This is a genomic window from Clostridium sp. OS1-26 (assembly GCF_030915445.1).
In the GTDB taxonomy this organism is placed as follows: Bacteria; Bacillota; Clostridia; order Clostridiales; family Clostridiaceae; genus Clostridium_AM.
The window spans coordinates 1,268,075-1,383,417 of sequence record NZ_CP133264.1; the positions used below are offsets into that span (position 1 = coordinate 1,268,075).

Annotated in this window: 97 protein-coding genes, 9 tRNA genes, 1 rRNA gene, 7 pseudogenes and 3 other annotated features (2 of these 117 running past the window's edge); of the genes and pseudogenes, 38 read left to right on the forward strand and 76 right to left on the reverse strand. The window is 32.0% G+C overall.

Annotated elements, in window-relative coordinates:
- From RCG18_RS06295 to glmU, 37 genes and pseudogenes are all read right to left on the reverse strand, one after another.
- Positions 1 to 1,153: ribosomal RNA gene (locus RCG18_RS06295) — 16S ribosomal RNA — on the reverse strand; it reaches 356 nt to the left of the window's first position.
- 536 nt (positions 1,154 to 1,689) lie between these two features.
- Entirely contained in the window at positions 1,690 to 3,069 is a 1,380-nt protein-coding gene (murD, locus tag RCG18_RS06300; protein ID WP_308040512.1) for a UDP-N-acetylmuramoyl-L-alanine--D-glutamate ligase, read from the reverse strand.
- Positions 3,070 to 3,609: 540 nt separating this feature from the next.
- On the reverse strand, positions 3,610 to 5,001 hold the full coding sequence (locus RCG18_RS06305; RefSeq protein WP_308040513.1) for a glycine--tRNA ligase: 1,392 nt from the start codon (positions 4,999 to 5,001) through the stop codon (positions 3,610 to 3,612).
- Between the two features lie 72 nt (positions 5,002 to 5,073).
- Positions 5,074 to 5,241: a binding site (T-box leader), on the reverse strand.
- A gap of 41 nt (positions 5,242 to 5,282) precedes the next feature.
- Positions 5,283 to 5,449: a binding site (T-box leader), on the reverse strand.
- A gap of 140 nt (positions 5,450 to 5,589) precedes the next feature.
- A tRNA-Asn gene (locus RCG18_RS06310) sits at positions 5,590 to 5,664 on the reverse strand.
- A 151-nt stretch (positions 5,665 to 5,815) separates the two neighbouring features.
- Positions 5,816 to 7,324, reverse strand: a complete 1,509-nt coding sequence (gene lysS, locus RCG18_RS06315) for a lysine--tRNA ligase (protein ID WP_308040514.1) — start codon at positions 7,322 to 7,324, stop codon at positions 5,816 to 5,818.
- Positions 7,325 to 7,355: 31 nt separating this feature from the next.
- Positions 7,356 to 7,833: pseudogene (gene greA, locus RCG18_RS06320) on the reverse strand (transcription elongation factor GreA).
- Between the two features lie 179 nt (positions 7,834 to 8,012).
- The gene (locus RCG18_RS06325; protein WP_308040515.1) at positions 8,013 to 8,834 is read right to left on the reverse strand and encodes a hypothetical protein; all 822 of its coding nucleotides are present in this window, start codon (positions 8,832 to 8,834) and stop codon (positions 8,013 to 8,015) included.
- A 78-nt stretch (positions 8,835 to 8,912) separates the two neighbouring features.
- Positions 8,913 to 9,886 (reverse strand): annotated as a pseudogene (gene dusB / locus RCG18_RS06330) (tRNA dihydrouridine synthase DusB).
- Positions 9,886 to 10,674, reverse strand: coding sequence for a type III pantothenate kinase (locus RCG18_RS06335; protein WP_308040516.1), 789 nt, complete (start codon positions 10,672 to 10,674; stop codon positions 9,886 to 9,888). The pseudogene dusB and the gene RCG18_RS06335 overlap by 1 nt, the downstream one beginning before the upstream one ends.
- 156 nt (positions 10,675 to 10,830) lie before the next feature.
- Positions 10,831 to 11,217, reverse strand: coding sequence for a thioesterase family protein (locus RCG18_RS06340; protein WP_308040517.1), 387 nt, complete (start codon positions 11,215 to 11,217; stop codon positions 10,831 to 10,833).
- A 126-nt stretch (positions 11,218 to 11,343) separates the two neighbouring features.
- Complete coding sequence (ftsH, locus tag RCG18_RS06345; protein ID WP_308040518.1) at positions 11,344 to 13,146, reverse strand: ATP-dependent zinc metalloprotease FtsH; 1,803 nt, start codon at positions 13,144 to 13,146, stop codon at positions 11,344 to 11,346.
- 82 nt (positions 13,147 to 13,228) lie between these two features.
- Complete coding sequence (hpt, locus tag RCG18_RS06350; protein ID WP_308040519.1) at positions 13,229 to 13,774, reverse strand: hypoxanthine phosphoribosyltransferase; 546 nt, start codon at positions 13,772 to 13,774, stop codon at positions 13,229 to 13,231.
- A complete protein-coding gene (gene tilS, locus RCG18_RS06355) occupies positions 13,775 to 15,163 on the reverse strand; it encodes a tRNA lysidine(34) synthetase TilS (protein WP_308040520.1) in 1,389 nt (462 codons plus the stop codon).
- A gap of 178 nt (positions 15,164 to 15,341) precedes the next feature.
- Complete coding sequence (spoIIE, locus tag RCG18_RS06360) at positions 15,342 to 17,729, reverse strand: stage II sporulation protein E (RefSeq protein WP_308041971.1); 2,388 nt, start codon at positions 17,727 to 17,729, stop codon at positions 15,342 to 15,344.
- 309 nt (positions 17,730 to 18,038) lie between these two features.
- Positions 18,039 to 18,115: transfer RNA gene (locus RCG18_RS06365), tRNA-Met, on the reverse strand.
- A gap of 12 nt (positions 18,116 to 18,127) precedes the next feature.
- Positions 18,128 to 18,203 (reverse strand) — tRNA-Met (locus RCG18_RS06370).
- 4 nt (positions 18,204 to 18,207) lie between these two features.
- Positions 18,208 to 18,296: transfer RNA gene (locus RCG18_RS06375), tRNA-Leu, on the reverse strand.
- A 9-nt stretch (positions 18,297 to 18,305) separates the two neighbouring features.
- Positions 18,306 to 18,382, reverse strand: a tRNA-Met gene (locus tag RCG18_RS06380).
- 11 nt (positions 18,383 to 18,393) lie between these two features.
- A tRNA-Met gene (locus RCG18_RS06385) sits at positions 18,394 to 18,469 on the reverse strand.
- Positions 18,470 to 18,473: 4 nt separating this feature from the next.
- Positions 18,474 to 18,562, reverse strand: a tRNA-Leu gene (locus RCG18_RS06390).
- Positions 18,563 to 18,700: 138 nt separating this feature from the next.
- Entirely contained in the window at positions 18,701 to 19,108 is a 408-nt protein-coding gene (locus RCG18_RS06395; protein WP_308040521.1) for a S1 domain-containing RNA-binding protein, read from the reverse strand.
- 61 nt (positions 19,109 to 19,169) lie between these two features.
- On the reverse strand, positions 19,170 to 19,442 hold the full coding sequence (locus RCG18_RS06400) for a septum formation initiator family protein (protein WP_308040522.1): 273 nt from the start codon (positions 19,440 to 19,442) through the stop codon (positions 19,170 to 19,172).
- A gap of 83 nt (positions 19,443 to 19,525) precedes the next feature.
- Positions 19,526 to 19,936, reverse strand: coding sequence for a spore cortex biosynthesis protein YabQ (gene yabQ / locus RCG18_RS06405; protein WP_308040524.1), 411 nt, complete (start codon positions 19,934 to 19,936; stop codon positions 19,526 to 19,528).
- A gap of 10 nt (positions 19,937 to 19,946) precedes the next feature.
- Positions 19,947 to 20,237 carry a sporulation protein YabP gene (gene yabP, locus RCG18_RS06410; RefSeq protein WP_308040525.1) on the reverse strand — a complete coding sequence of 97 codons (291 nt, stop codon included), beginning with the start codon at positions 20,235 to 20,237 and terminating at the stop codon, positions 19,947 to 19,949.
- Positions 20,238 to 20,384: 147 nt separating this feature from the next.
- Positions 20,385 to 20,645 carry an RNA-binding S4 domain-containing protein gene (locus RCG18_RS06415; protein WP_178907185.1) on the reverse strand — a complete coding sequence of 87 codons (261 nt, stop codon included), beginning with the start codon at positions 20,643 to 20,645 and terminating at the stop codon, positions 20,385 to 20,387.
- 59 nt (positions 20,646 to 20,704) lie between these two features.
- The gene (locus RCG18_RS06420) at positions 20,705 to 20,980 is read right to left on the reverse strand and encodes an HU family DNA-binding protein (RefSeq protein WP_178907186.1); all 276 of its coding nucleotides are present in this window, start codon (positions 20,978 to 20,980) and stop codon (positions 20,705 to 20,707) included.
- Between the two features lie 112 nt (positions 20,981 to 21,092).
- Positions 21,093 to 22,537 (reverse strand): annotated as a pseudogene (gene mazG, locus RCG18_RS06425) (nucleoside triphosphate pyrophosphohydrolase).
- Positions 22,534 to 24,087 (reverse strand): polysaccharide biosynthesis protein, encoded by a 1,554-nt coding sequence (locus RCG18_RS06430; RefSeq protein WP_308040526.1) that lies wholly within the window; start codon positions 24,085 to 24,087, stop codon positions 22,534 to 22,536. Before RCG18_RS06430 ends, mazG begins: the two are co-directional and overlap by 4 nt.
- Positions 24,088 to 24,291: 204 nt before the next feature.
- A pseudogene (gene spoVT / locus RCG18_RS06435) lies at positions 24,292 to 24,845 on the reverse strand (stage V sporulation protein T).
- Positions 24,846 to 25,023: 178 nt separating this feature from the next.
- Positions 25,024 to 26,043 (reverse strand): peptidylprolyl isomerase, encoded by a 1,020-nt coding sequence (locus RCG18_RS06440; RefSeq protein WP_308040527.1) that lies wholly within the window; start codon positions 26,041 to 26,043, stop codon positions 25,024 to 25,026.
- Positions 26,044 to 26,120: 77 nt separating this feature from the next.
- A complete protein-coding gene (gene mfd, locus RCG18_RS06445; protein WP_308040528.1) occupies positions 26,121 to 29,642 on the reverse strand; it encodes a transcription-repair coupling factor in 3,522 nt (1,173 codons plus the stop codon).
- A 116-nt stretch (positions 29,643 to 29,758) separates the two neighbouring features.
- A complete protein-coding gene (gene pth, locus RCG18_RS06450; RefSeq protein ID WP_308040530.1) occupies positions 29,759 to 30,322 on the reverse strand; it encodes an aminoacyl-tRNA hydrolase in 564 nt (187 codons plus the stop codon).
- A 96-nt stretch (positions 30,323 to 30,418) separates the two neighbouring features.
- Positions 30,419 to 31,600: a trypsin-like peptidase domain-containing protein gene (locus tag RCG18_RS06455; protein ID WP_308040531.1), complete on the reverse strand. Its 1,182-nt coding sequence runs from the start codon at positions 31,598 to 31,600 to the stop codon at positions 30,419 to 30,421.
- Between the two features lie 84 nt (positions 31,601 to 31,684).
- Positions 31,685 to 33,094, reverse strand: a complete 1,410-nt coding sequence (locus RCG18_RS06460) for a HAMP domain-containing sensor histidine kinase (protein ID WP_308040532.1) — start codon at positions 33,092 to 33,094, stop codon at positions 31,685 to 31,687.
- Positions 33,095 to 33,781 carry a response regulator transcription factor gene (locus tag RCG18_RS06465; RefSeq protein ID WP_308040533.1) on the reverse strand — a complete coding sequence of 229 codons (687 nt, stop codon included), beginning with the start codon at positions 33,779 to 33,781 and terminating at the stop codon, positions 33,095 to 33,097.
- Between the two features lie 201 nt (positions 33,782 to 33,982).
- Positions 33,983 to 34,942 carry a ribose-phosphate diphosphokinase gene (locus RCG18_RS06470; protein WP_211142427.1) on the reverse strand — a complete coding sequence of 320 codons (960 nt, stop codon included), beginning with the start codon at positions 34,940 to 34,942 and terminating at the stop codon, positions 33,983 to 33,985.
- A gap of 20 nt (positions 34,943 to 34,962) precedes the next feature.
- A complete protein-coding gene (gene glmU, locus RCG18_RS06475; protein WP_308040535.1) occupies positions 34,963 to 36,333 on the reverse strand; it encodes a bifunctional UDP-N-acetylglucosamine diphosphorylase/glucosamine-1-phosphate N-acetyltransferase GlmU in 1,371 nt (456 codons plus the stop codon).
- Between the two features lie 626 nt (positions 36,334 to 36,959).
- On the opposite strand from glmU, the gene RCG18_RS06480 reads away from it, so the two are divergent.
- The gene (locus tag RCG18_RS06480; RefSeq protein WP_308040537.1) at positions 36,960 to 37,322 is read left to right on the forward strand and encodes a hypothetical protein; all 363 of its coding nucleotides are present in this window, start codon (positions 36,960 to 36,962) and stop codon (positions 37,320 to 37,322) included.
- A gap of 648 nt (positions 37,323 to 37,970) precedes the next feature.
- On the opposite strand, the gene spoVG is transcribed toward RCG18_RS06480, so the two are convergent.
- The gene (gene spoVG / locus RCG18_RS06485) at positions 37,971 to 38,261 is read right to left on the reverse strand and encodes a septation regulator SpoVG (protein ID WP_178907198.1); all 291 of its coding nucleotides are present in this window, start codon (positions 38,259 to 38,261) and stop codon (positions 37,971 to 37,973) included.
- 102 nt (positions 38,262 to 38,363) lie between these two features.
- Positions 38,364 to 39,179 carry a pur operon repressor gene (gene purR, locus RCG18_RS06490; protein ID WP_308040538.1) on the reverse strand — a complete coding sequence of 272 codons (816 nt, stop codon included), beginning with the start codon at positions 39,177 to 39,179 and terminating at the stop codon, positions 38,364 to 38,366.
- A gap of 214 nt (positions 39,180 to 39,393) precedes the next feature.
- Between purR and murC the strand changes: the two genes are divergently transcribed.
- The 9 genes from murC to RCG18_RS06535 all read left to right on the forward strand — a co-directional run bounded on the left by murC (position 39,394) and on the right by RCG18_RS06535 (position 47,796).
- On the forward strand, positions 39,394 to 40,773 hold the full coding sequence (gene murC / locus RCG18_RS06495; protein ID WP_308040539.1) for a UDP-N-acetylmuramate--L-alanine ligase: 1,380 nt from the start codon (positions 39,394 to 39,396) through the stop codon (positions 40,771 to 40,773).
- Positions 40,774 to 40,844: 71 nt separating this feature from the next.
- Positions 40,845 to 41,159, forward strand: coding sequence for a hypothetical protein (locus tag RCG18_RS06500; protein ID WP_308040540.1), 315 nt, complete (start codon positions 40,845 to 40,847; stop codon positions 41,157 to 41,159).
- Positions 41,160 to 41,270: 111 nt separating this feature from the next.
- Positions 41,271 to 41,346 (forward strand) — tRNA-Pro (locus RCG18_RS06505).
- A 51-nt stretch (positions 41,347 to 41,397) separates the two neighbouring features.
- A tRNA-Ser gene (locus RCG18_RS06510) sits at positions 41,398 to 41,473 on the forward strand.
- Between the two features lie 278 nt (positions 41,474 to 41,751).
- Positions 41,752 to 43,098 carry a [Fe-Fe] hydrogenase large subunit C-terminal domain-containing protein gene (locus RCG18_RS06515; RefSeq protein WP_308040541.1) on the forward strand — a complete coding sequence of 449 codons (1,347 nt, stop codon included), beginning with the start codon at positions 41,752 to 41,754 and terminating at the stop codon, positions 43,096 to 43,098.
- A gap of 266 nt (positions 43,099 to 43,364) precedes the next feature.
- The gene (locus tag RCG18_RS06520) at positions 43,365 to 44,018 is read left to right on the forward strand and encodes an HAD family phosphatase (protein WP_308040542.1); all 654 of its coding nucleotides are present in this window, start codon (positions 43,365 to 43,367) and stop codon (positions 44,016 to 44,018) included.
- 105 nt (positions 44,019 to 44,123) lie between these two features.
- Positions 44,124 to 44,528, forward strand: coding sequence for an SH3 domain-containing protein (locus tag RCG18_RS06525; protein WP_308040543.1), 405 nt, complete (start codon positions 44,124 to 44,126; stop codon positions 44,526 to 44,528).
- A 495-nt stretch (positions 44,529 to 45,023) separates the two neighbouring features.
- Positions 45,024 to 46,298, forward strand: a complete 1,275-nt coding sequence (locus RCG18_RS06530; RefSeq protein ID WP_308040545.1) for an aminotransferase class I/II-fold pyridoxal phosphate-dependent enzyme — start codon at positions 45,024 to 45,026, stop codon at positions 46,296 to 46,298.
- 763 nt (positions 46,299 to 47,061) lie between these two features.
- Complete coding sequence (locus RCG18_RS06535; protein WP_308040547.1) at positions 47,062 to 47,796, forward strand: MBL fold metallo-hydrolase; 735 nt, start codon at positions 47,062 to 47,064, stop codon at positions 47,794 to 47,796.
- A 50-nt stretch (positions 47,797 to 47,846) separates the two neighbouring features.
- Here the strand turns inward: RCG18_RS06535 and RCG18_RS06540 are convergent, their stop codons facing one another.
- Positions 47,847 to 49,403 carry an ABC-F family ATP-binding cassette domain-containing protein gene (locus RCG18_RS06540; RefSeq protein WP_308040548.1) on the reverse strand — a complete coding sequence of 519 codons (1,557 nt, stop codon included), beginning with the start codon at positions 49,401 to 49,403 and terminating at the stop codon, positions 47,847 to 47,849.
- 209 nt (positions 49,404 to 49,612) lie between these two features.
- On the opposite strand from RCG18_RS06540, the gene RCG18_RS06545 reads away from it, so the two are divergent.
- Positions 49,613 to 50,788, forward strand: a complete 1,176-nt coding sequence (locus tag RCG18_RS06545; RefSeq protein ID WP_308040549.1) for a class I SAM-dependent rRNA methyltransferase — start codon at positions 49,613 to 49,615, stop codon at positions 50,786 to 50,788.
- A 348-nt stretch (positions 50,789 to 51,136) separates the two neighbouring features.
- Here RCG18_RS06545 and RCG18_RS06550 read toward each other — a convergent pair whose 3' ends face one another.
- The 3 genes from RCG18_RS06550 to RCG18_RS06560 form a co-directional block, all read right to left on the reverse strand.
- Entirely contained in the window at positions 51,137 to 51,877 is a 741-nt protein-coding gene (locus RCG18_RS06550; RefSeq protein ID WP_308040550.1) for a 2-phosphosulfolactate phosphatase family protein, read from the reverse strand.
- A gap of 116 nt (positions 51,878 to 51,993) precedes the next feature.
- On the reverse strand, positions 51,994 to 52,914 hold the full coding sequence (locus RCG18_RS06555; RefSeq protein ID WP_308040551.1) for a TIGR01212 family radical SAM protein: 921 nt from the start codon (positions 52,912 to 52,914) through the stop codon (positions 51,994 to 51,996).
- A gap of 37 nt (positions 52,915 to 52,951) precedes the next feature.
- Entirely contained in the window at positions 52,952 to 54,085 is a 1,134-nt protein-coding gene (locus tag RCG18_RS06560; RefSeq protein WP_308040552.1) for a hypothetical protein, read from the reverse strand.
- Between the two features lie 261 nt (positions 54,086 to 54,346).
- Here RCG18_RS06560 and RCG18_RS06565 point away from each other — a divergent pair, with 261 nt between their 5' ends.
- Positions 54,347 to 55,393 (forward strand): transporter, encoded by a 1,047-nt coding sequence (locus RCG18_RS06565; RefSeq protein ID WP_308040553.1) that lies wholly within the window; start codon positions 54,347 to 54,349, stop codon positions 55,391 to 55,393.
- A 73-nt stretch (positions 55,394 to 55,466) separates the two neighbouring features.
- A complete protein-coding gene (locus RCG18_RS06570; protein ID WP_308040554.1) occupies positions 55,467 to 56,366 on the forward strand; it encodes a radical SAM protein in 900 nt (299 codons plus the stop codon).
- Positions 56,367 to 56,478: 112 nt separating this feature from the next.
- Here RCG18_RS06570 and RCG18_RS06575 read toward each other — a convergent pair whose 3' ends face one another.
- From RCG18_RS06575 to murI, 5 genes are all read right to left on the reverse strand, one after another.
- Positions 56,479 to 58,278: a heme NO-binding domain-containing protein gene (locus tag RCG18_RS06575; RefSeq protein ID WP_308040555.1), complete on the reverse strand. Its 1,800-nt coding sequence runs from the start codon at positions 58,276 to 58,278 to the stop codon at positions 56,479 to 56,481.
- A gap of 169 nt (positions 58,279 to 58,447) precedes the next feature.
- On the reverse strand, positions 58,448 to 59,116 hold the full coding sequence (locus tag RCG18_RS06580) for a helix-turn-helix domain-containing protein (protein WP_308040556.1): 669 nt from the start codon (positions 59,114 to 59,116) through the stop codon (positions 58,448 to 58,450).
- Between the two features lie 14 nt (positions 59,117 to 59,130).
- Complete coding sequence (locus RCG18_RS06585; protein WP_308040557.1) at positions 59,131 to 59,511, reverse strand: DUF3783 domain-containing protein; 381 nt, start codon at positions 59,509 to 59,511, stop codon at positions 59,131 to 59,133.
- Positions 59,512 to 59,613: 102 nt separating this feature from the next.
- On the reverse strand, positions 59,614 to 60,129 hold the full coding sequence (locus tag RCG18_RS06590) for a peptidylprolyl isomerase (protein WP_308040558.1): 516 nt from the start codon (positions 60,127 to 60,129) through the stop codon (positions 59,614 to 59,616).
- 114 nt (positions 60,130 to 60,243) lie between these two features.
- Positions 60,244 to 61,026, reverse strand: coding sequence for a glutamate racemase (murI, locus tag RCG18_RS06595; RefSeq protein ID WP_308040559.1), 783 nt, complete (start codon positions 61,024 to 61,026; stop codon positions 60,244 to 60,246).
- A 435-nt stretch (positions 61,027 to 61,461) separates the two neighbouring features.
- Between murI and RCG18_RS06600 the strand changes: the two genes are divergently transcribed.
- Entirely contained in the window at positions 61,462 to 63,363 is a 1,902-nt protein-coding gene (locus RCG18_RS06600) for a glutamine synthetase (protein WP_308040560.1), read from the forward strand.
- 33 nt (positions 63,364 to 63,396) lie between these two features.
- On the opposite strand, the pseudogene RCG18_RS06605 reads toward RCG18_RS06600, so the two are convergent.
- From RCG18_RS06605 to RCG18_RS06635, 7 genes and pseudogenes are all read right to left on the reverse strand, one after another.
- Positions 63,397 to 64,391 (reverse strand): annotated as a pseudogene (locus RCG18_RS06605) (LacI family DNA-binding transcriptional regulator).
- Between the two features lie 100 nt (positions 64,392 to 64,491).
- On the reverse strand, positions 64,492 to 65,409 hold the full coding sequence (gene rbsB / locus RCG18_RS06610; protein WP_308040561.1) for a ribose ABC transporter substrate-binding protein RbsB: 918 nt from the start codon (positions 65,407 to 65,409) through the stop codon (positions 64,492 to 64,494).
- A gap of 44 nt (positions 65,410 to 65,453) precedes the next feature.
- On the reverse strand, positions 65,454 to 66,383 hold the full coding sequence (gene rbsC, locus RCG18_RS06615; protein WP_308040562.1) for a ribose ABC transporter permease: 930 nt from the start codon (positions 66,381 to 66,383) through the stop codon (positions 65,454 to 65,456).
- Between the two features lie 31 nt (positions 66,384 to 66,414).
- Positions 66,415 to 67,914: an ATP-binding cassette domain-containing protein gene (locus RCG18_RS06620; protein ID WP_308040563.1), complete on the reverse strand. Its 1,500-nt coding sequence runs from the start codon at positions 67,912 to 67,914 to the stop codon at positions 66,415 to 66,417.
- 21 nt (positions 67,915 to 67,935) lie between these two features.
- Positions 67,936 to 68,331 (reverse strand): D-ribose pyranase, encoded by a 396-nt coding sequence (gene rbsD, locus RCG18_RS06625; protein WP_308040564.1) that lies wholly within the window; start codon positions 68,329 to 68,331, stop codon positions 67,936 to 67,938.
- Between the two features lie 3 nt (positions 68,332 to 68,334).
- Complete coding sequence (gene rbsK / locus RCG18_RS06630; protein WP_308040565.1) at positions 68,335 to 69,267, reverse strand: ribokinase; 933 nt, start codon at positions 69,265 to 69,267, stop codon at positions 68,335 to 68,337.
- A 194-nt stretch (positions 69,268 to 69,461) separates the two neighbouring features.
- Complete coding sequence (locus tag RCG18_RS06635; RefSeq protein ID WP_308040566.1) at positions 69,462 to 70,010, reverse strand: 2'-5' RNA ligase family protein; 549 nt, start codon at positions 70,008 to 70,010, stop codon at positions 69,462 to 69,464.
- Positions 70,011 to 70,291: 281 nt separating this feature from the next.
- Between RCG18_RS06635 and RCG18_RS06640 the strand changes: the two genes are divergently transcribed.
- From RCG18_RS06640 to rlmH, 7 genes are all read left to right on the forward strand, one after another.
- Entirely contained in the window at positions 70,292 to 70,456 is a 165-nt protein-coding gene (locus RCG18_RS06640; RefSeq protein WP_308040567.1) for a DUF1540 domain-containing protein, read from the forward strand.
- A gap of 188 nt (positions 70,457 to 70,644) precedes the next feature.
- Entirely contained in the window at positions 70,645 to 71,907 is a 1,263-nt protein-coding gene (locus RCG18_RS06645; RefSeq protein WP_308040568.1) for a UDP-N-acetylglucosamine 1-carboxyvinyltransferase, read from the forward strand.
- Positions 71,908 to 71,934: 27 nt separating this feature from the next.
- Positions 71,935 to 72,720 carry an MBL fold metallo-hydrolase gene (locus RCG18_RS06650; protein WP_308040569.1) on the forward strand — a complete coding sequence of 262 codons (786 nt, stop codon included), beginning with the start codon at positions 71,935 to 71,937 and terminating at the stop codon, positions 72,718 to 72,720.
- 17 nt (positions 72,721 to 72,737) lie between these two features.
- The gene (locus RCG18_RS06655) at positions 72,738 to 73,304 is read left to right on the forward strand and encodes a GerMN domain-containing protein (RefSeq protein ID WP_308041972.1); all 567 of its coding nucleotides are present in this window, start codon (positions 72,738 to 72,740) and stop codon (positions 73,302 to 73,304) included.
- Positions 73,288 to 73,440, forward strand: coding sequence for a CxxH/CxxC protein (locus RCG18_RS06660; protein ID WP_308040570.1), 153 nt, complete (start codon positions 73,288 to 73,290; stop codon positions 73,438 to 73,440). Before RCG18_RS06655 ends, RCG18_RS06660 begins: the two co-directional genes overlap by 17 nt.
- A 120-nt stretch (positions 73,441 to 73,560) precedes the next feature.
- Positions 73,561 to 74,058 (forward strand): SEC-C metal-binding domain-containing protein, encoded by a 498-nt coding sequence (locus tag RCG18_RS06665; protein ID WP_308040571.1) that lies wholly within the window; start codon positions 73,561 to 73,563, stop codon positions 74,056 to 74,058.
- A gap of 93 nt (positions 74,059 to 74,151) precedes the next feature.
- Complete coding sequence (gene rlmH / locus RCG18_RS06670; protein ID WP_308040572.1) at positions 74,152 to 74,631, forward strand: 23S rRNA (pseudouridine(1915)-N(3))-methyltransferase RlmH; 480 nt, start codon at positions 74,152 to 74,154, stop codon at positions 74,629 to 74,631.
- A gap of 149 nt (positions 74,632 to 74,780) precedes the next feature.
- Here rlmH and RCG18_RS06675 read toward each other — a convergent pair whose 3' ends face one another.
- The 3 genes from RCG18_RS06675 to RCG18_RS06685 all read right to left on the reverse strand — a co-directional run bounded on the left by RCG18_RS06675 (position 74,781) and on the right by RCG18_RS06685 (position 76,869).
- Entirely contained in the window at positions 74,781 to 75,551 is a 771-nt protein-coding gene (locus RCG18_RS06675) for an epoxyqueuosine reductase (RefSeq protein WP_308040573.1), read from the reverse strand.
- Positions 75,552 to 75,692: 141 nt separating this feature from the next.
- Positions 75,693 to 76,727 (reverse strand): Xaa-Pro peptidase family protein, encoded by a 1,035-nt coding sequence (locus RCG18_RS06680; RefSeq protein WP_308040574.1) that lies wholly within the window; start codon positions 76,725 to 76,727, stop codon positions 75,693 to 75,695.
- On the reverse strand, positions 76,684 to 76,869 hold the full coding sequence (locus tag RCG18_RS06685) for an aminopeptidase P family N-terminal domain-containing protein (RefSeq protein ID WP_308040575.1): 186 nt from the start codon (positions 76,867 to 76,869) through the stop codon (positions 76,684 to 76,686). The genes RCG18_RS06680 and RCG18_RS06685 overlap by 44 nt, the downstream gene beginning before the upstream one ends.
- Before the next feature lie 139 nt (positions 76,870 to 77,008).
- On the opposite strand from RCG18_RS06685, the gene RCG18_RS06690 reads away from it, so the two are divergent.
- On the forward strand, positions 77,009 to 77,614 hold the full coding sequence (locus RCG18_RS06690; protein ID WP_308041973.1) for a TetR/AcrR family transcriptional regulator: 606 nt from the start codon (positions 77,009 to 77,011) through the stop codon (positions 77,612 to 77,614).
- Here RCG18_RS06690 and RCG18_RS06695 read toward each other — a convergent pair.
- The 9 genes and pseudogenes from RCG18_RS06695 to RCG18_RS06735 form a co-directional block, all read right to left on the reverse strand.
- Positions 77,594 to 77,968 (reverse strand): hypothetical protein, encoded by a 375-nt coding sequence (locus tag RCG18_RS06695; protein WP_308040576.1) that lies wholly within the window; start codon positions 77,966 to 77,968, stop codon positions 77,594 to 77,596. The two genes, RCG18_RS06690 and RCG18_RS06695, sit on opposite strands and share 21 nt — an antisense overlap.
- A 421-nt stretch (positions 77,969 to 78,389) precedes the next feature.
- Positions 78,390 to 81,002 carry a selenium-dependent xanthine dehydrogenase gene (xdh, locus tag RCG18_RS06700; protein WP_308040577.1) on the reverse strand — a complete coding sequence of 871 codons (2,613 nt, stop codon included), beginning with the start codon at positions 81,000 to 81,002 and terminating at the stop codon, positions 78,390 to 78,392.
- Positions 81,003 to 81,092: 90 nt separating this feature from the next.
- Positions 81,093 to 82,484, reverse strand: coding sequence for a dihydropyrimidinase (gene hydA / locus RCG18_RS06705; RefSeq protein ID WP_308040578.1), 1,392 nt, complete (start codon positions 82,482 to 82,484; stop codon positions 81,093 to 81,095).
- A gap of 39 nt (positions 82,485 to 82,523) precedes the next feature.
- Entirely contained in the window at positions 82,524 to 83,873 is a 1,350-nt protein-coding gene (locus tag RCG18_RS06710; RefSeq protein ID WP_308040579.1) for a nucleobase:cation symporter-2 family protein, read from the reverse strand.
- A gap of 20 nt (positions 83,874 to 83,893) precedes the next feature.
- Positions 83,894 to 85,216, reverse strand: a complete 1,323-nt coding sequence (ssnA, locus tag RCG18_RS06715; RefSeq protein ID WP_308040580.1) for a putative aminohydrolase SsnA — start codon at positions 85,214 to 85,216, stop codon at positions 83,894 to 83,896.
- A 37-nt stretch (positions 85,217 to 85,253) separates the two neighbouring features.
- Positions 85,254 to 86,845: pseudogene (locus tag RCG18_RS06720) on the reverse strand (amidohydrolase family protein).
- A gap of 15 nt (positions 86,846 to 86,860) precedes the next feature.
- A complete protein-coding gene (locus RCG18_RS06725) occupies positions 86,861 to 88,069 on the reverse strand; it encodes a YgeY family selenium metabolism-linked hydrolase (RefSeq protein WP_308040581.1) in 1,209 nt (402 codons plus the stop codon).
- Positions 88,070 to 88,096: 27 nt separating this feature from the next.
- Positions 88,097 to 89,311, reverse strand: coding sequence for a diaminopropionate ammonia-lyase (gene dpaL, locus RCG18_RS06730; protein WP_308040582.1), 1,215 nt, complete (start codon positions 89,309 to 89,311; stop codon positions 88,097 to 88,099).
- A gap of 318 nt (positions 89,312 to 89,629) precedes the next feature.
- Positions 89,630 to 91,384, reverse strand: coding sequence for a sigma 54-interacting transcriptional regulator (locus RCG18_RS06735; RefSeq protein ID WP_308040583.1), 1,755 nt, complete (start codon positions 91,382 to 91,384; stop codon positions 89,630 to 89,632).
- A gap of 389 nt (positions 91,385 to 91,773) precedes the next feature.
- Between RCG18_RS06735 and yqeC the strand changes: the two genes are divergently transcribed.
- The 7 genes and pseudogenes from yqeC (at position 91,774) to RCG18_RS06770 (ending at position 98,229) form a co-directional block, all read left to right on the forward strand.
- On the forward strand, positions 91,774 to 92,508 hold the full coding sequence (yqeC, locus tag RCG18_RS06740) for a selenium cofactor biosynthesis protein YqeC (protein WP_308040584.1): 735 nt from the start codon (positions 91,774 to 91,776) through the stop codon (positions 92,506 to 92,508).
- A 68-nt stretch (positions 92,509 to 92,576) separates the two neighbouring features.
- Positions 92,577 to 93,133: pseudogene (locus RCG18_RS06745) on the forward strand (NTP transferase domain-containing protein).
- Complete coding sequence (yqeB, locus tag RCG18_RS06750) at positions 93,126 to 93,974, forward strand: selenium-dependent molybdenum cofactor biosynthesis protein YqeB (protein WP_211142383.1); 849 nt, start codon at positions 93,126 to 93,128, stop codon at positions 93,972 to 93,974. Before RCG18_RS06745 ends, yqeB begins: the two are co-directional and overlap by 8 nt.
- On the forward strand, positions 93,943 to 94,752 hold the full coding sequence (locus RCG18_RS06755; protein WP_308040585.1) for an XdhC/CoxI family protein: 810 nt from the start codon (positions 93,943 to 93,945) through the stop codon (positions 94,750 to 94,752). The genes yqeB and RCG18_RS06755 overlap by 32 nt, the downstream gene beginning before the upstream one ends.
- Positions 94,753 to 94,818: 66 nt before the next feature.
- Complete coding sequence (gene moaA / locus RCG18_RS06760; protein ID WP_308040586.1) at positions 94,819 to 95,790, forward strand: GTP 3',8-cyclase MoaA; 972 nt, start codon at positions 94,819 to 94,821, stop codon at positions 95,788 to 95,790.
- A 71-nt stretch (positions 95,791 to 95,861) separates the two neighbouring features.
- Positions 95,862 to 96,239 (forward strand): RidA family protein, encoded by a 378-nt coding sequence (locus RCG18_RS06765; RefSeq protein WP_308040587.1) that lies wholly within the window; start codon positions 95,862 to 95,864, stop codon positions 96,237 to 96,239.
- Between the two features lie 166 nt (positions 96,240 to 96,405).
- Positions 96,406 to 98,229 (forward strand): DUF4434 domain-containing protein, encoded by a 1,824-nt coding sequence (locus RCG18_RS06770; RefSeq protein ID WP_308040588.1) that lies wholly within the window; start codon positions 96,406 to 96,408, stop codon positions 98,227 to 98,229.
- A 41-nt stretch (positions 98,230 to 98,270) separates the two neighbouring features.
- On the opposite strand, the gene RCG18_RS06775 is transcribed toward RCG18_RS06770, so the two are convergent.
- The gene (locus tag RCG18_RS06775; RefSeq protein ID WP_308040589.1) at positions 98,271 to 98,840 is read right to left on the reverse strand and encodes an indolepyruvate oxidoreductase subunit beta; all 570 of its coding nucleotides are present in this window, start codon (positions 98,838 to 98,840) and stop codon (positions 98,271 to 98,273) included.
- A gap of 12 nt (positions 98,841 to 98,852) precedes the next feature.
- Entirely contained in the window at positions 98,853 to 100,643 is a 1,791-nt protein-coding gene (locus RCG18_RS06780; protein ID WP_374119041.1) for a thiamine pyrophosphate-dependent enzyme, read from the reverse strand.
- Positions 100,644 to 100,851: 208 nt separating this feature from the next.
- Here RCG18_RS06780 and RCG18_RS06785 point away from each other — a divergent pair, with 208 nt between their 5' ends.
- The 9 genes from RCG18_RS06785 (at position 100,852) to RCG18_RS06825 (ending at position 109,145) form a co-directional block, all read left to right on the forward strand.
- Positions 100,852 to 101,325, forward strand: a complete 474-nt coding sequence (locus tag RCG18_RS06785; protein ID WP_308040591.1) for a methylated-DNA--[protein]-cysteine S-methyltransferase — start codon at positions 100,852 to 100,854, stop codon at positions 101,323 to 101,325.
- 76 nt (positions 101,326 to 101,401) lie between these two features.
- Positions 101,402 to 101,654: a binding site (T-box leader), on the forward strand.
- Positions 101,655 to 101,731: 77 nt separating this feature from the next.
- Entirely contained in the window at positions 101,732 to 103,123 is a 1,392-nt protein-coding gene (gene asnS / locus RCG18_RS06790; protein ID WP_308040592.1) for an asparagine--tRNA ligase, read from the forward strand.
- A gap of 247 nt (positions 103,124 to 103,370) precedes the next feature.
- Positions 103,371 to 103,616, forward strand: coding sequence for a TM1266 family iron-only hydrogenase system putative regulator (locus RCG18_RS06795; protein ID WP_308040593.1), 246 nt, complete (start codon positions 103,371 to 103,373; stop codon positions 103,614 to 103,616).
- An 18-nt stretch (positions 103,617 to 103,634) separates the two neighbouring features.
- Positions 103,635 to 104,828, forward strand: coding sequence for a [FeFe] hydrogenase H-cluster maturation GTPase HydF (gene hydF / locus RCG18_RS06800; protein ID WP_308040594.1), 1,194 nt, complete (start codon positions 103,635 to 103,637; stop codon positions 104,826 to 104,828).
- 268 nt (positions 104,829 to 105,096) lie between these two features.
- On the forward strand, positions 105,097 to 105,582 hold the full coding sequence (locus RCG18_RS06805) for a dUTP diphosphatase (RefSeq protein WP_308040595.1): 486 nt from the start codon (positions 105,097 to 105,099) through the stop codon (positions 105,580 to 105,582).
- 100 nt (positions 105,583 to 105,682) lie between these two features.
- Positions 105,683 to 106,114 (forward strand): DMT family transporter, encoded by a 432-nt coding sequence (locus tag RCG18_RS06810; RefSeq protein WP_308040596.1) that lies wholly within the window; start codon positions 105,683 to 105,685, stop codon positions 106,112 to 106,114.
- Positions 106,115 to 106,312: 198 nt separating this feature from the next.
- Positions 106,313 to 107,203, forward strand: coding sequence for a selenium metabolism-associated LysR family transcriptional regulator (locus RCG18_RS06815; protein ID WP_308040597.1), 891 nt, complete (start codon positions 106,313 to 106,315; stop codon positions 107,201 to 107,203).
- Positions 107,204 to 107,305: 102 nt separating this feature from the next.
- Positions 107,306 to 108,502, forward strand: a complete 1,197-nt coding sequence (locus RCG18_RS06820; RefSeq protein ID WP_308040599.1) for a S8 family serine peptidase — start codon at positions 107,306 to 107,308, stop codon at positions 108,500 to 108,502.
- A 133-nt stretch (positions 108,503 to 108,635) separates the two neighbouring features.
- Positions 108,636 to 109,145, forward strand: coding sequence for a ferritin (locus RCG18_RS06825; protein ID WP_308040601.1), 510 nt, complete (start codon positions 108,636 to 108,638; stop codon positions 109,143 to 109,145).
- A 55-nt stretch (positions 109,146 to 109,200) separates the two neighbouring features.
- Here RCG18_RS06825 and RCG18_RS06830 read toward each other — a convergent pair whose 3' ends face one another.
- The 7 genes from RCG18_RS06830 to fabF form a co-directional block, all read right to left on the reverse strand.
- Positions 109,201 to 110,148 carry a phosphoglycerate dehydrogenase gene (locus tag RCG18_RS06830; RefSeq protein ID WP_308040602.1) on the reverse strand — a complete coding sequence of 316 codons (948 nt, stop codon included), beginning with the start codon at positions 110,146 to 110,148 and terminating at the stop codon, positions 109,201 to 109,203.
- Positions 110,149 to 110,298: 150 nt separating this feature from the next.
- Positions 110,299 to 111,144, reverse strand: coding sequence for an acetyl-CoA carboxylase carboxyltransferase subunit alpha (locus RCG18_RS06835; protein ID WP_308040603.1), 846 nt, complete (start codon positions 111,142 to 111,144; stop codon positions 110,299 to 110,301).
- A gap of 44 nt (positions 111,145 to 111,188) precedes the next feature.
- Complete coding sequence (gene accD, locus RCG18_RS06840) at positions 111,189 to 112,064, reverse strand: acetyl-CoA carboxylase, carboxyltransferase subunit beta (RefSeq protein WP_308040604.1); 876 nt, start codon at positions 112,062 to 112,064, stop codon at positions 111,189 to 111,191.
- Between the two features lie 37 nt (positions 112,065 to 112,101).
- On the reverse strand, positions 112,102 to 113,448 hold the full coding sequence (locus RCG18_RS06845; protein WP_308040605.1) for an acetyl-CoA carboxylase biotin carboxylase subunit: 1,347 nt from the start codon (positions 113,446 to 113,448) through the stop codon (positions 112,102 to 112,104).
- 86 nt (positions 113,449 to 113,534) lie between these two features.
- A complete protein-coding gene (fabZ, locus tag RCG18_RS06850) occupies positions 113,535 to 113,981 on the reverse strand; it encodes a 3-hydroxyacyl-ACP dehydratase FabZ (RefSeq protein ID WP_178907270.1) in 447 nt (148 codons plus the stop codon).
- 27 nt (positions 113,982 to 114,008) lie between these two features.
- Positions 114,009 to 114,530: an acetyl-CoA carboxylase biotin carboxyl carrier protein gene (gene accB, locus RCG18_RS06855; RefSeq protein WP_308040606.1), complete on the reverse strand. Its 522-nt coding sequence runs from the start codon at positions 114,528 to 114,530 to the stop codon at positions 114,009 to 114,011.
- 1 nt (position 114,531) lies between these two features.
- Positions 114,532 to 115,343: the 3' portion of a beta-ketoacyl-ACP synthase II gene (fabF, locus tag RCG18_RS06860; RefSeq protein WP_308040607.1), read on the reverse strand. 427 nt of this gene lie beyond the right edge of the window; only the last 812 of its 1,239 coding nucleotides appear in the window; its start codon lies off the right edge, out of view — the gene reads right to left on this strand; its stop codon occupies positions 114,532 to 114,534.

The window sequence follows — 115,343 nt, forward strand, 5'->3', positions numbered from 1 at the left end:
CCACCTTCCTCCCGGTTAACCCGGGCAGTCTCACTAGAGTGCTCAACTTAATGGTAGCAACTAATGATAAGGGTTGCGCTCGTTGCAGGACTTAACCTAACATCTCACGACACGAGCTGACGACAACCATGCACCACCTGTCTTCCTGCCCCGAAGGGCTTCCTCCATTACGAGTAATTCAGGAGATGTCAAGTCTAGGTAAGGTTCTTCGCGTTGCTTCGAATTAAACCACATGCTCCGCTGCTTGTGCGGGCCCCCGTCAATTCCTTTGAGTTTTAATCTTGCGATCGTACTTCCCAGGCGGAGTACTTATTGTGTTAACTGCGGCACAGAAGGGGTCGATACCTCCTACACCTAGTACTCATCGTTTACGGCGTGGACTACCAGGGTATCTAATCCTGTTTGCTACCCACGCTTTCATGCCTCAGCGTCAGTTACGGTCCAGAGAGTCGCCTTCGCCACTGGTGTTCTTCCTAATCTCTACGCATTTCACCGCTACACTAGGAATTCCACTCTCCTCTCCCGCACTCTAGACTTCCAGTTTGAAATGCAGCACCCAAGTTAAGCCCGGGTATTTCACATCTCACTTAAAAATCCGCCTACGCATCCTTTACGCCCAGTAAATCCGGACAACGCTCGCCACCTACGTATTACCGCGGCTGCTGGCACGTAGTTAGCCGTGGCTTCCTCCTTTGGTACCGTCATTATCGTCCCAAAAGACAGAGCTTTACAACCCGAAGGCCTTCATCACTCACGCGGCGTTGCTGCATCAGGCTTTCGCCCATTGTGCAATATTCCCCACTGCTGCCTCCCGTAGGAGTCTGGACCGTGTCTCAGTTCCAATGTGGCCGATCACCCTCTCAGGTCGGCTACGCATCGTCGCCTTGGTGAGCCTTTACCTCACCAACTAGCTAATGCGCCGCGGGTCCATCTCAAAGCGGATTGCTCCTTTAATTAGTTCTCCATGCGAAAAACTAATGTTATGCGGTATTAATCTCCCTTTCGGGAGGCTATCCCCCTCTTTGAGGCAGGTTACCCACGTGTTACTCACCCGTCCGCCGCTAATCCACCCCGAAGGGTTTCATCGCTCGACTTGCATGTGTTAGGCACGCCGCCAGCGTTCGTCCTGAGCCAGGATCAAACTCTCAATTTAAAAGTTTGAATGCTCATTACTGTTGTTTTTGACTACTAACAAGTAGTTCAAAAGAATTGCTGGTTTAGTTTACTTAATAAAAGTTTAAATAACTTTTAACCTCTGTTTAATTTTCAAGGATCATCTGTCGTTCAAGACAGCTTATACAGTTTCTCATACTTACTCAACTTTGTCAAGAACTTTTTTAAAATTCTTTTTGTTAAGCTTAGCTGCTCTTGACAGCTTCATTATAGTATCATACAAGCTAATTTGTTGTCAACATATTTTTGACTAACTTTTTTTCACTTGTTTGCCGCCTCATCAAGCGACATGTGTTATCTTATCATAGTTTAAAAATTAAATATATAACTTATTTTTCATCACACTAATTTATCCCTTTATTTCTTACTCATTCTATGTTATTCTACATTATTTGCATGTAGATACACGTGGATAAGTTATTATGATATTATACTAATTTTATTAAATATTCTTTTTATAACAACATAACCTCCAGGCTATATATAGCTTGGAGGTTATGTTACATTACTTTATCATTATTCTAAATTATTTACTATTTCCTTAAATTTATTTCCTCTTGCTTCAAAATTAGGAAACATATCGAAGCTTGCACAAGCAGGAGATAAAGTTACTACATCCCCCTCCTCTGCTATTTCTTGCGCTTTACTAATAGCATCCTCAAGACTATTTTCAATTATAATAGGTAATTCTATATTCTTACTCTTTATAACTTTGTCAAAGGCATCTTTTATTTTATATCTTGTAGCGCCTACTAGTATCAATACTTTTATTTTTGAATATCCTTCCTCCGCTAGAGGCTCAAAAGGTATTTTTTTATCATATCCTCCAGCTATAAGAATTACCGGTTTTTCAAAAGCTCTAAGTCCCGCCACAGTTCTACTAGGGCTTGATGCAATAGAATCATTATAATATTTTATTCCTCTTATCTCTTGTACAAATTCACATCTATGTTCTACTCCTGAAAATGTTGTGGCTACTTTTCTCATGGTTTCTATATTAACATCCTCACTAATAGCACAAAAAGCAGCGAGTAGGTTTTCTACATTATGCATTCCCTTTAATTGAACTTCGCTTAATAGACATATTACTTTATCCTTCAAATAAAGCTTATTGTCTTTAAAAAATGCACCATCCTCAATGTAATTCTCTATACTAAATTGCATTAAACGGCCCTTAGCTTCTTTATTCATTGAATTCGTTAATTTATTATCTCTATTCAACACAAGTAGATCTGTATTGCTTTGATATTTAAAAATATTTTTTTTCGAATCAACATACTCATCCATTCCTTTATGCATATCTAAATGATTAGGACTAAGATTTGTTACAACTGCGACCTCTGGAGAAACATTCATTGTCATAAGCTGAAAACTAGATAGCTCTAGTACTACTCTATCTGTATAACTCATATCTTCTATTTTACTAAACAATGGAGTTCCTATGTTTCCACCTACCCATGTTTTATATCCATGTTCCTTTAAAATATTATATATCAATGTAGTAGTCGTAGTTTTGCCATCGCTTCCTGTTACCCCATAAACTTTAGCTGGACAGTATTTAACGAACTCCTCCATTTCAGAAGTTATATAAGCGCCTTCTTCTTTAGCATTAATTAAAGCTGGACTATCTATTCTCATAGATGGCGTCTTAAACACTACATCAAATCCCTTTAACTTATCTAAATATCCTTCTCCTAAGACAAGTTGTACGCCTTTTCCCTTCAATTCAGCAACAGTTTCACCTAGTTGTTCCTCATCTTTTTTATCAAAAGCACTTACTTTTGCTCCTAGCTTTAATAAAAAATCTATTAAAGGTCTATTACTTACTCCTATACCTACTACAGCAGTTTTTTTCCCTTTTATAAAGTCCTTAAAATCCTTAAAATCCTTTTTCATCAAAAACCCTCCACTTTAACCTGACTATTTAACAAAGTTTTAAAGCTAATTAAATCATTAAATCCTTTTAGATATCTTATATCTAATTATATCACTTTAATGTAATATATGACTTACTTTCTCAGTATCTTTTTATAATTGATATTGAAAAAATCTCTTATATTCTTAATTTAAATGTTTTATTTGTTTTATTTAAACTTCGCTATTATTTATAGTCGAAATTGCAAGAATATATTTAATTTAAAGACTTTGTTGTTGAGTATTGAAATTTATTGTCTTCATATGCTATACTAATTTCGTGCCGTAAGGAAACATTAATATAATTCCCCAAGTTTTAATTAAACATATAACATATCCCCATGATTAAACCCTATTTTGCCAGGTATAATACCTGGCTTTTTGTTTTTACTTAAAAAGCACTCTTAAGGATTATAACCATTTTAGGGCTATTTATAAAAATTATTTACTTATCCAAAAAGAATTAGAAGGTACGCACTACATATCCTTATAGAATAATGTAGCACGTACCTTTTGCTATTCTTAGAATTCCATTTTTCCTTTTATGAAATCTTTTATTTCATCTATTTTTATTCTAAACTGCTGCATAGTATCTCTGTCTCTTATTGTTACAGTATCATCTTCTAAAGTATCAAAATCTACTGTTATACAGTAAGGAGTTCCAGCCTCATCCTGCCTTCTATATCTTTTTCCTATGCTGCCTGCTTCGTCATAATCAACATTAAACTCTTTTTGTAATTTACTGTATAGTTCTGATGATTTTTCAGATAGTTTTTTAGTTAAAGGAAGTATAGCTGCTTTAAATGGTGCAATTGCTGGGTGTAAATGTAATACTGTTCTAACATCTCCATCCTCTAACTCTTCTTCATCATAGGCATCTACTAAAAATGCCAATACAACTCTATCTGCACCTACTGAAGGTTCGATACAATATGGTACATATCTTTCATTAGTAGTAGGATCAAGATATGACATATCTTTTCCTGAATGCTCTTGATGTTGTTTTAAATCATAGTCAGTTCTATCTGCTATGCCCCATAATTCTCCCCAGCCAAACGGGAATCTATATTCTATATCAGAAGTTGCATTACTATAATGTGATAATTCATCTTGTTCATGATCTCTAAATCTTATACTTTCTTCTTTTATTCCAAGATTTAAGAGGAACTTCCAACAATGCTCTTTCCAATAGCTATGCCATTCTAAATCAGTACCTGGCTTACAGAAAAATTCTAATTCCATTTGTTCAAACTCTCTGGTTCTAAAAGTAAAGTTACCTGGAGTTATTTCATTTCTAAAAGACTTACCTATTTGTCCTATACCAAATGGTACTTTTTTTCTTGAAGTTCTTTGTACATTTTTAAAGTTAACAAATATACCTTGCGCAGTTTCTGGTCTTAAATATATTTCTGCTTTAGAATCTTCTGTTACTCCCTGGAATGTTTTAAACATTAAATTAAACTTTCTTATGTCTGTAAAATTCTTTTTTCCGCAGCTAGGACACACTATATTGTTTTCATCTATATAACCCTTTAGCTTCTCATTACTCCATCCGTCAGCACTAGCCTTTTCTATACCTTGATTCGTCATATGCTCTTCTACTATTTTATCTGCTCTAAATCTAGCTTTACATTCTTTACAATCCATAAGAGGATCTGAGAAATTTCCAACGTGGCCTGATGCAACCCATACATCTTTGTTCATTAAAATAGCACAATCTATTCCAACATTGTATTCACTTTCATGGATAAACTTTTGCCACCAAGCTTTTTTAACATTATTTTTTAATTCTACTCCTAAAGGACCATAGTCCCAAGTATTTGCTAGTCCTCCATATATCTCTGATCCAGGGTAAACATAACCTCTGTTTTTAGCCAAAGCTACTACTTTCTCCATAGTTTTTTCAAATGCCATAGATATTACCTCCTAATTTTTATTTTATATTAATTAATAATTTTAAACTAAATTATAAAAAAAGGCCCACCATGAAGGGACGAAAATAATTTTCCGCGGTTCCACCCTTCTTGGCAAATGCCCTGCTTTCATCTCCTTGCTCTGAAGTTCCCTTCATAGATAAATCCTTAGTTGTTTACACCAACCACAACCTCTCTTTTAAGACAATTTATCATTACTCTTCTTCATCATAGCAAGATATTTATTTTATTATTTTATGGTAAAAAAATAAAGCTCCACCATAAAGGGACGAAAATAATCTTCCGCGGTTCCACCCTTTTTGGCAAATGCCCTGCTTTCATAAACCTCACTCAAAAGCTCCCTTCATAGCAAAACCTTAGTTGTTTACACCAGCCACAACCTCTCTTTTAAGATGATTACTATTACTTTTCTTTATCATTGTGAATTATAATATTGTTTATATTAATATATATAATATAGCAATAATTTAGCATTGTCAATGTTATCCATTAAGATTTTTCTACTTTAATATAATTTACTATATCCATTAAACCAACATTTATACATTTTTATTACAAAAAATAAAAATGGCTCCGCGAAAAGGATTCGAACCTTCAACCCTTCGGTTAACAGCCGAATGCTCCACCATTGAGCTATCGCGGAACAACTTACATTTATTATTATATCGGGTATTTTAAAAAAGTCAATAGTTATTTTCACTTTTTTATATTTTCCACCTGTTTTTATATAGTTTTATAATTACTAAATCAAAAATCGACAGCTTACTAGAAGCTGCCGACTTAATATAACTTAGTTATTGTTGTGTTGGTTTCATTGTTGGGAATAGTATAACGTCTCTTATAGAAGGTGAATCTGTAAGGAACATTATCATTCTATCTACTCCTATACCAAGTCCACCTGTTGGAGGCATACCTATTTCTAATGAATTTATAAAGTCATCATCCATCATATAAGCCTCATCATCTCCAAGTTCTCTTTCTCTAAGCTGTTGAATAAATCTGTCTTTCTGAACTATAGGATCGTTTAATTCTGAATAAGCATTACATACTTCTCTTCCGTATATGAACCCTTCAAATCTTTCAGTAAAATCTTGATTTCCTCTTTTCTTTTTAGTAAGAGGTGAATTTTCTACTGGATAATCACATACAAAAGTAGGTTGTATCAATTTATGTTCACAGAATTCTTCAAATAACGCAATTAAAATATCTCCCTTTGTACATTCCTTTAATTCTTTCTTAAATTCAAGATGTTTTTCCTTAGCTATTTCTCTAGCCTCTTCATCTGTTTTTATTTCATTAAAATCTATACCAGCATACTCTTTTACAGCATCTACCATAGTAACTCTTCTCCAAGGTGGAGTAAAGTCTATTTCAGTTCCTTCATAAGTGACTTTTGTAGTTCCTAAAACTTTTTCGCATACATATGCCATCATATTCTCAGTAATTTCCATCATATCATTATAATCTGCAAAAGCTTCATATAACTCTATCATTGTAAACTCTGGATTATGTCTTACACTTATTCCTTCATTTCTAAAGTTTTTACCTATTTCATATACCTTTTCAAATCCACCAACTATTAGTCTCTTTAAGTAAAGCTCTGTAGCTATTCTTAAATACATATCTATATCTAATGCATTATGATGAGTTACAAAAGGTCTAGCAGCAGCTCCTCCCGCTATAGGTGAAAGTACTGGAGTTTCAACTTCTAGATAATCTCTATTATCTAAAAACTCTCTTATAGCTCTTATTATAGCGGTTCTTTTCATAAACGTATCTCTTACATCTTGATTAATTATTAAATCAACATATCTTTGTCTATATCTTAGGTCTGGATCTTTTAATCCATGCCATTTTTCTGGAAGTGGTTTTAATGATTTTGAAATTAATTGGAAATCTCTAATATGCAGAGACACTTCTCCAGTTTTAGTTCTAAATACAGTTCCAGTTATTGATACAAAGTCACCTATGTCAAAAGTTTTATATTCTTTGAGTTTTACTTCACCAACATCGTCTATTTTTATGTATAGCTGAATTTTGCCATATCTATCATGAATATCTGAAAATCCAGCTTTTCCATGAACTCTTTTTGACATAAGTCTTCCAGCAACTGTAACATCTTTTCCTTCAAGTGAATCATAATTATCTTTAATCTCTTTTGTTGTGTGCGTTCTTTCTACCTTATAAACATCAAAAGGATCTCTTCCCTCACTTTGAAGATTTGATAATTTTTGTCTTCTTTCTCTAATGAGCTCATTAAAATCCTCTTCTAAATTGTTTAAATTTTTTTCATCATTTGCCATTAATAAACCCTCCAATATTTTCTTATATAGCTTATCGTCTTATTCCTAGTATTTCATATTTGCTTACTCCATCCGGTACCTGTATTTCTATCACATCTCCTACTTTTTTACCTACAAGCCCACTTCCGACTGGAGATTCATTAGATATTTTATTGTTTAACGGGTCGGCCTCAGCAGATCCAACAATTATATACTCTACTTCTTCATCAAATTCATAATCTTTAACTTTTACAATTGAGCCTATGCTCACTATATCCGTAGAAATTTCACTTTCATCTACTTATAGTAGCATTTTTAAGCATATTTTCAAGTTGAACTATTCTACCTTCTACAAATGCTTGTTCATTTTTAGCTTCATCATATTCTGCATTTTCACTCAAGTCTCCAAATGAAAGTGCTACCTTAATCTTTTCTGTTATCTCTTTTCTTTTAACTGTTTTTAAGTGTTCTAACTCATCTTCTAATTTCTTTACACCCTCATAAGTCATCACATATTTTTTTTCGTTCATTCTATTCTCCCCTTTTAATAGTTTACTAATAATTTTCTATATGACAATTCTACCCCTACCCATATGATAGTATAAGCTTAGTAATTATTTTAAGTAATTATTTTAAGTAATTATAAATCAGCACTATACTAATGTCAACATCTGCAGAACCACTGCAAAATATTCTGAAATTTCAATAATTATAAAATTAAAATCTTGTCATTGAATTTTATCTTATCTAAGAAAACACCATTATGCCTTAATGCCTCTTCTATATTTTCTTCTTCCATTTGACATAATATAGCACCTAAAAGCTCTGGCGACACGTCTTCGTCTAATTCCCAAGGCACTTTGTAAGTAATATCATTTATAATAATATTATCTTTTTTTAACGGAATATACATATTGTTTAAATACCATATGTTAGCTCCCGTTTCCAAATCGATATCTTTTGATGATATAATAAAATCAGCATTTTTAATTGCATACTTAAAATCCGACGTTACTATAGGCGTTATTCCAAAATTGGCTATAATATATTCTGCCATATGCATAAGCTCATTTACATGCCTAGATAATAATACTATATACTTAGCTTCTTTTGCCATAAAACAAATTATCTCAAAGTTTATTATATCCATAGCATCATATATTACTATACAGCTATCTCTTATGCTTTTGTGCATTTGCCTCAAGATAAGCTTTGAACTTGTCACTATTCCAAAAGCTATTAATTTTCTTTGGAAATAATTTAAAAAATTATAATCTAGCTCTCTATATATCTTAGGTGCTAAATATACATCCCTTCCTTTTGCCTTTTTCTTAGCAACTAACATGTTTTTATAGTATGCTTTGTTATTAATATTAGGTGGAAGATTTATATTGGATATTTTTAAATTCAACTCCTTTATAAATCTTTCTCCCAGATATGATATTTTAAACCTATCCACTATTCTACCAAAAAAGGTGTTATTGTCATAAGGAATCTTTCTATTGCAACTAATATACACTATCGGCTTCATAAAGCATTTCCTTAAAATTATTTACGCTACTATTCTATTCCATTATATAATTAAAAATTACAATACTTTTATTCATAGTTATTTATTATTATTTAATCTTTCTTTATAATTCAATAAAATCTCTATTACCTTTTCACTGCTTTTTTCATAATTAATTTTATCTTTTATTTCCTTATTGCATTCTAATCCTTTTATATACCAGCCTATATGTTTTCTCATTTCTCTTACAGCTTTATCTTCATTATGATAATAAAGAGATCTTTTATAATGCTCTATACACATATTTATTCTTTCTTCCATGCTAGGATAAGCTACCTTTTCTCCATTAATACCGCTTTGAACCTGGCTAAATATCCATGGATTTCCCATAGCACCTCTACCTATCATTATTCCATCACACTTAGTCATTTCAAAAGTGTCAGAGCGCCCTCACAAGAAACTACATCTCCATTCCCTATAACAGGAATGCTCACAGCCTCTTTAACTTTCCTTATTATATCCCAATCTGCTTTGCCCTCGTACATTTGCTCTTTTGTTCTACCATGAACAGTTATCGCATCTACTCCGGCTTGCTCTAACTCCTTTGCAAATTCTACTGCATTTATGTTATTAGAATCAAAACCCTTCCTAAATTTTACAGTTACAGGTTTTAATGAAGCTTTTTTCACTTCTTGTACTATCTTTGCGGCTAATTTAGGGTCCTTCATAAGTGCAGATCCTTCACCATTTTTAACTATCTTAGGTGCTGGACATCCCATATTAATGTCTACAATACAGATATCATTATTATCATTAAAAAAATCACAAGATTTTGCCATAACATAAGGATCATTACCGAATATCTGTACCGCCACTGGAGCTTCATCTCTTGAAATTTCTAACATACTTTCAGTATTTTCACTTCCATAAAACAGTGCTTTAGAACTTACCATCTCTGTATATACAAGATCACAGCCCAAATTTTTACATAACCCTCTAAATGCTATATCTGTGACTCCTGCCATAGGGGCTAAAAACACAGTGTTTTTAAACTCTAAATCTCTTATTTTCATTACAACACCTGTTCTCTATTTTTTTCATAGATAATTCTAAGCCCTTTTAATGTTAGAGTTGGATCTATTACATTTATAAATTTAGATTCTTCATTAATAAGCTTTGCCAATCCTCCAGTTGCAATAACATAAGGCTCTTCTTCTCCAAGCTGCATCATTTCTTTCTTCATTTTATCGACTATGTAATCTACTTGACCTATATAACCATACACTATCCCCGCTTGCATGCTTGATACTGTATTTTTGCATATAACCCCTGCAGGTTTTATAAGCTCTATTCTTGGAAGTTTAGCTGCCTTCTGAAATAAAGCTTCTGAAGATATATTAATTCCAGGACAGATAGTTCCACCTAAATAATCGCCTCTAGCTGTTATAGCACAAAATGTTGTAGCTGTTCCAAAGTCTATTATAATAACAGATTTTTTATAAATTTCATGAGCTGCAACTGCATTAACTATCCTATCTGCACCTACTTCTTTAGGATTATCATATCTTATATTTATTCCAGTCTTTACTCCTGGTCCTACTACTATAGGAGTTATTTCAAAGTACTTTATAATCATATGTTCCAATGAATACATAATATTGGGAACAACTGAAGATATTATAACTCCTTCTACATCTGAAGGATCAAGTTTGCTTTGCAAAAATAATTGTGTTACCTGAATACCATATTCATCTGCTGTTCTTATAGGATCTGTAGATAATCTCCAATTAGCAATTAGTTCTTTATTCTTATAAATCCCAAGAACAATATTAGTATTGCCAACGTCTAAAACTAAAATCACTAACTGCACCGCCTTTCTAGTAATATATATTGCTAAACATAATTAAAGAGCAGCTCTGAAGCTGCCCTATAGTATACCCATTTTATTGTCAGTTTAATAATTTAATTTTAACAATTAAATTCTATTTGTCAAGAAAAAGGTTGTGTCCTTTTGGCACTATGACTGCAACTTTTTCATAAAATTATCGCTATTTACTATGTATCTTGTATGTATTCCTTCTCCTATTTTCCCATGCTCATCCCATGCTTGAACACTAAAGAAAAGTCTTTTGCCCTCGACTCTTGTTAAAAGAGCTTCACATCTTACTTTCATTCCAACAGGTGATGCTTTTAAGTGCTTTATACTAACTTCTATTCCAACAGTTGTATATCCATATGGAAGATGTAAATCTACACAGCTTTTAGACGTGTTTTCCATAAGAGCTATCATAGCAGGTGTAGAAAAAACATCTAAATTTCCAGATCCTATTTTGCTAGCCGTATCATTTTCAGTTACACATGTTTCTATTGTAGATGTTATTCCTTCTTTAACATTAAACTCCATAACAATCATCCCATTTCATTAAAATTTATATTAAAAATTAGACATACATATGAATTATACCACTTTTATGTAGTTTTTAATATATATTTCACAAATAAAAAATAGAGGCTGATTAGCCTCTATCTTCTAAGCATTATTAAATATTTCTTCAAACTCATCTGCCTCAAGTTTTTCTCTTTCAAGCAATGCTTTAGCAACGGCATGAAGCTTTGATATATTTTCGTTTAAAAGTTTCTCTGCTTTGTTGTAACCTTCATCAATAAGCTTTCTAATTTCTTTATCTATTTCAAAAGCTACTTCTTCGCTGAAATTTCTTCCTTTTCCTAAATCTCTTCCTAAGAAAACTTCATCATGCCCAGAACCAAAAGCTATCGGTCCTAAGTCACTCATACCATAATCCATAACCATTTTTCTGGATATTGTTGTTGCTCTTTCAATATCATTTTTAGCTCCAGTACTTATATCTCCTATTACTAACTTCTCAGCAACTCTTCCACCTAAGAGGCCTACGATTTCATCTTGAAGCTTTGTTTTAGACATATAAGCAGTATCTTTTTCTGGAAGATGCATAGTATATCCTCCAGCCATACCTCTTGGTATTATACTTATTTGGTGGACTGGATCTGCAGTAGGTAACAACTTCATTACTACCGCATGGCCTGCTTCATGATAAGCGGTTAATCTTCTGTCTTCCTCCGCTATAACCCTGCTCCTCTTTTCAGGTCCTGCAATAACCCTAGTTACAGCTTCCTCAAGTTCATCCATATCTATTAGATTTTTATTTTTTCTTACTGCCAAAAGAGCAGACTCATTCATTAAGTTTTCTAAATCAGCACCTGTAAACCCTGGTGTTCTTTTTGCAAGAACATCTAGCTTAACTTCAGTAGCTAAAGGTTTATTTTTTGAATGGACTTTAAGGATTTCTTCTCTTCCTTTAACATCAGGAGCTCCAACTACTATTTGCCTATCAAATCTTCCAGGTCTTAAAAGCGCAGGATCTAATATATCTGGCCTATTAGTAGCCGCTATCATTATTATACCCTCATTTACTCCAAATCCATCCATCTCCACAAGTAATTGATTTAATGTTTGCTCTCTCTCATCGTGTCCACCACCAAGACCAGCACCTCTTTGTCTACCCACTGCGTCTATTTCATCAATAAAAATAATACATGGTGAGTTTTTCTTTGCTTGATCAAATAAGTCTCTAACTCTAGATGCTCCAACACCTACAAACATTTCAACAAAGTCTGAACCGGATATACTGAAAAATGGCACTCCAGCTTCCCCTGCTATAGCTTTTGCTAGAAGAGTTTTTCCTGTACCTGGAGGTCCCACAAGTAGTACCCCCTTAGGTATTCTTGCTCCCATCTCTATATACCTTTTAGGCTGTTTTAAGAAATCAACTATCTCTGCTAACTCAGCTTTTTCTTCGTCTGCTCCTGCAACATCATTAAAAGTGACCTTTTTCTTATCAGGCGTAGCCATTTTAGCTCGGCTCTTCCCAAAATTCATAACATTTCGGTTTCCTCCTCCACCCTGTGATTGCTGCATAAACATAAACCAAAATGCTACAAGCATCAATATCAAAAGTACCGTAGGTAAATATTGTACCCACATAGGTACTGCTGCTGGCTTAACATAGACTTCCTTAACACTTCCATCCTTTGGATGTTCTCCTATAAATTGAAACAGTCTTTCTGATGGAACTACAGTTTCATATTGCTGACCATCCTTTAGTGTTCCTACCACTGTCATTTTATCTTCTCTTACTTCAAAACTCGTTACTTTATTCTCTAACCAATTCTTCTGAAACTCATTAAAATTTATGGCTGTTGCACTTTCATTGGTTCTCGCAAGCATTAGTGCTGCAAGAATTACTAATACAAATACTATAACCCAGGCCGTTGCGCTTGAAAATTTTTTCATTATAGGCCCCCCTCTCTTTCTAGTTTTATATTGTAAAATTGTATCATAAGGCAAATTTCATTACAATAAATTCAGCATTAATTTATTGATAAACCTCCTCCTTTAATATACCGATATACGGTAAATTTCTATACTTTTCTGCATAATCAAGACCATAACCTACTAAAAAATAATCTGGAACAACAAACCCAATATACTGAGCATTAATTTCAACCATTCTTCTTTCAGGCTTGCTTAAAAGACATGCTATCTCAAGACTAGCAGGTTTTCTACCTTTTAAATATTCTATTAAGTATGCTAATGTTGTTCCTGAATCTATTATATCTTCTACTATTAAAACATGCTTACCTTCTATTTCAAAATCTAAATCCTTTAGAATTCTTACTATTCCTGAGGTTTTACTTGAATTGCCATAGCTTGATACTGCCATAAAATCCATAGTACATGGTATCGTTATTTCTTTTAATAAATCTGCCATAAACGGAACAGACCCTTTTAATATTCCAACTAACATTAAATCTTTTCCATCATAGTCTTTACTTACTTGTTGACCTATTTCTCTTATTTTTGTTCTTAGTTGTTCTTCTGTAAGCAATACTTCTCTTATGTCCTGTTGCATGCAATTCATTTAGGCTTCCCCACTTTCAATTATTATTTTTAAAATTTTTTTTGTATTTTTGTCAACTTTAAAAAGTTCACTAACTCTATATCCTGCTACCCACGCAATTTCACCACCAAAACATATAAGAGAGATTCTATCTCTTTCATCTTTCGGTACCTTTAGATCTATAAATAAATCTTTTAATTTTTTGCTTCCCTTCATTCCTAAAGGCGTGAAACGATCTCCATCTTTTCTACACCTAATTATAATGTCCCCTTTTATCTTATTATAGTCAAAATATCTAACAAAATCTTCCTGTTTTAAAAATAGATTATCTGTTTTATCAATTAATTCTAGAGTGACTCTTAAATTAAAATCCTTTATTTTATTTAACCCATTATGTAATGTATATTCAATGTCATCATTTTTTATATTTTGTTCTTTCTTCTTATAAACAGATATATCTCCATAATTATTTTGTATATGTATTTTGTTTGGAAGAGTCAGCATCTTACCTGTAGCATTTTTCTGAATATCAATTACATCATAAATATGAATTTTTTCAAAGTTATACAAATTACCTGCTACGTTATAGAGCGCTAATCGTATAATTCTTGTAATTATAGATTCATGCTCTAAAAACGCTTCCTTAGATATTATAACCTTTTCTTTATTATCATCACAATATTTTTTATATTTTTCTTTTACAATCATTTCTAAATAATCATTATCCACTCTTATAGTACTAGCCAATCTATTTAAAGTCGTCACAATATCTTCATTAAAATTTTCTTTTATGTACGGCATAAGCTTGAGTCGCACCTTATTCCTTGCATATATTGGCTCTAAATTTGTTTTATCTATTCTAGGATTAATATTATTATCTTCACAATATTTCTCAATGCTCTCTCTTGAACAGTTTATTAAAGGTCTTACAAAAATATTATCTCTTACTGGTCTTATTCCAATGAGACCTTCCATTCCTGTTCCTCTCATTATTCGCATCAAAACAGTTTCAGCCTGATCATTAGCGTTATGAGCTATGGCTATCTTTTGAGCTCCAAACTTACTTTTTAACTCATAAAAAAACGTATATCTTGCTTCTCTGCCCGCAGTTTCCGAGGAAATATTTCTCTTTCTTACTAGTTCATTTATGTCTACCCTCTTGCTTCTAAACTCTATATTTAGACTTTCACAAAATTTCTCAACATATTTTTCATCCTCATCAGACTCTTTTCCTCTTAAACAGTGATTGATATGTGCTGCATATAAAGTTATTTGCAGCTGCTCTTTTAAAACATTTAATATATGCAAAAGGCATATAGAGTCAGGGCCTCCTGATACTGCAACTATTACTTTATCTCCTTTTTCAAACATATTATTTTCTTTTATTGTTTTTAGAGTTGTTTCTATCAAAGTTAACACTTCCTAAAAATAGTTTGTTTAGAAATAATACATTAATTATATCATAAATAATTCTCAATGTAAGAGTTTCAACCATATATTCGTATAACTACCTGTATCTTCAGCAAAACAAAAAACTAAATACGCATTTTTTCATGCGTATTTAGTTTTTTCACTTTTAATTTTTGAATTAATATAAATTATATACCTTTTGTACAATCGCTGTCATATCATCCTTTACCTTTCCACCACTTAATTCTTTTGCCTTATTTATTATATTTTCGCACAAATCCCTTGGATCTGTGTTCTTTGAATTTTTTAAGAATTCTACAATCCAATCTACCTTTCCAGCAGCCTCACTCTCATAGTCCAGTACGCCATCACTTAGCATTATTATTATATCCCCATTTTTGAGCTTCTTTTTAGTTATATCCACATCCGGTTTATCTAAAACCCCAATAGGTAATGTTTTAGAACTTATAACCTCAACTTCATCTCCTCTTTTTATGAAACTAGCGACTGATCCTACTTTCATAAAGTCTATTTCTCCTTCATATAGGTCCATGCTACTTAAGTCAAGTGTAGAAAATTTCTCATTCTCTGAAAACTTAATGCTCATAATAGAGTTAATAGTATTTATAGCTGTAAGTTTATTAAAGCCTGCCTTTGCAAACTTTTCTATAAGCTCCACCGCAGCTCCACTTTCTTTCCCCGCTTGTGGTCCTGATCCCATGCCATCGCTTATTATAGTCATATATGTTCCATCTGAAAGCTTGCCAAAACTATAGGTGTCTCCATTATGCTTTTCTCCATTTTTGCATTCAGTGCTTACATATGATGCTACATGATATTTTGGAGTTTCTTCAAAAGTAACATTACAGCCATTCATTAGAGGGTTTAAATTACAGCCATCATCGCTTACGCACATGCATTTTCCGGTGACTTCATTAATTAATGGCAAAACCTTTTTTACACATAATTGCTCTCCTCCACAAGCCTCCATTGACAACTTTACAACTAATCTATCACTTTTGTTATTAAAGCAGAATATATCTCTATACTGTATATTATTTTTATTCAACACTCTTCTTATATTATTTTCGGCCTCAGTATTAAATTTTATATTATCATTAAATTCTTTCACGACCTCCGTTACAGAATTAGCCATATTCTCTATCTGATGTGCTAGAAGTTCTCTGCATTCACTTAACCTACTTCTCCACATTTCATTTATTATATAACCATTTACAATGTCTTCAGTGTTTTTAATAAGTGCAGATCGTTTAGTACATTTTCTTTCTAATTCATATGGCATGTCCTTTTTGTTCTCTTGATAATTTTCAATGAGCTCACTAAATGCATTATAGGTATAAAAGGTTTCTCTTTTCCAGCACATAGATTTCATATTGCATGTTGAGCAAACTCTATCAGCAAGATTTTCTATTAGTGCACTACTTTTAGTTTTCATTTCTAATTTATCGTTATCTGCTAATTTTTCTAAAACTTTTGACATATTAAGGAGCACATCTGAAAAGCTATTAAGCTTACCAATTAATATATCCTTAATTTTGTCAACATAGTTGTCCTTAAAATGCTCTTGCTTTTTTTGCCAGTCTAGCTCTAATTCTAATTTTCTATAAATCTTTTGCGGTATAGCAAGGAAAACTGCACAACTTATAATTGATTCTATAATTTTAAATTGTACACCTATATCTGAGTACATCTTTAGCACAGCAAATGCTACTATATATGCTAAACCACTCATCAATTTTCCAGTTTCTCTAAATATGCCAGATATGAGTCCACACAAACCATATACCCCTATAGAAGTTATCATATCATTAGATGTAACTCCTATTATAGTTCCCATTGCTACACCTGCTGCCGCACCTGCCGAACTTCCTTTTATATATCCTAGTATAAGTACAAAGGTCAATGCTATAACATTTCTTATTGATACTCCGTGAATACTTGTCCCCCACGTTCCTGCTATTATAAGAGAGGCAGTTACTGCCATGCTTATTATTTCCTCGTTAGTATATAAATGTCTTGTTTTTAATTCTTTAAAGCATATTATTGAATAATTAATAATAAAATATAATGGAAAGATACATGTAATTTCAAAAAACGAAGTCAAAAACCCTATTGCTAAACTTAACTTCACAATTAATAGTTTGTAAAGCAAAAATTCTAAGAAAATTGAAAAGAATATTAGTAATAATTTTTTCTTCTGTTCTATATTCTTTAATATATAGTTTAAAACTAAAAGTGTTGCGGTTACTACAAAATATACTGGTAAGTTTTTAACATTATTATATAAAGAAACATACCCTAACAATGTTCCAATTCCCGATGCTAAAGATATTTTGTTATTCTCAGAGACTATAATTGCTATTAAATAAGCTATCCCAAATGGAGCCATAAGATTTACCATAAGTACTCTGCCAACTAAAAATGCCGCTACAAAATAACTAATAATTTTAAAGACATCTGATAGTTCTTGAAATTTTTGCTTTTTTTCTTCGTTTTTCATTTTTTTGATTCTTTGATATGGAAAAAGCTCCACTCCGTATTGCATCACATAACACCCACCTTATTTAATTACTTTCTATATTATAACAAAGCCATTTGGAAATAAATGTCACAAGATAGTGTTGTGATGATTTTTTTTTAGGACATATACTCCTAAGTTTCTTTTTAATTATTTTATTTAGACAATTAATCTAAAAAAAAATATTTTCCATTATACTCCATGTCGTATATTAAAGATTTCTTTTATAATTCAACATTCTTATATATCTATAACTACATAGATATCAATTTTTAAATAATCTTGTATTATTAAGAATATAATAAAAAAACCTATGATTTACTCACAGGTTTCATTTGGTAGCGGAAATAGGACTTGAACCTACGACACTTCGGGTATGAACCGAATGCTCTAGCCAGCTGAGCTATTCCGCCATATTATTTTTTTGGTTGCGGAGGCAGGACTTGAACCTGCGACCTTCGGGTTATGAGCCCGACGAGCTACCAGCTGCTCCACCCCGCGATATTGGTGCTGAAGACCGGAATCGAACCGGTACGGGTTTTAAAGCCCGCAGGATTTTAAGTCCTGTGCGTCTGCCAGTTCCGCCACTCCAGCAATTAATTATGGTAGCGGAAATAGGACTTGAACCTACGACACTTCGGGTATGAACCGAATGCTCTAGCCAGCTGAGCTATTCCGCCATATTATTTTTTGGTTGCGGAGGCAGGACTTGAACCTGCGACCTTCGGGTTATGAGCCCGACGAGCTACCAGCTGCTCCACCCCGCGACATTGGTGCTGAAGACCGGAATCGAACCGGTACGGGTTTTAAAGCCCGCAGGATTTTAAGTCCTGTGCGTCTGCCAGTTCCGCCACTCCAGCACGTTGTATTGCTATCACCTAACAACATAGACTATTATATATTATATAAATATAGTTGTCAACTATATTTATTATATTTTTTTAATGTAAATACTAGGTAATATTAAAGAGGCTAAAATTAGCCTCCTCATATCATTACTAATTTGAAGTTCTTTTACAGCCTCTACCTCTTGAATCTTGATGTTTCTTTAAATCTTGAAACCTTTCTTCACTATCCTTTAAGAACTTTGTTAATCTGTCTTCAAAATTCCCTTGATTAGGTTTAGCTTTTTCTTTTTGCCAATCTATCTCTACAGGTCTATAACTTTTTGTCTCTGGAACAGCTTGTTTTATAGATAAACTTATCTTGCCATTATCGTCAACAGAAATTACTTTAACTTTTACTTTATCTTTTTCCTTCAAGTAATCTCTTATATTTTTCACATAAGTATCTGAAACCTCAGATATGTGAACCAAGCCTGTTTTTCCATCGATATCCACAAATGCTCCAAAATTAGTGATATTAACTACTGTACCTTCTAGTATGCTTCCTGCCTTTAAGGTCATATTAAAAAGATTCCTCCTTAATAAAAATAATGTTTATATAAATTAAAATTAGAAACAGATATTAGTTTTTTGTATCTATTACAGGAGTCTCGCCTTGTTTAATAAGACCTAGCCTTTCTCGTGCCAGCTTCTCTATATACATGTCTGATTTAGACATCTTAACTTCGTCCTGCAATTTTCGGTTCTTTTCCTTAGCTTTTTGTTCTTCTATTTTTTTATCAGCTATCTGGCTTTTTATATTACGCATAGTTATTTGCTGATTAATAAAAATATAACAAACGTAAGTCAATATCAAAACAAAAATTACATTTTTTCCTTTGATTTTATTTCTCATAATATAATCACCAAACTCCCAAATAGGGATTTATTTTTGAATGCTATAATTACATTTTAATTTGGTTTTCAATTTTCTTCAAGTTATTTTTTATAATTTCCTTTATTTTTTATTTTAATCAAATAAACTATAGACTGAAATGGATAAAGTATTGAGTTTCTAGCCACTCTGAAAACCCTTCCTAAAAACTTAAAAAGTTTATATTGAGAACTTATAAAGAATCTACTAATTAGTTTCATGTATAAGTATATTCCTATTCCGATCCAAAGATATACGTACATTCCTATATATGCATAGTTAGTATATAATAAAAACGTGAAAACTACTACTGAAGTAAATACCCAAAATAGTGTATCTTCTATAAAGGTTATAATTTTATTTGAATTGTTGAAACCTCTTATTAATCTATATAGATCAAACAGTACTCCTGTTATTACACCTGAGACAAGACTAAATATTATTAAACCAAATTGCTGATTTATTGAAATTACCATAATAGAGCTCCTATTTAAATAATCTTGATATTAGGCTTTCTTTTTCCTTCTTGATTTGATTGTTGATGTAGATACAAGAGTTTATAGTTCCTATAATTATTACATCTCCATTTTGCACGTCTAGTTTATTCATCTTTAAACCTTGTCCTTTTATATTAAGAGTACCGAGATTTGTATTTAGTACTATTTGTTCTTCATTAAAACTCACTACTTCAACAACGCCATTTAATATTAGCTTTTTTCTATTTTCAACACTTAATAAACTTTTCTTTTCTTCTATTTTTATTTCTTTTTTCTCCATATTATCCCCTCCACTTGTAACTAATATATGATTAACCACAAATGGATATTACTAACTAAGCAATATTGAATTAATTATATTTATATATAATTAGCTGTTTATACGCAAACTGCTGACAGATAAATCTGTCAGCAGTGATAAAATGGATTATTCCTCATCCTCTTCTCCTGATATAATTTCATACATACCTTGTGCATTTTCCTTTTTAACATGCTCTGTGATATTTATTATTTTAGCTTTTAAAGATTTGCTAGCATATTGAATTTCTATAATATCTCCCTCTTTAACCTCTGTACCAGGTTTAGCTACCTTCCCGTTTATGCTAACTCTTCCCCCTTCACATGCCTCCTTTGCTACAGTTCTTCTCTTTATTATTCTAGAAACCTTAAGATATTTGTCTAATCTCATAGTATATACTCCTTATTAAAACAAAAAACCTAGATTTACACCCAGGTTTTCTGAAATGATTATTTGTTTACTTTATCTTTAAATTCTTTACCAGCTTTAAATACTGGAACTGTTGATTCTGGTATAGTTATTTCTTCTTTAGTTCTTGGATTTCTGCCAACTCTTGCGGCTCTTTTTCTTGTTTCAAATGTTCCAAATCCAACTAATTGAACTTTATCTCCCTTTTCTAGTGTTTCTTCAACACTTTCTATAAAACCCTTTAACATTGCCTCTGCATCTTTTTTAGTTAATTTTGATTTTTCAGCTATGCTTGTAATTAATTCTGACTTATTCACCTTTTTTACCTCCTTAAATATCGAGTATGCTTATTCATAGCATACTAGCATATTCTTCACTAATTTTAAAAATCCTTCTTTTTTTACATCATTTTTACGTATAAAAGAGAAATTATTTATTTTTAGCCTCTTCCCAAAGCATATCCATTTGCTCTAATGTCATATTGGCCATATCAACACTTTTAGATTTAGCTATTTCTTCTATATACGCAAAACGTTTTATAAACTTCTCTATAGTATAATTTAATGCAAACTCGGGGTCAATGTCAAGGAATCTTGCAACATTTACGGAAGCAAATATCAAATCTCCTATTTCTTCTACTATTTTTGCCATTTCCTTGCTTTTATATACACCTTTTACTTCATAATATTCTTCTAAAACCTTATCTAATGCATCTTCAATTTTATTCCAATCAAAACCAACCTTCGCAGCCTTTTTTGAACTTTCTCAGCCCTCATGAGAGCAGGAAAATTCTTAGGCACATGTCTAAGTTCATCGGTATAACTTGTAAGCCCTTGTTCCTTTTTCTTTATTTTATCCCAATTTGTTAAAACTTCTTCAGATGTATCTGCATTTATGTTACTAAATACATGCGGATGTCTATTTACCATTTTTATACAAATTTTCTCAATCACGTCATTAATATTAAAAAACCCTTCTTCTTTACCTATCTGAGCATGAAAAACTATTTGAAGCAATACATCCCCTAACTCTTCGGCTAATTTGTCATCGTCTTTCTCATCTATAGCCTCTAGAACTTCATAGCTCTCTTCTACAAGGTATCTTTTTAAACTCTCATGTGTCTGTTCTTTATCCCAAGGGCATCCATCGTTGGATCTCAATTTTTCCATTATGTCTAATAAATCGTAGAAGTCCTTGGTACTATCTATATCTCTCGGAATATATATTGATGTTAGATAATCAATATCATCTTGTCTATCTAGCTCGTATAATGGTATTTTTCTTATGCTCTCCAAGTTTTTAACACCGGCTGCTCTTACAAAATATATTTCAAAATCATCTTTGTAATATTCCATTAGAGAAAGCTTTACTTCAGATGCAATAAATTTATCGTATACTTGAGTTATAATGGTGCCAACTCTCTTATCTAATACTTGATTATTTATATCAAAAGCATCTATTATTTTAATTCCTTCTACAGGATCTATCTTTAGACTCTCCATGAGAGCATCTACAAAACTGACTGCAGGAACAATCTCCGTTTCTATAGACTTTTTTTCACAAAGCTCAAGTAATATATTCACTGATTTTTCTGCAACTAAAGGGTGTCCTGGTACAGCATAAACTATATCATCAAACTTGTTTTGTTGCTCTATTAAATCCTCTGCTATAGAACTATATACTTGATCAAAACTTTCTCCTTCTTCGTACTTATTATCGTAAGTTTCGAATACTATATTATTATTTTTCAAATAATCTACAGTAGGGTGCTTTTCTGTTCTTAAATAGATTTTAGATGCACTTTTCAATACCTCCAGAGCCCCAATGGTAAGCGCTTCCTTCGAACCAGGCCCTAATCCAATTATTTTTATCATGCATGTTCTCTCCTTTGCTTTTTAAAAAGCTTTTTCTTCACATAGCTATATCTAAATACTCTGAGCAAAATTACTAATATTCCATATATAATCATACCAGAAGTTATAGATATGAAGCAGGATATTTTGCTACTTATGGTATAATTATAGACATTCATGTAGATAATTACAACCGCTATTATCATTAAAAGTGATGCAAATGCCGGCTTAATGAATATATCTGAAATATTCAATCTGATCTTTAGTCTTTTAGCTAAAAACAATATGTTTAGTAATGAGGCTACTATATAACCGCCTATACTGCCTACTACGGCTCCATATATATTTATATTAGGTATAGGCACCATTAATAAAGTAATAACAACCTTTACGATACATCCTAAACCCAAAATGAGTACAGGCATAATATAATATCCTACTCCTTGTAATATTGCAGTAGAAGTTTGTGCAATTATTATAAAAGGAATAGATATAGCTGAATACTGAAGTATTTCAAACCCAGCCGATTGTCCGGGAAATATTAAATCCAAAATAGGCCATGCAAGACAAAATAGCCCAGCACAAGAAGGAAGTGCAATTACCATAGAAAGCTTCATAGCTAGTTCTATTTTATTGTTGACTTCAAGCTTTCTCTTTAATATGTGTGCCTCTGCAATTATAGGAACTAAGGAAGCACATAGCGCTGCTGATAAAGTAAGCGGAACATTTATCATGATAAATGCTTTTCCAGTAAGTTGTCCATATAATATAGTTGACTGCTTATAAGTAAAACCTGCTTCTAAAAGCATCTGTGGAACCAGTGCTGAATCTATAAGGCTCATTATACTACTTACTGCTGCTCCTAGCGAAACAGGTATAGCAATATACAGCAATTTCCCCAATATATCAGTATTATCTCTAACTTTTTTTACCTTAAACTCTTTTCTTATCTTAAAGTATTTTGCTATAAGATATATACCACCAAATACTCCTCCTGCCGCTGCTCCTAATGCAGCACCACCAGCTGAGTACTCAATACCTCTAGGTAATAATATATAGGCAAGTCCAACACCTATAACTACCCTTCCTATTTGTTCTATAATTTGAGAGACTGCTGGATAGTTCATATTTTGTAGTCCTTGGAAAAATCCTCTAAATACACTCATTATTGATATAAAGATAGGTGCAAAAGCAATAGATATTAGTGAATAATAAGATTTGTTATCCCACTTTAAAAAGTGTATTATAGGCTTTGAAAAAATAAGTAATATAGCTGTGAACCCTGCTCCTAATATGATCATCAGAAGCATAGCTTTTCTTAATACTAAAATTACACCCTCCTCGTCGTGAATAGCATTACTCTCCGATACCATTTTAGAAATCGCTACTGGTATGCCTGATGCCGCTGCAATAAAAAACATATATAGAGGAAATGACATTTGGTAATATCCTACCCCTTCGTCACCAATAAGCATCTGCAATGGCCATCTAAAAAATAATCCTAAAAATTTTGCCAGTATTCCTGCAACTCCTAATATTAAAGTTCCTTTAATAAGTGATTGTTTTTTCATAAAAATACCCCCGAATCATCGTATGACAAAAGCCTTGTCTCAATGTTTTTCACTTTAAAACTTATATAACCAAAAATAATTTATTTCTATGTTTATAATTATTTTAAATTAGGGGGTATTATTACTTTATAGATGAATATTTTTTATGTTAGTGTCAATAATCATCTATAAAGCAGTAAATAAGATGGCAGCATAGCTGCCATTTTATTGTTCCATTTGCTTTCCTAAGAAGGACGATGCAGTTTCAGCTAATTTAACTTCAACCTCACTAAATTTTATTCCTTCTTCCTTAGCTACTATAATTACAGCTCCAATTGCATCTCCTTCTGCAATTATAGGTGAAATTACTTGTGCAGAATATTTTCCCTCTATCTCTTCATCATCATATAAAGCTATAGTTTTTTCTTTTCCTTCTCCAAAAGAAACAGATTTTCTTTCCTCTATCGTTCTTTCAAGATCATTGCTTACTTTCTTTTCTAAGTACTCTTTTTTGGCGATCCACTTATTGATATTATGCTATCCTTATCACATATCATAACTATATTTCCTATTGTTTGTTGCAAGGATTCTGCATAGCCTTTTGAAAAATCACTTAATTCACCTATTGGAGAATATTTTTTAAGTATAACGCCTCCTTCTCTGTCTGTAAAAATTTCCAAAGGGTCTCCTTCTCTTATTCTAAGAGTTCTTCGTATTTCCTTTGGTATAACCACTCTACCTAGATCGTCTATACGTCTAACAATACCTGTTGCCTTCATTATTTAGTACCTCCTATATAATATAAATATAAGTTGTATTAATATTATCTTTCTAAATATGAAATTTTATACACAATTGTTACTTAAATTGGTAAGCACTTATAAAATTATTTATATAAACAAAAATAAACCACAGCATGATAATAATATGCTGTGGTTTATTTTATATTTTATGCGCTTATTCAAGATTTTTTTCATTCTTAGTTATTTTAGCTGACTTTTTCCACTCATCAACTTTTTGTGAAAGTACTTTATTTTTTTCTTGATCTTCTAATTGTTGTTTTATTTGAGCTTTTACTGTTTCAAGTTTCTTAACAGGATATTCTTCCTTCTTTATAGTTTTTATTATATGGTATCCAAACTGAGTTTTTACAGGCGCTGATATAGCTCCTTCTTTTTGTCCTATGGCAGCAGCCATAAATGCAGGATCAAATCCTGAATCAACATAATTTACCTCGTATTCTCCACCCTTGTCTTTTGAACCAGGGTCTTGTGAAACTTCTTTTGCAATCTTTGCAAAGTCTTCACCTTTATCCAATCTTTCTTTTACCTTTTTAGCTTCATCTTCTGTTTTAACTAATATATGTGCTAACTTTATCTTATTTGGCTTTTCTGTAAATTGCGCTTGATTTGCATTATAGTAATCTTGAATCTTCTTATCGTCAATTTTTACATCTTTTGTTATGTTATCTGTAACGTTTTTCATAATTGCTTGACTTCTTAATTGTTTAAAGATTAAGTCTTTTAAGGAATCCTCAGTAAGGCCACTTTGCTTTAAAGCCTCTTGAAACTTACTATTATCATTTCCAAAAGACTTTTTAGTGTCATCAAATTGTTTACTGGCTTCAGTCTTTAATTTTGAGTCATCTGGAAGTAATTTTAACTCTTTTGCTTTTTGCTCAATAACTTTTTGAGTTATCATGTTGTCTAATATCTTTGCTCTTTGATCTTTAAGAAGCCCCTTAGCCTCTTCATTTTTTTCATAATTTTCACCGTATTGTTGCTTAGCCTGAGCTATAGTCTGGCGCATATTCATATCACTATCTAGGTCTGCTCTAGTAATTTTTTCACCGTTAACTACTGCTACAGGGCTTTTAGCTATCGCTTCTGGTGTTTTCGCTATCATATTACAACCAACAGCTGAAAATCCAAGCATTGTTATTAAAGCTGTACACATTAGTTTTTTTATATTTTTCACAGTTTATTCCTCCACTTCTCTTAATGTTTTAGCGCAATACAAACTAATTTTAACACAAAAGTATTTTTACTACAAAGTTATTTTTGTTCATATATTTTTATCATGTACTGTGCTAACTCTTTAATTTCCGAAATTAAATCTTCTCTTTTTACATCTGTAAGCCTATAGGCAAACCCTGGTTTGTCTCCCATCTTTAGCCCTATCTTTCTAGTGTAATCTCTTAACAGTCCCTTAATGACATTCTCGTTAATTCTAGATTGACTCTCAAATACAAAAAGAACTTCATTCTTTCTTTCCTTTATTTCTTCTATACCAAGTTTTTTACCAATACTTCTTATATATGAAATATTCATAAGATTACATACTGATGAAGGTATTGTAGAAAATCTATCTTCTAATTCATCCTGAATTTCCATCATATCCTCATAAGAGTCTATTGCTGCTATTTTCTTGTATACTTCAATTTTCTGTACCTCATCCTTTATATAAGAACCTGGTATATATGCATCTACCTTTAGCTCTACTGTTGTTTCCACTGGTTCGTTATCTATTTCTCCTTTTATAAGCTTTATCGTATCTTCTAACATTCTACAATATAAATCGTATCCAATAGAAGCCATGTGTCCATGTTGGGAAGCCCCCATCATATTTCCAGCTCCTCTTATCTCTAAATCCTTTAATGCTATTTTAAATCCTGATCCTAACTCAGTAAAATCCTTTATAGCCTTTAATCTTTTTTCTGCCACTTCTGTTAAAACCTTGTCTTTTCTGTAGGTTAAATAGCAATAAGCCATTCTGTTAGTTCTTCCAACTCGTCCTCTTAGCTGATATAACTGCGATAATCCCATCTTATCAGCATCATATATTATCATAGTGTTTACATTTTGAATATCCATACCAGTTTCTATTATAGTTGTGGCAACTAAAATATCATATTCATTCTTCATAAAATCTACAATAATTTTTTCTAATTCTCTTTCCTGCATTTGCCCATGAGCTAAAGCTACTCTTGCTTCAGGAATTAATTTTGATATATAGGACACCATTTCCTTGATATTTTCAACTCTATTATATACGAAGTATACCTGTCCTCCTCTATTTAATTCCCTTAATATAGCATCTCTCATCAACTGATCATTATATTCTACCACATAAGTTTGTACAGGGTATCTTTCTTCTGGAGGAGTCTCTATAACACTTATATCTCTAACCCCTACAAGGGACATATGTAGCGTTCTTGGTATAGGAGTTGCACTTAAAGTTAATACATCAACATTTTTCTTTAATTTCTTAATTTTCTCCTTATGGCTTACTCCAAATCTTTGCTCTTCATCAACTATTAATAATCCTAGATCTTTAAACTGTATATCCTTTTGAAGAATTCTATGGGTTCCTATTAGTATATCTACCTCTCCATCTTTTACAGCCTTTATAGTTCTCTTCTGTTGTGTTGGAGTCCTAAACCTGCTTATCATATCGATTCTCACAGGGAAGTCTGAAAACCTCTTTACAAAGTTATTATAGTGCTGTTGTGCAAGTATTGTAGTTGGTACTAAGAATGCTACTTGCTTTCCATCCATAACCGCTTTAAATGCAGCCCTAATAGCAACCTCTGTCTTGCCATAGCCTACATCGCCACATAGCAATCTATCCATAGGTTTATCAGACTCCATGTCTACTTTTATATCGCTTATAGCTGATACTTGATCTGGCGTTTCATCATAAGGAAACTCTTCTTCAAACTGTTTCTGCCACACAGTATCTTTTGAATATCTATATCCCTTAAGGGTAGTTCTTGCAGCATAAAGCTTAACCAAATCTTCTGCTATTTCTTCTATTGACTTTTTGACTTTTCTCTTAGCCTTTGCCCATTCCGAACTTCCTAACTTATTTATTTTTGGTGATTTTCCTTCCGTGCCTATATACTTTTGAACCATATCAAGCTGTTCTACAGGCACATATAATTTATCATCTGAATCATATATCAGCTCTAGATAGTCTTTTTTATGTCCCTCAAGTTCTAACTGCTTTATTCCTTTATACACACCTATACCATGATTTGCATGAACTACATAGTCTCCTGGTTTCAATTCTGTAAAACTCTTTATTTTACTTACACCTTTTTTAGATGCCCTATTTACTGTCTTTCTCTTAGCTTCTCCAAAAACTTCTTTATCTGATATTACACACACTCTAAGATCTGGATACTCAAAACCATTTAACTGACTTCCAAAGGTTATTACTACTTCTCCTGGCTGAATTTCATGTATTACATCTCTATAAGAGCTTTCTATTTCCCTGTCTCTTAATGTAGCTACCAGCCTCTCTCCTCTTGGTCTAGTACCAGAAAGAATAACTATTTTAAATCCTTTAGATTTTTTGTCCTTTATATCGTCAATAAGCAAATCTATTTGTCCATGATAGTTATGTGAAGTGATTTGAGAAAAATTCACTATAGACCTTGGCGAAAGCATCTTAACAGATTTAGCAATAGCATCTATAGTTAGTATTTGCTTTTCCTCCAGCATTTCAACTACATGTTCCTTATTAAATAAAAGATCAATTTGTTTAGGTAAGATATTACCTCTTTGAAGAAAACTTTTATAACTTTCTTCAAATTCAAAATATACGCTATCTAGCTTTCCTTTACATCTTTGAACGTCATCCATAATTATGAAATAACCTTCTGTGTAATCAAAAAATGTTGATAAGTTATCATAAAAGTAAGGAAGAAAACTGTCTATTGTCTCAAAACTCCAATTTTCTCTGAGCAGCTCAAGGTTTTTTCCAATAACCTCTTGTATTTTCTCCATAGTTTCCTTATTTTTTTGATCCTTCAATCTATTTAATACAATTTCTAAATCTTTTTCTATACCTTCATACCCTTTTTTTATGTTTTCTCTATTTAAGATCATCTCTTTAGCGGGAAATATTTCAATACTTTCTACTTTTTCTATGCTTCTTTGAGATTCTAAATTAAAATTTCTAATAGAGTCAACTTCATCGCCAAAGAGTTCAACTCTATATGCTTCCGCAGAAATAGGGGAATAAATATCCATTATTCCTCCTCTTATGGAAAACTGTCCTTTGTTATCTACAATTTCAATTCTTTCATATCCACATTGTATAAGCTTTTCACTTAAATCTTCTAAATTTAAAATATCGCCTATTGAAATTTTAAATGTATAATTTCTATATAAACTTACAGGAATATAACTGGAAGCTATTGCTTCAATACTAGTAACAACTACTTTCTTATCTTTATTTAGCATCTCCTTCATTACTTTTAGTCTTTCCCATCTTAGATCTCCAGAGATTGCATCTATATTGTAAAATACTACTTCTTTAGTTGGGAAATAATAAACATGAGGAATATAAAAAGATAAATCTTCATACAGTTTCCTTGCTTCAACATCACTATGTGTAAGCACAAGAAATGGCTTGTCTAATTCCTCATACAATCCATTTACTAAGTAACCTCTTGCAGACTCCGAAAGTCCAAATACTCCTATTGGGAATCTAGACTTATCTACACTGCTTTTTATTTCCTTAAATTCCTTGTTAAATTTAAGGGGATTCATAAGTCCTTCTAGTCTCATTTTATAACAACCACCCTACAAACTATAAAAATTTAGTTAGGCATCTAACGACGCAGTATCACGCAATATATACTAACATACTGACTAGTTATTTTTTTGAAGATGCCTTATAAGCCTTATATTTTAAAACCGTTAAATTTATTCATTGCTTCTGATATTCCTTCTTTTACTACACATTCAACAGCATCTACACTAATTTTAAATGTTTCTTCAATCGTTTTCCTATCTTCAGCACAAAATTTGCCTAAAACATGCGAAACCAATTGGTCCTTAGGCTGTCCCACTCCTACTTTAACTCTCGGAAATACGTCTGTTCCTAAATTAGCTATTATATTTTTTATTCCATTATGACCTCCAGCACTTCCCTGAGTTCTTATTCTAAGTCTTCCAATGTCAAGACTAACATCATCATAAATAACAATTATGTTTTCACTTGGTATTTTGTAGAAGTTAACTACTTCTCTTACACTTTCACCACTTAGATTCATATATGTGCTTGGTTTAAGCAAAATTACCTTTTCATATGCTATATTTCCTTCTCCATACATCCCCTTAAATTTTTCCCTGTTAACAGGTATATTATACCTATCACTTATTAAATCTATTATATCAAATCCAACATTATGTCTTGTATGCTCATACTGCCTTCCTATGTTCCCTAGTCCAACTATTAAAAACATTTCTTCACTCCTAATCATCTCATAATTGTTAATCACATAATTAATATATTATACTAAAAGGCATAAATAATAAAGAGACTATAAAAGTCTCCTTACCTACTTTTTTTCTTTCATATCCGAAAGAGTAATATTTACTTCTATAGTTTTTCCATTTCTCCAAATTTTACACTGGATAGTGTCTCCAACCTTATGTTTGTCTAAAACATCTGACAAATCCTCAACCTTAGTTATCTTTTTCTTATCTAGCTCAATAATAATATCTGTAGGTTTAATTCCAGCAGCTGCTGCACCGCTTCCTTGAACTACTTCTCTTATATAAACTCCTTGAATATTATTTTTCTCTGACACAACACCTTGGCCATAAATGCCTAGAGATGGCCTTGAAACTTTGCCATGATCCATTAAAGATTTTATTATATCCTTTGCTTCATTTATTCCTATCGCAAATCCCATTCCCTCTGCATTTGCCTCTGCTCCTATTTTCAAACTGTTTATTCCTATAACTTCACCTGCCTCATTACAAAGCGGGCCTCCACTATTGCCAGGATTTATAGCAGCATCTGTTTGCAAAACCTTATATATGGCTCCACCATATTGAATTTTTCTATTTAATGCACTGATTATTCCAGCTGTAACGGATCCTGAAAACTCTTCTCCCAAAGGATTTCCTATAGCAATAGCTATATCTCCTACTTTGACTTTAGATGAATCTCCAAACTTAGCAACTGGCAAATTTTGTGCATCTACCTTTATAACAGCTAAATCTGATCTTGGATCAGCTCCAACTAAAGTTGCATTTAAAACTTTTCCACTAGACAGCTTTATCGTTATCTTAGTTGCTCCTTCTATTACATGATTATTAGTAACTATATATCCGCTAGGGTCAAATATTATTCCCGATCCACTTCCAGCATCTTGCAAACCAAAAAAACCTTCTGCTTTATTACTTATACCTACTACCGCAGGACTTACTACTTCAGCAACCTTTGTTATAGCATTTTTAGGCATATCTGCAGTATTAATTTTACTACTATCCATTTTAGACTCAACTAAAGATTGATTAATCGGTGTATAAGCTTTATTAGAATATTTTTTATTGACTATATAGGCCCCAGATACCCCGCCTGAAACTGCCGCTATAAGTATAAAGGTTACGCCTTTAAATAAACTTTTTAATTTAGCTTTTGTTCTCCTATTTGTAAACTTTATCTCACCTTTTCCATCGCTTACATTTTTCCACTTAACATCTTTAACACTATCAAATCTGTTCTCATCCATCTAAGTACACCTCATAATCCATCAATATTAGGGACATTGTAATACAATATTTTTACACAAATGTGAACAAAGTGTAATTATTCTTTAAATCCTTTTCAAAGTAAAAGTGAACATTACTCCTTGTGATTCCTTATTTTCAATCCATATGTCTTCCCCTAGCTGAGTAAGTATACTTCTAACTATAGATAGTCCAAGTCCTGTACTAAGTTTAGATGTTCTTGACTTGTCTCCCTTATAAAACCTATTCCATATATATTTTAAATCATTCTCTGGTATAGTTGGACCATCATTAAATACTGATATCAAAGCCTTATCTCCTTTTGACTTTGTACAAATTTTTACGTTTCCGCCTTTTTTAACATACTTTATTGCATTATCCACAAGATTTGTAACTACTTGATTTATTCTATCTCTATCTGCTGCTACATAGAGATTATCATCCTGCATTAACACATCTACCTTTAAATTCTTTTCTTTTATCTTCTGTTCAAATTTTATTACACATAATCTTATAATTTCATTAATATCTATTTCTTCGATCCTTAGTTTAAATTGCCCTGCTTCAATAGCAGATAAGTCCAACAAATCATTTACAAGTCTTGTAAGTCTTTGAGTTTCTTCATAAGCAATTGACAAATAATAATTCTCTTTTTCCTTTGGAATTACTCCGTCTAAAATTCCACCAATAAATCCTTTTATAGAAGTTATTGGAGATCGTATTTCATGCGATACATTTGATATAAATTCTCTTCTATTCTTCTCTACTTCCTCTAAGGAATCTGCCATGGAATTAAAGGATTCTGCAAGCACACCTATCTCATCTTTTGATTTTATACTTACTCTTTTATCCACTTCCCCTTTAGAAATTTTATCTGCTACATAATTTATTTGAGCAAGAGGCTTAACTATTATCCTTTGTGAAAAATAATAAATAACTATACATGAAATTACAATAGCAAATAAAGCAGAAATCCATATAATCTCATATACTCTTATTAATGTACTTTTTAGTTGAGTTACAGAAGTATGCATCATTATAGCACCCATAAAAACACCTTTTGAAAAAATAGGTATGTCAAAAGTATGTACTGGAACTTTAAATATATTTCCATAGATACCTACTTTTTCAACAGGCAGGTTTTGCCTTAAAGTATCCAATTCTTCTGTAAGAACCTGAGTAGACAAAACTTCCTTATATTCACTATTTGAAATAGCATATGCATATCCATAGTTATCTACAAGCCATATATCTGTAGACAAATAGTTTCCTATAGTAGTAAGAATTTCATCAATACGCTCTATAGAAACATTTCCCTTCAAATGTTCTACTGCTGCAACAGAAATATAATCTGATTCTGCTGTAAGCTGTACTTTTCTTTGCTCGAAATAATAACTTTCAAACCAGTAAGATAGAAATGCAGCTGTCATAATAAAACTTACTGAAATTATAACTGCAAAAGTAGCCACCAGTTTGGAGAATAACCCTTTTTTCATCTACTTCACCTCGAACTTATATCCTACTCCCCATACTGTTTCAATTTGCCAATTTGGCCCTCCCTGAAGCTTTTCTCTAAGTCTTTTTACGTGGACATCAACAGTTCTTGAATCACCTGGGTAGTCATATCCCCACACTTCACATAATAGTTGTTCTCTAGTAAATACTCTATTTTTATTACTTGCTAAATAGTATAATAGCTCAAATTCTTTTGGAGGCATCTTTATTTCTTCATCTTTGTAAAGTACAGTGTATGAATTAATATCAACTGTCAATTGTTCAAATTTTAATATTTCTTTATTTTCGTTATCTACATTATATCTTCTTAAAACTGCTTTCACCCTTGCCAATAATTCCTTAGGTTCAAAGGGTTTAACTATATAATCATCAGCACCTAGCTCAAGTCCTAATACTTTATCAAAGGTTTCTCCTTTAGCAGTAAGCATAATTACAGGAGTCTCATGATCCTTTCTTATCCACTTAAGTACATCTATGCCATCGATATAAGGAAGCATTATATCCAGCAAAACTAAATCTGGTTTATATTCCTGAAAAACCTCCTCAGCCTCTTTTCCATTGTGGCAAACCTTAGTATCATATCCTGCATTCTCTACATACATTTTTATTACTTCACATATGTTTTGATCATCATCAACAATTAAAACTCTTCCTATTCTTCCTTCCATATTGTGTCTCCCTTCGTATATTATATTTTATAATAAATAATATAATTCAAACTATAATACATTTAATTCTATATATCTAATTTATCACATATTATATATCTTCTAATAGTATATCCTTAAAAAGTTACAAATAATTTACTATAATTTAATAGTATAAAAAGCATGCAGTAGTTTAATTCTGCATGCTTTTTAAATCAATTCCTAGTCCTCAAATAATTTACTTACTGAAATATCTTCATATATTCTTTTAATTGCTTCTGCAAATACAGGCGCTACGGATAGTATCTTAAACTTATCTAACATTTTTTCTTCTGTTAAATCTATAGTATTTAACATTACCAATTCCTTAATAGCTGATTCTTTTATTCTGTCTATTGCTGGACCTGATAACACGGCGTGAGTACAACAAGCATAAACTTCTTTTGCTCCCATTTGAACTAATGCATTAGCACCATTTGTTATAGTTCCTGCTGTATCTATCATATCATCTACTAGTATTACAGTTTTATCTTGTATATCGCCTATAACATTCATTATTTCTGATACATTCGCCTTTGGTCTTCTCTTATCAATAATAGCTATTGGCGCATGTAACTTATCTGCAAATTTTCTCGCTCTTGTTACACTTCCAAGGTCTGGTGAAACAACAACTATGTCTTCTCTTTCTGCAAATCCTTTTTGTATAAAGTATTTTGCTAAAATAGGCGCTCCCAATAAGTGATCTAGTGGTATATTAAAGTATCCTTGGATCTGAGATGCATGTAAGTCCATTGTTAAAACTCTATCTGCTCCTGCGGCAGTTAATATGTCCGCAACAAGCTTTGCAGTGATTGGATCTCTTGCTTTAGCTTTTCTGTCTTGTCTTGCATATCCATAATAAGGTATTACCGCTGTTATTCTTCCTGCTGAAGCTCTTTTAAATGCATCAATCATTATTAAAAGCTCCATTAGATTATCATTTACAGGATTATTTGTAGATTGAACTACAAACACATCTGTACCTCTCACAGTTTCGTTGATGTTTGCTGATATCTCACCATCACTGAACGTTGAAACTACAGCATCTCCAACAGATAATCCTAAAATACCTGCAATATCTTTTGCTAGTCCTGGATGAGAATTACCAGCAAAAATTTTAATATTTTTACCATGGGTTATCATTATGAAATCCTCCTAAAATTTTATTTCTTTATTCCTTTTTTCTTTAACCAACCTTCTTTATTAACCTGTTTGCATCTTGCGATAGCTAAAGCCCCTTCTGGAACTTCATCAGTTATAGTTGATCCTGCTGCTATATAAGTATCCTTGTTAATTTTAACTGGAGCAACTAGATTTGTGTTGCAACCAATAAATGCATTATCACCAATTACTGTTTTATACTTCTTTTGTCCATCGTAATTTACAACAACGGTTCCACAGCCGAAATTACACTTGCTTCCTATCTCAGCATCTCCTATATATGTTAAATGGGAAACCTTTGTTTCATCTCCTATAGTAGATTTTTTTATTTCAACAAAGTCTCCAATTCTAGCTGATTTACCTATAACACTTTCAGGCCTTACATATGCGAATGGTCCTACTGTAGTTCCTTCACCTATCTTACTTTCTAATATTGTAGAACATTGTATTGTAACATTTTTATCTATAATACTATCTTTTATCCTAGAATTAGAGTGAATAGTACAATTTTCTCCTATTACTGTTTTGCCTTGAATAACGTTACCTGGATATATTATAGTATCATTACCTATTTCAACATCTGTATCTATATATGTGCAATCTGGATCAATTAGAGTAACTCCGTTGTCCATATGCATTTGGTTTATTCTCTTTCTCATAACCTTCTCAGCTTCTGAGAGTTGTACTCTGGAGTTTATTCCCATAGTTTCTTCAAAAGGTATCGGTAATGCTCCTATTTTTTCTCCTTCGTTTTTCAAGATTCCTATAACGTCAGGCAAATAATATTCTCCTTGAGAATTATTATTATTTAATTTATCCAAACTATTAAGTAAGCTCTCTATGTCAAAACAATACATTCCTGCATTTATTTCATTAATTTTCATTTCTTCTTCAGTACAGTCTTTATGCTCTACTATTTTGCAAACTTCCTGATTGCTTTCTCTTAATACCCTGCCGTATCCATAAGGGTTATCTACTATTGAAGTTAATATAGTTGCTTTATAGTTTTTGTCACTATGAAAATCAAAAAGCTTTTCCACTGTGCTTTTCGTAATTAAAGGAGCATCCCCTGTAAATATTGCTACGGTACCTTTCTTTCCCTTTAAAAATTCCTTTGCACACATAACAGCATGACCAGTTCCAAGCTGCTTATCTTGCAATGAATAGTTTACAGTTCTATTGGTAGTAGCATCCTTTACTTTATCTGCTCCTCTGCCTATAATTACATTTATGTCATTTACTTTTGTTTCTTTTACTGTATCTATTACAACGTTTACCATTTCTTTTCCACATATTTTATGAAGTACCTTGGGCGTGGAAGATTTCATCCTTTTTCCTTCTCCAGCGGCTAATATTATAGCACAATTATACATTATAACACCTCTTTATGGTCATAAACCTACATTTTTCTACTCTATATTATACGAACATCCCTTAAATATTATATTTTATATAGATATTATTTTCAACCTTATCATGAATATATTTGCATTAAGTTCTAATATTGAATTTTATTTTTAGCTTTTATAATGTAAACTCGGTTAAAATTTTTTCTAAGTGTCTTACATACCTTTCTTCTTAGCATCTTTATATACCTGGATAAAACCTAAAATCTTTGTCTTGAATGTGATTGAGCTTCGTAATAAACATAAATTTCAAAAGTCAAGTGAATATCATAAAATAACCTTTTTTTATCGTGAAATAAAAAATTATAGTTTATACATCATTTACGACTTTAAAAAGGGTATTTTATGACAATCTGCTTTACATAGCTTTTATATTTACTTAAAATTACTTTATAAAGCTTTATATTGTTTTACTACTTTCACAAATGCTCGAGTATTATTCTATTTATTTATAAAATTTTTAAAACAAGAGTCATATTTTAAGAAGCCAAAGTTATCGTAGCTACCAAATTCGCTATAATGGGTGTAATTAAGCATATGAATTACCCTAAGACAAGCTATATAAACTATATTAGATATTTGGAGGTATAATTATGAAAAATAATATAAAGTTATTTACAACAAGTTTAGTGTTAGGTGGTTGCTTGTTAACTTCAATTACAGTAAGTGCATCACCTATAAATTCACCTAATGAAAGTGGAGTGTCTCAAAACAAAGATATAGTCTCTCAAACTTCCGCAAATTATGCTACAACTGAAAGAACTCCAGTGATTCTCCAACAAGATACTCCTTATAGAAGAGATCCTAGTAGTTTTGCCCCTACAGGCTATATCCCTAAAGGAACTCTTGTTTTTAGAACTTATGTATCCTATAATGGATATTATAATGTTACTTTTCCTAATAGCTCTGGTAATCTGGAAATGGGATATGTAGACCATACATTTTTAGGGCTTTAAAAATAACAACTCATCTTAAAATGAGCCATATTATTCATAAGAGGCTGTTGCGAAATTAAAATTTTGCAGCAGCCCTTTTTTATGTATAAAAAAGCTAAATCAAATAACATAGAGTTCTCAAAAGCATTCAACAAACTTCGCCAGGAGCCTGATACGAATATCAAAAACCTGAGCGGTATAAGGCTTAGAATGAATAGATCAATACAATCGGAAGGTGTATTTACCTTTTTGATAGGGGCTAATATGACTACAGTTGGTATGATAAATTAACAGATGACTGGTTTAATTTAAATGTTTAAACTAATTTATTATTGCTTTTGATGTGTATTGTGATGTTAAACAACGTGATTCTCTTTTTTTCTCAAACATTTTTCTCAATTCTTTTGATGTGGTAAAAAACATATATCTATGTTTTACATTTATTAATCTATCTGTAATTTCTTCTGACCAATAGCCGTATCTTATTTTTCACTTAGTGCTGTAAATAAGTTTTTCATAGCCCTCTCGGGCATTTTTTCAAGTCAAAAAAGAAAACTTCTATATAACAAAAACTCTATCAACCGGGTTAAAAATTTAACGTACCTCTGTAAAAATATACCTATTAATAGTCTGAAAAATAATAAAAAGGAGTAGCTATACTCCTTTTTATTATTCTTCCGTAATTTGCTCGGAAGCAACCTCTTCATTTTTTACTTTTTCAAACTCTTCTAGAATAGATTTTTGTATTTTTTCTCTTGTTTGAGTGTTAATTGGATGTGCAATGTCTTTAAATTCTCCATCAGGAGTCTTTCTGCTTGGCATTGCTATAAAAAGACCATTTTGGCCTTCTATAACCTTTATATCGTGAACTACAAATTCATTATCAAAGGTTACTGAAACTATAGCTTTCATCTTACCTTCAGCAGCAATTTTTCTTACTCTAACGTCTGTAATTTGCATATAAAATCCACCTCCAAGATGCTTATGTATATATTATTCTCTACATTTTATATTTTTCCTTCTTTATTTTGTTAAAAATTAATAAATTTTTTGAAAATTATATTATTTAAACATTTTAGAAGGAAATAACAATGCTTCTCCATTTTCATCAATACCTTTAAAATCTACTATTGATACATAATCTTGAATAAGTTTCTTAGGCGTTTCCACATTATCAATCAGTACACCTATCCCTAATAGTTCACTGTCAAATTCTTTCAATAAATCTATTATACCTGATGCTGTACCTCCAGCCTTCATAAAATCATCTATAAATATACACTTACTTCCCTTATTCATTGCCTTTTTAGATAGGGACATATTTTGAATTCTCCCGGTAGATCCTGAAACATAATTTATACTCAAAGTTGATCCTTCGGTAACCTTTGTTTCTCTTCTAACTACTACCAATTGAACTCCGAGCATTTTAGCCACTTCATAAGCTAGTGGAATTCCTTTAGTCTCCACTGTAACTACATAATCGACATTTTTATCAATAAATGATGCAGCAAGTATAACACCTGCTGTTTGTATAATCTGAGGGTTAAACATTAAATCAGTCATGTATAAAAAATTGCCTGGTATTATTCTTTCTCTATTTTTCAAAATAATACATAGTTTTTCAGCAAATTCCTTAATTTTTTCATTAGATAGTCCGCATACATACTTAACTCCTCCAGCAGCGCCAGATATAGTTTCAACTCTCCCCATACTAAGCTTCATTAAAATATCCTTGACTACAACTAAATCTTCACTTATTGTAGACTTAGCAGCGTTAAACATATCAGTAAAATTATTTAAGTTTATAATTTTATTTGGATTCTCTATTAATATTTTTGTTATGGCTGCAACCCTTTGATTTCTACTAAATTTATCCATAATCATCACCTATTCACTTTAAAATTTACGAATATTTTTTTAAAATTATATCCTATTATTCATATTTTATTCTAAAAAAACTATATAAGCAATAACTTTATTATCTTGCCTCATATATGCGAAAGTTCAAAATAAAATTTAACAATTGTGTTTTTTGGCTAATTTTTGTATATAATTATTAAATGAAGTTATTTAATTAAAGGAGCTGATTCTAATGTCATTTGATTTTATAAACGATAAAAATAAAAATATACACTTTATAGGTATAGGCGGTATAAGTATGAGCGGCCTAGCTGAAATTTTATTAAACAGAAACTTTAAAGTGTCAGGCTCTGATATGAAGGCTTCACCTATAACTGATGCTCTATCAGCCAGAGGTGCTGAGATTCATATAGGCCAAAAGAAAGATAACATAAATAAAGATATAGACTTAGTAGTATATACTGCTGCCATATCTGAAGACAATCCTGAACTAATACGAGCTAAAGAACTAAACATACTAACTATAACTAGAGCTGAATTTTTAGGCAGCATAATGAAAGGCCATAAATTTAATATAGCTATATCTGGAACACATGGAAAAACTACAACAACCTCAATGGTTTCTCATATATGTCTAGATGCTGATTTAGATCCTACTATACTTGTAGGTGGACAGCTTGATGCTATAAATGGAAACGTACGCCCAGGCAATAGTGACTATTTTATAACAGAAGCTTGCGAGTACAAAGGTTCCTTCCTTGAGTTTTTTCCTTATATAGGAGTAATACTAAATATAGATGCAGATCATCTAGACTATTATAAGGATATTGATGATATTGAAAATGCATTTATAAAATTCGCTAAGCTTATTCCTAATGATGGCTACTTAGTTTGCTATGCTGAAGATGAAAGAATGAAAAATGTGATTTCTCAATCAAACTGCAACGTAATTACTTATGGAGTTAATTCCGGTGATGTTGTGGCAAAAAATATTGTATTTAACGAAAAGGGATGTGCTTACTTCGATGTATATAGAGGTGAATCAAAACTTTTATCTATACAGCTAAATATCCCTGGTAAGCATAACGTTTTGAATGCCCTTGCAAGTATATGTTCTGCTTTAAGTCTTAATATACCTTATGAAAATATAGTAGATGGCTTACAAAGCTACAAAGGTACTCATAGAAGATTTGAACTAAAAGGAATAAAAAATGGAGTTACTGTTGTTGACGACTATGCTCACCATCCAACAGAAGTTAAAGCTACATTGAGTGCAGCTAAGAACTATCCTCATAAGAAAATGTTCTGCGTATTTCAACCACACACCTACTCAAGAACAATAAATCTTTTTAAGGAATTTAGTGAAGCTTTTGATGGTGTGGATGAACTTATATTAGCAGATATATATGCTGCAAGAGAGAAAGATACTGGTATTGTAAGCTCTTCTATGCTTGCAGACAAAGTGAAAGAAAGAGGCGTAAAATGCTCTAACATCCATAGCTTCGATGAAATAGTATCTTATCTAAATAAAAATTTAGATAATGGTGATATTCTTTTAACTGTTGGTGCAGGAGACGTCTTCAAAATAGGAGAAATGTATCTTAAAAATTAAAAAATATACCTATGCGTAAAATCCTCCAATATGGTAATAATATAACTTATAACCTGTTGGAGGTGTTTTCTATGAAAAACTTTTTGATATCTGCTGTAGTAGATATTATTTTAATTTTTATTTCCTATTTTTTGTTTAAAAACATAATTAGTGGTCCTACACGTCACAGACTTTATGAAAAGTTCTTTGGTTCCTTTGCTAAATTTGTAATTTATACATTTATAGCAACTATAATTATAACAGGCGTTACTGCCTTAATCCTTTATAGAACCTGGTACATAGCTTATATTAATATATTAGCACCAGCATTGGTTTCTATACTAGTAGGATTTCTTATGTCAACTGTTCCTACACGAGGTGCAGGAGATGAAAAGAGCAAACAATAATTTTTAAAATTTATAAATAACTGATAGCAGTTAAGTAACAAATCTATCAGTTATTTTATTTATACTCACTATTGCTTTTTTCCAAAATATAGTATATAATATTAAATATACCGGGGTGTGGCGCAGATGGGAGCGCGCGTGGTTTGGGACCATGAGGTCGCAGGTTCAATCCCTGTCACCCCGACCATTGAGTTACTAATATCTAGTAACTCTTTTTGCATTAAACACTAATATTTGTCAGGGTGTAGCGCAGTTGGTAGCTCGCTTGCTTCGAGAGCAAGAGGTCGCAAGTTCAAATCTTGTCACTCCGACCATAAATACGTGGTAGATAAAATTTATCACGTATTTTTTTATAAGATTGAACTTAGGCATCTTTTAAAAAATAACTAGTCTGTATACTAGCCTATTTTCTTTCAGATGCCTTATTTTACAAATTAATAGGTATTATCAGCATCTATAATAATACCTACCTTAAATTTTTCATTTTTGAGCAATTGAGCAATTATCAGAAATTGGGTTAATGTTTTAAATTTAGAGTAAATTATAAATAATATGGTATAATATAAATTATTACTTATAAGGAGTTGTTAGCATGAAAGCAAAATATAGTGATTTATTTAAGTCATTAATAAAAGCATATTATGAAGACAAGTTTGAGGATAAGGTAAATGAAATCTTAGCATCAAATGAACTTGATAAAGAAAATTTATGTAAAGTTATTTCCTCACTTTGTGGAACCGGTATAACTTATAGCCCAAACTTTATTTCAGACTTAAAAAAGGCTATATCCTCTTACGAAGCAGACCATAAAATAGTTAACAAAATCAAACATTGTTCAATGGATTGTACAGATGAAAATGGCGAAACTATGTGTCAAAAGTCATGTCCCTTTAACGCTATATTTATAGATAAGGAAAAACATACAAGTGTCATTGATTGTGAAAAATGTACTGATTGTGGTTTTTGTGTGGAAGCATGCCCTACCGGTGGAATTCTTGATAGAGTAGAATTTATTCCATTAGCGGAACTCCTTAAAAGTAAATCACCAGTTATAGCTGCAGTTGCTCCAGCAATTATTGGTCAATTTGGTGATACTGTAACTATAGATCAATTAAGAGCTGCTTTTAAAAGAATTGGTTTTACCGATATGGTAGAAGTGGCATTTTTTGCAGATATGCTTACCTTAAAAGAAACTGTTGAATTTGACCGTTTTGTGAAAAAACAGGATGATTTAATGATAACTTCATGCTGCTGTCCAATGTGGGTCGGTATGCTTAAAAGAGTTTATAATAATCTAGTAAAAAATGTTTCTCCTTCTGTATCTCCAATGATTGCTTCTGGCAGAGTACTAAAGAAGTTGAATCCTGACTGCAAGGTTGTATTTGTAGGACCTTGTATTGCTAAAAAAGCAGAAGCAAAAGAGAAAGATTTATTGGGGGATATAGATTTCGTGCTTACTTTTGCAGAAATGAAAGATATATTTGAAGCTTTAGATGTAAAACCTGTGGAAATGGAAGAGGATACTTCTACTGAATATGCATCAAGAGGTGGAAGACTTTACGGTCGTACTGGAGGAGTATCTACTGCTATAGGTGATGCAATAGAGAGAATATATCCTGAAAAACACAAGTTATTAAAGACAGCTCAAGCGAACGGAGTAAAAGATTGTAAAGAAATGCTTGAAAAAGCACAAAGAGGCGAGTTAGATGCTAACTTTATAGAAGGAATGGGCTGCATCGGCGGCTGTGTAGGTGGCCCAAAAGCTGTTATTCCAAGGGAAAAAGGAAGAGAACACCTTGATGAAATGGCTGAAAACTCATCTATAAAAGTAGCCGTTGATAGTACTTGCATGAATAAAATACTCGATAGCATGGGTATATTTTCCTTTGAGGATTTTAAAGATGAAGAAAAAGTACATATATTCGAGAGAAAATTTTAACAAAACTTAATAGCATACATACGTTTTTAAAAAGAGAACACCTCATAAATTGCTGAGGTATTCTCTTTTTCATTGTAGGATATTTTGTATCAGACAAAGAGAAAGGTTCCGCTGATAGCCGACCCTATCTAAGGGCCCTGCGGTTGCAGTATGACGCAAAATAAACTAGCAGATTGACTAGTTATTTTTTTGAAGATGCCTAAGGTCACTTTTTACAGTTTATATTGCTTATATTTGATGTTATACTATAAGTCGAGGTGATATTTATGCTTAAAAATATTAAAGGTGCAATATTTGATATGGATGGTACTCTTATAGACTCTATGTGGGTATGGAGTAAGATAGATGAAGAATATTTAAAAAAGAGAAACATTGTTTTACCTAGCAACTTGAAAGAAGATATAGAACATATGGGCTTTACAGAAGTCGCTCAATATTTTAAAGATAGATTTAATATTTCTGACACAATAGAAGAAATTCAGAGGGAATGGAATGCAATGGCCATAAATCAGTATACCCATCATGTTTCATTAAAGCCCGGTGCTAAAGAGTTTCTATATCTACTAAAAACAAAAGGAATAAAAATTGCTTTGGCAACAAGTAACTGTATACCATTGATAGAAATTGCTCTTAAAAGAAATAATATATATCACTATTTTGACTCAATAACGACTACCGACGAGGTTTCTAGAGGTAAAGATTTCCCAGACGTATATTTACTAGCATCAAAGAGACTAATGCTAAACCCTAAAGAATGCGTTGTTTTTGAGGATATACTACCTGCTGTCAAAGGGGCAAAGGCTGCTGGTATGACTGTAATAGGTGTACATGATTCCTATTCAGAATATCAAAAGGAAGACATAATGAATTCTGCTGATATGTATATTCTTCAATATAAGGAGCTTATAGAGGCTGTTTAATATTTAAAATCTTAGTTAAATTTAACTAGGATTTTTTTATTTTGTGACAGTTTTGGCTTATTAGTGAATATAATAATATTGTATATCTATAGGGAGGAAAGGTTAATGTTGGCGTTTTTATTTGTACTCCTCATTGGTTTCTCTTTATTTGTTTCTTACTATTTCACAAATAAGGTATCAAATCAAAGAAAGCAAATTTTACTTCTAAAATATCAAAATAATAATTTAAAGCACAAAACAAATTCAGATTCTAGTTTGCATACTACTATCAAATATCTAAACCCTAATTATAGTGAAGGGATCCTTAAGGAAGACTGTAATTTATATATAGCACCTTTAAGTAATTCTGCTATAATTAATTCTTTAAATCAATCTACTATAATACAAATATATGATAGTGCAGAAATCAATGATGAACTATGGTATGAGATTTCGGTTCTGTCAGAAGATAGAATTAACTCAAAGGGATGGATAAAAAGTGATTATATAAGTTTCAAAGATAGTATATAGTGTTTCTAACTAGAAAGTCAACTTATACAAAGAGGTATGTTTCCAAAGCTGAAGGTCGATTTAAAAACTTTGTGTCAGTCTTGGCAAAGAGTTTTAAGACAACTTTAGAATCTTGAAAACATAGCCTGGGACGTAAGTTGACTTTCGGCCTTTAAACCTTATATACTATCTTAGTTGCCCAAGTGAAGAAAAGCCTCCTTAAAAAATTTATCCAAATTTCCTATTAAAACTAAATAAATTATTTAATATTGGCTAAGTAATTAAAATTAAACAGTTTAATCGAAAAATTTTGAAAATTTATGATAACGTGGTATACTTATATACAGGTAAGAGCCTTCAGCAAATGAAAAATATGCAAAATCAGTACGAGAAACTGTATGTTTTGAAGGTTTCTGAGAAGAGCATTGAATGCTATGCATACATTATAAATTACATATTTTAAGGGGGTATTTTATTCATGAATAAACCAGTATTATCAGATCATTTCAAAAAAGAATGCCATCAGACGTAAGACTTGGTCAGATCAAATTTGAAGGACGTAAGGTTAAACCTGCATTAATCAATGTAGCGATTGGAAACGTTTCACTTCCAACAAATCCTGCTATGCAGAAAAGAATGTTTTCATTAAATGCACCTGAAAGTCCATTTGCAAAGGGTGTTATAAGATATTCAGGTACTGCTGGTGTTCCTGAAGCTCAAGAAGCTTTTAAAAACATTCTCAAATGCGAAGGGTTTAATACTGATAAATTACACGTTGCAGTAACTGATGGCGGATCCAGCGGTATGGAATTGTTATTACTTGGTGTTTGCGGAGATGCAGGCACAGATGAAAAACCATTTATGATGATTGATCCAGCCTATACAAATTATATTTCTTTTGCAGAAAGAATAGGACGTAAAACTGTTACAGTAAAACGTCATTTAAGCGAAGATGGAAAGTTCAGTCTTCCAGAATTAGATAAAATTGAAGAAACTATTAAAGAGCACAATCCTGGAGCACTTCTTGTAATACCTTACGACAATCCTACAGGCCAGCTCTATGATTATCCAGCTCTTAAAGAGCTTGCTAAACTATGCGTAAAATATAATATGTGGATGGTAAGCGACGAAGCTTATCGTGAGTTGTATTATGATGAAAACACTGATCTAGTAAGCATCTGGGGAGTAACTGATGCAGATGTACCTGGCATAGAAGGAAGAAGAATAAGCTTAGAAACAGCATCAAAGGTATGGAATGCCTGCGGTTTAAGAATCGGAGCTTTAATCACTGACAATGAAGAATTCTATACTCAAGCAGTAGCTGAATATACTGCTAACCTTTGCAGTAACGTTATAGGTCAGTATATATTCGGTGCACTAGCACATGAAACTAAGGAAGATATCGCTGGATGGTGCAAAGGACTTCGTGAGTACTACAAAGAGATAATGTTTAAATTCTATAATAATCTAAAGGAATTAGAACCTGGTCTAATCGTTTCTAGTCCTGATGCATCTATATACTCAGTAATTGATGTTAGAAATATTGTAAAACCAGGATTTGATTCAATCGACTTTGTTTTATACTGTGCACAAGAGGGCTCAGTAAACTTAAACGGAGTGGATACAACTCTTTTAGTAGCACCTTTAAAAGGTTTCTATGACATTAAACCAGGTGATGCTAATCCAGGAAGTACTCAATTCCGTGTAGCATTTATAGAAACTCCAGAAAACATGGAAAAAGTTCCTGAATTATTTGTTAAGCTTTTAAAACAGTATGAAGCTCAACGCTAAAATTTACAAAATAAGCGTGATAAAAGATTAAATACCACCTGCATAAAGTGTGGTTTACTATGGGATTACCTTTTGTTAGGTAACTCAACATAAATAAAAGGAGTGCGTTGCACTCCTTTTTATTTCTATTACACAATTTTTAGCTCACTATATTCTTCTTACGTCGCATTGCCTTACACGTATATGCAATATATTATATTTATATTAACTTCCAAATTTAATTTATTAAAATGAATAAAGTATAGACACTTAAAAAGCTTGATTTATAGAAATAAATATGATAAAATTTATAAAAATTAATGTTATGAGGTGAATATTCAAAATGATTTATTAATCTTATTTAAACTGGATTCATATAACTAAGCAAAGTTTAAGAGCATACTTTTAAGTATGTTTGTTCAAGTTGCTTTTTTATGTAATATAATTGAGTTTTGGATAAGATTATGTTTATAATAAATCATTGCCATATATACTTCATGGCAACCTTAAATAGATGTTAATATGTACTATAACAGTTTTTTTAACATTCACGTTTTAATTTTATGATTTTATATGAACACATTCGCTTTCCAAAACTACACAGTTTAGGAAGGTTTTTTTATGCTTAATTTAAAAAATTAATCTAAATAACTATAAATAATTTCAGCGACTTACTAAAACTCAAAATACAAAAGATAATTTATAGTACAAGATATCCTATCAAAGTATAAAAAAATCTAACCTAAATATATCATAGCTTAAATTAAGGAAAGGTGGATATTAAATGGCTTTATTAAAAGTTACTGAAAGAGTTTATTTTCTTGCCAATGAACAAGAAACCGATAGACCATTATTAGGTTACATCAAAGGAGATAAGTATTCACTTATGATTGACGGTGGAAACTCAAAAAATCATATAGAAAAATTTAATAAGTTATTAAAAGAATCTAATTTAAAAATTCCAGATTACGCAGCTATTACTCATTTTCATTGGGATCATACATATGGAATGCACGCAATCGAAGGGAAAACAATAGCATGTGAAAGAACCAATAAAAAGTTGAGAATCATGGCTAAGTGGGAATGGTCTGATGTTGCAATGAAAAACCGTCTATTAACTGGTGAGGATATCGAATTTGCAGATACAAATATCCGTAAAGAATATCAATCTTTACAAGATATAAAAGTTGTAACAGCAGATATAGTATTTGATGATGAATTAAAGCTTGATTTAGGTGGTATTAATATTATTTTAAAGAATGTTATTGCCCCTCATTCAGAAGATTCTGTTATAGTTTATGTCCCAGAAGAAAAAGTGATTTTTATTGGAGATGCTTATAGCAAAGATTATTATGATAATTGTAAGTATGATCCAATTAAAATAAAAAACTTTGTTACCACCTTAGAAAATCTAGAGTTTAATACTTGTTTTGTAGGACATTCTAATCCTTTGAAAAAGGAAGACATTGTTAAATTCTTAATCTCACAATATGAGCAAATTGTAAAAGAAAATCACTAAGTTCAAAAATATGAAAAAGAGCTAGTTTTCTAGCTCTTAATTAATAAATATTATACGATTTTAGTCGTCCAAGACTCACAATCCCATATATCTGTAACTACATCCCTATAAAACTCTGGTTCGTGGCATACAAGTAGTATAGTTCCTTTATATTCTTTTAACGCTCTCTTTAATTCTTCTTTTGCTTCTACATCCAAATGGTTTGTAGGCTCATCAAGAATAAGTATGTTTGTTTCCTTATTTAATATCTTACATAATCTAACCTTTGCTTGCTCACCACCGCTTAAAACTACAACTTTACTTTCAATATGTTTAGTTGTAAGACCACACTTTGCAAGAGCTGCTCTTACTTCATATTGAGTAAATGAAGGGAATTCCTCCCATATTTCTTCTATACAAGTGTTATAGTTTGCTTCCTTTATTTCTTGTTCAAAATAACCAATGTATTGATAATCACCAAGCTCCACTTCACCAGAAACTGGCTTTATTTGTCCAAGTAAGCTTTTTAAAAGTGTTGACTTACCAAGACCGTTTGCCCCTACTAAAGCAATCTTTTGTCCTCTTTCCATGTAAAGATTTAATGATTTTGTTAATGGCTCATCATATCCTATAACTAAATCCTTAGTTTCAAAAATCATCTTACCAGCAGCTCTAGCTTGTTTAAAGTTAAACTGTGGCTTTGGCTTCTCTGCTGTAAGTTCTATTCTATCAATCTTATCAAGCTTCTTTTGTCTAGATTTTGCCATATTAGCAGTAGCAACATTAGCTTTATTTCTAGCAACAAAGTCCTCTAGCTTCTCTATCTCTTTTTGTTGTCTATCATAAGCGGCTTCTAATTGAGCCTTTTTAAGCTCATACAATCTTTGGAATTCATTATAGTCTCCAACATATCTTGTTAGTCTTCTATTTTCAATATGATAAATCAAATTAATTACACTGTTTAAGAATGGAATATCATGAGATATTAATAAAAAGGCATTTTCATAATTTTGAAGATATCTCTTTAACCACTCAATATGTTCCTCATCCAAATAGTTTGTAGGCTCGTCTAGAAGTAATATATCTGGATTTTGAAGTAATAACTTACCTAAAAGAATTTTAGTTCTTTGTCCTCCAGATAAATCTGAAACATCTTTATCAAGTCCTAAATCTAAAAGTCCTAATCCTTTTGCCACTTCCTCAACCTTAGCATCTATAACATAAAAACCATTATGATCTAACATATCTTGAATTACAGCAGTTCTTTCAAGGGCTTTATTCATCTCGTCTTCATTCATTTCTCCCATACTGCCATAAAGTGTATTCATTTCTGTTTCAAGGTCAAAAAGGTATTGAAATGCACCTCTTAATGCTTCCCTAATTGTCATGCCTTTAATTAATGAACCATGCTGATCCATGTAACCTACCCTAACATTATTTGACCAAATAACTTGGCCTTCGTCTGGCATAAGATTGTCTGTTATTATGTTCATAAATGTTGATTTACCTTCACCATTAGCTCCAATAAGGCCAACATGCTCACCTTTTAGTAATCTAAATGAAACATCTTCTAATATAGCTCTATCACCAAATCCATGGCTAACATTTTTAACCGTTAGTATACTCATATTTTTTCTCCTCAAACCTTTCATATTAAACATAAATTATCTCAAAATACTACAAGAAATAGTTTAATTTATTCTTGAGCATTATGTCAAAGGAATTTTAATGTATAAATTATTATTTTAAATTACAGTATGATAAAAAATATTATATACTACAATTTTCAAATTGTGGTATACTACATAATGAACGAAAACAGGGAGGTAATGCACTAATGGCTTGTAAGTTTTACTTATATAAAGGCAAGGGAAGAAAAGCCGAAAATGGGCACCCTTGGATATATACTACAGAAATAGAAGGCTACGATGGTACATATGAAAATGGCGATATAGTTGAAGTTTATAATTTTAAAAGCGACTTCATAGGAAAAGGATATATAAACGATGCTTCAAAAATTGCTATAAGAATGATGACAAGAGACATAAATGAAGAAATAGACGAAGAATTTTTTAGAAAAAGACTTAATGCCGCTTGGGAATACAGGAAAAAGGTTATAGACACATCAAGTTGTAGATTTTTATTTGGAGAAGCGGATTTTGTTCCTGGACTTATAATAGATAAGTATGAAGATTACTATGTAATGCAATCTTTAGCACTTGGAATTGATAAGTATAAGGATATAGTAGTAAAATTGCTAAAAGATGAATTTGGTGCAAAAGGCGTGTATGAAAGAAGTGACGTAAGAGTACGTGAACTAGAAGGAATGGAGCAAACTAAAGGATTTTTAACAGAACCTTTTGATACTAATGTTCAGATTATAGAAAATGAAGTAAAATATCACGTAGACATAGAAAATGGACAAAAAACTGGATTTTTCCTTGATCAAAAAGAAAATAGACACGCTATACATAAAATTTGCAAAGATGCTGATGTATTAGATTGCTTTACCCATACAGGATCATTTGCATTAAATGCTGGAGTAGCTGGTGCAAAAAGTGTACTTGGTCTTGACATATCCGAATTAGCTATAGCTGAAGCAACAAGAAATGCTGAGTTAAATGGTATTTCTGATAGAGTTAAATTTGAATGTCATAATGCCTTTGATGTACTTCATCAGTGGGTTAAAGAAGGAAGAAAGTACGATGTTGTAATACTTGATCCTCCTGCTTTTACAAAATCTAGATCTACAATTGATGGTGCAGTAAGAGGATATAAAGAAATTAACCTTAGAGGAATAAAAATGGTTAAGCCTGGTGGTTTCTTGGTTACTTGTTCTTGCTCACACTTTATGAACCCTGAGCTATTTAAGGATACCATTGCTGACGCTGCTAAAGATGCTAGAAGAGTTTTGAGACAGGTAGAATTTAAGACTCAATCTCCAGACCATCCAATTCTATGGAACTCTGATGAGTCTTATTACCTAAAGTTCTATATATTCCAAGTAGTTTAGGCACATTATAAAAATTATGCGACATAAGTTCTCTTCGTAGGGTTAAAAGGCCGAAAATTGACTTACACCCCGGACTATGTTTCCAAGCTTCAGTTCGTTAAAAACTTTTAGTCAGTCTAAAGCTTGTGTTTTAGACGACCTAAGAACTTAGATAAACTCGCTACGCTCAAACAGTATCTAAGGTTCTAAGGTTGTCTTAAAACACTTCACTAAGACTGACACAAAATTTTTAAATCTACCCTCAGCTTTGGAAACATAGCCCTTTGTGTAAGTCAATTTTCTAGTTTGTAGCCCTATAAAAAGCTATGTCGCATAATTTTTATTTCACAAATCATATTACTACAGTTATTAAACAACGGCTCTCTTATCTTTGTTGTCACTTAAAGTAATTATTCCATCATTATACTCTGGAACTATATTGATTATATCTTTTTGACAGCAGTAGTCTAAATCTTCCTCTAGGTTTAGTTCTTTAATTCTTTTATAGTGACTGGCATATTTTATAAAACTTATTATGTTTTGATTTTCTTTATATATATAATAAGCAGTTTTAGATATATCAGTAAGTTCAATATCCGGCCTCACTCTTACCAAACAATCAATAATATATCCAGCACATATAAAATCATCCATGGAAAACTGACCTAAAGTACCTGCATTTACTATAACTACATCATTATCTAAGCTAATTAGCTTTTCTGCTACAGCCTTAGCATTTATTAGCGCACCTATTAATATATTCTTAGCTCCTAAGCTACCTTGTATAGCTCTTGTACCGTTGCTGGTAGTTATAACTAATGTTTTACCTTCTACAATGCTTTTTCTATATTCAAGAGGAGAGTTAGCACAATCAAAACCTTCTATTTTTAATGCTTTTCTTTCTCCACCAAGAATATATTTTTTTCTATCCTTATTTGCTATTTCCAATGCTTCTTCTATTGTTAATACTGGCACCACAGCCTTACAGCCATTATTCATTGCTGTAGTTATGACAGATGTAGCTCTAAGCATATCTATAACTACTATAGACTTTTTTAAAATTTTTTCTTGTTTTATATCATCTGCTGAAATTATTAAATCTACTTGCATAAAAATCTCCTTTCATTATTTTCTCTAAATAAAATCTCATAAACAGGATTCTTGGCTTTAGTCGGATAAAATACATTGCTTGTCCTTATTTTTTAATAAAAAATAAAAGGGGAATTTTATTTGTGATATATTCCCTGGTATATTCCCCTTTTTTCCAGTTCTGAATCTATAGCGTTCAATATCTCCCACTTTTTCAAGCTCCACTGTGGGCCTATAAGTAAACTTCTAGGAGCATCTCCTGTTAGTCTATGGATTACAATATTTTGCGGAATAATCGATATTGAAGAACATATTATATCAATATATTCTTCTTGGCTTAAAAATTTTAATTCTTCTCTATCATAAAATTCTACAAGAGGAGTATTTTTCATCAAATGCAGTAAGTGGAATTTAACTCCTTGCACATCTTGTTTTGCTACATAGTTTACTGTATTTAACATATCTGATTTTGTTTCTCCTGGTAATCCGAAGATAATATGGGTAACAACATCAATATTTCTCTTTCTAAGGTTTTCTATAGCCTTTTCAAAAGTACTTAAATTGTATCCTCTATTTATTTTTTTTGCTGTGTCTTCATTAGAGGTTTGTAATCCTAATTCAACCCACAGGTAAATTTTTTTACTAAACTCCTCTAAAAGGTTTAGTACATCTTCTCCTAGGCAGTCAGGTCTTGTAGCTATTGCTAAAGCTAAAACACCTTCCTCATTTATAGCCTCTTCATATTTTTTTCTAAGAACATCTACATGTGCATAAGTATTTGTATATGCTTGAAAATATGCTATATACTTTCCTTCCTTCCATTTTTTACTCATGACTTCCTTTATGGATTCAAACTGTTGTTTTATAGAAAATTGTCTATTACCTGCAAAATCTCCAGAACCTCTTTCACTGCAGAATACACATCCGCCTTTGCTTATAGTTCCATCTCTATTAGGGCAAGAAAAACCAGCATCTAGTGAAATTTTAAAAACTTTACATCCAAATTTTTGTCTTAAAAAATAATTTAAACTATAATATCTTTTGTCTCCCCACTTCATTGCTTCTCTCCATAAGTAATTTTTTATTTAAATTATATCACATTTTCTTTGGTTTAAAATCTCTAAGATTAATCTGCCATTTTCCTACAACATCCGAGGCAGATCTATCCCCCGATTTTTTAGGTACTACATCAAAGTTTAGAGTTTCTTTATCATAGGATGAAAATAAAACATCTACCTTATCCATTGGGAACTTTTCCTCAAATTTAAATGGTATTAAATCTCCTCCATCTGATTTATAAATGCGTATACAGCGTCCTATACCAGGCTTTGTATATTGTGCAGTAACAAATTTTTCTGTTGGTGAAAAAGTTAAGAACTCCACCTTTGAATTCTTTAATAAATCTAAACTGGCTATATCTTTTCCTATAGGTTTTTCTTGGGCCTTTCCACCGCCTCCTTCCTTCTGTTTACCTCCTCCAGTGTCTCCCGCTCCAGTATCCCCGCCTTCTCCTCCACCTTTATCTGAGGATTGTACTGCCATGGCTTCTTCTAATTTTATAACTGCAATATAAGCATCCTTGTCAAAGGTACTTAATGCTAAGATATCTCCACTATAAGAAAAAGTTATAATTCCATATTGGCTTTTAGGGACTGTAATTTTATCTATATTTGTTTTATCATCCTTTGGAAAAGCATAGTTTGGTATGCCACCAAAGTCTACTACAAGATTTGTATTTACATTATTCTTGTTTCTAAGCCTTATTTGATTATTCTGTATAAAAGCTTCCTTTTGTGTTATGTTATTCGTTTCAGTTATCTTATAATCTGAGTCTTCTTTTTTTATTTTCAAAGTATATTCATCTAAAGATGCAAAAGGTTTGGTCACATCTGATCTAGATACTCTCATTTTAAAAAGCCCAGATTTTCCTATTTCATTTGTTTCTGACAAATCATATCCCAATATTTTTAGGCTTCTATTTTCTTCACTAATTGAACTTTGTGAAAGCTCTTTCGAGTAAAATTTCTTACTGTTTTCGGCATCTTCTTTCATTAAATATTTCATATAAGTATCAGCTACATTTGTAGCTGCTTTCATATCAAAGCTTTCAGTAGTACTTTTACTTTCTTCTTTTTTCTTAGAAGCACAGCTTACTAATATACTTTGAACAAACAATAGTGAAATTGAAATTATTAAACCTAATACCCACCTTTTGTTCGCCTTCCTCATTTTACTCCCCTCCGTTTATGTAAAATTTCATGGAAACTCCTTTTCGATTCCTCAAAGGAGTGCTTGCTAAGTAAGCGACCATATCAAAATCAGAGATTTTGGTTCTCTACTTATGTTCTAGTTTTCCCTTAAAATAAAAATTTAATTTATAAATCATTATTTTAATGTTATTAATATATATTTATATAGATATGTACATTTAAAGATGCCATAAGTAATTGTCTTATGTATTTTTAGATTTAAATGTTAGGAGGGATTGAATTGAAAAAAAATCTATATTTAATTTTTCAAGTTGGTGCAGTTTTTATTGGAACCATAGTTGGAGCTGGACTTGCATCAGGCCAAGAAATAACTCAATTTTTTACAATATATGGATATAAAAGCTTTATAGGCATATTTATTTGCTTTTTTATTTATATATTGATGGGTTCAATAATTATTGATGTAAGTTTAAGGTACAAGCTCTCTTCCTATGATGGTCTTATTAAACTGGTAAGTCCCGGATTTTTAGGAAGAGCCACTAATTTTCTCACTACTATTTTTCTAATCAGTGGTGCTGCAATAATATTAGCTGGTAGCGGCTCACTAATCCACCAATACTTTGGTATATCTAAATGGTTTGGCATAATAATAATGTCTCTTACCGCAGCACTTGTGCTTTTTAGAGATACAAAAGGACTTATAGAAATAAACTCCTTTATCGTTCCTTCTCTTATTACTGTTATAGTAACTATATTCATATTATACCTAGCTTTCTATAAGAATATAAATGCAGTACATTTAAAAAATATTCCGCATTATAAATCTAATTGGCTTTTTTCATCACTTATTTATGGTGGTTTTAACATATTGTGCTGCAGCGGCGTTCTTGCACCTCTAAGCACAGAAATTAAGAATAGGAAAATTCTTATTGCAGGCATATTCTTAGGTTCCTTAGGTTTGACTATATTATCCTTTATTATAAATCTTTTACTTCTTTTAAATATACCTTATATATTTAAATATGAAATTCCTTTGCTATACATAGCTAATAGATTTGGTACTGCAATACAGATAATGCTATTAGTCATAATATGGCTTGAGATGTTTTCTACTGAGGTATCCAATATATATAGTGTAAGCAAAAACTTAGAAGAAGCTTTTGGTATTTCCTACAAAAAATTAGTTATATTAATTATTCTCATAGCAATTCCTATATCCCAAATAGGATTTGTAAATCTTATATCCGTTTTATACCCAGCTTTTGCTGTAGTAGGCTTTATTTTTATAATTCAGTGCCTAGTTTTTTATGTTAGGAAAAAAATATAATCTATACAGATATTTATATATAGCTGTATAATTATTTGAGTTAATATTTTTACTTTAGATAGAGGTGTTAATAATGTCTGACTTACTTAAAAGCTGTAGATTATGCCCAAGAAATTGTAATGTAAATAGATTAGATGGTAACCTAGGTTTTTGCAATTCAAATGCTACTGTTAAAGTTGCATTAGTATCCCTTCATTATTGGGAAGAACCCTGTATATCTGGCAAAAATGGTTCTGGCACTATATTTTTTTCAAATTGTAATTTAAAATGTGTATTCTGTCAAAATCACAGGATAAGTGCAGAGGGAATAGGAAAAAAAATCTCCGTTGAAAGATTAAGCGAAATCTTTTTAGAGCAGCAACAAAAAGGAGTTCATAATATAAACTTAGTTACTCCAACGCATTATGTTCCTCAGATTATAAAGGCACTGGACTTAGCAAAATCTAATGGGCTCAATATACCAATTTTATTTAATACCAATGGCTATGAAAATATTGAAACTATAAAAGCCTTAAATGGATATATAGACGTATATCTTCCTGATTTAAAATATTTTGATAACAAATATTCTACTAAATACTCTAATGCACCAGATTATTTTAAGAAAGCTTCAGAAGCTATAAAAGAAATGTTCCTTCAAGTTGGAGAACCAAAGTTTGATAACAATGGATTAATACAAAAAGGATTAATTATACGACATATGATGCTACCTGGGTTATTGTTCGATTCTAAAAAAATCATAGATTACATATATAAAACCTATGGCCACTCGGTTTATATAAGTATAATGAATCAGTATACTCCTATGCATGATGTTAAATTATTTCCTGAAATTAATAGGCCTCTTAATCCTAAACATTATGACAGCCTTATAGATTATTGCTTATATTTAGGAGTAAAAAATGCTTTTGTTCAAGATAATGGCACTTCATCAGAAAGCTTCGTACCAGAATTTGATTTAAGAGGAGTATAAAAACTAGCAGGAAGCTATTAGATAGCTTCCTGCTAGTTTTTATTTATTTCAAATTATTTGTATTTATTATTTTCAGCTTTATCCCTTAATCAAGCTAGCCTCTATATAAACATTATATTTTATACTTACCTAGCTCTGTTTTAAATGTTTCAGCTATATTTTTGAAATCATGAATATTTACTATGAGCTTTCTAATCTCGTTAGTGTAATTTGAAACACTTGCGCTTACTTCTTCAGAGGAAGCAGAATTTTCTTGGGCTATAGCAGCAAGAGATTCTATGTTATCATAAATACTTGCAATAGAATCAGCCTCTTTGCTCAATTCGTTTATTGTTTGTATCATAGATGATGCTACAATCTGTACTGAGGTTGTCGCTTCATAGCTTATATCTCTCACACTCTCTAAACTTTTAGTTTCCTCTTGAAGAACGTAATACTGAGAGTCTATTTTTTCTACTAGTCCTCGTATCTCTTCTGCAAATTGAACTAAATTAGTATTTATCTCTTCCACTGCATTCTTTGATTGTTCTGCTAATTTCCGTACCTCTTCTGCAACTACAGCAAAACCTCTTCCTTGCTCTCCTGCACGAGCAGCTTCAATAGATGCATTTAATGCTAGTAAGTTTGTCTGCTCAGAAATGCCAGACACTATGGAAACAATATGTGTAATATCCTTTGCTTTACCTTGGAGTTCAAGTCCCTTATCTTTAACCTGCTGAAACTTGTCCAAAGTATCAAGTATATTTTTGCTTGTGCTATTTACGTTCTCATAACTATTATTTATTTTTCCTAGAGCTTTTTCTAGTTCAGTTTTATTACTATTCTCACTTTCAACAATACTTTTAAGGTTTTGAATATTATCGTTAAGTACCGAAACTGCTCTTTCAGTATTTTGAGCCTGATCTACTGCACAATTGGCTACCTGCTCAACTACATCAGATATTTCTGCAGATGTATAGTTCATAGAATCGGATATTGTATTTATATTACTTACAAATGTATTCATCTCGTCTGTAACACCTTTGAATCCTACAAAATCTGATTTAATGCTTTTTTTGTGATTATTTAGTAGTTTATATATATCTTCAAAAAAATCTCCCGTTTCTATATCTCCATCTTCAATAAAGCTACTTTTAACAATTTTATTTAAATCATCTATTATTATGGATTTAGGCCTCATAAGAGCAGATGCAGCTATCCATGAAGCTATTGCTGATATAACTGAAACTATTATTGCTTTAACTATATTATTAATTCCAATAATAGGAATGGACGTAGCCAGGGAAAATATAAACGTAAATACTCCTACTTTTGCTCCTATATCCTTTAAAAATCCCAATGAAAGAAGCTTATTAAATCTATATATTTTTTTATAATATATATCTTTCTCAAAAGTAAACTTAAATTTTACTGATTCATTGGTTTTCTCTAGTTCCTCTATTTTAAGTTTCTCATTAAAAAATCTAGAAGCTCCTTCAATCATTCCTGCAAGATAGTCAAACATACCTCTTTGAGATCTGTATTCAAAAATAGCTACTCTATCTGATATAGGGTTTATTGTTACTAATGGTGGTTTAGCTCCTGGGAATTTTTTCGTCATAACAACATGTATATCAAACAGTGACTTTAGAAATGAATACAAATTTTCCTGTTCGAAAAATGCTGGAAAGTCATTATGAAATGCACTTATGTTATCTATTCCTATTTCTTTCCATAAACCTTTAGTGTCAACCTTATTATCTTTTGCTATTAAATCGATTGCTTCCTTAACTTTTGTATCTTCTATATTTTCTGCAGGTGAAAATATTTTACTTGCTCCCCAGCCTACAGATTCCATAGCCTTATCTACCGTGTCATTACCATATAATTTTCTACAGGTTCTCATCCATGTAGCAACTATAGTCCCTTTCATATGCTCCCTCCTAAATACTTACAAAATTTCACGAAAAACTACTACTTATACAAATAGTTTATATTAAAATAAATTATACAACATTAGTATTATTTTGACAAAGGTATTTATAATAGATTAATAAAAGTCCCTATTACCCAACTCGATAATAGAGACTTTTATTAATCTATTATAATTTTATCTCAAGTCTATCAAGCTTAGCTATAACCTTAATATCTTTTACTCCAACTGTTTCTGTTCTTAAGCTACCTCTATTGCTTAAAAGCAATAACTTACTATTATCTAACTTCTTTATTTGCCTCACCGTTCTCTTGTTATCATATTCTATAAGGCATACTGCACTATTTTCTAATTCATGTGTGATATGAGCAAAAGCTAAATCTCCTTTTGATATCCTAAATCCTATCATGTCATCATCTTCAATTTCTAAATATAATACCTTATCCTGGGCATATCCATCAACCTTATTGTTTATTAATGGAAGCTGCTTAAAACTAATCGGTCTTTCCATATCATATGTATAGACAGGAACTTTTTTTAATACTGAGCTAAAGGCTTCATTCCACACATCCTTTACCTCTTCCTGTTTCTTTTTACTAGAAAACTTTTCAGTCTTTTCTTCTTTATATACTTGCTCTTCAAAAGACATTGTAATATCATTAATATCTTTTCCTAATACCTTTGATATTCTATCAATTAAACTTTGGTTTATAACTTTTCTTCCTGATTCTATTTCACTAATAAAACTTTCAGATACACCTAACTTTTTAGCTAATTGTTTTTGACTCATACCAATACTAGTTCTTATATTTTTTACTTTTTCTCCAACTCTACTCATTTTTCCCCCGACTTTTACTTTCTGCGATTTTTAGCCCATTCTCTTTCTTCTATTAAGTGTTCCAATAAATTTTCAAAAGTCCACTCTATAGATGTTTCTGTAACTACAGCTAAAATAGGTTTGCTTATTAAGTTAACTCTTAAGTCTTTTATAACTTTCTCTAATTCCTCATCATTAAAGTTATTCAATAGTATAACCTTTTCTTGTGGAAGCCTACAATTATATATATTTAACTTTAGCCCATTCAGTATATCTTTTATCTTCATTTTCCCCATAGACTCTTCAATAACTTTGTAGTCAGGAAGATTATTTTCTTTCATTAGGTCATGCATAATTTGTTTTTCTTCTTTATCAAAACCAAATATTAACATAGTTTTATCATTTTCCAACAGCACTGCACTCCCTTCTTAGGCATATAAAAATAAATAACAAGTCAAAGATTATAGTATATTTTATGGTATACTGAGTTGTTATTTATTTGAATGCGCCTTAATTTATTAAAGTTTTTCTGGTTCAGAATACTCTTTCTCAAAAGTATCTACTGTAACTTCTTCCATTACTTGTTCTTCATAAGGTCTATCTCTAAAATCTGTTTTAGAATTTACTATTTCTTCTGATACTTCCTCACCTTCTATTAACTTACCAAATGATGCATATTGTCCATCTAGATGTGGTGAGTCTTCTACCATAATAAAAAATTGACTTCCAGCAGAGTTAGGATTCATAGCTCTTGCCATAGATAAAACACCTTTAGCATGCTTAAGTTCATTTTTAAATCCATTGTTGCTAAATTCACCCTTTATCGAATATCCTGGACCACCTGTTCCTACTCCTTCTGGACATCCTCCCTGAATCATAAAACCAGGAATTACCCTATGAAATGTTAACCCATTATAAAAACCTTTCTTTATTAAGCTTATAAAATTATTAACTGTATTTGGAGCAATCTCTGGATATAATTCAGCCTTCATCACTTTTCCATTATTCATTTTAATCGTTACTATTGGATTCATATGTATTCATTCTCCCTTCACTTAACAAATCTTGATATAGTATATTTGAATTATACCATAACTTTTATTATTTACTATTTTCTACATATATAATCTATATAATTAATTCAAAGATTATTCATTTAAATTCAGCAATCTATAACTTAAATTTATAATTTCATTATTACTTAGAGAGTTGCTTATTTCCACATTACCCGCTTCTTTCCTTTTGCTTATAATATTATATTCTAATAGTTGTCTTTTTAATTGCTTCGCAGTCCCCATGCTTCCATCAATAATAGGAACTTTATTTTCTAATACTATAGACAACTCCTTTTTTATGAATGGATAGTGAGTACATCCTAAAACTATTGCTGCAATTCCAGTTTCTTTGAAGGGTTCTATCTTTTTTTGCAAGTATTTGCTTACTTCCTCACCTTCTATTATTCCCTCTTCTATTAATTCAACCAATCCTGGACAAGGTAGTGGAGTAATCTCTGCTCTATCTCTATAGTTTTCCATCAAATTATTAAACTTAGCTTCTGCTAAAGTCATAGGAGTAGCCATAATGATTATTTTCCCTTTTCTATTATATTCTACTGCTGGCTTTAAGGCAGGTTCGATACCTATTACAGGCATATGATCACTATACTTTTCTCTTAGGTCTGCTATTGCCGCACTAGTAGCTGTATTGCAAGCAATAACTAGCGCCTTAGCATTCTTCTTTATCAAATAATCAACAGCATTAAATGTTAGCGTTTTAACTTCATCTACACTTCTTGTTCCATAAGGGGCATTCTTGGAATCTCCAAAATAAATGTAATCTTCTCTAGGTAAAACCTTTATTGCCTCTTTTAATACACTGATTCCTCCTACACCTGAGTCAAAAAAGCCAATAGGCCTATCTTCTAAATTCACTTTACCACCTCGTTGTGTACATATGTATATTTTATATTATATAATATACATATGGATTACACAAATTCAATAGTACGTTTTGCATAAATATTCATTGAAAATGTATACAATTGAAATTAATATGAAAAAACTGAATTTTCAAATAAATTTATTGCATTTTCTTTTTTATTATGATAAGTATATTTTGAAAAACAAACCCCTTGGAATGACTTTATTTTCAAATTATTCGTGGTTCGTTTGCAAACTCATCCAAATGTAAGAAATAACATACTATTGCAATTTTGTTTTATAATCCTTCATTTTTCTATTGACATATATGCATATTAATTATAAAATCATGAATATATAAAAACTTTTATACTATTCGCTTAATATTAATTTTTTAAAATATAAGAGTAAAAATACTCTTTTAATATTTTATAGGAGGTCATATATATGGTAAAGGACTTACTCTATGTAATTCCAAAGGAAAAACATTCTGAAGAAGACTTAAAAAAAATTCTAACTTGCCATCCTGAAATAAAATTTGTATCTTTAATCGGTATAGATTTATCAGGAAATGATACAGATGAAAAAATACCTGTAAAAGTTTTTTTAGAGGACATAGACACTTTTTTAAAAGGAGCAGTTCAAACTGATGGCTCTTCTGTTGTTCTCCCTGGAATCGCAAGCCTAAATAACGCTAAAGTGGATATGCTAGCAGATAAAGATGTAAATTGGTTCGTAGAGTATAACTATGAACATTTAGACCTTGAAACTAACAAACCTGTTGGCACACTGAGAATTCCTTGTTTCTTATATCACGATAATAAAGCCGTAGACTCTAGACATATTCTTAAACACTCCATTGAATATTTTAAATCAACTCTATTAGACTTATTTGAAAAATATCCTGAATCACTTTCATCATTTGGAATAAAATTTGAAGACATTGAAGACGTAGTTGCTACCTGTGCTACAGAGTTAGAATTTTGGGTGAAAACTCCTAATGACAAAGCTCATGTTGAAGAACTTTCTACTTCCCAAGTATTACAAGAGCAATACTGGACTAGAACTAAAGGAGCAGTTAGAACCTCTCTAGAACAGTCTCTTCTTATGATGGATGCTTATGGTTTAGAGCCTGAAATGGGACATAAAGAGGTTGGTGGAGTAAAGGCAAAAATAGATGAGTCAGGAAAATTTACACACATAATGGAACAATTAGAAATAGATTGGAAATATTCTACTGGAGTTCAAGCTGCTGATAATGAACTTTTGGCTAGAAGTATAATTAAAGAAACATTTAGAAGGAATGGATTAGATGTTACATTCCTAGCTAAGCCTATAGATGGAGTCGCTGGCAGCGGAGAGCATACTCATTTCGGTATAGCACTTAAACTTAAAAACGGCAAAAGAATAAATTTATTCTCAACTACTAAAAACCATTTCTTAAGTACTTTTGGTTATGCTTCTATAATGGGAATACTTAAGAACTATGAAGTAATAAATCCATTTGTATCTTCTACTAATGATTCACTTAGAAGACTAAAGCCGGGATTTGAAGCTCCTGTTTGTATAGTTACTTCTATAGGACATACAGTTGAAATTCCTTCAAGGAATAGAACTATACTTGTAGGTGTAATAAGAGATTTACAAAACCCTTTGGCTACTAGATTTGAACTTAGATCTCCAAACCCTCATACAAATACTTATCTAGCTGTATCTGTACTTTATTTAGCTATGATAGATGGTATAAAATATGCTGTAACTAATGGTAAAACAGAAGATGATCTTCTAGCTGAATTATCTAAGAAACCAGAAGCTGATGCAGATTATCTTGAAAAAGGAAGAGCATATAGAAGTGAAGAGGACGTATTCGAAGATTTTACAGACGAAGAGAGAGAGAAATTCTTTGGAAAGGCTCCAGCTACAGTTTATGAAAATCTAAAAGCATTTGATATGTATCCTGAGAAAAAGAATGTTCTTATCCAAGGCAATGTATTAGATGAAAAGCTTATAAACAGCTTTAGATTAGCTGTAACAAAGAGATGGCTTATAGAGATAACCAATAGAATAATGTCTAACTACTCTGATGAAATAAGAAGTTGTAAAATGCTTCATTCAATAGACAAAGCATTGGATCTTGATGTGGCTAACTGGATGAAGATAAATGAATTAAGACATTATATAATGAAAGATACTTATTCTAAAAAGAGCTTATTTGCTAGAATTAAGAATGCTATAGAAGCTGGAAACTATGACGAAGTATCAAATCTTCAAATAGAATTAGATGAAAAAATTAAGGAACTAAGAGAATTGTATTCTTCTTATAAGAAAAACTTAATAGATATAGGATAAAGTTAATACCCGCGCAATTACGCGGGTATTATTCTATGTTTCTCTGATTATAAGCTCTGTCTCAAAGTAAATCTGTTTGCTTTCGATATCTTCAGCATCTATAACATCTATGAGTAGCTTGCAAGATTGTTTTCCCATTTCATAGATAGGTTGGGATATTGTTGTTAACTCTGGCGCAAAAATCTCTGATAATTCAATATTGTCAAAACCAAGAACTCTTATATCCTGTGGAATTTTAAATCCTCTTTTTAATAATACCTTTATTCCACCTAAGGCCATTGCATCATTGCTATAAAATATAGCATCTAGATCCGTTGTATTCTGTAGTATGTTCTCTGTAGCCTTAATACCTCCGTCTATAGTAAAATCTCCGCTAAACACTAGATTCTCATCATATAATCCATATTTACTCATGGAATATTTATATCCATCTAGTCTCTGCCTAGAAATTTCAAGCATTTTAGGTCCTTCTACAAAGGCAATTTTTCTACTCCCTCCATTATACAGATACTCTATCCCCTTCAAAACTCCATCTTTGTTTAGCGCATATACTCCGTATTCCTCTTCATGAGTATCAATATATCTATCTACAAGCACAAAAGGAATGTTATTATGCTTTAGCATTTTAACACTATTCTCGCTTTCTCCACCGGCTATAAATATAACACCATCCACTAGTTTGCTTATGAGTAACTTTATATATTTTTCTTCCTTGTTCGTCTCATTATCCGTATTGCAAAAAATTACGTTATATCCTAATAAGCTGGCTTCATCCTCAATAGCTCTTGCAATTGAAGAAAAGAATGGGTTCGTAATATCCGGAAGGATTATTCCAATTGTACCAGTTTTTTTGTACTTAAACTTCTTGCCAAAGAGTTTGGTATATAGTTCATTTCCTTAGCCAAACTCAGCACTCTATTTCTAGTCTCCTCGCTTATACTTTGATCACGTTTACTTAAAACCATTGAAACAGTAGCCTTAGATACTCCTGCCATTTTAGCAATATCAAGCATTGTTACTTTTTTCATTACCATCCCTCATGCACTTTAAATTTTTCCATTCATTATTATATATTTATTATACACTATACTTTACAAAATCCAGGGCAAATTACCCTGGATTTTTAAATTATTTCTTTATAAGTTTTAAATCTACTGGTATTTCTTTTTGTACAGATTCACCTTTTATAACTTTTCCAGCATTTTCAACAGCTAAACTTCCCATTAAATCTGGTTGTTGTGCAACTGTAGCTGCCATTTCTCCACTTTCAACTGCTTTTTTAGCATCATCATTTCCGTCAAAACCAACAACTAAAACCTTTTTGCCTTTTAAGGCCTTAACAGCACCTAGAGCCATCTCATCATTGTGTGCAAACACAGCATCAAACTGTGGTGTAGCTTGCATTATGTTTTCCATTACGTTTAATCCCTTTTGTCTATCAAAGTCTGCTGCTTGGCTAGCTACAACCTTAACATTATCTTTGTTATCTACACCCTCATGGAATCCCTTACCTCTATCTCTAGTAGCTGATGCTCCTGGTATTCCTTGAAGCTCAACTATGTTAGCCTTGCCACCTAACTTTTCAAGAATGAAATCTGCTGCCATTTTTCCACCCTTAACATTATCTGAAGCTATGTGGGCAACAACATTACCTTTATTAGCTTTTCTATCTACAGTTAAAACTGGTACTTTCTTATCATTTGCTGCTTGGATTGAGTTTCCAACCGCATCACTATCTGTTGGGTTTATAATAATTGCTGAAACTCCTTGTTGTAAAAGGTCATCAACGTTAGCTCTTTCCTTGCTTGCATCGTTTTGTGAGTCAACAACTACCAATTCATACCCTAATTCTTTAGCTTTTTTAGTTGCTCCATCTTTCATGGATACAAAGAAAGGATTGTTTAGTGTTGATACAACCATTCCTATCTTTTTCTTTTCTCCACCTTGTTTGCTTTGTTCTGTCTTGCTGCCACATCCAGTAAATCCTGCTATAGCAATCATACCTGTCAATGCTAGTGATAACATTTTTAAACGAGTTCTTTTCATAATATTAATCCTCCTCAGATTTTATATAAATTTTTAATGTTTACTTATTTATTTTTCTTATCAAGAATAACAGCCAGTATTATTACAAGTCCTTTTACTATTAATTGATAGAATGGTGATACATTCATTAAATTTAATCCATTATTTAATACACCTATAATCATTGCACCTATTATTGTTCCAATTACTGATCCTTCTCCACCTGAAAGGCTTGTCCCTCCAAGAACAACTGCTGCAATAGCATCTAATTCAAATCCTGAACCAGCATTAGGTGATGCTGAGCCTATTCTGCTTGTTACTACAATACCGCTAAGTGCTGCTGTTACACCACATATAACATAAACTAAAGCTTTAATTTTATCTGTATTTATACCTGACAGCCTTGCCGAGTCTTCATTACCGCCTACAGCATAAACATATCTGCCATATCTTGTTTGATTTAGCACATACCAAGCGCTTAAAACTACAAGTAGTATTAGAATTACAGGTAAAGGTATGCCCGCTAACTTACCATTACCTATAACGGTAAAATCTGAGCTTAATCCTGATATAGGTGTTCCTTTTGTATAAACATAGGTTACTCCTCTAAATACAGTCATAGTTGCCAATGTTACTATAAAAGCCTGTATTTTACCTTTTGAGACTAGTATCCCGTTAAACAAACCAATCAATGCTCCTATTATTAAAACTACAATTATAGTTAAAAAAGTATTAGCATTACTTTTAACTAAGGTTGCTGCTACAGCTCCTGTTATAGCTAGAGTTGATCCAACAGATAAGTCTATTCCTCCAGTTAATATTACAAAGCACATGCCTACTGCAATTATTGCGTTAACAGAAACCTGAGTAAATACGTTTAATACGTTTGTGACAGTTAAAAATCTAGGAGTAATAATAGATATAACTACACAAAGTATTATCAAGCCTATTAAAGATTTATATTTAAAAAGCAAACTCTTAATATCCTTTTCCATATTTCATTCTCCCTTTGTTATAATATAAAATTTAAATGCCAACTGCATATTTCATTATATTTTCTTGAGTAAGCTCATCTCTCTTTAATTCACCAGTAAGCTTTCCTTCGTGCATTACAATTACTCTATCGCTTACACCTATTATTTCTGCCATATCTGAAGAAATCATAATGACAGCCTTACCATCGCTCTTTAATTCATTTAAAACTTCATAGATCTCCTTCTTCGCTCCCACATCTATACCTTTAGTAGGTTCATCAATTATCAAAATCTTTGGCGAAAGCATAAGCCACTTTGCCAATATTACCTTTTGTTGATTTCCTCCACTAAGGTTTTTAATTAACTGCTCTCTATGAGGAGTTTTAACTGAAAGTTTCTTTATATATTTATCAACCTCTTCTTTTTCTGCCTTTTTATTTATTCTTTTTAAACTATTTTCATAATTTTTTAAATTTGATATTGTCATATTTTCTCTTACAGACATGCCAAGAATTAAGCCTTCTTTTTTTCTATCTTCGGATAAGTAGCAAACTCCATGGCTAATTGCATCTTTAGGGGAATTTATACTAACCTTTTGTCCATCAATACAGATTTCGCCTGAACTTTTCTTGTAATCTCCAAAAATAGTTTTAGCAAGCTCAGTTCTTCCGGCTCCCATAAGCCCGGCAATGCCTAGTATTTCTCCCGCTTTTACTTCAAAACTTACATTTCTAACTTTATCTTTTAGGGATATATTATCAACCTTTAATAAGGTCTTTGTTTTATCTACTTCTTTATAAGGAAACTGCTCTTCAAGTTTTCTTCCCACCATCATAGTAATTAAATCATCTTTAGTTACACTTTTAGTTTCCACATCTCCAACATATTTACCGTCTCTTAGTACAGTAATAGAATCACAGATTTGAAAAATCTCATCCAATCTGTGAGATATATAAATAACTGCCATTCCCTTTTCTTTTAGCTTTCTAATTACAGTAAATAGATTTTTTGTTTCTACATCAGTAAGCGCCGTAGTTGGTTCATCCATTATAATAATGCCAGAGTTTTTAGTTAAGGCTTTTGCGATTTCAATCATTTGCATTTCTCCTACATTTATATCCTTAACTAAAGTATCCGGATTTATATTGCATCCAATTTGCTCTAGAAAGCCTAAGCTTCTTTCTCTCATCCATGCTTTATTTATTCTTCTAGTGCCCTTATCAAACTTCTCATTTCCTAAAAATATATTTTCTGAAACAGTTAGGTTCGGAAGTACACTAAGTTCCTGATGTATAATTGTTATTCCCATGCTTTCAGCATGTTTAATACCCTGTATATCAACCTCGTTTCCTTCAATTAAAACCTTTCCTTCATCTTTTTTATAAACACCACTTAATATCTTCATAAGTGTAGACTTTCCCGCTCCATTTTCTCCAAGCAATGCTACTACTTCTCCAGAATTGACTTTTAGATTAACGTCTTGTAGTGCCTTTACTCCAGGAAAGGATTTAGATATGCCTACCATCTCTAAAAGCGGCTTTTTATCTTCCATATTCTTTCCTCCTAAAATGTTTTAAAATACAACTCCTGATCTTAAAATTATATTCGCATAAGGTGTTTGTTCTCCAGTTCTTATAACAGCCTTACACTCTTTCAATTTGTCTTTGAGCTCTTCATGTGTTATGAAGGTCATCTTCACATCTCCAATTTCCTTTTTTATTTCTTCAAATAGTGCTGGGTTAACATCTGCAGTTTCCTTTGCTAATTCTACTTCTTCTACTTGAAGTTCCATTAATACAACTTTTAGTGTAGCTATAAAGCTAGGAATATCTTTTATAAGAGCTAAATCTATTCTTTTGGTTTCCTCTGGAATAGGCAAACCACAATCCCCTATGGCCAAACCATCAGTATGTCCCATTTTTGATATTACACTAGATATTTCTGAATTTAATAATCCGATTTTTTTCATCTTTTATTCCTCCCCGTATAACTTAATCACTTCTTCTAGATATGGAAGGGATGGTTGAGCACCTTGTCTCTGAACTACAAGTGCTGAAACTTTATTTGCAAATTTAATAGCTTTTTCAATTATTTCAAAATCTACTTTATCCTCATTTTGTAATTTACTTACTAAGGCTCCTATAAAGCTATCTCCTGCTGCAGTAGTGTCTACAGCCTTAACCTTATAGGCTGGTATAATGCTGAACTTATCATTGCTTACTACCGCTGCCCCTCTCTCACCTAGGGTTATTACTACAAATTTAACTCCTTTTCCCATGAAACTATCTGCTGCTTCTTTTACACTACTTATATCTTCAACCTTAACTCCTGTAAGCTCAAAAGCTTCTGTTTCATTTGGAACTATAATATCTGTAAGTTTTAACAGCTCATCAGGTATGTTTTTTGCTGGAGCTGGGTTCAGTATAGTTGTTACCTCATTTTTCTTAGCAATTTCAAAGGCCCTTATTGTGATATCTAATGGAGTTTCAAATTGAGCTATAAGCAATTTAGAATTTTTTATTACATCTTCAGCATCTTCAATTGATTTATTGTCAACCTCCATGTTAGCTCCAGGTACAACTATTATAGAATTACTTCCAGCATCATCAACTGTAATAATTGCCATACCAGTTGGAGTATGATCACTATATTTAATGTTGTTTATATCTATTTTATCTTGTTCCATAACTTTTAAAAGTTCGCAACCGTTTTCATCTTGTCCAACTTTTCCTATAAAGCTTACACCAGCTCCTAATCTTTTAGCAGCAACTGCTTGATTAGCACCTTTTCCTCCGGGAATTTTTTTATAATCCTTTGATAAAATAGTTTCTCCTGACTTTACCATTCTATCAACTCTTAATACTAAGTCCATATTTATGCTGCCTAAAATGCAAACTCTGTTCATATATATTCACCTCTATAATAAATAACCCTCGTTTATTTAACCGGTTAAATAAACCGGTTAAATTTATTCTATATTAGCTTTGATAAGATGTCAATCATTTTTTTGAAAACTTTTTCATTACTTAAAATTGAAAAAAGAAGAGCAATGACAACCTTCTGCTACCACTACTCTTCTTTTCATTATTTATTGCTATGCTAAAAGTCCCTTAATGGAAAACTTTTTATTATCATTTCTTTTTTATTGTTTATCGGCTTCCAAAGCTCTATCCTATCTATCTTTGCCATTTTGTGAATATTTTCTTTTTTAGTAGTATCACAAGCTGCCACATATTCTTTACTAGACCATTCTCTTATAGCATAATTAGTATTAGCTAGTGAAATATGCAAATCCCAGTTGTCGATATTATCTCTAACATTAAAACCATGCAATTTAAGTGTGTCATTTATATGTCTTACTAATCTGATTATATATCCCTTATTTTCTATTTTTAAATTAACTGATTTATATGGTGGATCAAAACATATTGCTCCATTAATTTCAACTTTAAATTTCTTATATGGCTTTAATATATCAGAAACTATTTTATTTAGTTTCTCTATATCAGGATCTCCTACAACTTCTAAGGTTATGTGAAGAACAGGCATATTTTTATATATCTTATACTTTTTACATATGCTTTTCTGCATTCCTTCAATGTATGAATATGATTGTTTATCAAATAAAGCTACTAAATAATACTTCATGTTATTCTCAATCCCCCAAAACTAATACTTGTAACTCCATGTTATAATAACTAAATATCATTATAACATATAATTGTTTCATATAATATTTTTATACATAATATCTTCATGATAATTTATCTAATTGTACTAAAAAGCAACGTTTTCTTATTAAGTTCCCAGCCATATATTCAATATGTATACCTTTATTTAATTTTAATTTCATGTATATATAAAACTTAAAGTGAGAAAATAATATTGTTAGTTTTTAAAATATAATTAATTCATGGAGGTATTCAGTAATGATGGTAAACCGCAATGATAGCATAGGATGTGTAGTTAACGAATGTAGATTTCATGCTAAAGATCAAGACTATTGTACACTAGAGAAAATTCAAGTTACAAAACATGAATCATTAGCTAAAACAAAACAATGCACAGACTGTGGAAGCTTCGAAAAAGAATAGTTATAAAAATATAAGCACCCTAGGGTGCTTATATTTTTGGACTAAATTACATTAACCTCCTATTCACTTTTCTAAAAATAATGTTAAAATATTATAGAATTATGTTATAATAAAATTTGTGTAACAATTTGAATTTAAGTTTTATGTATTTATATAAATTATTAATGATGATAAGGATGGATGCGGGAATGGATAAATTGGTAATTAACGGTGGAAAACCTCTTTATGGTTGTATAGAAATAAATGGTGCGAAAAATGCTGCTGTAGCGATACTTCCTGCTGCTATAATGGCGAGTGAAGGTGTTTGTAATATAGATAATATACCTGATATTGAAGATGTTCATTGTATTGAAAGAATAAATGAAAGTCTTGGATGTACATTAGTTAGAGACAAAAATTCTGTTTCTATAGATAGTTCAAAGATAAACAGTGTTATAGCAAATACAGAAGATGTGAGAAAAATGAGAGCTTCCTATTATTTAATAGGAGCACTTTTAGGCAGATTTAAAAAAGCTGTCGTAGAACTTCCAGGGGGATGCCCTATTGGGGTTAGACCTATAGATCAACACATCAAAGGTTTTGAAGCCTTAGGTGCAAAGGTAGAAATTAAACACGGATGTGTAACTGCCGAAGCTGACAGATTAATAGGAACAAATATATTTTTTGATGTAGTTAGTGTTGGTGCAACTATAAATGTTATGTTAGCGGCAACTTTTGCTGAGGGGGTAACAACCTTAGAGAACGTTGCAAAAGAGCCTCATGTAGTAGATGTTGCAAACTTTTTAAATAGCATGGGCGCTAATATCAAAGGTGCTGGTACAGATGTTATAAGAGTTGTAGGCGTAGAGTCTTTAAAGGGCTGTTCCTATAGCGTAATACCTGATCAGATAGAAGCTGGTACTTATATGATAGCTGCTGCTGCTTGTGGAGGAGAAGTTACTATACAAAACGTTATACCAAAACATCTTGAGTCCATATCTGCAAAGCTTATAGAAATGGGTGCAGAAGTGACGGAAGATGGTGATTGTATTACTGTAAAATCTAATGGCAACCTTAAAGGGGTAAACATAAAAACTCAACCTTATCCTGGCTTTCCAACAGATGTACAGCAACCAATGAGCACACTTCTAACAATAGCTCAAGGTAGAAGTATAATTAACGAAAGCATTTGGGAAAGTAGATTTAAACATGCAGATGAATTGAAGAAAATGGGCGCAAATATAAAGGTTGAAGGTAGATCTGCTATAATAGATGGTGCTGACAAACTCACAGGCGCTATTGTAAAGGCAACTGACCTAAGAGCTGGTGCAGCTATGGTTATAGCTGGTCTTATAGCAGAAGGTGCTACTGAGGTAGTAAGCATTGAACATATTGATAGAGGATACCCTAATATAGAGGAAAAATTCCACGCATTAGGAGCTGACATAATAAGGGTTTCCTGTGCTGAATAGTCTTAACCTTAGAATAGGAGAATTATTATGATTTTTTGCTCTTTATACAGTGGTAGTAGCGGAAATAGCTTATTTGTATCTTCTGATAAAGCTAAAGTACTCATAGATGCAGGGCTTCCTGGAAAGAGTATTGAAAATGCCTTATTAAACATTGGGCATAATGCTAAGGATATCGATGCTATATTTGTTACTCATGAACATATAGATCACACAAAAGGCGTTGGAGTGTTGTCAAGGAAATATGATATTCCGATATATGCGAATTCTCCTACTTGGGAAGCTATGTCGGGAACTATAGGAAAAATAAAAGAACATAATATTAATGTAATAGATAGTAGCCACGTTAGTGTTAAAGACATGGACATATTAAGCTATAAAATTTCTCATGATGCTGCAGCTCCTTCTGGATACGCTTTGCAATATAAAGATAAAAAAGTTTGCATAGCAACAGACTTAGGCTTTTTTTCCGATGAGGTAAACACTGCCTTAAAGGATGCAGATATAGTATTGCTTGAGAGTAATCATGATGTAGAAATGCTTAAGTTTGGTCCATATCCCTATAGCTTGAAAAGGAGAATTTTAAGCGATATTGGACATTTATCTAACGAAGACTGCGGAAAAGCTATTGTAGATATTACAAATAATAAATTTAAAAAGATAATATTAGGACACTTGAGTAAAACCAATAACTATCCTGAACTAGCCTATCAAACTGTGCTAAATGTCTTAAACTCTGCTGGAATTAAGCTAGATAAGGATTTAAGTTTATCTATGGCAAAGAGAGATATGCCAAGTAATTATATAGAATTTTAAATGAAATGGGTGAGGATATGAAAAAAGGTTTTAGCGTTTTCACTTGCTCTATATTGGTAGTTTCTTTATTGGGTCTAACTGGATGTGAAAAGAAGGATAAGACAAGTCTAAATAATAAGGAGAAAGAGAAGAAAATAGTTTTGTCTAAAGAAAAAGAAAACACTTTAGACTTAAATATTTACTTTGATTCTTCTAAAGATGCTAATACTTCTGAACTTGCGAAAGAAGAAAGAGTTCTAAAACGATATGAAATTCTTGGGGAAACCATACTTGGAGAAATTATAAAAGGGCCATCAGTAAGTAGCAAGCTAAATCCTGTTTTGCCTAAGGATACAAGGGTTCTAAGTTTTTCCATTAAAGACAACATTGCCTTTGTAAATTTTAGTAAGGAAGCAAATATTTCTATGACTTCTTCAAAAGAAGAAGCTTGCTTGAAAAGCATAATTTGGTCACTTTCCCAAATTCCATCTGTTGAAAAAGTTAAGATTTTAGTAGAAAATAAAGATACAGGTATTTGGGGAGAACACTTTGATTTATCAAAACCAATAGGAAAGGATGACATCCAAAATGCCAAAAGAAATTAAATATTGTTGTGAAAATCATGTAGATATAGCATTTGATGACTTTTTAGTAGAGAATGAAACCTTTCCTAACTTAGAAAAATGTGAAAATCAGCAATGTAGCTATTGCAATGATACAGCTAAATATGTATTGACATAAATAAAATAAACTTGATTAGTATAAATATCAAAAATTATTGAAAAATGTTATAATTTCTATTATAATAATCAAGTGGTATATTTTCAAAATTAGTAATATATTTGCAAAAGGAGAATAACTATGAGTTTGTATAAAAATTGGACAGATATGGTCATAGATTTTGTTAAAACTAGAGGAGAGGCTGAATTCTGGAAAGAATATGGCTCAATTGAAAAACATATTTATACAAGAATCTTAGCTGAACATAAAGATACTGTAAGCGGTTCAATAAAGGACTTAGCGAGCAGATATGAAACTACAACAATCTTCTTCATGGGATTCCTAGATGGAATAAATGATAGTCTTGAAGAAGCTCTTGACCTTGAAAGTTTAGAGGAAGATTCTGATATATCCGTAAAAATTAACTTTGAAAAATTATATTTTAATATGTTAGATGCTAAAGCTGACTATTTATATGGTCTTCCACAATGGGAATCTATATTCTCACCAGAAAAGAGAAAAGAAATTCGCCAGCAATGGGCTGCTTCAAAAACTGTTGTAAATAAAAACAAGGTTGGAAGAAACGATTCTTGTCCATGTGGAAGCGGCAAAAAATACAAAAATTGTTGTGGAAAATAGTACTTAATTTTAAATTAAATCCTTACACTATTGTGTAGGGATTTTTTGACATTTACTGTGATTGGATAAAAAATTTTTAGAGAGGTATTTGATATGAACATATCCATAATATGCGTTGGTAAACTTAAAGAAAAATATTTAAAGCAAGCTATAGATGAATACTCTAAACGCCTATCAAGATATTGCAAACTGGAGATTTTAGAGGTTCCTGATGAAAAAACTCCTGATAATGCCTCTGAGAAGGAAGAACTTTTAATAAAAGAAAAAGAAGGTTTAAATATCTTAAAGCATGTGAGAGATAATATGTTTGTAATTACGCTAGATCTTAAGGGTAAGATGCTTTCCTCTGAGGAGTTAGCAGGCTTTATAAAGGAATCTGGTATTAAAGGCAATAGTAATATAGCTTTTGTAATAGGCGGCTCTCTTGGACTCTCTAAAGCTGTTTTAGATAGGGCAGACTTTAGTCTTTGTTTTTCTAAGATGACCTTTCCACATCAGCTTATGAGAGTTATTTTGTTAGAGCAGATTTACAGAGGATTTAGAATAATTAATGGAGAACCTTACCATAAATAACGTAAACTTTTTATTATCAGCATTATAAGATTTCAAGTTTAGTATGATGCAACTGTAGTAATTATCATTGATATAGGCTTAATAAAGTAGGACTTACTAAAGTAAGTCCTTGATCCATGTAAGTATATGAATGGTGTTTATTAACAGAACTATTTATTTAGTTTTACTGGGTCAGTTGTAGAACAAGGAACGTCAACTAAGCACTTACCACAAACATCTGACAAACCAATATCTGAATGAACTTTATCGTTATATAAACACATTTCATAACATTTATGTCTGTCAAAGTAATCAACTTTTAGAGCATTATTTACACATCTATCTACACATTTTTTGCATACATTCATATGCTTATATAGACAATTCTCTTTATTTTTTCTTTTAGTAGGTTCTATCTTTAAATCAGTTATAAAACTACCAATCCTTCCACAGCATCCTTTATCAGTAATTAACATATTGTTTAATGCAAATTTTCCTAACCCAGCGATAAAAGCAGCATGTCTGTGAGACCAGTCACTAATTAATTTTTTAGTATCAAAATTATGTGTTGCTGGTATAATGTTTGATTTATATCCTAACTTTTGTAATTCATTTTTAATAAAAGTATTTAAATCTAATATTAGTTGATTAGTTTCTATATATGCTTTTGCCCAAACTTTCGAACTTTCTTTTCCTTCTATATTACTTTTAACTACAGCTTCATCAAAAGGTATAAAGTATGCTACTACCGTTTTGGCTTCTGGTAAAAAATCTTTAGGCAGTGCATGAGAAGGACTTACCACATCTTTAAGATTATAAAACATTTCATCCATTGCATCTGCATATGCTACCAAAGGTTCTTTCCACTTAGTTTGAACATCTCTCATTTCTGAATAGTGTTCTACAAATTGCTTTATAATTATCTCAATTTTATTATTCATTTTTACCTCCTAAACTATTTAAAAATAAAAAAACTATTTTAAAATAGTTTTTTTAATGTTATCTGCATACTATTATAGCTTTTTGGCTAAATAAGTCTTATCTAAAATTTAGCTAGTTTTTAGCTTATTTTTTGATTTTTGTTAATTTAATTTTAGTGCTTGTCTTATAAATTTTCCTTTGATTTTAGAAATTATATTTTTATTAGTTATAGTCATTGAATTAATATCTGTTGGGAATTTAGTTAAAAGTTCGTAACCATTCTTTGTTATAAGAACAGTATCTGAATGCCTGTATCCTCCAACACCGTCAATATATATTCCAGGTTCGATACTTATAACCATACTTTCTTTAAGAATTTCATCATCCCCTATAGATATAAATGGTGTCTCATGATTGCTAAGACCTATTCCATGTCCTGTCCTATGCAATAAATTATTTTCATATCCCTCTTTTATAAGGTATTCCCTTGCAGCTATATCTATATCAGAGCATCTAGTACCTGGCTTTACAAGATTTAATGCAATGTTGCGTGCATTCATCATATGATTGAAATGTTGTATGTCTTGATTATTAGGCTCACCTAAGAAAAATGTTCTTTCGCATTCAGAGGCATACCCATTTACTTTAAAATATGTCATTGCTATATTTGAACCCTTGATTAATCTATCATCTAATCCAGGTATGCTATGAGGCATTGAACTCATAGGTGATGGCCATACCACAGATGTTAAAGAAGTAAGAATTGGGTCAAAGTTTTTTTCCCGTATTAATTCACGTTGAATTGATCCTGACAGTGTGAACATTTCTAAAACAGAAGCACCTACATATGCGTTTTCGAATATCTTTTTCATCCCTAAATCGGATAGTTCTGATGTATTACGAATCATTTCAATCTCATATGGGGTTTTAATTTTTCTCATTTCATCTACTATATCCAAGTGAATAATTTCATTTGCAACTACTTTATTTAGAATATTATATGCAATAGTATTTTCAACACCAACTCTTTTAAAAGGCTTAATTATAGTACCAAGAATATCATACCAGTTTTCTCCCTCTGCTGAAGTAGCTTCCCAATATGCTTTTATCTCACATTCAATAGTAATTTTACTTAAATGTTTTTCTTCAAGTTTAGGTGACAAAAATATTGGTGTTCCTTTTGCAGGAACGATCATAAAAGGCTCTTTCTTCCGGTTTGTAAGCCATACCAGTAAAATATAATAAACTATCTTGAGCTGTAAGAATATATGCGTCAAGCTTATTTTTTGTGATTTCATGCTGTAAACATTTAATTCTTAGAGAAAGTTCTCTATTCATAATATAAATCTCCTTGTAAATAAATTTTATTATTGTTATAGTATTATAAATGATCATAAACTCAAATGACCGCGGTCACTTAATGAGAAAAGTATATTATTTCTTAATTATTTTGTCAACTAGGAGTGAGAAAAGTTTGGTGTCAGAAAAAATAAGTTCAAGAAAATTAAAAGCAATGGAAACAAAAAATAAAATTTACAATAGTGCATTAGAGCTCTTTAGAACCTATGGCATTGATGGTGTGAGTGTAAATTCTATAGTGGAAATGGCTGGAATATCGAAAGGAGCATTTTATGTACATTATGAATCTAAATTCTCTTTATTAACAGAATATATTAACTCATTAGATTTAAACTATGAAGAATATTTTCAGAGCATTCCTAAAGATATGAAAGCTTCAGCTACGCTTATTTTGATAACTAAGAAAACTAGTGATGTCCTTAAAAATGATATAGGGTATAGTTTAATAAAAAACGTATATGAAGCTATGCTATTACAAGAACTTAATCCTGATGATATATTAAATTACAATAGAAGCCTTCCTGCCATTTATAAAAGAATAATTTTAAAAGGAATAGACGAAGGGGAGTTCAGAACTTCAATTGATGCTGAGAGTTTAGCAAGGCAATTTATTATGAGTATTAGGGGGATGACATTTGAGTGGTGCATTCATTCAAGTGAATTTGATTTAGAAAATGAAATTTTAAATCATTTTAAGTTATTATTAGATGGTATACTTATCTAATGTAGCAATTAAGTTTAATACTACTCCAAAAAGGTTTATTAATATAGCAAAAATCCAAGCTCTTCTTGAATAATATAAATTAGGCTTTGAGTAGTTTAAAATATGAACTATTATGCCACTATAACCCAATATGATTACTGAAATGCCCATAAGAAACCTATATACATTATGATATTGTAAGAAACCTGTAGTCAAACATAAACCGTAAGTAAGCATTGCAATTATTCCACTTAAAGAAGATGTAAAAGACAATGCCCTACCACGATAAGCTTTCATGTAAAAGCTTAGAATATTATATAGAATACCTAATATCAAGTAACTAAGCTGAAGGTTTAATAACAACGATAGCTTCATTAAAATTCACCCCTAATTTTCTAGAATTCAAAATATAATTATAATATATTTATGGAATGATTGTATTATGACCGAGGTCATCGACTGTAGTCATAATATAACTATTTAACTATTTTGTCAAGATGAAAGAAAGATTTATAAATAATAGGCTATAGGATGTTGGTAGTACCCTATAGCCTCAGCCATCATCAAAGCCTCTTCGCTAGAAACATGAGCTAAGCAATAGCAGGATCTAGTCCTCCCATTACATTGACACCAATATTCATAGCCTCTTTTATAAGCGATACCGTGTTACCTTTTAAAAGACCATGTTGTGGAAATGCTACTATATAATTTTAACTTATTACATCTTCAATTTCTGAGATGCAATAAAGGACATCTACAATGTTTAGATGTCCTTTATTTATATAAGTTATTATATCTACTTTTTCTTTCTGTAGGCAGTATCTTCAAGAGGATAATTATATCTGAATTTACCGTCTTTTTTGTAGTACGCATTTTGACATGCTGGAGCACCAACACAGCATACAATTTCACCAAGACCCTTAGCTCCATATGCAACGCCATTAGGGTCATTCTTTTCGATAAAGTGAGTTTCAACAGGCGGCATTTGTATTGACTTAAATAGGCCTAAGGTACCTAACTTTGCTTGGGGAACCCCATCCTTTAATGGGAAATCTTCTGTTAAACCATATCCAAGAGCCATAGCTACTCCACCTTCTACCTGACCTTCTGCAGAAAGAGGATTGATTGCTCTTCCAACATCATGAGCCGCAACAACTTTTACTAGTTTTCCTTCTTCATCAATAACGACAAGTTGTGTTGCATATCCATAGGCAATATGGCTTACTGGATTAGGTTTATCAGAACCAATTGGATCTGTTACAAAACTAAATTCTCCTATATATTCCTTGCCTTCCAAATTAGCTAATGTATACCCAGCATCTAAGTCAGCTTTTAATTTCAAGGATGATTGACGGGATGCTTCTCCAGCAAATGTAGTTTGACGAGATGCTGTTGTAGTACCGGAGTCAGGTGTATACTTAGTATCAGGATGTTCAACGACAATTGTATCTGGAGCCAATCCTGTTGTTTCACATACCATCTGCATTAACACAGTTTGTACACCTTGTCCAATTGCACCAGCAGAAGATCTAGCGTGAACTTTTCCATTAATTATTTTTAAGTTACAACGTCCAATATCAGAAAGACCTACTCCAACACCTGCGTTCTTCATCGCAGAAGCAATTCCCACATAATAATTTGGATCTGTTTCATATTTTTCAAAATCTTCTTTTACTGCTTCCAAAGTTTCTGCCATGGCAGTTCCTTCATCTGCTATCTGTCCATTTGGCAGTACTTGTCCTGGTCTGATAGCATTGCGATAACGAATTTCCCATCCAGAAATTCCAACTTCTTCTGACAGCTGGTTGATGAGGCATTCTATCGCTGCAGCAGATTGTGTTACTCCGAAACCACGGAATGCACCAGCTGGTGGGTTGTTAGTATAGTAAGCGTTACCTTCAATATCCATATTTTGATAATTGTAAGGACCACCAGCATGAGTGCAGGCTCTTTGTAGCACTGGACCACCAAGAGAAGCATATGCACCTGTATCAGAGGTAAGTCTAGCTTTCATTCCTTGGAAAATACCATTTTCATCACAACCAATTTTAACATAAATGTCCATTGCATGACGTTTTGGATGATAGTTTATACTTTCCTGACGGCTAAGCCATACTTTTACTGGTCTCTTAGTCAGATAAGCACAAAGTGCCGCTTGATGCTGAACACTCATATCTTCCTTACCACCGAATCCTCCGCCAACAACAGCACTTTGAATTCTTATCTTTTCCATTGGAAGTCCAAGATAATTACTAAGTTCATGATATTCATCATAAACACTTTGTCCTGATGTAATAACCTTAATACCATCTCCATCTGGCAATCCAATTGCAGTTTCTGGTTCCATAAAGGCATGTTCAGTTGGTGGAACATGGAAGGTACCTTCTACTACATATTTAGAATTCGCAAGTGCAGTTTCTGCATCCCCACGTTTTACTTCTTCATGATCTAATAAATTGTTTTCCGGAATTCTGAACTTCCCAAAGTGCATAAAACCTTCTCCATGCACTTGTGGAGCACCTGGTGATGCAGCTTCTTGTGGACTAGTTACTGGTTTCAATACCTCGTATTCTACTTCAACAGCCTTTACAGCTGCCGCTACCTGTTCTTTTGTTTCAGCAACCACCATTGCAATAGTATCACCAATGCACTTAGTTTCCTCTCCTATATCAATCATTCCTGGCCAGTCTTGTGCTAAGTGACCAATATATCTCTTTCCAGGAATATCTTTCGCTGTATATACAGCAACAACTCCTGGCATTTCAAGAGCTTTGCTTGTATCGATAGATAATACTTTTGCACGAGCATACTTACTGAATACATTCTTTCCGTAAAGCATACCCTCAAATTCATAATCATCCACGTATTTTGCTGTTCCTAAAGTTTTTGCACGAGCATCTACACGGCAAGTTCTTTCTCCAACCTTACCTGTTTGTTTTAATTCAGGTACTTCTAAGTTTTCTCTTAACATTTTTGCAGCTAAAAGAATACCTTCTTCAATTTTAGCATATCCAGTACAACGGCAAATATTAGTACGAATAGCCTGTTTTATATCCTCTCTTGTAGGATCTGGATTTTGATCAATTAAGCATTTACCGCATATAACCATACCTGGAATACAGAATCCACATTGTACAGCTCCTGCAGCAGCAAAAGCATATACAAATACTTCTCTTTCTCTTTCTGTAAATCCTTCTATAGTTTGTATCTTCTTTCCTTCTAATCTAGAAAGCTTTTGTACACAGGCACGAGTTGTTTTTCCATCAATAATGACAGTACAAGTTCCACAAGCACCTTCTTTACATCCGTTCTTTACTGATGTTATTTTTAACTCGTCACGTAGGAAATCCATTAATGGCATGTCTATTTCAGATTTATGACACTTACCATTTACATTTACTTCAAACATTTTAAATTCCTCTCTCTCTATTAAAGGCATCTTCAAAAAATCTTCAACCTATTTTGGGTCTTATTATTTTCTTTCAGATGCCTTACCTAATTATTTTTTGGAAAATGGTTTTCTATGCAAGTATATTCCATCAGGGGATTTTGACACTATATTTGAATTAACAACAACTTGTCCTCCCCTTAAAAATACATGAAGTACTTTTCCCCTTTGATCAAAGCCTTCATAAGGATTATAGTCAACATTTTGTGTTTGATTTTCAGCAGTTATTACTCCTCTATATTCTGGATCCCACACAACAATATCTGCATCGCTTCCTACCTGTATTGTTCCTTTTTGTGGGAAAAGTCCAAATAACTTTGCAGCATTTGTCGATGTCAATGATACCCACTGATTTTCAGTTATTGCTCCAGTAGCTACTCCATAGGTATAAAGTAACGCCATTCTATTTTCTACTCCAGGAGCTCCATTTGGTATTTTACTAAAATCTTTAATGCCTATATCCTTCTGCCCTTTGTAATTAAATGAACAATGATCTGTAGCTACAGTGTCTATTTCATTGAATTTAAGACCCTTCCAAAGTGCCTTCTGATCATCAGATTTTCTTAGAGGAGGAGACATCACATATTTTGCTCCACTAAACTCATCTTCCCCTTTTGGATCATAATATGAGTCATTTAATAATAAATACTGTGGGCAAGTCTCCACGTAAACCTCTGCTCCTCTTTTTCTTGCTTCCATAGCAATATTAAGTGCTTCCTTTGAGCTTAAATGTACTATATAAACAGGTACACTTGCTAATTCCCCAAGCTGTATTGCTCTAAATACTGCTTCTTTTTCTGCCTCTGCCGGCCTAGTTTCTGCATGATATTTTGGTGATGTGTTCCCTTTACTTTTAGCTTCATTCACCAATACATCTATTACATCTCCATTTTCACAATGAAATCCGATTAAAGCTCCTATTTCGCCGCTCTTTTTTAATGCCCTAAAGATAGACCCATCATCTACCTGCAAGGTATTTTTGTATGCCATGTACATCTTAAAAGAAGGTACACCTTCTTTAATCATATCGCCCATTTCATTACATATACTTTCATTCCAATCAGTTATTGCCATATGGAAGCCATAATCACAATAACACTTCCCCTTCGCTTTTCCGTTCCAATTTTGTAATGCCTTTTTTAAAGTTTCCCCTTTGTTTTGAGTTGCAAAATCGATTATAGTAGTTGTTCCTCCGACTATTGCAGCTCGTGTTCCACTTTCAAAGTCATCTGCAGTAATAGTAGAACCAACATCTAAATCAAAATGGGTATGAGGATCTATACCTCCTGGAAGGAGGTAGCAGCCCGCTACCGAAACTACCTTGTCTCCTTCACATTCTATGTTATCTCCTATAGCAACAATTTTTTCCCCTTCTATTTTTATATCTGCTTCATAACTATCTGCTGCAGTTATAACCCTTCCACCTTTAAGAACTATACCCATTGAAAAATCTCCTTCCAAATCATTATCTACTACTGCTGGTTAAGCTTGTTTGTTTTCCTTTTTCCCTATCTCATTAAAGAATATATTTAAAAGTACTGCTGCCAAACTTCCTGTAGTTATACCACTATGGAAAATTGTTTGCACCCAATTTGGAAAGTTATGATAAAATCCATCATTTGCCACTGGAATCATTGCAAGTCCTATACTAACTGCAACTATTACTGCGTTTTTAGTTCCATCATATTGAACTTTTCCTAGAGTTCTTATACCACCAACTAAGACCATACCAAACATAGCAAATCCAACCCCACCTAATACTGGCTTAGGTATAGCCACGATTAATGCACCAAACTTAGGAATAAAACTTAAAACTAGTAGTATCGCTCCAGCATATATAGCCACGAATCTTGACTTAATGCCTGTAAGACTAACTAAACCTACATTTTGTGCAAATGGTGTTTGTGGGAAACTGTTAAAAATACCTGCAAGAAGAGTTGAAATACTATCTGCCATAAGCCCTCTTGTTATATTTTTTCCTTCTACAGGCTTATCAACCATTTCATGAACAGCCATCATGTTACCTGTAGATTCCGTCATTAGCACTAACATAACTAATCCAATGGAGATTATAGCTGAAGGATCAAATCTAGGTGCTCCAAAATGTAAAGGCATATTTACACTAAACCAGCCAGCTTGCATAACAGGTTTAAAATCTACCATTCCAAACATAGCTGCAAGTATTGTTCCTAAAACTAACCCAAATAATATAGCCGCACTATTCCAAATTCCCTTTAGGAACTTAAATAGTAATAATGTTATTCCTAAAACCGATAAAGCCAAATATAGTTGTGATGGAGCTGCAGGCTTTACCGCACTATTTGTTATCCACTTAACAGCTGTAGGTAATAAAGATATACCTATTGTAAGTACAACCGTACCAGTAACTACCTTAGGAAAGAATCTTATTAATTTTCCGAATAATGGAGCTAAAACAATTCCAACTAAACCAGCTGCAATTACCGCTCCATAAATCGTTGTCATAGCTAAAGTTGAGTTTCCTTTGTAGGTAGCAGCTATAGCTGCCATAGCTGCTACAGCTGCGAAACTTGTACCTTCTATAACTGGTATCTTAGCTCCTAGGTATCCCTTAACTCCGGCACTTTGGATTAATGTTGCAATACCAGCCATAAATAATCCAGCGTTGATAAGAAAAACTATTTCCGCTGGTGACAGCCCTGCAGCACCTCCTACAATTATTGGCACTGCCACAGCACCAGCACACATTGCAAATACGTGCTGTATTGAAAATATCCATGCTTTCCCTAAACTCATTGGTTCATCAACAGGTGCAACATTAACAACATCATTTTTAACTTTTTCTTCTACCATTTTTTCACCCCATAAATTTATTAAAATCTATCCCATACTTTTGCTGCTAATTCTCTTGATTTAGCATAAACTAATTCTTCATCTATTCCTGTTATTACTCTATCCTTCATAAGAACTTTTCCATTTACTATAGTTGTGTCAACACTTCTTCCAGTCATTCCAAATAGAATATGACCATTGTAGTTATTTTCATTCATTATAGTATGCGGAGTATAGTCTACTATAATTAAATCAGCATAAGCACCCTCTTCTATACTTCCAAGAGTTTTCTCAAAATACTTGGACGCTATTGCTTTATTATTATTAAATAACATAGTAGGAACTTCTCCCCATGCTACACTTGGATTAGAAAGATTATGCTTGTGCAGTATATTAGCTACCTTCATAGATTCAAACATATCACTAGTATATCCATCAGTGCCAAGTCCTACAGTTATTCCCTTATTCATCATTTCTAATACAGGTGCGCATCCTACTGCATTTCCCATATTAGATTCAGGATTATGCACTACATTGGTTTTGGATTCCTTTAAAATCTCCATTTCAAAATTGTTTACATGAATACAATGAGGAGTAATAGTTTTTTCGCCTAACATATTAAAATCCATAAGTCTTTGAACTACTCTTTTACCATATTTATTTAGCGAATCATAAACATCTGCTATTCCTTCAGCGGTGTGTATATGATATCCACTATTTAAACCAACCATAGCCTCAGCACATTTTTCCATTGTCTCATTAGAAAGTGTCATTGAAGCATGTAATCCAAACATTCCTTTTAGCATGTCACTATCATCAGCATTAGCATGTTTTATGAAGTTAACATTCTCTCTTATGCCTTCTTCCATTATTTCTTTTCCATCTCTATCTGAGACTTCATAGCAAAGACAACTTCTAACGCCCATTTCTTTTGAAGCTTCTGCCATTGTAAACAAACTGTTTGTAATAGCCATTGGGCTCGCATGGTGGTCAAATATAGTAGTTGTTCCATTTTTTATACAATCTATTATTGTAATTAAGGCACTATATTTTACATCCTCAAGTGTAAGGACTTTATCAAGCTTCCACCAAAGATTTTCAAGTATTTCTACAAAATTATATGATGGTGCTGAGGATATTCCTCTAGCAAAGGAGCTGTAAAAATGCATGTGAGTATTTATCATACCAGGCATAATTACTTTTCCCTTAGCATCCATGAATTCTGCATCTGGATATTTTTTTCTAATATCTGCTGTGCTTCCAAATTCTTTTATAATATTCCCTTCTATTGCTACACAACCGTTTTCAATGTATGGTACTTTATTATTTTGTGTAACTAATCTTCCATTACCTACTAACAGCATCCCTGTGCCTCCTTGCTAAACTATTATTAAGTTGTTCTTAAGACCTAGCTTTTCTTAACACCTTGCCTGCTAATACTTTTTCATACTTTCCATCATCTATAGCTATATTTCCATTTATAATAACGTATTGAATTCCTTCTGGATACTGAATAGGATCCACATAAGTCCCCTTATCTTGTACAGTTTCTGGATCAAATATAACTATATCTGCATAATTACCAGCTGTTAAAGTACCTCTCTCTTTAAATCCAAAAGCCTCTGCAGGTTTTTTGTCATCTTATAGATAGCTTGCTCAAAGGTTAACGCTTTCTCTTCCCTCACGTATTTTCCGAGAACTCTTGGAAATGCTCCAAATACTCTTGGATGAGGTTTTCCTGCTAAAAGACCATCTGTGCAAACATTTTGCTCTGGTCTATTTAGGAATTTTATTACATGCTCTTCGAGACCATAGAAATCTACCATTCCAACAGCATTTTCTTCTTCATAAAGAAGATTGAAGGTAGCATCATAAGGGTTTTTACCTCTTATCTCTCCTATTTCTACTAAGCTCTTTCCTACTAAATCCTCATTCTTTTCTGTTTTTACACTTGTAACAAAAATTTGATCCATGCCGGCAAAGTCAACGAAGTTATCCCAACCTGGTATACCATTCTCCATATCCTCTACCATCTTTGCTCTCATTTCTGGATTCTTAAGTCTTTCTAGAAGCTTATCAGTTCCTCCATCATGAGCCCAAGGTGGAAGGATAACTCCAAGCATTGTGCTTCCAGCTACATATGGATACTGGTCAAAGGAAACTGTTATTCCCTCAGCCTTTGCCTTTTCAAGAAGTTCTATTACCTGATCTATATATTTCCAGTTTTTCTTTCCACAAACCTTGAAGTGTGAGAAGTGAATTTTTACACCAGACTTTCTACCTATTTCAATAACTTCTTCCATTGAATCTAATATAGTGTCTGCTTCACTTCTTTGATGGACAACAAATACCCCATCGTACTCAGCTACAACTTTACACATTTCAATTATTTCATTAGTCTGTGAATATGCGCATGGCATATATATGAGTCCAGTAGAAAGTCCATAAGCTCCAGCTTCCATTTCTCTTCTAGTAACTTCACACATCTTTTGTATTTCTTCATCATTTGGTTGTTTGTTGTCTAATCCTAAAACTTCCATACGAACATTTCCATGTGGTACTAGATAACTTTGGTTTAATCCAATACCCTTTTGTTCCATCATTTTTAGATAGTTGTCAGTAGTTTCATATGTCCAATCTATCTCATCGCTGTCACCATCTAATCCTGCTAGATTTTTTCTCCAAGGGCTTATATACTGCTTTGGAAGCGGTGCCATTGATATACCATCTTGTCCTAAAACTTCTGTTGTTATACCTTGTCTTATTTTTGTCTCATTAAAAGGATTTACAAGTATTTTAAGGTCAGAATGGCTATGTGTATCTATAAATCCTGGACACACTATCATTCCCTTTGCATCAATTGTTCTGTCAATGCTGCTCTCTTCTAGTTGACCTATTTTTGCAATACGGTCATTTTCTATAAGGAGATCGGCCTTATAGGCCTTATCTCCTGTTCCATCTATAACTAACCCATTTCTAATTATGGTTCTCATTATTAATCACCTTCATTATTTACTATATACTGATTTTAATATTCCGTAGTATCCTTCTGCGCCTTTGTATAACTGCTCTTGCTCGATATACTCATCTATTGTATGTGCAAGATTTTCTTTTGAAGGACCAAAGCCTATTGTCTTTATTCCCTTTTCTCCTGCATAGTGGCTTCCATTTGTACAGAATGAGTAGTGTGCAATCTCTGGATTAATTCCAACATCTTTTAATCCTTTGTAAGCAGCTTGTACAAAATCATCCTCTTCATCATATAACCAACCTGGGAAGAATCTTTCTCCTTCAATAACTTCTCCAGTAAAGCATCTTTCTTTACCTATAGCATAAGATACCTTTGCATCTAATTCTGGATCTTGCTTCTTTAGCTCTTCAACTAATGCTATAACTGGTGCAAGCACAGATTCTTTAGTTTCTCCTACAAGAAGTCTTCTATCAAAAGTAGCCTTACAGTAATCTGGAACTACTGAAGCTCCTGGATATGGAGAAGATTTTATGTCTGTAAGAACAAGTATTCCTTTTCCTAATACTGGTTGCTCTATAGTTTCAATATCTTGAACTTTTTCAATTATTTTTGACATTTTATATACAGCGTTTATACCTTTTTCTGGGTTAGCTGAGTGTGCTGGCTTTCCGAAAGTTTCTATAACTACTTCAGCACGACCACGCTGTCCTCTCTTAAGGTTAAGCTCTGAAGCTTCTCCAATTACAACTAAATCTGGATTTATAGCTTCACTTATTTTACGAGCAGCAATTCCTTCAAATATTTCTTCATGAACAACTCCTGCTACATAAAGGTCTCCTGCAAAATCTTTCTTTGTATCTTCAGCAAAGTATGATACTGCAGCTATCATTGCACTTACTGCACCTTTCATGTCTGAAGCTCCACGACCATATATTTTTCCATCTTCTATTTCTCCACCAAATGGTGCATGTTTCCACTTTGAATCGTCTGGAACTGGAACTGTATCTATATGACCATCAAATAATATTGATTTTCCTGGTTTGTTTCCTTTTATGTGTCCAATTACGTTTCCATAAGCATCTACGAAACAGTCATCGTATCCCATTTCTTTAAACGCTTTTTTTATAGCCTCTACTACTTTATCTTCTTCCCCAGAAACGCTTGGATTACGTAATAATTCTTGACATAATTTAGTTAATTGCTCTTTTCTTGCATTAGTTAACATAATAATTTTCCTCACCTTCATTTTATTTTAACTTTAAACTTATTTTAATTAGTAGCTTCCGTATTCTCCATCCCATACTATACTTCTGTATTTAGCTGGGTCAGTATCTCCTTCTGTACTAAATAAAAGTACTCTTGAATTTTCATTTAGATTTAATTTTTCTCTAAGTTCTTTCATATCATCTCTAGTCATTATTGAAGCGATAAGTCCTGCTGTAACTGCACCTGACTCTCCTGAAATAACCTTAGTGTCACCATTTAATGGATTTCCTAGAGTTCTCATACCTTTTGCAGCTACCCAGTCTGGACATGATACGAATACTTTGCTATATCCTTTTAATACTTCCCATCCTATTGTATTAGCTTCTCCACAAGCTAACCCTGCCATTATTGTTGGCATATCACCAGTAACAGCTCTAGCTTCTCCATCTCCAGCTACTGCTGATTTATATAAACAAGCCGCTTCGTCAGCTTCTACTATTACAGTTGTTGGACATTCAGCTCCAAATACTGATGCGAAGTATCCTTGTACAGCTCCTGCTAAAGAACCAACTCCAGCTTGTACAAAAATATGAGTAGGTCTTTGAACGCCTGTTTCTCTAAGCTGTTCTAAGGCTTCTGAAGCCATTGTTCCATATCCTTGCATTATCCATGTTGGAATTTTTTCATATCCTTCCCAAGCTGTATCTTGAACCATAATTCCATCATGTTCTTCTGCATATTTATTTGCTAATCTAACTGCATCATCATAGTTAAGATCAGTTATTGATGCTTCAGCACCTTCAGCACGTATGTTTTCTAAACGAGTTAGTGATGATCCCTTTGGCATATACACAACTGATTTTTGCTTTAATTGATTAGCAGTCCATGCAACACCTCTTCCATGATTCCCATCTGTTGCAGTAACAAATGTAATTTCACCTAATTGCTCTCTTATTTCCTCTGAAGTAAGTTTCTCAAAGTTAAGTTCTGATATATCTTTACCTAATCTTTCAGCTAAATGCTTAGCCATAGCAAAAGATCCACCTAAAACTTTAAAAGCATTTAATCCAAAACGGTATGATTCATCTTTTATATAAAGTCCACCTAATCCTAGGCTTTTTGCTAAATTATTCAATTCTGCTAATGGTGTTCTTGAGTACTGTGGAAAACTTTGATGAAAGTTTCTAGCCTTTTTTATTTCTTCATGTCCTAGAAAGTCAACAGATACCTTATTATCCTTTGATGACATATTGTTTTCTTGCCATTGTATTTTACGGTCCATATTAATACCTCTCTCCCTTGATTTTTTTCTACATAAATCATTTGTAGCAATTATCGTGCCAAAACTCGATTTTTTTCATGAAAACTTTTTCATGAAATCAGGATATTATTAAATATCAATATTTAAAGATTATAAAAAAAATTTTAAATACAAAAAAATATGCATGGATCTACATTTTAATCCATGCATATTTTTTGATTATAGTACATTTTTTTACATTTTTACTTATCAAATTGATAAGTGATTATCAATTTGATAAAAGCTTATTACATCAAACTTTATCTAAAATTTAACGAGAAATAGTTATCAAATTGATAATTACTTAATTCCTTCTAATTTTCTATAGAGAGTAGCTATTCCAATTCCTAATTGCTTAGCTGCTGCTTGTTTGCCTTTTGTATCATCACCATAAATCTCAATAGCTTTTAATATATATTCCTTTTCTATATCCTTAAGTTTTCTTATAACATTTTCTTGATTTTGCTCACTGTCTTCAGCGTTTTCATAATCTACAATATTCTGAGGAAGCATTTCTAACTTTAATACTCCACTTTCATCTGCCATATTTATCATAAACTCTATTGTATTTTCTAATTCCCTAACATTACCTGGCCAATAGTAATTTATAAGCGTTTGTTTTGCCTGACTCTCTACTGAATGAACAGATTTATCAAATAACTTATTATACTTTTCCACCATATTCATAGCTATAGGCTCTATATCTTCCCTTCTTGCTCTCAAAGGTGGAATCTCCATTGGGATAACATTAAGACGATAATATAAATCCTCTCTAAATTTATTTTCACTTATAAGCTTTCTTATATCTTTGTTTGTTGCAGCAATCACCCTGATATCTAGCTCTATAAGTTGATTTGAACCTATTCTGGCAATTTTTCTTTCTTGAAGAACCCTCAAAAGCTTAACTTGAAGATAAAGTGGCATATCACCTATTTCGTCTAAAAATATTGTACCTTTATTAGCTAACTCAAATTTCCCTATTCTACCGCCTGGATCAGCGCCACTAAATGCACCTCTCACATACCCAAATAGCTCACTCTCTAGCAAGGTATCTGGTATTGCACCACAGTTAATTGCTATAAAAGGCTTGCCATTTCTATCACTCTCTGAATGGACAGCTCTTGCAATAAGCTCTTTACCAGTACCACTCTCCCCTGTAATAAGCACTGTAGACTTTGAGGATGCTACCTTTTTTATTTTGTCCTTTAGCAGTGTCATGGCTCTAGATGTTCCTGCAATATCCTCAGTCTTAATAGGTTTCCATGCATAAGCTGTTTCATATATTTCTGTTTTTACCTTCTTTAGCTCATTAAAAATAAATATCTTATCGTATTCTCCCAATATAGGATAAACTGGTATCAATCTTCCCATAAGATTAATCTTTCTTCCATCTACATTTATGGTGTACATTTCTCCACCCATTATATATTCACTAGTAGCATTTATATCTATTACTTTATTTAGATGGGCTGCTGTAAGCTTTAATTGTTTCATAGCACTACTGTTCATATGCACAATTTCACTATTATTATTTATGATTAGAACACCTTTATCTACACTATCGATAACCTGCTTTAAAACTTCTACCATCATCTGATCTCGTTTATTTTCTGAGTATTCATAAGCCTTGGCGCTAATAAACTCTCCTATTTGAGATAAAAACTCCAAATAAAAGTCTAAATTTCTAATTAGATGTTCTTTTTGATCTTCATTTGAACAAATTAGGCCTATTACACCTATTATTTCATTGTTTAACTTTATAGGATTACATACCTGCATTTTTTCAATACAGCAATCTTTGTCAACACATTCCTCACATAGATAATGGGCTCCTGGGTTTTTTACAATGTGATTTTCTCCTGTCGTTAAAGTATGTTTATAGATGTACCCTTTCTTTGATATATTCTCATTAATTCTATTCTTATAAATACCAGTACCTGCAATTCTGATAAGGTTTTTATCTACAATCTCGACTTCAACTTTTATTATAGTAGAAATTACATTTGCATATTTTATAACAGTGTCTTGTATATGCTTTAATATCGAAACTTCCATAGTACTCACTTCCCTGCTCTAATTATAATTTATTCTAAAATTCATACAACTTTTATCAAAATGATAACATATTTTGTCGAACTTTAAAAGATACTATGCTATATATATATTATACTATATTGTTATCAAAACGATAATTTTTTATCAATATGATAATAAAAAATTTAATTATTTTACATAATACTACTTAGTAGTAATCCTTAACCAATGAAATTTTATAACTATTTATAATTATAAAATTTTTGTAATGGCTTAAAGACCGCTATTTTACTAACTAATTTTATATTAGCATGCCTTTAATTAAGATTTTTTGTTTTTCCTGGCACATTAGTTGCTTGTAATACTTTATACAGAATTATAAATTAACTCCATCATGCATGAGGTAAGGTATGAAATTAAAAGAATTACTAGATTTGAAGAAAGAATGTATAGTTTCTATTGTAGGAGCTGGTGGTAAAACCTCTCTTATGTTTAATTTAGCTGAAGAGCTAAAAGAAGAAAGCAAAGTATTAGTGACAACAACTACTAAAATATTTCTTCCAAGTAAAAATCAATATGATTATATGTGTCTAGATAAAAAAGATTATGGATACTATAGCCAAGTTAACACCAAAGGTATTTACATTTTTGGTAGTTCCCTAAACGAGGCTGGTAAAGTTGTTGGTTTAGATAGTAACACTATAGAGACGTTTTCTAAATCTTTTAATTATACATTAATAGAGGCAGATGGATCTAAGATGAAACCTATCAAAGGGTGGAATATTAATGAACCTGTAATATACAAAAAAACAAATAAAACAATTGGAATATTAGATATAAAAACAATAGGTAAAAGGATTAATGATACTAACGTTCATAGGCTTGAAGAATTTTTAAAATTGACAAATTCAACAATAGATGAACCTATAAATATGCAGCATCTTATTTCTTTAATACTTCATCCAAATGGATTATTTAAGAATGCCTTAGGAGAAAAAATACTTTTCATTAACAAAATTGAAAATGCTAATGAATTATTAATAGCAAATAAGCTTTTGGAAGCCCTGCTAGAAAATAGCAATATTTGCTTCAACAAAGTAATTATAGGAAGCTTAATGAGTAAAAAATATCAATTAGCTTTTTAGCTGTATCTGGCTTAGGAGGATACTAAATGATTAATGCTATTATTTTGGCAGCAGGTTATAGCAAAAGAATGGGTGAGAATAAACTTTCCTTAAACCTTAATGGTCAGTCAATAATTGAACATGTTATGGATTCAGTGTTGTCTTATAATTTTAATGATATCGTTTTAATTGGGAGAGATGAAAATGTATTAAAATCGTCCCAAAAAGAGGCATTAAAACTATTTTTAATGATAAAGCCATTTATGGTCAAAGTGAATCAATTAAACTTGGAATTACTAACTCTTGTGATGCTGATGGTTATATGTTCTTCACTGGTGATCAACCTTTTATAGATACAGATACAATAAGACTTTTAAATTATGCCTTTTATAAATACAAGCATTCAATTATAGTTCCTACTTTTGATTCCAGAAGAGGTTCTCCCGTCATCTTTCCTAAAAGGTTTAGAGATGAATTACTATGTCTTCAGGGTGATACTGGCGGTCGAATAATAATAGATAAATACAAGAATGATGTGCGTTTTATAAAGCTAAATAGTCAATTACCTTTACTTGATATTGATACACCAGAAGATTATAAAAATATATTAAATATAATAAATAAAAGGACGGTTAGATATGTTTAATGAACTTGTAATTGTTAGAGGCGGAGGGGATATAGCTTCAGGAACAATCCAAAAACTACACAGAAGTGGATTTAAAGTTCTAATACTAGAAGTATCAACTCCTACCTCAATAAGAAGAACTGTTTGTTTCAGCGAAGCCATATATGAAGGACAAATCACAATAGAAGGTATTACTTCCATTTATGCATGCAATGTTAAAGAAGTTAAGAAAGCATGGTTAGAAAATAAAATACCAGTGGTTGTAGATCCAAATGGTCTATATATAGATGTTTTTAAACCTCAAATTGTAGTTGATGCGATTTTAGCAAAAAAGAACTTAGGTACTACTATGGATATGGCTGATATAACTATTGCTTTAGGGCCAGGCTTTGAGGCTGGAAAAGATGTACATGCAGTAATTGAAACTATGAGGGGCCATAATTTAGGAAGAGTGATATTAGAAGGCTGCGCTAAAAAAAATACTGGAGTTCCTGGTAATATAATGGGCTACTCAAAAGAAAGAGTAATATATAGCCCTTGTGCTGGCATTATTAGAAACGTTCGGAACATTGGTGATATAGTTGAAGTCAATGATATAATAGCTTATGTAGACGATATGGAAGTTAAAGCTAGTATAAATGGACTACTGAGAGGAATTATAAGGAATGGAAGTAATATAACTGCAAAATTTAAAATAGCAGATATTGATCCAAGAGCTACGGAAAAAGAAAACTGTTACACAATTTCAGATAAGGCAAGAAGTATTGGCGGCGGAGTATTAGAAGCTATACTATACTTAAAAAATAATAAAAATTATGGAGTGTGTGGCTATGGACGAAAAGATATTAAAAGAAGTATATGAGAGTTTACGCAGTGGTGAAAGAGTTGCCCTAGCCACTATAACAGATTCATTAGGATCTGCTCCAAGAAAGACAGGATCTACCATGGCAGTATGGAAAGATGGCAGAATATTAGGTTCTATTGGAGGAGGTATAGTTGAGCATAAGGTCATTCTTAAAGCTATAGAATGTATTGACCAAGGCGATGATAGTAATTTTGAATATATATTAAATGAAAAAGGTGGCCTAGATGCACAGTGTGGTGGTCAGGTTAAAGGTTTTATAAAAGTTTTTACTCCTAGCCCTAAACTGCTTATAGCTGGTGCTGGTCATATAGGACAGCAACTTCATAAATTAGGAAAAATATTAGGCTTTTATACAGTCATTTTTGATGATAGAGAAGAATTTGCAAATAGTACAGTATTTGATGATGCAGATGAGATTATTATAGGCAACATAGGCGATACTTTATCTAAATATAAATTTGATGAAAATACTTATGTAACCATAGTTACAAAAGGTCATAGGTCAGACAGTGATGCTCTTATGGCTTCAGTATCTAAGGGTGCTGCCTATGTTGGAATGATTGGAAGTACTAAAAAAATACTTTTCATTATGCAAAATTTAATGAATGCTGGAGTTCCTAAGGAGGAGTTACAAAAGGTGTTCACTCCAATGGGGCTAAATATAGCTTCAGAAAAACCTGAGGAAATAGCGCTTGGTATTTTAAGCGAGATATTGCTTATTAAAAATAAAGGTTCATTAGATCATTTAAAGAATTTAAAAAATATAAATATTTAATTATGTTTAAGCATAACAGTGCTTTGCTTGTTGCAACTAATATAGATATAAAAGGAGGTGGATATAGTGCTAGATAAATGCGGGAGAAATATAAACTATCTTAGAATTTCAGTAACAGATAGATGTAATCTAAGATGCATATATTGTATGCCGAATAAAGGGATAAAGTTTATGCCTGAATCCAACCTGCTGAAGCTTGATGAGATTCATAGAATCGTCAAATTGACCTCCGAACTAGGTATATCGAAGATAAGAATAACTGGAGGAGAACCTCTTGTAAGAGAAGGTATTGTGGATCTTATAAAGGATATAAAATCTTTACCTAACATAAATGAAGTCTGTATTACTACTAATGGAATACTTTTAGCTCAGCATCTAACCTCTCTAATTAAAGCTGGCCTCGATAGAGTCAATATTAGCTTAGATACTCTGAAAGAAGATGTATACAGTAATATAACTCGTGGTGGTGATCTAAAGAGCGTAATTAATTCTTTAAATTTTGCTGTAGATAATGGTCTAAAGGTTAAAATAAATACTGTCATTATGGAGGGTTTTAATAGCAATGAAATTATGGATTTTGTTGCTATTACAGAAAACAATCCTATAGATGTTAGGTTTATCGAACTTATGCCTATAGGTGAAGGTAAAAATTTTAAATCTATATCCACTCAACAGCTAAAAAATATTATTTCAAAAAATTCTTCTTTGACAACCTGTGATAGTATAACTAACCATGAAGGCCCTGCTTCATATTTCAAAACTGAAAAAGGAATAGGAAAAATAGGATTTATAAGTGCTATGAGTCATTCCTTTTGCGAAAACTGTAATAGAATTCGCCTAACCTCTGAAGGTTTTTTAAAACAATGTCTTCATTGGAATTCAGGAACAGATTTAAGAAGTTTAATTAGAAATGATATAACTGATGCTGAATTAAAAGAAGTAATTAAGAGGGATATTTTTAATAAACCTATAAGACATAAATTTAATGATAATGATAATAACTCCGACAATAGATTAATGTATCAAATCGGAGGCTAACGTTTACCCTCATAAAGTAATTATTACTTTATGATTTATTTAATAAAACAATTTACAGGAGGATTAACAACATGGAAAAAAAGATAATAAGCACAACAAATGCTCCAGGAGCAGTAGGACCTTATTCTCAAGCAGTTAAAGTTGGGAATTTAGTATTTACATCAGGACAACTCCCATTAGATCCAGTTACTGGAGAATTAATTGGAGACGTTAAAAAAGCTACAGAAAAATCATTAGAAAATGTAAAGGCTATTCTTGAAGAAGCAGGAACATCTTTAGATAAAGTTATTAAAACAACTGTTTTCGTAAAGAATATGAGTGATTTCGCTGCTGTTAACGAAGTTTATGCACAATACTTCCAAAAAGATATGCCTGCAAGATCATGCGTGCAAGTAGTACTTCCAAAAGATGCTTTAGTTGAAATAGAAGTAATAGCATTAGCCGAATAATAACATAAAAAGAGTGAACGGAATGTTCACTCTTTTTATGTTATATTATTAAATATATGTATAATTTAAATAGATTAAATTTGAGTTATTGTCTACAAACGCTTATAATTTATTATAGCATTTACTTACTATGATAATTATGTAGAAAGGAACTTTGTAAATAATTATGTTAAATAGAAAAGCAATGATAAAGTTAGGCTCTATAGTATTTATTATTGGCATATTTATATTTATCTATTTTAATAGTCCAATTAAGTCTTATAAAAATTCCCCAATAGCAGATGGAACTTTCATTCAATTAGATCTTGCTCAAAATTGGGATGATTCAAAATGGAAAAGCGAGCTTCAATACTTGAAGCAAAATAAAATGCACTTTCTTATTATTACTGGTGTTTCTTTCTCTAGTGGAAGTGAAACAAAATCTGTTTATAACAGCACCATACCTGGATTTACAAAAATTTACGGACAAACAGACCCTATTGATCTTTGTCTAAAAAATGCTGAGGAGTTAGGAATAAAAGTTTTCGTAGATACTTACTTTAACAATGATTGGTGGCAAAAATCTGGTGATAACTCGGAGTGGCTTTATACTCAAATGCAAAAAGTGAATCAAGTGTCTGATGAATTGTATGTTAAGTATCACTCTAAATATCCAAAAGCCTTTTATGGTTGGTACTTTCCATACGAAGTAGACAACGCTAAGTTTGTCAATACTAATCAGTTTAGTGTTTTATCTAATGCATTAAATATTAATCTAAGACATTTAAAAGATAAAAATGAGCGTCTACCTGTTTTGTTATCTCCTTTTATGAATTCGTCCTGCAGTACTCCTAAAGAATATGCTGACAACTGGTCATACTTATTTACACATACGGATCTAACAAAAGGCGATATTTTCTGCGTCCAGGATTCTGTTGGAAGTGGCCGTATAAATATCGATGAAGCTAACTCTTGGTTTACCGCTCTCAAAAAAGCTGTAAATAACAAACCTGGTCTTTTATTTTGGGCAAATATTGAAACTTTTGATTATGTAAATAATTCAAGTGCTCCATTAAATCGCTTCATTAAGCAATTAAGGCTAGTGAGTCCTTGTGTTGATAACATAGTTTGCTTTTCTTATAGCCATTACTATAGTCCTAACAATATTAACGATGGTTTTCAGAATGCTTATTACAAGTATGTGAAAAATGGAGTTCTTCCAGTCCATAAACCTGATAAGCCTCAGAACTTAATTGTAGAAACTATAAATAAAAATGAATTTGCTCTTTCATGGACTGAACCTAAAAATACTAAAGATATCTGCGGATATAATGTATATCGCAATGGAACGCTAATTTTCAGTACAATATCACAAAGAAAATATGGCGGAGACTTAAAGGGCCTTTACATGAGTTATACGGACAGACCTCTTTTGGAAAGCAGTATAACCTCATATAGCTATGAGGTAAAATCCTTTGACTTTTCGGGAAATCTTTCTGATGCTTCTAATTCTATTAAAGTTAGTGCAAATCCTGATAAACCTTTGGCTAAGTTGCTTTCTCAAAACTGTACTTATACAACTTTTCCTGCACCAGACTATATTTATGGTGATATAAATTCTAAAAAGCTCACAGATGGGATCTATTCGGGCATAAACTCTAATAAAGATAAATCCTTTGTAGGCTTGTACAATAATCCCGTTGATATTACTATAGATTTAGGTAAAACTACAGATGTTCAGCAATTTGCTGTAAGTTACTTAAGAGACCCAATTCCTTGGGTTCAGCTGCCTTCTAAAGCATCAATTGCAGTTTCTAGTGATGGAATAAACTTTCAGCCGGTAGGTCTTTTAAGAATCCCTACAATCCCATTTTCAGAACGCAGTGGTTCTAAATATAAAATATATTTAACCTTAGATAAACCAATGTCCTCAAGATTTATAAGACTTTCTTCCTTTACAACTCCTTTCACCTATACGCTTATAGATGAATTTGAGGTACGAAGCAATTAAATATAGGGGTATGCCAATCTCTTTTGGCATACCCCTATACATTAAACTCTACCTTTTTTAAATGCTTCTATATTTGCATCTATAGTGCTTTTAGGAACGTTATTTTTAATTACTTCAATCCAACTTTCCTCTTTAAAAGGCAAAAATTTTGATAAGCATCCTAATAGTACTATATTGGCAGTCTTTATATTCCCTGAATCTTTTGCTATTTTATTAGCCTCTATAGAAATTACATCTAGGCCTTTACTTCTAATCTTATCTTCTATATTCTCAGGATATTCTTCCTTCTCAATTAATACCCTATTAGGGAATACTATCTCATCATTTACTATAACTTTAGCTCCATTTCTTAAGCTTTTCGCCCATCTTAATCCTTCAAGCTTTTCCATAGCTAATAATATGTCACCTTCGCCCTTTGGTATAATTGGAGAATAAACTTTTTCACCAAATCTTACACTGCCCCAAACCATACCTCCTCTTTGCGAAAGGCCAATAACGTCACTAGTTCTAATATCATATCCTTCTTTAAAAGCAGTTTCAGCTAATATTTTAGTTGCAACAACAAGACCTTGACCTCCAACTCCGCTAATCAATATATTTGTTATACTCATAACCATCCCCCCTTAACTATTTGCCTCTGAGCTTCTTTTTATAGCTCCTACTGGACATACCTGTGAACAAACAGAACACCCTACACACATATCCGGATTGATATAAGAATTTTTCTTATCCTTACCTGGATATTGTTTCATGGATATTGGCGGACAGTTAGTTCTAATACAACTTCTACAGCTTATACATATATTTTCATCAACGTAGAAGTGAGGTTGTTTAATTTTAAAGTTTAAAGCACATGGTCTAGTCGTAACAATTATGGATAATCCTTCTCTTTTCATTGCAGCATGTATTGCTTCTTTAGTTTCCTTATATTTAAATTGATCTACTATTGTAATATCCTTTATGCCAAAAGCTTTTAATACTTCTGGAATACTTATACTATAGCTATCTCTATCTTTAAAGTAATCTCCAGTTGTAAAGGTCTCCTGACCACCAGTCATTGCAGTAGTTCTGTTATCCATTACAATAACAGTAATATTCTCTTTAGTTTTCGCTAATTGAAGCATTCCCGTCATTCCAGAATGAAAAAATGTACCATCACCAATTGTAGCAACTATTGGCTTTTTCTTTCCAGCTTTACTCTGAGCTACTGCAACTCCTATAGCATTTCCTAAGGAAGCTCCCATGCTTATATTAGTCTTATGAACCTCAAAAGGCTCTAGTATACCAAGTGAATAGCATCCTATATCTCCCATGACAGTAGCGTTAGCCATCTTCAGAATGTGGAATATTGGTCTATGAGGACATCCTGAACATAACATAGGTGTTCTTGGTGGAATTTCTTCCGATTCAACATCTGTTTCGTTAACATCTGCTTTTGATATAATGTCTAACTTTTCTAATCCTTTTCGTATTTCATCTATTGTAAGCTCACCAGTAAATGAAAAATATTCTTTACCCTTAACCTCTATTTCATTCATTTTTAGAGCTTCCTCTATATATGGCATGAGTTCTTCAATTACAATTATTTGTTTATACTTACTACTTAAATTTTTAATTTTTTCTATTGGTAATGGCCATACCATTGCAAGCTTTAAAATGGAAGCTTTAACATTCAACTCTTTCAAACACTCATAAGGCATACCACTGCTAATAATTAAGGTATCTGAACCTTCCACTTCATCTAAGGTATTTAAGTCTAATTCATTATTAAACCCTTGAAGCTTTTCCATTCTTTCCTTCATAAAGTACTGTTGTTTATTAGCATTCGGAGGAAGCATACAATACCTTGATTGTTCTGCAACAAATCCTTCTACTTCCTTCTCTTCTCTATCAGATAGTTCTACAATTCCCCTACAGTGACACAGCCTGCTAGTCATCTTTAATAATACAGGAGTATTAAAGGTTTCACTGATATTTAGGCCAATTTTAACAAAATCTTTAGCTTCTTGTGGGTTAGATGGTTCAAATACAGGTATATTAGCATACTTTCCCCAAAATCTACTATCTTGTTCGTTTTGAGAGCTTGTAAGTCCTGGGTCATCACCTACTACTAATATAAACCCTCCCTTAGTTTTTATTTGTGTAAATGTCATGAATGGGTCTGCTGCTATGTTTATTCCAACATGCTTCATAGATACCATGCTTCTAGCTCCGGCGAAGCTTCCTCCCATAGCCACTTCAAATGCAACCTTTTCATTTGTTCCCCATTCACAGTAAACTTCAGGATAGTTTTTTAAAGATTCTAGTATCTCTACTGTCGGTGATCCTGGATAACTTGATGCTACTACACCTCCCGCTTCCCAAAACCCTCTGCTTATTGCTTGATTACCTGTTAATACAACTTTTTCGTTCAATAATAACACCCCCGTTTAATTTATGTTCATTATGTAAATATATATTATTATGCTACAATTGAAAAATATCCCTTATATCCTAATAATTATTATCGTATCACAACCACTATTAATTATCAATAAAATATTTTAAACTAATGTAGACAATTACATTGTCCTTATTATAAACTATTAATATAACAAATTTATTTTAATTTAGGTGAGAGTTATGGATAAAATATATACTGTATATTACAAATCTCCAATTGGCACTATAGAACTTAAAGGCAATATTGATGGTGTTATTTCCTTATACTTTATAGAAGAAGATGTAAAATCTTCTGAAACTGCTGATTGTTTAGTTGAATGTGTTAATCAACTTGATGAATACTTTAAAGGTGTTAGAAAGAATTTTTCACTAAAACTAAATATCAGTGGAACTGAATTTAGAGAAAAGGTATGGAATAAACTTCAAGATATACCTTATGGAGAAACATGCTCTTATTTAGATATAGCCAAGGCTATAGGAAATGAAAAAGCTGTAAGAGCTGTAGGTGGTGCTAACCATAACAATAAAATAAGCATAATTATTCCTTGTCATAGGGTCATCGGAAATTCCGGAAGTTTAACTGGATATGGTGGAGGGCTATGGCGAAAAGATTGGCTGTTAAACCACGAAAAAAGTTTTAAAGATACAAAATAACGAGCTAATAATTATTGACATATAATTTTATAACTATTATAATTTTAAGATAAAATATTATCATTTTAACATAATATCTAAAACTATGATGAGAAAAGTACATATAGAACTTATTTAAAGCGAGTTGATGATGGTGGAAGATCAATAATCAAGTCTGTATGGAAGAACATCTCTGAGTTTCTAACCGAATTTTAAATAAAAGTAGGCTTAGAGGTATCCAATACCTTATAATTGGTAAGCATAAAATCATTTGTTTTTTGCTTTTTAAAGTTGGTCATATTTATGACAAATTGGGTGGTACCGCGGAACTTAAGCCTTTCGTCCCTTTGTGGATGGAGGGCTTTTATATTTATACATATTTGGATAAAATATCATAATATCATAAAAAATAAGGAGGATTTATAAAATGGACGTAACATTAGTTAAACAACTTTACAGAGAATGCGAAAAATTTGCTGATAAAGATGTAAAAATTTCAGGATGGGTTAGAACAGTAAGGGATTCTAAAACATTTGGCTTCGTTGAAATAAACGATGGAAGCTTTTTCAAAAACGTACAAATAGTATTTGAAGATAGTTTAGATAACTTTAAGGAGATCACTAAGCTTCCTATTAGTACATCACTAGCTGTAGAAGGTACAGTAGTTCTTACACCAGATTCAAAACAACCTTTTGAAATTAAAGCTAAAAAAATATCAGTAGAGGGAACTTCTTCTTCAGACTATCCTCTACAAAAGAAAAGACATACTCTTGAGTATTTAAGAACTATAGCACATTTAAGACCTAGAAGTAATACATTTTCAGCTGTGTTTAGAGTTCGTTCAATAGCTGCTTATGCAGTTCATAAGTTCTTCCAAGAACAAGGTTTTGTATATGCTAATACTCCAATAATCACGGGAAGTGACTGTGAAGGTGCTGGAGAAATGTTTAGATTAACTACATTAGATATGCAAAATGTTCCAAAGGATGATAAAGGAAATATAGATTTTTCTCAAGACTTCTTTGGAAGAGAGACTAATCTTACTGTAAGTGGTCAATTATCCGCAGAGTGTATGGCTCTTGCTTTTAGAAATGTTTATACCTTTGGGCCAACATTCAGAGCAGAGAATTCATACACAGCAAGACATGCTGCTGAGTTCTGGATGATTGAACCTGAAATGGCTTTTGCAGAATTAAAAGATTATATGGATGTAGCTGAAGGTCTTGTTAAGTACGTTATAAAATACGTATTAGCAAATGCACCTGAAGAAATGGAGTTCTTCAGTTCATTCGTCGATAAAGGATTAATGGATAGATTAAACAATGTTGCTAATTCTGATTTCGGAAGAATAACTTATACTGAAGCTGTTGATATTCTTAAAAAATGCGGCGAGCAATTCCAATATCCAGTTGAATGGGGAATTGACCTACAAACAGAGCATGAAAGATACTTAACTGAAAAAGTATTTAAAAAGCCAATATTCGTTACAGATTATCCAAAGGATATTAAAGCATTCTACATGAGATTAAATGAAGATGGCAAAACTGTTGCTGCAGCAGACTTATTAGTACCTGGAGTTGGTGAAATTGTTGGTGGAAGCCAAAGAGAAGAACGTCTTGATGTTCTTGAAAAGAGAATTGAAGAAATGGGCCTAAATAAGCAAGATTATTGGTGGTATTTAGAGCTAAGAAAATATGGAGAAACTAAACATTCAGGTTTTGGTCTTGGATTTGAAAGAATTCTAATGTATATTACAGGAATATCTAATATAAGAGACGTAATTCCATTCCCAAGAACAACTGGATCAGCTGAATTCTAATATATAAGAAATATGCGACATAAAAAACTGTGTCGCATATTTTTTATTATTTGACATGTTTATTATATAAAATTATAATTAAGATAATTAATCTGATTTAATGGAATACTCCGTTATTTTAGATTTTTGAAACTTTAAATTTTATTTGACCTAATTGCAAGGATTTTTCTAAGCAAAAGGGAAGGAGGGATACTTGGTAAATATCTTTGGCCTTTTGCCAAAGCTTTTTTGTTTTGGAGGTAAAATTATGGAGAAAAGAATAGGCGTTGTTGGTATTGTAATAGAAAATCTCGAAAGTGCTTCAAAAGTTAATGATATATTACATTATCATTCAGAGATTATAGTTGGAAGGTTAGGAATTCCATACAGAGAAAAAAATCTATCTGTTATTTCACTAATAGTAGATGGCACATCGGATGAAATAAGTGCTATGACAGGAAAACTTGGGAAAATTGATGGCGTAAACGTAAAATCAGCAATAACTAAAAAATAAAATTTTAGGAGGATAACTATGCAAGACACACCTAAAGCTAATAGATTGCATATAGCTATTTTTGGTAGAAGAAATGCTGGAAAATCTAGTTTAATAAACTCTTTAACTGGTCAAGATATTGCTCTTGTATCAAACCTTGCCGGAACCACTACTGATCCTGTATATAAAGCTATGGAGCTTTTACCAATAGGCCCTGTTGTAATTATAGACACAGCAGGTCTTGACGACACAGGCGAAATCGGAGAACTTAGAGTAAAGAAAACAAAAAATGTCATGGAAAAAACCGACTTAGCTTTATTAGTTTTTACATCGGACTCCTCTGATTTTTCACTTGAACGTGAGTGGTTTGAGGAACTTAAAGAAAGAAAAATTCCTATCATAGGTGTCATAAATAAAATAGACCTAGTTGATATGAATATTGAAGACTTAAAAAGTACTTTTGATATCCCTTTTGTAAAAGTTAGTGCAAAGGATAAAAAGAACATAGGAAAACTGAAAGAATTTATACAAGTTAATGCTCCTATTGATTTTGAAAAATCGACTATAGTAGGAGATATATTAAAGGATAAAGATAAAGTAATCGTAGTTGCTCCCCAAGATATTCAAGCTCCTAAAGGAAGACTTATTCTTCCTCAAGTACAGGTAATTAGGGACATACTTGATAACGATGCTTTGGCACTTACAGTTAAGGATTCTGAGCTTATTGATATTCTTCAATCCTTAAACACAAAACCTGACTTAGTAATTACTGATTCTCAAGTATTTAAGAAGGTAAATGAAATAATACCTGATGATGTTCCTTTAACTTCTTTTTCTATACTTATGGCTAGGTATAAGGGAGATTTAGACATATTAATTAAAGGTGCAAAAGCCATTGATAACTTAAAGCCTAATGATAAGGTTCTAATTGCAGAAGCTTGTACCCACCATGCTCTTAAAAATGACATTGGAAGAGAAAAACTTCCTAATTGGCTTAAAGAAAGAGTTGGTGGAGAGTTAAATATAACAGTAAATGCAGGTGTAGATTTTCCAGAGGACTTATCTGACTATAAGCTTATAATTCATTGTGGAGCTTGTATGTTTAATAGAAAACAGTTTATGTCTAGACTTATAAGAGCCTCAGAACAAGGTGTTCCTATAACCAATTATGGAACAGCTATTGCTCACATCAATGGTATCCTTGATAGAGTGACAAAAATATTTTATAAATAACATTTAAGAATTAATTCATTATTAAAAAGCAGAAACTTACCAACTATAAATTTGGTATTTCTGCTTTTATTTTTAATATATAATAACATAATAATATTCAAGTAATAAATTTTTTAAAATTTTTAAAAAAATTTTATGTAACCGATTACGTGTTATTTCAATATTTAACGTTTTTCGTTAAAATATATAGGTAGGAATAAGATCTTATTACAAATTTTTTATTTCAATTTTATTTAATTATAAGGATATGGAAAGGCGGCCTTATTATATGAATTTCTCAAAACTATTTAAATTGCAAGAAAACCTAGATAATCGTATTTTACAACAGAGGGGACTTGATAATAAATCTTTAACTTCAAAGAAAATATTAGCCTTACAGGTAGAAATAGCTGAGCTTGCAAACGAAACACGATGTTTTAAGTTTTGGAGCGACAAAGGACCTTCAAATAAAAGTATTATTTTAGAGGAATATGTTGATTGCCTTCACTTTATATTAACGCTGGGTCTTGAGAAACAATTTAATGATATTGAAGTAGAAATCAGAGATCTTCAATATGACATTACTGCACAATTTTTAAATCTTTATGTAGATATAAACGACTTTATAGTTTCTTCTTCTAGAGACCATTACTTAACCCTGTTTGAAGACTTTTTAAGTCTCGGTAAAAGCTTAGAATTTTCTATTAATGAGATTGAAGAAGCTTATATTGAAAAAAATTCTGTTAACCATAAAAGACAAATAGAAGGATATTAAAATAAAAAGCCCATGATTTTAAATCATAGGCTTTTTGCTTTATTTCATTCATAATAAGTACATACTATGGTTAAACTAGTTTTGGGAAGGTGATAATTAAATGCTTGGTATAATAACTTCATTAATAGCTGGAATATGTATGAGTTTTCAAGGAGTTTTCAATACACGCCTCGCCGAAAAAATAGGTTTATGGGAAACTAACGTTATAGTTCAGGCAAGTGGACTATTATTAACGATAATAGCAGTACTTATCTTTGGAAGTAGTGGTTTTAAAAACATAAAAAATTGTAATAGGCTTTATCTCTTAGGTGGAGTTTTAGGAGTTATAATAATATACACTGTTATGCGAGGAATTAAATCCCTCGGGCCAACTTGTTCAATTTCAATTATTCTTGTTGCACAACTTACTTCTGCTTCTATAATTGATGCTTTTGGTCTTTTTCACTCTACTCAGGTCAAGTTTGGAATGACCAAAATTATTGGAGTTATAGTAATGATAGTAGGTATATTAATATTTAAATATAAGTGTTGATAAAATAAGGCTGATATAAATTTTCAGCCTTATTTTATTGTTGAAAACTTTTATAAATAATTTTCATTTTATATTAGATTATGCAGTGTAAAAATTATTTATTAGACTATTTAACAATATACATATATAATATATTGTGGTTGTTAAATTTATGTTATTATTTTAATATAGAATATTTTATCTTTGGGGGGTAATTTAATGGATTTTAAGCAAATAGAAGCCTTTATAAATGTAGCAAAATTTAAAAGTTTTTCTAAAGCAGCAAATTCTAGCTTTTTATCACAACCAGCAATTAGTTCTCATATAGCAAGCCTTGAAAAAGAATTAAGTATTCAACTTTTTGATAGAACTTCTAAGGAAGTACTTCTTACACCTGCTGGAGAATCATTTTTAAAATACGCTATAGATATATTAAATACTCGTGATAAAGCAATATCACATTTAGCAAACTTCAACGGAAATGTCAGTGGAAAGCTTAAATTAGCTGCTAGTACTACACCCTGCAATACCATTCTGCCTTCCTTACTTAGGAAGTTTCATTTATTATACCCTGAAGTATCTTTTGATATAGTAGAAAATAGTTCTGGTGAAATTATTGAAAATATTATCAAATTTGATTACGAGTTAGGTATGGTTGGAGAGCCCATTAATGATGAAAAGGTTAAAAGTTATGAACTTATACAAGATGATCTAGTGGTAATATCTTCTCCTGAATTAAATGTTCCAGATACAATTAGTATAGATTCTCTTTTTAAATATACATTTATAATGCGTGAGGAAGGTTCTGCTACACGTAGAACTTTTGAAAATGTCCTCCAAAAACATGGGTTTGACACCTCTGCTATAGACGTATGTTTTGAAGTAAATAATTTAGATGCAATATTTCAATGTGTGAAAGAGGGACTTGGAATATCTGTAGTTTCAAGACAGATTTCTAAAAACTATTCTAGCATTGGACTTATAAAAGAAAGCTACATACAAGACCTTGCTCTAAAAAGATCTATTTATCTAGTCGTGAGTTCTAAGAGAACGCTTACTCCAACTGCCAAAGCTTTTTTTAAGATGTGTAAGGATCAATTTAAATTTTAATAATAATATTTACTACGCTCCTAAAAATTAATTTTATCTTAGCACATATATTATAACTTAGTATTATAATATATAATGTAATTAATTTTTAAGGAGCTTTAAATGTTTTCTATTAAGAATAAATTAGATCCTGATTTGAGGATGGCTATAGATAAAAAATATTATAAGAGCTATAGAGTACTTATTTATTGCAAACACCTACCAGAAGTTATAGAAAAGAAAATTAAATCCTATAAAGGCAACTTAATTCATTTCATTCCTTTTATAAATTGTATATGTGCAATTCTCTCTCCTAATGCTATAGATAGAATATTAGAATTTCCTCAGGTAAGCTATATCACCTTCGATAGCCTAGCATTGTTATGTGGAAAAGGCGTACTCGCTTCCAATGGCGTAGTATTTCAGGAGAGGTATAAACTTACAGGTAAAAATATATGCATAGGCATAGTAGACAGTGGTGTTTATCCTCATCCAGATCTTTTAACTCCTAAGAATAAAATTAAGGGTTTCATTGATTTAATAAACAACTTTAAATATCCCTATGATGATAATGGCCATGGAACTTTTATGAGCGGAATAATATGTGGTACTGGCCATTTATCTAAAGGAGTATATAAAGGTGTAGCAGAAAATAGCTCCATATTTTCAATTAAAGCCTTTAACAGCATAGGAAAAGGCTATGTATCTAATATACTATTTTCAATACAAACTTTAATTGAAAATAGCACTGAATATAATATAAAAGTTATATATCTTCCATTTGAATTGGCTTCAATCAATTATTTTATCATATCATTATTTTCAAAAATATTCGACATAGCCATAAAAAATAGTATAACTATAGTTGTTCCATCAGGACACAATGGAAATTCTGAAAGTAGTATTTCTGGTATTGCAACTTTAGAAAATTGTATTACCGTAGGAGGCGTGGACACTACTAATACTCCTATAAAGCCATACAAATATTCCTCCTCTGGTCCTTTTGCCAAGTTAGAAAAACCAGATTTATCAGCATCTGCTGTTGATATATGCTCCCTTAACTCAAATATTAATTATGTCTCAGAAAAAAACGGAATGAAACTATATCCTCAGTCTTTGGAAAGTCCTTACACTTATTACAGTGGGACATCTTGTGCTGCAGCCTATGTCAGTGGGATTTGTGCACTTTTATATGAAAATAACCCCGAACTAAGTTTTAAGGATTTAATTTCACTGTTAAAAGTATCTTGCAATCTCAAAGATATGTCCAAGTGGGTTCAAGGAGCAGGCACTATTGACTTAAATAAATTACTTCCTTAACAGGTTAAATATTAATTACAAAATCATTAAATTTACAAAAACATATTCAAAAAACACTTAACATATGTTAATATATTCTAAAAACTTAGTTAATTTATATAACTTTGTAAATATAAACTTAGGAGGTACTATTATGTTAAGTGATAAACTTATGAATGCCATAAACGATCAAATAAACTATGAATTATATTCTGCTAATGTTTACCTTGCAATGCAGTCATATTTTGCATCAAATGATTTAGATGGATTTGCTAATTTTTTCAAAGTTCAAATCCAAGAGGAGACTTTTCATGCGAACAAATTTTTTGATTACCTAAGTCAAATGGATGGTAGAGTAATTATTAGCTCTATGCCTGCTCCGCAAAGTGATTTTGAATCGGTATTACATGTATTTAAGGAAGCTTTAGCTCATGAAAGAACAGTTACTCAAAGAGTCTATAATCTAATGGATATTGCTACTGAAGAAAGAGAGCATGCAACTATAAGCTTACTTAAGTGGTTTATAGATGAACAGGTAGAAGAGGAGACTAACTTTGGAGGTATCGTAAAAAGACTTGAAAGAATGGGCGAAGATTCTGCAGCTCTTTATATGCTTGATGCTGAATTAGCATCAAGAGTATTCACTCCTCCAACTAATGCATAATTTAAATTTAAAACATAAAAAGTAAGGCAGATAATCATAGTTATCTGCCTTATTTTTAATAACCTTTATTTATATCTATTATATTAACTAGTTTTTCATTTTTCATATATCTTTTCATATTATCATATATCATATTAAATCTTCGAATATTCCTCATCTCAGATATCCATGAATTATGAGGTGTTATAATCACATTTTCTAAGTTCCATAAAGGACTGTCTGGGTGCATCGGCTCATTCTCCACTACGTCTAAGGCTGCACCATAAATTTTACCTTCATGGATGCTTTTTATTAGATCTTTTTCATTTATTATAGAACCTCTGGCTACATTTACAATGCATGCACCTTTCTTCATACATCTAAACTTTTCATCATCTATTAAGTGATGTGTCTCTCGTGTGTACGGAATTGTAACAACAACTATATCACTAGCGGCCAACATTTCATTTATATCTTTTAATCCATAGCATTTATCGAAATACTGAACCTGCCTTCCAGCAGTATTTAATCCTAAAATTTTTACATCAAAACCTGATAATCTTTTTGCCGCTTCTTCAGCAATACTTCCTGTCCCTATAAAACCTATAGTCTTTCCGCAAAGCTCCAAAATAGTAGAATCCATTTTCCACAGCTTGTTCTTTTGATTTTCATATAATCTATGGCTGTGTTTTAAAAGCTCTAATATTTTCAATACAATCCATTCTCCCATTGGTACGCTGTATCCGCCTCTATTATTAGTTATCGTAATGTTGCTATTTTTTATATAGTCCAATGGCAATTGATCTATTCCTGCACTAGATAATTGAATCCACTTCAGCATCTTCATTTTGCTTATATCTAGAGTTTCAAATGGATTATAACATACTAAAACCTCTACATCCTTTAGTAATTCACTATAAACAGCATTTTTTTCGTTTATAGTTATAATGTCATACCCTAAGCTTTTGATTTTATTCATGTTTTCTTGTCCATGGTCATAAGTAAATAATGCTTTTACAGGCATTTTATTTCACCTCGATTTGCCTATAAATATAAAGTAGCCTTTAGTACTAAAGGCTACTTTATATTTATGTTATATATTATATTTTATCATCACAAACACTTAATTACAATATTTCCCTCTAACTTGCGCAAATAATAAGTTGTGTATTTATTATTCTATATATTTACCCATAGCTCTAAATTTATTATATCTTTTTTCTATAAGCTCTTCTAATGATTGTTTCTTTAACGTATTAAAAGATTCTATTAGTTCCTTTTTTATCAATGCAGACATCTTATCTACATCCTTATGGGCTCCTCCAGCAGGTTCCTTAAGCACCTTGTCAATAATTCCATATTCTTTTAAATCTTTTGCTGTTATCTTCATAATTTCAGCAGCTTCTTTAGCTCGAGAAGCATCTTTCCATAGTATACTTGCAAATCCTTCAGGCGATAGTATTGAGTATACAGCATTTTCTAGCATCCATACTTCATCTGAAACAGCAAAGGCTAGTGCTCCACCACTGCCACCTTCTCCTATAACTATGGAAATGATAGGAGTTTTTAAGCTTGACATTTCTAAAAGATTTCTTGCAATAGCTTCTCCCTGTCCTCTTTCCTCTGCTCCTGTGCCACAAAATGCACCTTGAGTGTCCACAAGACATAGAATAGGTCTATTGAACTTTTCAGCCTGTTTCATAAGTCTTAAACCTTTTCTATAACCTTCTGGGTGAGGTGATCCAAAATTTCTCTTTATTTTTTCTGCGGTATTTCTTCCCTTTTGATGCGCTATTATAGTTATAGGTTCACCATTTAATAAAGCTATTCCGCCAACAACAGCCGAATCGTCGCTAAAATATCTATCTCCATGAAACTCTATAAAAGAGCCAAATATTTTCTCTATATAATCAAGAGCGGTAGGTCTTTCGACCATTCTTGCTAGAGATACTCTCTCCCATGCAGTTTTATTATCAAGTTTTTGAGTTATTATTTTCTGTACCTTTTCTAACTTTTCCATATGAGCAGCTTCCTTTCTTTAGAAATATAAATATGCCCAAATACTTATATGTTTCTATTATGAATTACGAGTATTTTCTTTAGTACACCTTTTAATTCATTTCTAGAAACTATTTTATCTATAAAACCATGCTCTAATAGAAATTCAGCCCTTTGAAAACCTTCAGGTAGCTTTTGTCTTATAGTTTGCTCTATAACTCTTTTACCTGCAAATCCAATTAGTGCACCTGGTTCAGACAAAATTATATCCCCAAGCATAGCAAAACTTGCAGTAACTCCACCTGTAGTTGGATCTGTAAGTACAGTAATGTATAGTAGTCCTTCTTTATCAAGCTTACCTAATGCAGCACTTACCTTTGCCATCTGCATAAGTGAGAACATACCTTCCTGCATTCTTGCACCACCAGAAGTGGTGAAAATAATTATTGGCAGCTTTAGTTCAATAGCTTTCTCCACAGCTCTAGTAATCTTTTCTCCTACTACAGATCCCATACTTCCCATCATGAAGTGGCTATCCATTACACAGATGACTACATTCTCATTACCAATGCATCCTCTTCCAGTTACCACAGCCTCATTCATGTCGGTATTTTCTCTCATCTTTTTTACTTTTTCTTCATATCCGTTGAACTCTATAGGATTATCAGAAATCATATTTTTATCGAATTCTTCAAAAGTATCGTTATCTATTATAAATTCTATTCTCTCTCTTGCTGTCATTCTAAAGTGGTGATTACATTGGCTGCACACTTTATTATTTTCTTCTAAGTCATTATTATATATTATTTTACCACAACTATCACATTTTACCCACATACCATTAGGAATGCTAGGCTTCTGTTCTAAAGCATCTTCAGCTTTTCTTAATGCTTGTTGACTAACAGTAATATATTTAGTTTTCTTAAAGAGATTATTCAACAAGTTAGCTCACCTCCAGTCCAATTCACAAGAATTTTTACTACGAAATATTAAATCTGTTTTCAATAAATCTAGTATCATAATTGCCATTTATGAATTCTTCACAATTTATAAGCTCAAATTGAAAATCTATATTTGTACGAACTCCATCAATTATAAATTCTCCTAAAGCTCTTCTCATTTTTTTGATAGCCTCTTCTCTATCCTTTCCATGTACGATGAGTTTAGCTATCATTGAATCATAATATGGAGGTATTACATATCCTGAGTATACCGCACTGTCAACTCTAACATTAAACCCTCCTGGTACATACATATCTTTTACTTTACCTGGACATGGCATAAAACCTCTGCTAGCATCTTCAGCATTTATTCTGCATTCGATAGCATGCCCACTAATCCTTATGTCTTCCTGTGAAAAGCTTAATTTTTCACCTGCTGCAATTTTTATTTGTTCTTTTATTAAATCTATTCCTGTAACCATTTCTGTTATAGGATGTTCTACTTGGATACGGGTGTTCATTTCCATAAAATAATAATTTCCGTTTTTATCTAATAAAAACTCTATAGTACCTGCATTATTATAATTTACTGCCTTAGCTGCTCTCACCGCAGTTTCTCCCATAGATTTTCTAAGCTCTTCTGTCATAATAGGGCTTGGTGCTTCTTCTAAAACTTTTTGATTTCTTCTTTGCATGGAGCAATCTCGCTCTCCTAAATATACGATATTACCAAAGCTATCTCCTAGAATCTGAATTTCAACATGTCTTGGTTTTTCTATAAACTTTTCCATGTATATTGTTTCGTCTCCAAACGCTGCTTTTGCTTCCGCTCTAGCATTTTCGTAAGCCTTTATAAGTTCACTTTGTTCGTAGACTATTCTTATACCTCTTCCACCGCCGCCTGCAGATGCCTTAATCATAACAGGGTATCCTATTTCTTCTGCAAGTCTTGATAACTCATCTTCGCCTTCAACAGCACCATTAGATCCTGGAACTACAGGCACTCCTGATTTAGTCATGATATCTCTTGCATTAGACTTGTTACCCATATTTTCAATACATTCTGGATCAGGTCCTATAAAGGTAATGTTACATTCCTTACACATCCTAGCAAATTTACTATTCTCAGATAAGAATCCAAATCCCGGATGAATAGCCTGTGCTCCTGATAACACAGTAGCACTTATTATATTTTGTATATTTAAATAGCTGTCTTTTGCAGCAGCTGGACCAATACAGATAGCTTCATCTGCCATTTGAGTATGCAGAGCATCTTTATCAGCTTCTGAATAAACAGCTACTGTCTCAATTCCCATCTCTCTACATGCTCTTATTACTCTGACAGCTATTTCTCCTCTATTTGCAATTAATATTTTATTAAACACTTTTAAAAATCCACTCCCAATACTCTAGTTTTTTACTATATGGGTATATTTTAATAAACCCATATAGTAATTTTACCACACTTAAACTAGCCTATCATAAACATTATTTCTGCTTCTGCAGCCTTTTTATCTTCTACATAGGCTGTTGCCTTACCTATACCCGCTGGTCCTTTAATTTTTACAATTTCTACTTCTAGTTTTAAAACATCTCCTGGTACTACTTTTTTTCTAAATTTAGCCTTATTTATTCCTCCAAAGAATGCTATTTTACCTTTAAAACTATCCTGACTCAAAATAGCTACTGCACCAGCCTGTGCTAACGCTTCTATAATTAGCACCCCTGGCATAACAGGCTCCGCTGGAAAATGGCCTTGAAAAAAGTATTCATTCATAGTCACATTTTTATATGCTATAACCTTTTTTCCTGGTTCCATATATGTCACTTTATCTATCAATAAAAATGGATATCTATGAGGAATAATCTCTTGTATTTCCTTTACTCCAAGATTTACATTGAACTCTTCCTGTTCCATCAGTTTTCCTCCTAGCAATATATTAATCTATTTATTTACTCTTATTTTAAACATAGACTGGCCATATTCAACCATTTGAGTATTCTCAACTAAGATTTCTACAACTTCTCCATCTACTTCGCTTTGAATCTCATTCATAAGCTTCATGGCCTCTATGATACATAGTGTGTCACCCTTTTTTACTTTTGAACCAACCTTTACAAAAGATGGCTTATCTGGGCTTGGAGAACTATAGAAAGTTCCAACTATAGGTGATACTACCTTCTCTATATCTTCATCATCGATTTTTATCTTCTCATCTTCTTTAGCTTCTTCTACAGCTACTTTAACAGGCTCTTTTACTTCTGCCGCTATTTCAGCCTTATTGCTTTCTTCTACAATATTTGTAACTTCTTTTTCAGTATTCTCATTTGCTACTATTGTTTTATGGAAATCAGGTTCTCCCTGCTTTCTCATTATTATAGAAATACCTTCCCAATTAACCTCTAAGTATCCTAACTTAGAGTTATCAACAGTTTTTATCATTTCTTCAATTGCTTTAAAGTCCATATTACTCACTCCACTTTTTTAATAAAATTACTGCATTATGTCCACCAAAACCAAGGGAATTAGACATAGCATATTTAAGTTCTGAAACTCTACCTTCATTTGGAACATAATCAAGATCACATTCTTCATCTGGCATCTTATATCCAGCTGTTGGTGGGATAAATCCTTCTTCTAAAGCCTTAACACATGCTATAGCCTCTATAGCTCCTGCTGCACCTAATAAGTGTCCTGTCATAGACTTAGTAGAACTTATAGGTATATTTTTAGAATTTTCTCCAAACACCCTCTTTATTGCACTAGTTTCAAACTTATCATTAACTGGAGTACTAGTACCATGAGCATTTATATAAGATACTTCTTCTTTATTTATTCCAGCTTCATTAATAGCAATCTCCATAGCTCTTGCAGCACCCTCTCCTTCTGGATCCGGAGAAGTTATATGGTAAGCATCACAAGTTGATCCATATCCAACCACTTCAGCATATATAGTGGCTCCTCTTTCTTGAGCATGTTCTAGAGATTCCAGTATTAATATTCCAGCACCTTCCCCCATTACAAAACCATCTCTCTCCTTATCAAAAGGAATAGATGCTCTTTTCGGGTCATCACTTTTTGATAAAGCAGTTAATGATGTAAATCCTGCTACTGATAATGGCGTAATTGAAGCTTCTGTTCCTCCAGCTATCATTACATCAGCTAAATCATTTTTTATAGCATGGAACGCTTCACCTACACAATTTGTTCCTGTAGCACAAGCTGTTACTACATTAGTACATATTCCCTTTGCACCAAATCTAATTGCTATATTTCCAG

Coding starts and splice junctions, on each gene's coding strand:
- murD (WP_308040512.1), bottom strand. CDS start 3,069: ATGAAAAAGGATTTTAAGGATTTTAAGGACTTTATAAAAGGGAAAAAA.
- RCG18_RS06305 (WP_308040513.1), bottom strand. CDS start 5,001: ATGGCATTTGAAAAAACTATGGAGAAAGTAGTAGCTTTGGCTAAAAAC.
- lysS (WP_308040514.1), bottom strand. CDS start 7,324: ATGGCAAATGATGAAAAAAATTTAAACAATTTAGAAGAGGATTTTAAT.
- RCG18_RS06325 (WP_308040515.1), bottom strand. CDS start 8,834: ATGAAGCCGATAGTGTATATTAGTTGCAATAGAAAGATTCCTTATGAC.
- RCG18_RS06340 (WP_308040517.1), bottom strand. CDS start 11,217: ATGGAGTTTAATGTTAAAGAAGGAATAACATCTACAATAGAAACATGT.
- ftsH (WP_308040518.1), bottom strand. CDS start 13,146: ATGAAAAAATTTTCAAGCGCAACGGCCTGGGTTATAGTATTTGTATTA.
- hpt (WP_308040519.1), bottom strand. CDS start 13,774: ATGAATTGCATGCAACAGGACATAAGAGAAGTATTGCTTACAGAAGAA.
- spoIIE (WP_308041971.1), bottom strand. CDS start 17,729: ATGCAATACGGAGTGGAGCTTTTTCCATATCAAAGAATCAAAAAAATG.
- RCG18_RS06395 (WP_308040521.1), bottom strand. CDS start 19,108: ATGACCTTAAAGGCAGGAAGCATACTAGAAGGTACAGTAGTTAATATC.
- RCG18_RS06400 (WP_308040522.1), bottom strand. CDS start 19,442: ATGAGAAATAAAATCAAAGGAAAAAATGTAATTTTTGTTTTGATATTG.
- yabQ (WP_308040524.1), bottom strand. CDS start 19,936: ATGGTAATTTCAATAAATCAGCAATTTGGTTTAATAATATTTAGTCTT.
- yabP (WP_308040525.1), bottom strand. CDS start 20,237: ATGGAGAAAAAAGAAATAAAAATAGAAGAAAAGAAAAGTTTATTAAGT.
- RCG18_RS06415 (WP_178907185.1), bottom strand. CDS start 20,645: ATGAGATTAGACAAATATCTTAAGGTTTCTAGAATAATAAAGAGAAGA.
- RCG18_RS06430 (WP_308040526.1), bottom strand. CDS start 24,087: ATGAAAAAACAATCACTTATTAAAGGAACTTTAATATTAGGAGTTGCA.
- mfd (WP_308040528.1), bottom strand. CDS start 29,642: ATGAGACTAGAAGGACTTATGAATCCCCTTAAATTTAACAAGGAATTT.
- pth (WP_308040530.1), bottom strand. CDS start 30,322: ATGTTTTTAATAGTTGGACTAGGGAACATAGGAAGGCAGTATGAGCAT.
- RCG18_RS06455 (WP_308040531.1), bottom strand. CDS start 31,600: ATGGATGAGAACAGATTTGATAGTGTTAAAGATGTTAAGTGGAAAAAT.
- RCG18_RS06460 (WP_308040532.1), bottom strand. CDS start 33,094: ATGAAAAAAGGGTTATTCTCCAAACTGGTGGCTACTTTTGCAGTTATA.
- RCG18_RS06465 (WP_308040533.1), bottom strand. CDS start 33,781: ATGGAAGGAAGAATAGGAAGAGTTTTAATTGTTGATGATGATCAAAAC.
- RCG18_RS06470 (WP_211142427.1), bottom strand. CDS start 34,942: ATGATAACCCATGGTAAAAATATTAAAATTTTTGCTGGTAATTCTCAT.
- glmU (WP_308040535.1), bottom strand. CDS start 36,333: ATGTATAATTGTGCTATAATATTAGCCGCTGGAGAAGGAAAAAGGATG.
- RCG18_RS06480 (WP_308040537.1), top strand. CDS start 36,960: ATGAAAAATAATATAAAGTTATTTACAACAAGTTTAGTGTTAGGTGGT.
- spoVG (WP_178907198.1), bottom strand. CDS start 38,261: ATGCAAATTACAGACGTTAGAGTAAGAAAAATTGCTGCTGAAGGTAAG.
- purR (WP_308040538.1), bottom strand. CDS start 39,179: ATGGATAAATTTAGTAGAAATCAAAGGGTTGCAGCCATAACAAAAATA.
- murC (WP_308040539.1), top strand. CDS start 39,394: ATGTCATTTGATTTTATAAACGATAAAAATAAAAATATACACTTTATA.
- RCG18_RS06500 (WP_308040540.1), top strand. CDS start 40,845: ATGAAAAACTTTTTGATATCTGCTGTAGTAGATATTATTTTAATTTTT.
- RCG18_RS06515 (WP_308040541.1), top strand. CDS start 41,752: ATGAAAGCAAAATATAGTGATTTATTTAAGTCATTAATAAAAGCATAT.
- RCG18_RS06520 (WP_308040542.1), top strand. CDS start 43,365: ATGCTTAAAAATATTAAAGGTGCAATATTTGATATGGATGGTACTCTT.
- RCG18_RS06525 (WP_308040543.1), top strand. CDS start 44,124: ATGTTGGCGTTTTTATTTGTACTCCTCATTGGTTTCTCTTTATTTGTT.
- RCG18_RS06530 (WP_308040545.1), top strand. CDS start 45,024: ATGCCATCAGACGTAAGACTTGGTCAGATCAAATTTGAAGGACGTAAG.
- RCG18_RS06535 (WP_308040547.1), top strand. CDS start 47,062: ATGGCTTTATTAAAAGTTACTGAAAGAGTTTATTTTCTTGCCAATGAA.
- RCG18_RS06540 (WP_308040548.1), bottom strand. CDS start 49,403: ATGAGTATACTAACGGTTAAAAATGTTAGCCATGGATTTGGTGATAGA.
- RCG18_RS06545 (WP_308040549.1), top strand. CDS start 49,613: ATGGCTTGTAAGTTTTACTTATATAAAGGCAAGGGAAGAAAAGCCGAA.
- RCG18_RS06550 (WP_308040550.1), bottom strand. CDS start 51,877: ATGCAAGTAGATTTAATAATTTCAGCAGATGATATAAAACAAGAAAAA.
- RCG18_RS06555 (WP_308040551.1), bottom strand. CDS start 52,914: ATGAAGTGGGGAGACAAAAGATATTATAGTTTAAATTATTTTTTAAGA.
- RCG18_RS06560 (WP_308040552.1), bottom strand. CDS start 54,085: ATGAGGAAGGCGAACAAAAGGTGGGTATTAGGTTTAATAATTTCAATT.
- RCG18_RS06570 (WP_308040554.1), top strand. CDS start 55,467: ATGTCTGACTTACTTAAAAGCTGTAGATTATGCCCAAGAAATTGTAAT.
- RCG18_RS06575 (WP_308040555.1), bottom strand. CDS start 58,278: ATGAAAGGGACTATAGTTGCTACATGGATGAGAACCTGTAGAAAATTA.
- RCG18_RS06580 (WP_308040556.1), bottom strand. CDS start 59,116: ATGAGTAGAGTTGGAGAAAAAGTAAAAAATATAAGAACTAGTATTGGT.
- RCG18_RS06590 (WP_308040558.1), bottom strand. CDS start 60,129: ATGAATCCAATAGTAACGATTAAAATGAATAATGGAAAAGTGATGAAG.
- RCG18_RS06600 (WP_308040560.1), top strand. CDS start 61,462: ATGGTAAAGGACTTACTCTATGTAATTCCAAAGGAAAAACATTCTGAA.
- rbsB (WP_308040561.1), bottom strand. CDS start 65,409: ATGAAAAGAACTCGTTTAAAAATGTTATCACTAGCATTGACAGGTATG.
- rbsC (WP_308040562.1), bottom strand. CDS start 66,383: ATGGAAAAGGATATTAAGAGTTTGCTTTTTAAATATAAATCTTTAATA.
- RCG18_RS06620 (WP_308040563.1), bottom strand. CDS start 67,914: ATGGAAGATAAAAAGCCGCTTTTAGAGATGGTAGGCATATCTAAATCC.
- rbsD (WP_308040564.1), bottom strand. CDS start 68,331: ATGAAAAAAATCGGATTATTAAATTCAGAAATATCTAGTGTAATATCA.
- rbsK (WP_308040565.1), bottom strand. CDS start 69,267: ATGAACAGAGTTTGCATTTTAGGCAGCATAAATATGGACTTAGTATTA.
- RCG18_RS06635 (WP_308040566.1), bottom strand. CDS start 70,010: ATGAAGTATTATTTAGTAGCTTTATTTGATAAACAATCATATTCATAC.
- RCG18_RS06640 (WP_308040567.1), top strand. CDS start 70,292: ATGATGGTAAACCGCAATGATAGCATAGGATGTGTAGTTAACGAATGT.
- RCG18_RS06645 (WP_308040568.1), top strand. CDS start 70,645: ATGGATAAATTGGTAATTAACGGTGGAAAACCTCTTTATGGTTGTATA.
- RCG18_RS06650 (WP_308040569.1), top strand. CDS start 71,935: ATGATTTTTTGCTCTTTATACAGTGGTAGTAGCGGAAATAGCTTATTT.
- RCG18_RS06655 (WP_308041972.1), top strand. CDS start 72,738: ATGAAAAAAGGTTTTAGCGTTTTCACTTGCTCTATATTGGTAGTTTCT.
- RCG18_RS06660 (WP_308040570.1), top strand. CDS start 73,288: ATGCCAAAAGAAATTAAATATTGTTGTGAAAATCATGTAGATATAGCA.
- RCG18_RS06665 (WP_308040571.1), top strand. CDS start 73,561: ATGAGTTTGTATAAAAATTGGACAGATATGGTCATAGATTTTGTTAAA.
- rlmH (WP_308040572.1), top strand. CDS start 74,152: ATGAACATATCCATAATATGCGTTGGTAAACTTAAAGAAAAATATTTA.
- RCG18_RS06675 (WP_308040573.1), bottom strand. CDS start 75,551: ATGAATAATAAAATTGAGATAATTATAAAGCAATTTGTAGAACACTAT.
- RCG18_RS06680 (WP_308040574.1), bottom strand. CDS start 76,727: ATGATCGTTCCTGCAAAAGGAACACCAATATTTTTGTCACCTAAACTT.
- RCG18_RS06685 (WP_308040575.1), bottom strand. CDS start 76,869: ATGAATAGAGAACTTTCTCTAAGAATTAAATGTTTACAGCATGAAATC.
- RCG18_RS06695 (WP_308040576.1), bottom strand. CDS start 77,968: ATGAAGCTATCGTTGTTATTAAACCTTCAGCTTAGTTACTTGATATTA.
- xdh (WP_308040577.1), bottom strand. CDS start 81,002: ATGTTTGAAGTAAATGTAAATGGTAAGTGTCATAAATCTGAAATAGAC.
- hydA (WP_308040578.1), bottom strand. CDS start 82,484: ATGGGTATAGTTCTTAAAGGTGGAAGGGTTATAACTGCAGCAGATAGT.
- RCG18_RS06710 (WP_308040579.1), bottom strand. CDS start 83,873: ATGGTAGAAGAAAAAGTTAAAAATGATGTTGTTAATGTTGCACCTGTT.
- ssnA (WP_308040580.1), bottom strand. CDS start 85,216: ATGCTGTTAGTAGGTAATGGAAGATTAGTTACACAAAATAATAAAGTA.
- RCG18_RS06725 (WP_308040581.1), bottom strand. CDS start 88,069: ATGAAGGTGAGGAAAATTATTATGTTAACTAATGCAAGAAAAGAGCAA.
- dpaL (WP_308040582.1), bottom strand. CDS start 89,311: ATGGACCGTAAAATACAATGGCAAGAAAACAATATGTCATCAAAGGAT.
- RCG18_RS06735 (WP_308040583.1), bottom strand. CDS start 91,384: ATGGAAGTTTCGATATTAAAGCATATACAAGACACTGTTATAAAATAT.
- yqeC (WP_308040584.1), top strand. CDS start 91,774: ATGAAATTAAAAGAATTACTAGATTTGAAGAAAGAATGTATAGTTTCT.
- yqeB (WP_211142383.1), top strand. CDS start 93,126: ATGTTTAATGAACTTGTAATTGTTAGAGGCGGAGGGGATATAGCTTCA.
- RCG18_RS06755 (WP_308040585.1), top strand. CDS start 93,943: ATGGACGAAAAGATATTAAAAGAAGTATATGAGAGTTTACGCAGTGGT.
- RCG18_RS06765 (WP_308040587.1), top strand. CDS start 95,862: ATGGAAAAAAAGATAATAAGCACAACAAATGCTCCAGGAGCAGTAGGA.
- RCG18_RS06770 (WP_308040588.1), top strand. CDS start 96,406: ATGTTAAATAGAAAAGCAATGATAAAGTTAGGCTCTATAGTATTTATT.
- RCG18_RS06775 (WP_308040589.1), bottom strand. CDS start 98,840: ATGAGTATAACAAATATATTGATTAGCGGAGTTGGAGGTCAAGGTCTT.
- RCG18_RS06785 (WP_308040591.1), top strand. CDS start 100,852: ATGGATAAAATATATACTGTATATTACAAATCTCCAATTGGCACTATA.
- asnS (WP_308040592.1), top strand. CDS start 101,732: ATGGACGTAACATTAGTTAAACAACTTTACAGAGAATGCGAAAAATTT.
- RCG18_RS06795 (WP_308040593.1), top strand. CDS start 103,371: ATGGAGAAAAGAATAGGCGTTGTTGGTATTGTAATAGAAAATCTCGAA.
- hydF (WP_308040594.1), top strand. CDS start 103,635: ATGCAAGACACACCTAAAGCTAATAGATTGCATATAGCTATTTTTGGT.
- RCG18_RS06805 (WP_308040595.1), top strand. CDS start 105,097: ATGAATTTCTCAAAACTATTTAAATTGCAAGAAAACCTAGATAATCGT.
- RCG18_RS06810 (WP_308040596.1), top strand. CDS start 105,683: ATGCTTGGTATAATAACTTCATTAATAGCTGGAATATGTATGAGTTTT.
- RCG18_RS06815 (WP_308040597.1), top strand. CDS start 106,313: ATGGATTTTAAGCAAATAGAAGCCTTTATAAATGTAGCAAAATTTAAA.
- RCG18_RS06820 (WP_308040599.1), top strand. CDS start 107,306: ATGTTTTCTATTAAGAATAAATTAGATCCTGATTTGAGGATGGCTATA.
- RCG18_RS06825 (WP_308040601.1), top strand. CDS start 108,636: ATGTTAAGTGATAAACTTATGAATGCCATAAACGATCAAATAAACTAT.
- RCG18_RS06830 (WP_308040602.1), bottom strand. CDS start 110,148: ATGCCTGTAAAAGCATTATTTACTTATGACCATGGACAAGAAAACATG.
- RCG18_RS06835 (WP_308040603.1), bottom strand. CDS start 111,144: ATGGAAAAGTTAGAAAAGGTACAGAAAATAATAACTCAAAAACTTGAT.
- fabZ (WP_178907270.1), bottom strand. CDS start 113,981: ATGGAACAGGAAGAGTTCAATGTAAATCTTGGAGTAAAGGAAATACAA.
- accB (WP_308040606.1), bottom strand. CDS start 114,530: ATGGACTTTAAAGCAATTGAAGAAATGATAAAAACTGTTGATAACTCT.